Origin of the sequence: Sinomonas halotolerans, from assembly GCF_039615075.1 — a bacterium.
In the GTDB taxonomy this organism is placed as follows: Bacteria; Actinomycetota; Actinomycetes; order Actinomycetales; family Micrococcaceae; genus Sinomonas; species Sinomonas halotolerans.
Genome location: NZ_JBDFRB010000002.1, coordinates 112485 through 227827, shown reverse-complemented (window position 1 = coordinate 227827; position 115343 = coordinate 112485). Strand labels below are relative to the sequence as shown.

At 71.9% G+C, this 115343-nt stretch carries 94 protein-coding genes, 1 tRNA gene, 1 other RNA gene and 1 riboswitch (2 of these 97 cut by a window edge); of the genes, 33 read left to right on the top strand and 63 right to left on the bottom strand.

Going from position 1 to position 115343, the window contains the following annotated elements:
- From ABCQ75_RS03475 to ABCQ75_RS03460, 4 genes are all read right to left on the bottom strand, one after another.
- Positions 1–135 carry the 5' end (the start) of a hypothetical protein gene (locus ABCQ75_RS03475; protein ID WP_345883121.1) on the bottom strand. Its footprint begins 357 nt before the window's first position, so the window shows 135 of its 492 coding nt (coding positions 1–135); its start codon is at positions 133–135; its stop codon lies off the left edge, out of view.
- A 111-nt stretch (positions 136–246) separates the two neighbouring features.
- On the bottom strand, positions 247–1284 hold the full coding sequence (locus tag ABCQ75_RS03470) for an MraY family glycosyltransferase (protein ID WP_345883120.1): 1038 nt from the start codon (positions 1282–1284) through the stop codon (positions 247–249).
- Complete coding sequence (locus tag ABCQ75_RS03465) at positions 1281–3143, bottom strand: polysaccharide biosynthesis protein (RefSeq protein WP_345883119.1); 1863 nt, start codon at positions 3141–3143, stop codon at positions 1281–1283. The genes ABCQ75_RS03470 and ABCQ75_RS03465 overlap by 4 nt, the downstream gene beginning before the upstream one ends.
- Before the next feature lie 162 nt (positions 3144–3305).
- A complete protein-coding gene (locus tag ABCQ75_RS03460) occupies positions 3306–5135 on the bottom strand; it encodes a glycosyltransferase (RefSeq protein ID WP_345883118.1) in 1830 nt (609 codons plus the stop codon).
- Positions 5136–5229: 94 nt separating this feature from the next.
- Between ABCQ75_RS03460 and ABCQ75_RS03455 the strand changes: the two genes are divergently transcribed.
- Complete coding sequence (locus tag ABCQ75_RS03455) at positions 5230–6276, top strand: NAD-dependent epimerase/dehydratase family protein (protein ID WP_345883117.1); 1047 nt, start codon at positions 5230–5232, stop codon at positions 6274–6276.
- Here ABCQ75_RS03455 and ABCQ75_RS03450 read toward each other — a convergent pair.
- From ABCQ75_RS03450 to ABCQ75_RS03405, 10 genes are all read right to left on the bottom strand, one after another.
- Positions 6167–6994 (bottom strand): L-threonylcarbamoyladenylate synthase, encoded by an 828-nt coding sequence (locus ABCQ75_RS03450; protein WP_345883116.1) that lies wholly within the window; start codon positions 6992–6994, stop codon positions 6167–6169. The two genes, ABCQ75_RS03455 and ABCQ75_RS03450, sit on opposite strands and share 110 nt — an antisense overlap.
- Positions 6995–7033: 39 nt before the next feature.
- A complete protein-coding gene (gene prmC, locus ABCQ75_RS03445; protein WP_345883115.1) occupies positions 7034–7990 on the bottom strand; it encodes a peptide chain release factor N(5)-glutamine methyltransferase in 957 nt (318 codons plus the stop codon).
- Between the two features lie 4 nt (positions 7991–7994).
- Complete coding sequence (gene prfA, locus ABCQ75_RS03440; protein WP_345883114.1) at positions 7995–9068, bottom strand: peptide chain release factor 1; 1074 nt, start codon at positions 9066–9068, stop codon at positions 7995–7997.
- A 158-nt stretch (positions 9069–9226) separates the two neighbouring features.
- Complete coding sequence (rho, locus tag ABCQ75_RS03435; RefSeq protein ID WP_345883113.1) at positions 9227–11371, bottom strand: transcription termination factor Rho; 2145 nt, start codon at positions 11369–11371, stop codon at positions 9227–9229.
- 299 nt (positions 11372–11670) lie between these two features.
- On the bottom strand, positions 11671–12651 hold the full coding sequence (gene thrB, locus ABCQ75_RS03430; RefSeq protein ID WP_345883112.1) for a homoserine kinase: 981 nt from the start codon (positions 12649–12651) through the stop codon (positions 11671–11673).
- Entirely contained in the window at positions 12651–13757 is a 1107-nt protein-coding gene (gene thrC / locus ABCQ75_RS03425; RefSeq protein ID WP_345883111.1) for a threonine synthase, read from the bottom strand. The genes thrB and thrC overlap by 1 nt, the downstream gene beginning before the upstream one ends.
- A complete protein-coding gene (locus ABCQ75_RS03420) occupies positions 13757–15091 on the bottom strand; it encodes a homoserine dehydrogenase (protein WP_345883110.1) in 1335 nt (444 codons plus the stop codon). The genes thrC and ABCQ75_RS03420 overlap by 1 nt, the downstream gene beginning before the upstream one ends.
- 14 nt (positions 15092–15105) lie before the next feature.
- Positions 15106–16686 (bottom strand): diaminopimelate decarboxylase, encoded by a 1581-nt coding sequence (gene lysA, locus ABCQ75_RS03415; protein WP_345883109.1) that lies wholly within the window; start codon positions 16684–16686, stop codon positions 15106–15108.
- A gap of 4 nt (positions 16687–16690) precedes the next feature.
- Positions 16691–18346 carry an arginine--tRNA ligase gene (gene argS, locus ABCQ75_RS03410; protein ID WP_345883235.1) on the bottom strand — a complete coding sequence of 552 codons (1656 nt, stop codon included), beginning with the start codon at positions 18344–18346 and terminating at the stop codon, positions 16691–16693.
- A gap of 154 nt (positions 18347–18500) precedes the next feature.
- Entirely contained in the window at positions 18501–19766 is a 1266-nt protein-coding gene (locus ABCQ75_RS03405; protein WP_345883108.1) for an MFS transporter, read from the bottom strand.
- 153 nt (positions 19767–19919) lie between these two features.
- On the opposite strand from ABCQ75_RS03405, the gene ABCQ75_RS03400 reads away from it, so the two are divergent.
- Positions 19920–19992, top strand: a tRNA-Arg gene (locus tag ABCQ75_RS03400).
- A gap of 78 nt (positions 19993–20070) precedes the next feature.
- On the opposite strand, the gene ABCQ75_RS03395 is transcribed toward ABCQ75_RS03400, so the two are convergent.
- Positions 20071–20637: a TetR/AcrR family transcriptional regulator gene (locus ABCQ75_RS03395; protein ID WP_345883107.1), complete on the bottom strand. Its 567-nt coding sequence runs from the start codon at positions 20635–20637 to the stop codon at positions 20071–20073.
- Positions 20638–20826: 189 nt separating this feature from the next.
- Between ABCQ75_RS03395 and ABCQ75_RS03390 the strand changes: the two genes are divergently transcribed.
- Positions 20827–21273: an SRPBCC family protein gene (locus tag ABCQ75_RS03390; RefSeq protein ID WP_345883106.1), complete on the top strand. Its 447-nt coding sequence runs from the start codon at positions 20827–20829 to the stop codon at positions 21271–21273.
- Between the two features lie 62 nt (positions 21274–21335).
- Positions 21336–22187: an alpha/beta fold hydrolase gene (locus ABCQ75_RS03385; protein ID WP_345883105.1), complete on the top strand. Its 852-nt coding sequence runs from the start codon at positions 21336–21338 to the stop codon at positions 22185–22187.
- Positions 22188–22246: 59 nt separating this feature from the next.
- Here ABCQ75_RS03385 and catA read toward each other — a convergent pair whose 3' ends face one another.
- Positions 22247–23107: a catechol 1,2-dioxygenase gene (gene catA, locus ABCQ75_RS03380; protein ID WP_345883104.1), complete on the bottom strand. Its 861-nt coding sequence runs from the start codon at positions 23105–23107 to the stop codon at positions 22247–22249.
- Positions 23108–23393: 286 nt separating this feature from the next.
- On the opposite strand from catA, the gene benA reads away from it, so the two are divergent.
- The 8 genes from benA (at position 23394) to ABCQ75_RS03340 (ending at position 36953) form a co-directional block, all read left to right on the top strand.
- Entirely contained in the window at positions 23394–24764 is a 1371-nt protein-coding gene (gene benA / locus ABCQ75_RS03375; protein WP_345883103.1) for a benzoate 1,2-dioxygenase large subunit, read from the top strand.
- Between the two features lie 36 nt (positions 24765–24800).
- Entirely contained in the window at positions 24801–25319 is a 519-nt protein-coding gene (gene benB / locus ABCQ75_RS03370; protein ID WP_427916024.1) for a benzoate 1,2-dioxygenase small subunit, read from the top strand.
- An 11-nt stretch (positions 25320–25330) separates the two neighbouring features.
- On the top strand, positions 25331–26401 hold the full coding sequence (gene benC / locus ABCQ75_RS03365) for a benzoate 1,2-dioxygenase electron transfer component BenC (RefSeq protein ID WP_345883102.1): 1071 nt from the start codon (positions 25331–25333) through the stop codon (positions 26399–26401).
- Complete coding sequence (locus tag ABCQ75_RS03360; protein WP_345883101.1) at positions 26398–27216, top strand: 1,6-dihydroxycyclohexa-2,4-diene-1-carboxylate dehydrogenase; 819 nt, start codon at positions 26398–26400, stop codon at positions 27214–27216. Before benC ends, ABCQ75_RS03360 begins: the two co-directional genes overlap by 4 nt.
- Positions 27217–27354: 138 nt before the next feature.
- Positions 27355–28704 carry an MFS transporter gene (locus ABCQ75_RS03355; RefSeq protein WP_345883100.1) on the top strand — a complete coding sequence of 450 codons (1350 nt, stop codon included), beginning with the start codon at positions 27355–27357 and terminating at the stop codon, positions 28702–28704.
- Positions 28705–28760: 56 nt separating this feature from the next.
- Positions 28761–31739 carry a helix-turn-helix transcriptional regulator gene (locus ABCQ75_RS03350; protein ID WP_345883099.1) on the top strand — a complete coding sequence of 993 codons (2979 nt, stop codon included), beginning with the start codon at positions 28761–28763 and terminating at the stop codon, positions 31737–31739.
- Between the two features lie 12 nt (positions 31740–31751).
- The gene (gene hrpA, locus ABCQ75_RS03345; protein ID WP_345883098.1) at positions 31752–35909 is read left to right on the top strand and encodes an ATP-dependent RNA helicase HrpA; all 4158 of its coding nucleotides are present in this window, start codon (positions 31752–31754) and stop codon (positions 35907–35909) included.
- 66 nt (positions 35910–35975) lie between these two features.
- Positions 35976–36953: a beta-ketoacyl-ACP synthase III gene (locus ABCQ75_RS03340; RefSeq protein ID WP_427916023.1), complete on the top strand. Its 978-nt coding sequence runs from the start codon at positions 35976–35978 to the stop codon at positions 36951–36953.
- Between the two features lie 189 nt (positions 36954–37142).
- Here ABCQ75_RS03340 and ABCQ75_RS03335 read toward each other — a convergent pair whose 3' ends face one another.
- From ABCQ75_RS03335 to ABCQ75_RS03325, 3 genes are all read right to left on the bottom strand, one after another.
- The gene (locus ABCQ75_RS03335) at positions 37143–37571 is read right to left on the bottom strand and encodes an HIT family protein (protein ID WP_345883232.1); all 429 of its coding nucleotides are present in this window, start codon (positions 37569–37571) and stop codon (positions 37143–37145) included.
- Positions 37572–37648: 77 nt separating this feature from the next.
- The gene (locus ABCQ75_RS03330; RefSeq protein WP_345883097.1) at positions 37649–38527 is read right to left on the bottom strand and encodes a sulfurtransferase; all 879 of its coding nucleotides are present in this window, start codon (positions 38525–38527) and stop codon (positions 37649–37651) included.
- Positions 38528–38793: 266 nt separating this feature from the next.
- Positions 38794–39462: an MBL fold metallo-hydrolase gene (locus ABCQ75_RS03325; RefSeq protein ID WP_345883096.1), complete on the bottom strand. Its 669-nt coding sequence runs from the start codon at positions 39460–39462 to the stop codon at positions 38794–38796.
- A 107-nt stretch (positions 39463–39569) separates the two neighbouring features.
- Here ABCQ75_RS03325 and ABCQ75_RS03320 point away from each other — a divergent pair, with 107 nt between their 5' ends.
- Positions 39570–40022, top strand: coding sequence for a Fur family transcriptional regulator (locus ABCQ75_RS03320; RefSeq protein ID WP_345883095.1), 453 nt, complete (start codon positions 39570–39572; stop codon positions 40020–40022).
- Positions 40023–40070: 48 nt separating this feature from the next.
- Here the strand turns inward: ABCQ75_RS03320 and ABCQ75_RS03315 are convergent, their stop codons facing one another.
- The 5 genes from ABCQ75_RS03315 to ABCQ75_RS03295 form a co-directional block, all read right to left on the bottom strand.
- On the bottom strand, positions 40071–40973 hold the full coding sequence (locus ABCQ75_RS03315; protein WP_345883094.1) for a metal ABC transporter permease: 903 nt from the start codon (positions 40971–40973) through the stop codon (positions 40071–40073).
- Entirely contained in the window at positions 40970–41803 is an 834-nt protein-coding gene (locus ABCQ75_RS03310) for a metal ABC transporter ATP-binding protein (RefSeq protein ID WP_345883093.1), read from the bottom strand. The genes ABCQ75_RS03315 and ABCQ75_RS03310 overlap by 4 nt, the downstream gene beginning before the upstream one ends.
- A 56-nt stretch (positions 41804–41859) precedes the next feature.
- Positions 41860–42927 carry a metal ABC transporter substrate-binding protein gene (locus ABCQ75_RS03305; RefSeq protein WP_345883092.1) on the bottom strand — a complete coding sequence of 356 codons (1068 nt, stop codon included), beginning with the start codon at positions 42925–42927 and terminating at the stop codon, positions 41860–41862.
- A 164-nt stretch (positions 42928–43091) separates the two neighbouring features.
- A complete protein-coding gene (locus ABCQ75_RS03300) occupies positions 43092–44165 on the bottom strand; it encodes a hemolysin family protein (RefSeq protein WP_345883091.1) in 1074 nt (357 codons plus the stop codon).
- Positions 44162–45475: a hemolysin family protein gene (locus ABCQ75_RS03295; RefSeq protein WP_345883090.1), complete on the bottom strand. Its 1314-nt coding sequence runs from the start codon at positions 45473–45475 to the stop codon at positions 44162–44164. The genes ABCQ75_RS03300 and ABCQ75_RS03295 overlap by 4 nt, the downstream gene beginning before the upstream one ends.
- 517 nt (positions 45476–45992) lie before the next feature.
- On the opposite strand from ABCQ75_RS03295, the gene ABCQ75_RS03290 reads away from it, so the two are divergent.
- The 3 genes from ABCQ75_RS03290 (at position 45993) to ABCQ75_RS16200 (ending at position 50933) form a co-directional block, all read left to right on the top strand.
- Positions 45993–49850 carry a multifunctional oxoglutarate decarboxylase/oxoglutarate dehydrogenase thiamine pyrophosphate-binding subunit/dihydrolipoyllysine-residue succinyltransferase subunit gene (locus ABCQ75_RS03290; protein ID WP_345883089.1) on the top strand — a complete coding sequence of 1286 codons (3858 nt, stop codon included), beginning with the start codon at positions 45993–45995 and terminating at the stop codon, positions 49848–49850.
- A 280-nt stretch (positions 49851–50130) separates the two neighbouring features.
- Positions 50131–50733 carry a GDSL-type esterase/lipase family protein gene (locus ABCQ75_RS03285; RefSeq protein WP_345883088.1) on the top strand — a complete coding sequence of 201 codons (603 nt, stop codon included), beginning with the start codon at positions 50131–50133 and terminating at the stop codon, positions 50731–50733.
- A gap of 125 nt (positions 50734–50858) precedes the next feature.
- Positions 50859–50933, top strand: a complete 75-nt coding sequence (locus ABCQ75_RS16200; RefSeq protein WP_369299106.1) for a 50S ribosomal protein bL37 — start codon at positions 50859–50861, stop codon at positions 50931–50933.
- 108 nt (positions 50934–51041) lie between these two features.
- Here ABCQ75_RS16200 and rsrA read toward each other — a convergent pair whose 3' ends face one another.
- Together rsrA and ABCQ75_RS03275 are read right to left on the bottom strand one after the other, a co-directional pair.
- Complete coding sequence (gene rsrA / locus ABCQ75_RS03280) at positions 51042–51299, bottom strand: mycothiol system anti-sigma-R factor (RefSeq protein ID WP_345883087.1); 258 nt, start codon at positions 51297–51299, stop codon at positions 51042–51044.
- Complete coding sequence (locus ABCQ75_RS03275) at positions 51296–52087, bottom strand: sigma-70 family RNA polymerase sigma factor (RefSeq protein ID WP_345883086.1); 792 nt, start codon at positions 52085–52087, stop codon at positions 51296–51298. Before ABCQ75_RS03275 ends, rsrA begins: the two co-directional genes overlap by 4 nt.
- A 176-nt stretch (positions 52088–52263) precedes the next feature.
- Here ABCQ75_RS03275 and ABCQ75_RS03270 point away from each other — a divergent pair, with 176 nt between their 5' ends.
- The 7 genes from ABCQ75_RS03270 to ABCQ75_RS03240 all read left to right on the top strand — a co-directional run bounded on the left by ABCQ75_RS03270 (position 52264) and on the right by ABCQ75_RS03240 (position 59602).
- Positions 52264–52818 (top strand): DoxX family protein, encoded by a 555-nt coding sequence (locus ABCQ75_RS03270; RefSeq protein WP_345883085.1) that lies wholly within the window; start codon positions 52264–52266, stop codon positions 52816–52818.
- The gene (gene aroA, locus ABCQ75_RS03265) at positions 52815–54215 is read left to right on the top strand and encodes a 3-phosphoshikimate 1-carboxyvinyltransferase (protein ID WP_345883084.1); all 1401 of its coding nucleotides are present in this window, start codon (positions 52815–52817) and stop codon (positions 54213–54215) included. The genes ABCQ75_RS03270 and aroA overlap by 4 nt, the downstream gene beginning before the upstream one ends.
- 1 nt (position 54216) lies before the next feature.
- Positions 54217–55356 carry a ribosome small subunit-dependent GTPase A gene (rsgA, locus tag ABCQ75_RS03260; RefSeq protein WP_345883083.1) on the top strand — a complete coding sequence of 380 codons (1140 nt, stop codon included), beginning with the start codon at positions 54217–54219 and terminating at the stop codon, positions 55354–55356.
- 103 nt (positions 55357–55459) lie between these two features.
- Positions 55460–56272, top strand: coding sequence for a histidinol-phosphatase (hisN, locus tag ABCQ75_RS03255; protein WP_345883082.1), 813 nt, complete (start codon positions 55460–55462; stop codon positions 56270–56272).
- A gap of 110 nt (positions 56273–56382) precedes the next feature.
- A riboswitch (SAM riboswitch) is annotated at positions 56383–56496 on the top strand.
- A gap of 32 nt (positions 56497–56528) precedes the next feature.
- The gene (locus ABCQ75_RS03250) at positions 56529–57989 is read left to right on the top strand and encodes an aminotransferase class V-fold PLP-dependent enzyme (protein WP_345883081.1); all 1461 of its coding nucleotides are present in this window, start codon (positions 56529–56531) and stop codon (positions 57987–57989) included.
- An 88-nt stretch (positions 57990–58077) separates the two neighbouring features.
- Positions 58078–58836, top strand: coding sequence for a class I SAM-dependent methyltransferase (locus tag ABCQ75_RS03245; RefSeq protein ID WP_345883080.1), 759 nt, complete (start codon positions 58078–58080; stop codon positions 58834–58836).
- A gap of 58 nt (positions 58837–58894) precedes the next feature.
- Entirely contained in the window at positions 58895–59602 is a 708-nt protein-coding gene (locus ABCQ75_RS03240; RefSeq protein WP_345883079.1) for a metal-dependent transcriptional regulator, read from the top strand.
- 98 nt (positions 59603–59700) lie between these two features.
- Here ABCQ75_RS03240 and ssrA read toward each other — a convergent pair.
- The 6 genes from ssrA to ftsE form a co-directional block, all read right to left on the bottom strand.
- Positions 59701–60069: a transfer-messenger RNA gene (gene ssrA / locus ABCQ75_RS03235) on the bottom strand.
- A gap of 74 nt (positions 60070–60143) precedes the next feature.
- Positions 60144–61484, bottom strand: coding sequence for a glycoside hydrolase family 3 N-terminal domain-containing protein (locus ABCQ75_RS03230; protein WP_345883078.1), 1341 nt, complete (start codon positions 61482–61484; stop codon positions 60144–60146).
- A gap of 52 nt (positions 61485–61536) precedes the next feature.
- Positions 61537–62010 carry an SsrA-binding protein SmpB gene (smpB, locus tag ABCQ75_RS03225; protein ID WP_345883077.1) on the bottom strand — a complete coding sequence of 158 codons (474 nt, stop codon included), beginning with the start codon at positions 62008–62010 and terminating at the stop codon, positions 61537–61539.
- A 144-nt stretch (positions 62011–62154) separates the two neighbouring features.
- Entirely contained in the window at positions 62155–63591 is a 1437-nt protein-coding gene (locus ABCQ75_RS03220; RefSeq protein ID WP_345883076.1) for a peptidoglycan DD-metalloendopeptidase family protein, read from the bottom strand.
- Positions 63592–63616: 25 nt separating this feature from the next.
- Positions 63617–64531, bottom strand: coding sequence for a permease-like cell division protein FtsX (ftsX, locus tag ABCQ75_RS03215; protein WP_345883075.1), 915 nt, complete (start codon positions 64529–64531; stop codon positions 63617–63619).
- A complete protein-coding gene (gene ftsE, locus ABCQ75_RS03210; protein WP_345883074.1) occupies positions 64528–65304 on the bottom strand; it encodes a cell division ATP-binding protein FtsE in 777 nt (258 codons plus the stop codon). The genes ftsX and ftsE overlap by 4 nt, the downstream gene beginning before the upstream one ends.
- 187 nt (positions 65305–65491) lie before the next feature.
- Here ftsE and ABCQ75_RS03205 point away from each other — a divergent pair, with 187 nt between their 5' ends.
- Positions 65492–67117 (top strand): CAP domain-containing protein, encoded by a 1626-nt coding sequence (locus tag ABCQ75_RS03205; protein ID WP_345883073.1) that lies wholly within the window; start codon positions 65492–65494, stop codon positions 67115–67117.
- Between the two features lie 24 nt (positions 67118–67141).
- On the opposite strand, the gene prfB is transcribed toward ABCQ75_RS03205, so the two are convergent.
- The 14 genes from prfB to ABCQ75_RS03135 all read right to left on the bottom strand — a co-directional run bounded on the left by prfB (position 67142) and on the right by ABCQ75_RS03135 (position 79438).
- Positions 67142–68260 carry a peptide chain release factor 2 gene (prfB, locus tag ABCQ75_RS03200; RefSeq protein ID WP_345883072.1) on the bottom strand — a complete coding sequence of 373 codons (1119 nt, stop codon included), beginning with the start codon at positions 68258–68260 and terminating at the stop codon, positions 67142–67144.
- 78 nt (positions 68261–68338) lie between these two features.
- Complete coding sequence (locus ABCQ75_RS03195) at positions 68339–68893, bottom strand: pilus assembly protein TadG-related protein (protein WP_345883071.1); 555 nt, start codon at positions 68891–68893, stop codon at positions 68339–68341.
- Positions 68890–69375, bottom strand: a complete 486-nt coding sequence (locus tag ABCQ75_RS03190; protein WP_345883070.1) for a hypothetical protein — start codon at positions 69373–69375, stop codon at positions 68890–68892. The genes ABCQ75_RS03195 and ABCQ75_RS03190 overlap by 4 nt, the downstream gene beginning before the upstream one ends.
- Positions 69359–69703 (bottom strand): TadE family protein, encoded by a 345-nt coding sequence (locus ABCQ75_RS03185; RefSeq protein WP_345883069.1) that lies wholly within the window; start codon positions 69701–69703, stop codon positions 69359–69361. The genes ABCQ75_RS03190 and ABCQ75_RS03185 overlap by 17 nt, the downstream gene beginning before the upstream one ends.
- 57 nt (positions 69704–69760) lie before the next feature.
- A complete protein-coding gene (locus ABCQ75_RS03180) occupies positions 69761–69982 on the bottom strand; it encodes a hypothetical protein (RefSeq protein ID WP_427916030.1) in 222 nt (73 codons plus the stop codon).
- A gap of 96 nt (positions 69983–70078) precedes the next feature.
- Positions 70079–71020: a type II secretion system F family protein gene (locus tag ABCQ75_RS03175; protein ID WP_345883067.1), complete on the bottom strand. Its 942-nt coding sequence runs from the start codon at positions 71018–71020 to the stop codon at positions 70079–70081.
- Positions 71017–71871 carry a type II secretion system F family protein gene (locus ABCQ75_RS03170; protein WP_345883066.1) on the bottom strand — a complete coding sequence of 285 codons (855 nt, stop codon included), beginning with the start codon at positions 71869–71871 and terminating at the stop codon, positions 71017–71019. Before ABCQ75_RS03170 ends, ABCQ75_RS03175 begins: the two co-directional genes overlap by 4 nt.
- Complete coding sequence (locus tag ABCQ75_RS03165) at positions 71871–73097, bottom strand: TadA family conjugal transfer-associated ATPase (RefSeq protein ID WP_345883065.1); 1227 nt, start codon at positions 73095–73097, stop codon at positions 71871–71873. Before ABCQ75_RS03165 ends, ABCQ75_RS03170 begins: the two co-directional genes overlap by 1 nt.
- 208 nt (positions 73098–73305) lie before the next feature.
- Positions 73306–74463: an aminotransferase class I/II-fold pyridoxal phosphate-dependent enzyme gene (locus ABCQ75_RS03160; protein ID WP_345883064.1), complete on the bottom strand. Its 1158-nt coding sequence runs from the start codon at positions 74461–74463 to the stop codon at positions 73306–73308.
- 16 nt (positions 74464–74479) lie between these two features.
- Positions 74480–75487 carry an SDR family NAD(P)-dependent oxidoreductase gene (locus tag ABCQ75_RS03155; RefSeq protein WP_345883063.1) on the bottom strand — a complete coding sequence of 336 codons (1008 nt, stop codon included), beginning with the start codon at positions 75485–75487 and terminating at the stop codon, positions 74480–74482.
- Positions 75488–75490: 3 nt separating this feature from the next.
- Positions 75491–76552, bottom strand: a complete 1062-nt coding sequence (locus ABCQ75_RS03150) for a sugar phosphate nucleotidyltransferase (protein ID WP_345883062.1) — start codon at positions 76550–76552, stop codon at positions 75491–75493.
- Complete coding sequence (neuC, locus tag ABCQ75_RS03145) at positions 76539–77714, bottom strand: UDP-N-acetylglucosamine 2-epimerase (RefSeq protein WP_345883061.1); 1176 nt, start codon at positions 77712–77714, stop codon at positions 76539–76541. Before neuC ends, ABCQ75_RS03150 begins: the two co-directional genes overlap by 14 nt.
- Positions 77715–78767, bottom strand: a complete 1053-nt coding sequence (locus ABCQ75_RS03140) for an N-acetylneuraminate synthase family protein (RefSeq protein WP_345883060.1) — start codon at positions 78765–78767, stop codon at positions 77715–77717.
- Entirely contained in the window at positions 78764–79438 is a 675-nt protein-coding gene (locus tag ABCQ75_RS03135) for a PglD-related sugar-binding protein (RefSeq protein ID WP_345883059.1), read from the bottom strand. The genes ABCQ75_RS03140 and ABCQ75_RS03135 overlap by 4 nt, the downstream gene beginning before the upstream one ends.
- A gap of 211 nt (positions 79439–79649) precedes the next feature.
- Between ABCQ75_RS03135 and ABCQ75_RS03130 the strand changes: the two genes are divergently transcribed.
- Positions 79650–80444 carry an acylneuraminate cytidylyltransferase family protein gene (locus ABCQ75_RS03130; protein WP_345883058.1) on the top strand — a complete coding sequence of 265 codons (795 nt, stop codon included), beginning with the start codon at positions 79650–79652 and terminating at the stop codon, positions 80442–80444.
- Between the two features lie 112 nt (positions 80445–80556).
- Here ABCQ75_RS03130 and ABCQ75_RS03125 read toward each other — a convergent pair whose 3' ends face one another.
- Entirely contained in the window at positions 80557–83262 is a 2706-nt protein-coding gene (locus tag ABCQ75_RS03125; protein ID WP_345883057.1) for a GH25 family lysozyme, read from the bottom strand.
- A gap of 215 nt (positions 83263–83477) precedes the next feature.
- Here ABCQ75_RS03125 and ABCQ75_RS03120 point away from each other — a divergent pair, with 215 nt between their 5' ends.
- Together ABCQ75_RS03120 and ABCQ75_RS03115 are read left to right on the top strand one after the other, a co-directional pair.
- The gene (locus tag ABCQ75_RS03120; RefSeq protein ID WP_345883056.1) at positions 83478–84509 is read left to right on the top strand and encodes a hypothetical protein; all 1032 of its coding nucleotides are present in this window, start codon (positions 83478–83480) and stop codon (positions 84507–84509) included.
- Complete coding sequence (locus ABCQ75_RS03115) at positions 84502–85884, top strand: oligosaccharide flippase family protein (protein WP_345883055.1); 1383 nt, start codon at positions 84502–84504, stop codon at positions 85882–85884. The genes ABCQ75_RS03120 and ABCQ75_RS03115 overlap by 8 nt, the downstream gene beginning before the upstream one ends.
- A 97-nt stretch (positions 85885–85981) precedes the next feature.
- Here the strand turns inward: ABCQ75_RS03115 and ABCQ75_RS03110 are convergent, their stop codons facing one another.
- From ABCQ75_RS03110 to ABCQ75_RS03100, 3 genes are read right to left on the bottom strand one after another with little or no spacing between them, the layout of a single operon-like run.
- On the bottom strand, positions 85982–86878 hold the full coding sequence (locus ABCQ75_RS03110) for a glycosyltransferase family 2 protein (protein WP_345883054.1): 897 nt from the start codon (positions 86876–86878) through the stop codon (positions 85982–85984).
- Positions 86868–87260: a DUF2304 domain-containing protein gene (locus ABCQ75_RS03105; protein WP_345883053.1), complete on the bottom strand. Its 393-nt coding sequence runs from the start codon at positions 87258–87260 to the stop codon at positions 86868–86870. The genes ABCQ75_RS03110 and ABCQ75_RS03105 overlap by 11 nt, the downstream gene beginning before the upstream one ends.
- Before the next feature lie 2 nt (positions 87261–87262).
- Positions 87263–88036: a glycosyltransferase family 2 protein gene (locus tag ABCQ75_RS03100; RefSeq protein ID WP_345883052.1), complete on the bottom strand. Its 774-nt coding sequence runs from the start codon at positions 88034–88036 to the stop codon at positions 87263–87265.
- Positions 88037–88117: 81 nt separating this feature from the next.
- Between ABCQ75_RS03100 and ABCQ75_RS03095 the strand changes: the two genes are divergently transcribed.
- Positions 88118–90169 (top strand): DUF6541 family protein, encoded by a 2052-nt coding sequence (locus ABCQ75_RS03095; protein ID WP_345883051.1) that lies wholly within the window; start codon positions 88118–88120, stop codon positions 90167–90169.
- Between the two features lie 77 nt (positions 90170–90246).
- Here ABCQ75_RS03095 and ABCQ75_RS03090 read toward each other — a convergent pair whose 3' ends face one another.
- From ABCQ75_RS03090 to glf, 6 genes are read right to left on the bottom strand one after another with little or no spacing between them, the layout of a single operon-like run.
- Positions 90247–91296 (bottom strand): ABC transporter substrate-binding protein, encoded by a 1050-nt coding sequence (locus ABCQ75_RS03090; protein ID WP_345883231.1) that lies wholly within the window; start codon positions 91294–91296, stop codon positions 90247–90249.
- Positions 91297–91356: 60 nt separating this feature from the next.
- Complete coding sequence (locus ABCQ75_RS03085; RefSeq protein ID WP_345883050.1) at positions 91357–93273, bottom strand: DUF6541 family protein; 1917 nt, start codon at positions 93271–93273, stop codon at positions 91357–91359.
- 8 nt (positions 93274–93281) lie between these two features.
- Positions 93282–94034: an ABC transporter ATP-binding protein gene (locus ABCQ75_RS03080; protein WP_345883049.1), complete on the bottom strand. Its 753-nt coding sequence runs from the start codon at positions 94032–94034 to the stop codon at positions 93282–93284.
- Between the two features lie 3 nt (positions 94035–94037).
- Positions 94038–94922, bottom strand: a complete 885-nt coding sequence (locus ABCQ75_RS03075; protein WP_345883048.1) for an ABC transporter permease — start codon at positions 94920–94922, stop codon at positions 94038–94040.
- The gene (locus ABCQ75_RS03070) at positions 94922–96889 is read right to left on the bottom strand and encodes a glycosyltransferase (RefSeq protein ID WP_345883047.1); all 1968 of its coding nucleotides are present in this window, start codon (positions 96887–96889) and stop codon (positions 94922–94924) included. The genes ABCQ75_RS03075 and ABCQ75_RS03070 overlap by 1 nt, the downstream gene beginning before the upstream one ends.
- Positions 96886–98073, bottom strand: coding sequence for a UDP-galactopyranose mutase (gene glf, locus ABCQ75_RS03065; RefSeq protein WP_345883046.1), 1188 nt, complete (start codon positions 98071–98073; stop codon positions 96886–96888). The genes ABCQ75_RS03070 and glf overlap by 4 nt, the downstream gene beginning before the upstream one ends.
- A 286-nt stretch (positions 98074–98359) precedes the next feature.
- Here glf and ABCQ75_RS03060 point away from each other — a divergent pair, with 286 nt between their 5' ends.
- Complete coding sequence (locus tag ABCQ75_RS03060; RefSeq protein ID WP_345883045.1) at positions 98360–102430, top strand: FtsK/SpoIIIE domain-containing protein; 4071 nt, start codon at positions 98360–98362, stop codon at positions 102428–102430.
- Positions 102431–102461: 31 nt separating this feature from the next.
- Here the strand turns inward: ABCQ75_RS03060 and ABCQ75_RS03055 are convergent, their stop codons facing one another.
- Positions 102462–102926: a hypothetical protein gene (locus ABCQ75_RS03055; protein ID WP_345883044.1), complete on the bottom strand. Its 465-nt coding sequence runs from the start codon at positions 102924–102926 to the stop codon at positions 102462–102464.
- Between the two features lie 226 nt (positions 102927–103152).
- Between ABCQ75_RS03055 and ABCQ75_RS03050 the strand changes: the two genes are divergently transcribed.
- Positions 103153–103401, top strand: a complete 249-nt coding sequence (locus tag ABCQ75_RS03050; RefSeq protein ID WP_077490065.1) for a WhiB family transcriptional regulator — start codon at positions 103153–103155, stop codon at positions 103399–103401.
- Positions 103402–103560: 159 nt separating this feature from the next.
- On the opposite strand, the gene ABCQ75_RS03045 is transcribed toward ABCQ75_RS03050, so the two are convergent.
- From ABCQ75_RS03045 to ABCQ75_RS03030, 4 genes are read right to left on the bottom strand one after another with little or no spacing between them, the layout of a single operon-like run.
- Entirely contained in the window at positions 103561–105033 is a 1473-nt protein-coding gene (locus tag ABCQ75_RS03045; protein WP_345883043.1) for a sensor histidine kinase, read from the bottom strand.
- A 50-nt stretch (positions 105034–105083) separates the two neighbouring features.
- Positions 105084–109985: an NAD-glutamate dehydrogenase gene (locus ABCQ75_RS03040; protein ID WP_345883042.1), complete on the bottom strand. Its 4902-nt coding sequence runs from the start codon at positions 109983–109985 to the stop codon at positions 105084–105086.
- Between the two features lie 54 nt (positions 109986–110039).
- Complete coding sequence (locus ABCQ75_RS03035) at positions 110040–111356, bottom strand: CpaE/TadZ family protein (RefSeq protein ID WP_345883041.1); 1317 nt, start codon at positions 111354–111356, stop codon at positions 110040–110042.
- On the bottom strand, positions 111353–111994 hold the full coding sequence (locus ABCQ75_RS03030) for a hypothetical protein (RefSeq protein ID WP_345883040.1): 642 nt from the start codon (positions 111992–111994) through the stop codon (positions 111353–111355). Before ABCQ75_RS03030 ends, ABCQ75_RS03035 begins: the two co-directional genes overlap by 4 nt.
- Before the next feature lie 159 nt (positions 111995–112153).
- Here ABCQ75_RS03030 and ABCQ75_RS03025 point away from each other — a divergent pair, with 159 nt between their 5' ends.
- Positions 112154–112375, top strand: a complete 222-nt coding sequence (locus tag ABCQ75_RS03025) for a helix-turn-helix domain-containing protein (protein WP_345883039.1) — start codon at positions 112154–112156, stop codon at positions 112373–112375.
- A 6-nt stretch (positions 112376–112381) separates the two neighbouring features.
- On the opposite strand, the gene ABCQ75_RS03020 is transcribed toward ABCQ75_RS03025, so the two are convergent.
- Positions 112382–112933, bottom strand: a complete 552-nt coding sequence (locus ABCQ75_RS03020; protein ID WP_345883038.1) for a hypothetical protein — start codon at positions 112931–112933, stop codon at positions 112382–112384.
- Between the two features lie 169 nt (positions 112934–113102).
- Between ABCQ75_RS03020 and ABCQ75_RS03015 the strand changes: the two genes are divergently transcribed.
- Entirely contained in the window at positions 113103–114038 is a 936-nt protein-coding gene (locus ABCQ75_RS03015) for a LysM peptidoglycan-binding domain-containing protein (RefSeq protein ID WP_345883037.1), read from the top strand.
- Positions 114039–114133: 95 nt separating this feature from the next.
- Positions 114134–114760: an Rv3235 family protein gene (locus ABCQ75_RS03010; RefSeq protein WP_345883036.1), complete on the top strand. Its 627-nt coding sequence runs from the start codon at positions 114134–114136 to the stop codon at positions 114758–114760.
- Positions 114761–114861: 101 nt separating this feature from the next.
- On the opposite strand, the gene secA is transcribed toward ABCQ75_RS03010, so the two are convergent.
- On the bottom strand, positions 114862–115343 hold the 3' end of the coding sequence (gene secA, locus ABCQ75_RS03005; RefSeq protein WP_345883035.1) for a preprotein translocase subunit SecA. It continues 2227 nt past the right edge of the window; the window shows 482 of its 2709 coding nt (coding positions 2228–2709); its start codon lies beyond the right edge, outside the window — the gene reads right to left on this strand; it ends in the stop codon at positions 114862–114864.

Genomic DNA, 115343 nt, shown 5'->3' with positions numbered 1-115343 from the left:
GCCGGAGGCGAGCAGGGCCGACCCTGCGAGCACCACCGCGGCGAGTGCGCCCGCTGCGCTGCACCGCAGTGCGAGCCCGAGCCACGGGGAGCCGACGGCGCGAGAGGGGCCGGGGGCGCCGGTGCTCTGCGTCATGCGGTTCATTCCTATGCCGTTCGTGGGACAGCCGTGGCCCCAGGGGGCAGGCAGGGGGATGGTGCGCACCTATTCTACACGGCATAGAACTTGCTCGGCACGCCGAGCGCGTCAGCCCTCCGCGGCCCGGCGCCGCTCCCGTTCCCTCAGGAGGCGCGGCGCGGCGAGGTAGGCGAGGAGCACGACGGCGGTGATCGCCTGGGCGGCGACCGCGCCGGCCGCCGGGGCCGTGGCGGCGAAGAACCCTGCGAGGCCGACGAGGACCGTCGCGGCCGTGACGATGAGGGCGACCGCCGTGTGGCCGAGTCCGGCGTCCGTGAGCCGCTGGTAGGTGTGCTCGCGGTGGGAGGCGTACCACCGCTTGCCGGCGAGGGCGCGGCGCACGAGGGTCGTGAACGTGTCCGCGAGGTAGACGAGGACCGGCGAGAAGACGTACTCGAGCCTGATGTCGGCGAAGAATGCCGCCAAGGCCAGGAACGCGATGCCCGCCCCGAGGAGGTAGCTCCCCACGTCCCCCATGAACATCGAGCCGCGCAGCATGTTCCAGGGCAGGAAGCCCGCGAATGAGGCGGCGAGCAGCACGCCCGCCACGACGAGCCAGACGTGCCCGGTCAGCGCACCGGCAGCGGCGTAGAGGGCCCCTACGGCCACGGCATGCAGGCCCGAGATGCCGTTGATGCCGTCCATGAAGTTCGCGACGTTGACGTACGCCGCCACGGCGACGGCGCCGAACGGGAGCCACCAGAGCCCCTTCCCGGTGACGATGAGGAGCGCAAGCGTGCCCCCTGCGCCGACCGCGAGCTGGAGCGCCGCGCGGCGCAGGATCGAGAGGCCGCGGAAGTCCTCGGCCCAGCCGACCGCTGCCGCCGCCACCGCGCCGGCGAGGGCCCACGCCGCGAGCGCGACGCCGTCGGACGGGGCACCGAGCCCGAATGCCACGGCCCATCCTGCCGCGAGGCCGGCCGCGATCGTGAGCCCGAGGCCGCGGACGGTGGGCCGCGAGTGGGACGAGCGCTCCGAGGGCAGGTCGATCACGCCCATGCGCTCGAGGAGAGGGCGCGCGAGGATGGGCAGCGCCGCGCTCACCGCGAAGGCCGTCAGGGCCGCGGCGACGATCCCCGGCATGGCGGGCCCGAGGTCACCGTTCACGGTGCCCCCGGGCCCAGTGCGTCCTCGTGCGAGCGCTCGGTCTCCTCGAGGACCTGCGCCTCGTGCATCGCGTCCTCGGTGCGTTCGCACTCCATGAGCCAGCGCTCGTAGTCCAGCTCGCGGGGTGTGGCGCCCGAAACGCTCGTGTGCGAGATCTTCGGATGGAAGGGACGCACATCCCCCGCGTCGGAGTCGACGAGGTCCTCGTGGAGCTTCTCGGCCGGGCGCAGGCCCGTGTAGACGATCTCGATGTCCTTGCCCGACATCGAGATCATCCGCTCGGCGACGTCGAGGATGCGCACTGGCTCGCCCATGTCGAGGATGAGCACCTCTCCCCCGCTGCCGATCGCGCCGGCCTGGATGACGAGCTGGCAGGCCTCGGGGATGGTCATGAAGTACCGGGTGATCTCGGGGTGGGTCACGGTGACAGGCCCGCCCTTGCGGATCTGCTCCGAGAACAGCGGGAGCATCGAGCCGCGCGAGCCCATGACGTTACCGAAGCGCACCGAGACGTAGCGCCGTCCCGTCTCACGGGCCATCCAGGCCGTGAGGCGTTCGGCGAGGCGCTTCGAGTGGCCGAGCACCGTGGTCGGCGCCGCGGCCTTGTCCGTCGAGATGTTCACGAACGCCTCGACGCCCGAGCGCTGCGCGGCGCGGAGGACGTTGAGCGTGCCGAGGACGTTCGTCTTCCACGCCTCGGCGGGGTACTGCTGGAGCAGGGGGGCATGCTTGAGCGCGGCGGCGTGGAACACCACCTCGGGGCGGCGCTCGTCGAAGACCGCGAGGAGGTTCTCCGCGTCGCGGATGCTCGCGAGCACCGTGTCCCGGCCCGTGAGCAGGCCCCGGCCCGTGAGGGAGATCTGCGTGGCCTGGAGCGCCGTCTCGTCGTGGTCCACCATGATGAGCTCGGCGGGCTGGAACGGGTTGATCTGCCGGCACAGCTCCGAGCCGATCGAGCCGCCGGCTCCCGTGACGAGGACGCGCTTGCCCGTGATGTAGCCAGCGATGGACTCGACCTCGATGTCCACGGGCCTGCGCCCGATGAGGTCCTCGACGGCGACCTCGCGGAAGTCGGTCACGCTGCGGGCGCCGTCGCCCCCGAACATGTCCTTGAGCGGGGGCAGCACGAGGACCTTCACGCCGAGCCCGGCCACGCGGTCGGACACGCCGCGGATGAAGTCGGAGTCAGCCGCCGTGAACGCGAGGATGAGGACGGTGGCGCGCGTGCGCCGGATGAGGTCCGGGAGGTCCTCGCCGGTCCCGAGGACCTGGACCGAGGAGACGCGCAAGTGCTTCTTCGCCGGGTCGTCGTCCACGAACCCGGCCGGATAGTACGGCGACGCCGGGTCCTGCATCATGCGGGTCACGAGGTTGGTGCCGAGGAAGCCCGCGCCGTAGACGAGGGCCTGCTGGGCGTTGTCGCCGGGCTTCTGCTTGCTCTCCACGAACATGCGCTTCGCATACCGGGTCGCCGCCATGAAGAGCGCCGCGAACGGGAAGGCGATCACGCCTGTGCTGCGCGGGATCTGCAGCGTGAAGCCGAGGAACGTGCTCAGGAGGACCAGGATCGTGGCGACGATGAGCGTGACCGCCACGAGGAGGCGGGCCTCCTCGAAGCTGCCGAAGCTGTGCCGGCCCTGGTAGAGCGCCATGCTGAAGCCCACGAGCGCCTGGCAGGCGATCGCCATGAGGCAGAAGATCCCGACGCCGCCGGGCGCCATGGTCTGCTCGGTGAGCTCGTAGCGGAGGACGACGGCGACGAGGATCGCCATCGTCCACGCGCCGGCGTCCAGCACGAACTGGATCCAGCGCCACAGCACCGGTCTGGGGACTTCCGGCGAGGCTGCGCGGTCGCTCATGGGGGGCTCAGTGACTCTCTCTGCTGGGGTGCCGCGCGCGACGCGGCTCACAGGACTGACGGGGGCTCAACAAACATACTCCGTCCACGCGCCACTCGTGACCGCCTGTGTCCTGCGGCAGACGGCCCGTTGGCGGGCTGGTCGGGGCGTGGCAGGCCCGGGTCACCGGCGCGAGACCATGCGCCGGTAGCGGCCGGCCCTCACGGGGGTGGGAAGGAACCGGTAGACGGCCCTGACCGCAACGTTCCGCAGCCACTGCGTGCCCGTGAGGAAGCCGGCGGCGCGCAGCTGGGCGGCGACGACGAGGTCCCCGGCGAACGCCGCCCGGCCGCCGCGCCGCTCGTAGGCTCCCCCGGAGACGCGGTAGCGCACGAGGGGCTCGGCGAGGTTCCGCACGTCCGCGCCGGCGGCGATGAGGCGCGCCCACAGCCACCAGTCCTCGGCGCCGGGGACGTGCTGGTACCCGCCGACCGCATCCACCGCGGCCCTGCGGAACACGACCGTGGGGTGGTTGAAGGGGTTGCGGGCGCGCGCGACACTGCGGATGGATGCCGGGGACGTGGGCACCCTCCGGTGCGCGAGGACGGCCGCTTCGTCGTCGCCGATCTCGTCCATCGCCGTGCCGACGAGGTCCGCCCCGGCCGCGATGACCGGCAGCTGGGCAGCGAAGCGGTGCGGGAGCGAGATGTCGTCCGCGTCCGCGCGCGCGACGACGCCGTGGGTGCACGCCTCGAGGCCGAGCCCGAGCGCCGCGGTGAGGCCCACGTTCTGCTCGAGTGCGACGACGCGCACGGGCACGGTGCCCGCGGCAGCGGCTGCGCCGTCGAGCGCTGCCTGGAGCGCAGGGCCCACGGGGCCGTCGCGGACGATCACGGCCTCGGCGGGGGCCAGCTCCTGCTCCCGGGTGTTCGAGGCGAGGGCGCGGACGAAGCGCTCGGGGGTGTCGCCGTCGTAGACGGGCATGAGGAGGGAGAACTCCGGGACTGCCGACCGGCCGTCCGCCCGCCCCTCCCGCGCCGGCTCGCCCGCGCGTGGGCCGTCCGGAAGGCTCGGGACCGGGCGGAGCGGGTAGACGCCCTCGAGCACCTCGGCGTTGGGGCGCGGCGCGCGCAGGCCGTCGCGCAGCCCGCGCGCGAGGCAGCCCGCGAGGAGGCGGCGGTCCGAGGACTGCGTGAACGTGCGCACCCAGATGCGCGCGGTGGCGTAGGTGTAGGCGAGCTTCTCCCACGGCGCGAGGCACTGCGAGCGGCCGTACGTCCAGACCCGGTTGCGCACCTCGTTGTAGAAGCGCGGGCCCGGGTCCACGTCGGTCGTCCCGAACTTCTTCGTGTGGTGCACCACCACGGAGCCGGGCACCTGGATGGCGTCGTTGAACCGCGCGAGCCGAGTGGTGTGCTCGAAGTCGTCCGCCCACAGGAAGTAGTCGGCGATCGGCAGCCCCAGCTCGCGCACCGCGTCCCCCGAGAGGAGGCACGAGACGTAGGAGGCGCTCCGGATGGGCCGCGCGCCGACGGCCGCCGCCCGCCGACGCTGGGCCGCGGTGGCCCCGAGGCGCTCGCGCATCGAGTTCATGGGGTGCTCGCGGCCGTCGCTCCACAGGACGTGGCTCGCCACGACCGTGGGCCGCTGCTCGGGCGCGGGGGCGTAGTCCGTCCAGGCCCGCACCGCGGCGGCGAGGGCCTCGGGCTGCGGCTCGGTGTCGTCGTCCATGACCCACACGAGGTCCGCGGCGTGGTCCAGCACCGCCCGCTCGATCCCCACGGTGAACCCGCCGGCGCCGCCCACATTGGTGCCGAGCTCGACAAGGTCCACCGGGAACGGCAGCGCGAGGCCGCGGACCATGTCCGGCGCCCCGTCCGTGGAGGCGTTGTCGACGACGACGACCGCGTCCGGCCGCAGGACCCCGGCGGCGATCCCGGCCAGGGTGCGGGCCAGGAGCCCGCGTCGGTTGAAGCTCACGACGACGGCGACGACGCGGGGGGCAGCGCTCATGCTGGGCAGGACCTTCTCACAGGGGGGCGGGCACGTTCACGATACCTGCTGGCAGCGGGACGGCGCGTGCTGGGGCGTGCCTACGATGGTCCTCATGGCGACGGACGGCAGAACGGGCGGCGGCGAGACGCGGCACTGGTGGCTCTTCGGGGCGAGCGGATTCGTGGGGAGCGGGATCACGGCCGAGCTCGCCGCGCGCGGGATCGCGCACGAGCGGATGCGGGCCGAGCGCCTGGCCACCGGCGCCCGGGACGCCGCCGGGATCCTCCGCGAGGCGCACGATGCCGAGGCCGCCGGGGGCGGGCTCGTCCGCCGACTCGCGGACGCCATCCCCGCCGGAGCCGTCGTGGTCAACGCCGCTGGGCTCGCGGCGCCCGACTCCCCCGACGGCGACTCCCTCTACGGGGCCAACGCCCTGTGGCCGGCTGTGCTCGCGCTCGCGTGCGCCCGTGCGGGCGCCTCGCGGCTCGTGCACCTGAGCAGCGCGGCCGTCCAGGGCGAGCGCGCGGTGCTCGACGAGACCTGGGAGGCGAGCCCCTTCTCCCCGTACTCGCGGTCCAAGGCGCTCGGCGAGCACGCCCTCGAGGCCCTCCTGCCCGGGCTCCCGGCAGGACTGCTCTCCGTAGTACGCGCCACGAGCGTCCAGGGACCGGGCCGGCGCACGACGGCGTCGCTCGCCCGCGTGGCCTCCTCGCCCCTCGCCTCGGTCGCCGGGCGCGGGGACGCGCCGTCCCCCGTGAGCTCCCTCGCTGCCCTCGCGCAGTTCACCGTGGACGTCGCCCTCGCGGCGCCCGGCCAGGTCCTCGTCCTCCAGCCATGGGAGGGGATGACCGTGCGCTCCGTCCTCGCCGCGGCCGGCGGCAGGGAACCCCTGCACCTGCCGGCGTGGATGTGCCGCGCCGCGGTCCGCACCGGCTATGCGCTGTCCGGCCTCGCGGGGGGCCGGCTCCACGGTGCCGTCCGCCGGGCCGAGGTCATGTGGTTCGGGCAGGGCCAGACGCCCGGGTGGGCCGAGGCGAACGGCGTGGTGCCTATGCCCCGCGCGGAGCAGGTCCTGCGGGAGGCTGCGCAGAGTCGGAAGGAACAGGCTCGGAGGGAGCAGGACCGGAGGGAGCGGGCTCGGAGGCTGCGGGAGAAGTAGCCTCGGGCTCTGCGCCGCCGTCCGGGGCGGCGGCCTCAGGCTCCTCGCCCATGCCGAGCAGGTCCGGAACGGTGCCGCGCAGCACCTCGAGGCTCAGCGCCCCCTGGCGGACGACGCGAAGGCGCTCGCCCGTGCAGTCGACGATGGTCGAGGGGACGCCCTCGCTGCCGCCCGTCACCGGCCGGAACCCGTCCTCGAGGTAGACCTCGATCGACTCGGCGAGCTGTGCGCGCGCCTCTGACGCCGTCTGCGCCGCGGGCTGCCCGGTCCGGTTGGCACTCGAGACCGCGAGCGGTCCGGTGATCGTCAGGAGCGCCTGCGCGAGCTCGTCGTCCGGGATGCGCAGGGCCACCGTGCCGCGGGTCTCCCCCAGGTCCCACGTGAGCGAGGGCTGCGCGTGGAAGATGAGCGTGAGAGGGCCCGGCCAGAACTTCTCCGCGAGGGCGCGGCCGGCCGCCGGGATCTCGGAGGCGAGGCCGTCCATGGTCTGGAGCCGCGGGATGAGCACGGGCGGCGGCATCGAGCGCCCGCGGCCCTTCGCCGCGAGCAGGGTCGCGACGGCCTGCGCCGAGAAGGCATCGGCCGCGACGCCGTAGACCGTGTCGGTCGGCATCACGATGCACTGCTTCTGGGCGATCGCGCGCTGGGCATGGGCGAGGCCCTCGGCGCGCTGGGCTGGGTCGGTGCAGTTGTAGCTCGTCGTGGTCACGGCGATCATTCTTCCACGCGTTCTGGCGCGTGCGTTCTCCGGACGCCGTCAGCGCGCGCCCGCACGCACCGCGCTCGTGGCCCGCGGCAGGCCGTTGAGGTCCTCATGCGAGCGCACCCGCCGCCACGCACCGTCCGCGTCGGCAGCGAGGAGTCCGGCGATCCGCTCGGCCTGCACCTCGGCGTGCTCCATGACGAAGAAGCCGCCCGGCCGCAGGAGCCGGGCCGCTGTCGCGGCGGCGGCGAGGGGCAGCTCGAGGCCGTCCTCTCCCCCGCCGTAGAGCGCGAGGTCCGGATCATGCTCGGCGGCCTCCGGCTCACGCGGCACCATGCCGGCCGGGATGTAGGGCGGGTTGGAGACCACCGCATCGACTGTCCCGTCGAGCTCGCGGAAGGCCGTGCGCAGGTCCCCGCGGGCTAGCCGCACCCGGCCGCCGAGCTCCGGCAGGGAGAGGTTCCGCTCGGCCCACGCATAGGCGTGGTCGCTCAGCTCGACCGCGTGCACGCGCGCCCGCGGCACCTCGTGCGCGACCGACGCCGCGATGGCGCCCGAGCCCGTGCCGAGGTCGACCACGGACGGCGACCAGTCGGCGTCGTGCGCCGCGGCTTCCTGCGCGAGCCAGTCCAGGGCGAGCTGGACGACCCCCTCCGTCTCCGGGCGCGGCACGAAGACCCCGGGGCCGACCGAGAGGGTGAGGTGCCGGAAGTGCGCGGCGCCCGTGAGGTGCTGGAGCGGCACGCGCCGCGCCCGCTCCTGGACGAGGTCCCAGAAGCCCTCCGGGACCGGCGCGCCCGTGATGGCCAGGGCGCGCAGCCGGCCGAGGCCCCCGCCCCCGAGGCGGTCGCCGCCCGGGCCGGCGGAGAGCACATGCACCGCGATCTGCTCGGCGTCGGCGCGCGGGCTCGGCACGCCCGCCTCGGCGAGGAGCGCGGCCGCCTGCCGGAGGGCCGCACCGAGGTCGTCCCACCGGTGCGCGTCCCCCGACCCGGGCGCCTGCGCGACCATGGGCCTACTCGCCGATCGCGTCGAGCCGGGCCTGCTCGTCCATGTCGATGCAGGACTGGACCACGGGGCCCAGGTCCCCGTTCATGACCGCGTCCAGGTTGTAGGCCTTGTAGCCCGTCCGATGGTCCGCAATGCGGTTCTCGGGGAAGTTGTACGTGCGGATCCGCTCGGACCGGTCCATGGTGCGGACCTGCGACTTGCGGACCTCGGCGTTCTCGGCGTCGATCTGCTCCTGCTGGTGCGCGAGGAGGCGCGAGCGGAGCACGCGCATCGCGGCCTCGCGGTTCTGCAGCTGGGACTTCTCGTTCTGCATCGCGACCACGATGCCCGTGGGCAGGTGCGTGATGCGCACCGCGGAGTCGGTCGTGTTGACGGACTGGCCGCCCGGGCCGGACGAACGGTAGACGTCGATCTTGAGATCGTTGGCGCTGATCTCGATCTCCTCGGGCTCGTCCACCTCGGGGAACACGAGGACTCCCGCGGCGGACGTGTGGATGCGGCCCTGGGACTCCGTGACCGGCACCCGCTGCACGCGGTGCACCCCGCCCTCGAACTTCAGGTGCGCGTAGACGCCCTCCGCCGGGTCGTTCGAGGTGCCCTTGACCGCGATCTGGATGTCCTTGTACCCGCCCAGGTCGGACTCCGTCGAGGAGAGGACCTCCGTCTTCCAGCCCTTGGACTCCGCGAAGCGGACGTACATGCGGGTCAGGTCCGCCGCGAAGAGCGCCGCCTCGTCTCCGCCCTCGCCGCCCTTGACCTCGAGGATCACGTTGCGCGAGTCGTTGGGGTCCCGCGGGATGAGCAGCCGCCGCAGCTTCTCCTGGGCCACGGGCAGCTGCTCCTCGATCGAGGCGACCTCGGGGGCGAAGTCAGGGTCCTCCGCGGCCATCTCGCGTGCGGCCTCGAGGTCGTCGGAGAGCTGCTTCCAGCGGTTGTAGGCGTCCACGATCCCGCCGAGCTGGGCCGAACGGCGCCCGAGCTTCCGCGCGAGCGCCTGGTCCTGGTAGACCGCGGGGTCGCTGAGCTGCCTCTGGAGCTCAGCGTGCTCGTCCAGCAGTCCTTGCACGGACTCGAACATGTCGGTGGCCTTTCTCGTGGGTCGTGCGCGCGCCCGGCGCGCGCGGTGCCGTTTTCACCGGCGCGGTTGCCGGCGCCGTCGTCGTCAGCGCCTCGCGTGCGCCGATGACGACGGCGGCCGGCACCCGGGTGCCCGGGGCCGGCCGCCGTGCTGGGCAGCTAGTGCTTGTCGTTCTCCGACTTGGACGCAAGGGTCGTCTTCTGCACCTGCAGGAGGAACTCGACGTTGGACTGCGTCTCGCGGATCTTCGTGGTCAGCAGCTCGAGCGCCTGCTGGGTGTCGAGGCCCGAGAGCACGCGGCGCAGGCGCCACATGATCTTGACCTCTTCCGGAGAGAGCAGGTTCTCCTCGCGGCGCGTGCCGGACGCATTGACGTCCACGGCCGGGAAGATGCGCTTGTCCGCGAGCTGGCGCGAGAGGCGGAGCTCCATGTTGCCGGTGCCCTTGAACTCCTCGAAGATGACCTCGTCCATCTTGGAGCCGGTCTCGACGAGCGCGGTCGCGAGGATCGTCAGGGAGCCGCCGTTCTCGATGTTGCGCGCCGCACCGAAGAAGCGCTTCGGCGGGTAGAGCGCGGCCGAGTCGACACCGCCGGAGAGGATGCGGCCCGAGGCGGGCGCCGCGAGGTTGTACGCGCGGCCCAGTCGGGTCATCGAGTCGAGGAGCACGACGACGTCCATGCCCATCTCCACGAGGCGCTTGGCACGCTCGATCGCGAGCTCCGCGACGGTCGTGTGGTCGTCCGCGGGGCGGTCGAAGGTCGAGGCGATGACCTCGCCCTTGACCGAGCGCTGCATGTCGGTGACCTCTTCGGGCCGCTCGTCCACGAGGACCATCATGAGGTGGACCTCGGGGTTGTTGATCGTGATGGCGTTCGCGATCGACTGCAGGATGAGCGTCTTGCCCGCCTTGGGGGGCGAGACGATGAGGCCGCGCTGGCCCTTGCCGATCGGGGCGACGAGGTCGATGACGCGCGGGCCGATCTTCTTCTGGTCCGTCTCGAGGCGCAGGCGCTCCGAGGGGTAGAGCGGGACGAGCTTGGTGAACTCGACCCGGCCCTTCATCTCCTCCGGGCTCTTGCCGTTGACGCTCGTGACCCGCACGAGGGCATTGAACTTCTGGCGGTTGCCCTGGCGGCCGCCGCCCTGCTGGCCGCCGCCCTGGCTGTCCTCGCCGTCACGCGGCGCACGGATCGCGCCGACCACCGCGTCGCCCTTGCGCAGGGCGTACTTCTTGACCTGGGCGAGCGGGACGTAGACGTCGTTCGGGCCCGGCAGGTAGCCGGAGGTGCGGATGAAGGCGTAGTTCTCGAGCACGTCGAGGATGCCGGCCACGGGCAGGAGGACGTCGTCCTCGGTCACCTCGGTGTCGTCCACGTCGGGGCCGGCGCTGCGGCGGCCGCCGCGGTCGCGCGTGCGCTCGTTGCGGTCGCGGAAGCGGTCTCCGCGGCCGCCCTGCTCGTCGCGGTCGCGGCCACGGCGGGAGCGGCGCGAACGGCGCGAGCCGCCCTCCTCGCCGTCGCCCTCGTCACGGCGGCGCTCCTGGCGCTCGCCGCGGTCCTGGCGGTCCTCGCGCTCCTGGCGGTCCTCGCGGCGGTCTTCGCGCGGGCGGCGCTCACGGCGCTGACGGCCCTCGCCGGCCTCGGACGGCTGCTCGCCGGCCTCCACAGCGACGGCGGCCTCGGGCACGCCCTGGCCCGTCTGCGCAGCCTGATCGGCCTGCACTGCCTGGTCCGACGGCGCAGAGGCCTGCGCCTCGGCACGGCGGTTGCGGTTGCGCGTGCGCGGGCCACGGGCCGGCGCCTCGCCGGCAGCGTGCTGCTCGCCGGCCTCGCTCGGGGCGGCCTCCTGGGCCGGCGCCGCCTCGGCCGAGACGGCCTGCGCGGGCGCGGTCTGGGCAGCCTGCTCGGCGGTGGGGGTCACGACCCCGTCGCTCCCCGCACGACGGCGGGTGCGGCCGCGGCCTCGGCCGGCGCCCGCCTCGGCGGGAACCTGCTCGGCGACGGAGGCCTCCTGCGCGGGTGCCTGCTGGGCGGGCGCCTCGGCGGCGTTCAGGGCAGCGGCCTCACCGGCGGCGGTGACGGCCTTCGCGGACGCGCCGCGCCCACCGGCGCGCCCCACGGGCTCGCCCTTCTGGTGGGCGGAGATGGCGGCGACGAGGTCGCTCTTGCGCATGCGGGAGCCACCGGTGATGCCCAGCTGGGATGCGAGGGCCTGAAGCTGCGCGAGCTTGAGGCCGGCGATCCCCTTGGATTCTGTGGTGGAGGACTCCACGGCTGGGTTCAGCTCAGTGGTCTGTGTCACGGATGATCCTTCCGGAGTCGACTGCGCAGGCCGAATGGCCTGCGCATCGTGGTCATGGCCGCCGACTCGAGCGGTGGCCAGGGTGCGCCCCTGCGGGGCCGGAAGGCCGGGCAGGGCCGTGTGGAGACAGCCCACCCAGAGCGTGCGGGAGGATCACTGAGCTGCTTGCGGGGACAGCCGCGAGCAGCCTGACCGGCTGCAGAGCTGGAAGGGCGGCACCCTCTGCCGGGAATCTGGCCTGGACGGCGACGAACGCGCTCATCATGGGGTTCAACCGGTCAAACCCGGCTGACGCAGATTCACCGCGGGTACAGCTCCACTCTAGCACCTTCGCGGTCCACAGCCAGACGCAGGACACGCCAGTCCGTCACGGACTCGCGTCCCTGCTCCGCATCCTGCACCCCGTGGACGAACCGCTCGACGCTCGCCACGACCTCCTCGGCCTCGCCCTCCCCCGCAGCGAGGACCAGCACCGTGGGCCCTGCGCCCGAGACCACGGCCGCGTGGCCCTCGGCCCGCAGGCGCTCGATGAGCTCGGCGCTCGGCGCCATCGCACTCGAGCGGTAGCTCTGGTGGAGGTAGTCCTCTGTCGCCGGGAGGAGCAGCGACGGGTCACGGGTGAGCGCATGGACCAGCAGTGCCGCACGGCCCGAGTTCGCCGCCGCCGCGTGGTGCGGGACCGACGAGGGCAGCAGCGAGCGCGCGAGCTCGGTGGAGAGCTCGTAGTCCGGGATGGCGACGACGGGCACGATGTCCTCGACGACCTCGGCGGACACGGAGCGGAAGGAGTCGCCGTCCTGCCACGAGAGCGCGAGGGAGCCGAAGATCGCCGGGGCCACGTTGTCCGGGTGGCCCTCGATCTCGCTGCACAGCTGGAGGGCCCATGCCCGGTCGGGCCGGTCCTCCGGCTCGACCAGGGCGGCGGCGGCCAGGACCGCGGCGGCCGTGGCGGACGCCGACGAGCCGAGGCCGCGCCCATGCGGGCTCACGTTCTCGGCGGTGAGCCGCAGCCCTGAGCGCGCGTACCCGAGGCGCGCGAGCGCCGCGTCGAGCGTGCGCACCACAAGGTGGGACTCGTCGCGCGGGAGCGAGTCCGCGCCTTCGCCGCTGAGCTCGAACTCGAGCACCCGATCGTCGGCCGTCTCGACCGTGACGGTGTCGTAGAGCGCGAGGGCGAGGCCCAGGCTGTCGTACCCCGGTCCGAGGTTGGCGCTCGTGGCCGGCACACGGACCGTGACGCGCTGCCCGCCCCGCACGGGACGCAGCGCCTGCTCCGGCATCAGGCGGTGTGGTCGAGGCCCAGCTCGACCGCGACGGACACGACGTCGTTGCTGACCTTGACCGGCTCGACCTCGCTGCCGTCCTCCGTGCGCAGGGCCCACTGCGGGTCCTTGAGCCCATGGCCCGTCACGGTGCAGACGATCGTCCTGCCACTGGGCACCTCGTCGGCGGCGTGCTTCTTGAGCAGGCCCGCGACCGAGGCCGCCGAGCCGGGCTCGACGAAGACGCCCTCCTTCGAGGACAGCCAGCGGTGCGCGGCGAGGATCTCCTCGTCCGTCACGGCGTCGATGAGCCCGCCGGACTCGTCACGGGCGGCGATCGCCGTGTCCCACGAGGCGGGGTTGCCGATCCGGATCGCCGTGGCGATCGTCTCGGGATGGGTCACCGGGTGGCCGGCGACGAACGGTGCGGCCCCGGCGGCCTGGAAGCCCCACATGACGGGCAGCTTCGTCGACACGGCGGGACGCACGCCCGATCCGTACTCGGTGTCCTGCGCGTACTCCCTGTAGCCCTTCCAGTAGGCGGAGATGTTGCCCGCGTTCCCGACCGGGAGGACATGGATGTCCGGGGCGTCGCCGAGCGCGTCGACGATCTCGAACGCGGCGGTCTTCTGCCCCTCGATCCGGGCCGGGTTGACGGAGTTCACGAGGAACACCGGGTAGGACTCGGCGAGCTTGCGCGCGATCTCGAGGCAGTCGTCGAAGTTGCCGTCGACCTGCAGCAGGGTGGCGCCGTGCGCGATCGCCTGGGAGAGCTTGCCGAGCGCGATCTTGCCCTCGGGCACGAGGACGGCGCACGTGAGCCCGGCCGCGGTGGCGTACGCGGCGGCGGACGCGGACGTGTTGCCGGTCGAGGCGCACACGACGGCCTTCGCACCGGCCTCGACCGCCGCCGTCATGGCCATGGTCATGCCGCGGTCCTTGAACGAGCCGGTCGGGTTCATGCCCTCGACCTTGAGGTAGACCTCGGAGCCCGTGAGGGCCGAGAGCTTCTCTGCGCGCACGAGCGGCGTGCCGCCCTCGCCCAGGGTGATCACCCGGGTCTCCTCGGTGACGGGCAGACGGTCGGCGTATTCGCGGATGACTCCGCGCCACTGGTGGGCCACTAGACTCCTTCGACTCGCAGGACGCTCGTCACGGCACGGACGGCGTCGAGGTTCCTGATCTCCGCGACGGTCGCGGCGAGCGCCGCCTCCGAGGCGGCGTGGGTGACGAAGCGCAGCTCGGCGCGCCCCTCGGCAGCCCACCGGGCGTCCGCGGGCAGGCCCTCGGCGCCGTCGACGGACTGGCGCATCGTCTCGATCGAGACGCCGTTCTCGGCGAAGACCGTGGCGACGCGGGCGAGGACGCCCGGCTGGTCGGCGACCTCGAGCCCGATGCTGTAGCTCGTCGTGATCGCGTCGGGACCCACCATCGGCAGGTCGCGCGTGGCGGTGTCGACCCGGCCCGGGCCGCCGGCGACGACCCGGCGTGCGGTCGAGACGACGTCGCCCATGATCGCGGACGCCGTCGGCGCACCGCCTGCGCCCGCCCCGTAGAACATGAGGGAGCCGGCGTTCTCGGCCTCGACGAACACCGCGTTGAAGGCGCCGTGGACGGCGGCGAGAGGGTGCTTGCGCGGCAGGAGGGTCGGGTGCACGCGCACGCTTACGCCCTCGGTGCCGGACGCGTCGCGCACGAGCTCGGCGATCGCGAGGAGCTTGATCGTCATGCCCGCGTCCTTCGCGGCCGCGATGTCCTCGGCCGTGACGGACGTGATGCCCTCGCAGCGCACGGCGTCGAGGTCCACCCGGGTGTGGAACGCGAGCGAGGCGAGGATCGCGGCCTTCGCCGCCGCGTCGTGGCCCTCGACGTCCGCGGTGGGGTCAGCCTCGGCGTATCCGAGCCGCTGGGCCTCGGCGAGCACGTCGGCGAACTGTGCGCCGGTCGTGTCCATTGCGTCGAGGATGAAGTTCGTGGTGCCGTTCACGATCCCCAGGACGCGCGTGATGCGGTCCCCCGAGAGGCTCTCGCGGATCGGCCGGATGATCGGGATGGCCCCGGCGACCGCCGCCTCGAAGTTCAGCTCGGCGCCGTGGCGCTCGCCCTCGGCGAACAGCGCCGCCCCGTCCGCGGCGAGCAGCGCCTTGTTGCCGGTCACGACCGAGGCGCCGCGGCGGAGGGCCTGGAGGATGCGCGTGCGGGCAGGCTCGATCCCGCCCATGAGCTCGATCACGAGATCCGCCCCGTCGATGAGCGACTGGGCATCGGTCGTGTACAGCTCGCGCGGGAGCTCGACGTCCCGCGGCGCGTCCACGTCCCGCACCGCGATCCCCGTGAGCTCGAGGCGGGCGCCGACGCGCGCGGCGAGGGCGTCGGCGTCGTCCAGGAGGATGCGCGCCACCTGCGATCCCACGGTGCCGCCGCCCAGCAGCGCGACCTTGAGCGATCTCTGTGTCATTCCCACTCCCATCGTCACACTCCCATGTCGCGGGAGAGCAAGTCCTCTTCGGTCTCCCCGCGCACGATCCACCGGGCGGTGCCGCCGCTGACCGCGACGACGCCCGGACGGGCGAGGTAGTTGTAGTTGCTCGAGAGCGCCCAGCAGTACGCGCCCGTGCCGGGCACGGCCAGGAGGTCGCCGGCGCCCACGTCGTCGGGCAGGTACGCGTCGCGGACCACGATGTCGCCGCTCTCGCAGTGCTTGCCCACCACCCGGCTCAGCTGCGCGGGCGCGTCCGAGGCGCGGCCTGCGAGCGTGACCGAATAGTCGGCGTCGTACAGCACCGGGCGCGCGTTGTCGCTCATGCCGCCGTCCACCGAGACGTAGCGGCGCACCGCTGTGGCGCCGGTCTCCGCGGCCGCCCCGCCGGAGTCCGCCGACCCGCCGGGCAGGTCCACGACCACGTCCTTGACCGTCCCCGCCTCGTAGAGGGTGAACGTCGTCGAGCCGACGATCGCGCGGCCGGGCTCGATCGAGATGCGGGGCGGTGCGATGCCGAGCCGTCCGCACGTGGCGCGGACGACGCCGGCCAGCGCCTCGGCGATCTCGCCCGGCGGCCGGGGCGCGTCCCCCGGCAGGTAGGCGATGCCGTAGCCGCCACCGAGGTCGAGCTCGGGCAGCCCGGCCCCGTAGGCCGAGCGCATCTGCGCGATGAACTCGAGGAGCTTGACCGCGGCGAGCTCGAAGCCCTCCGGCTCGAAGATCTGGGAGCCGATGTGGCAGTGCACGCCGAGCAGTTCGATGCTGTCGTGGTCCACGGCAGCGGCGACCGCCTCCTCCGCGGCGCTGGCCGCTGTGCCGCCGTGCTCGCCCTCGAATCCCGCGCTCGCGGTGCCCGGGGCCATCGAGAGCCCGAACTTCTGGTCCTCGTGCGCCGTCGCGATGAACTCGTGGGTATGGGCGTGCACGCCCGGCGTGAGCCGCAGCATGACCTTCGCCCGGGGGGCCTCAGTGCCGGCCTCGCCCCCGCCCGCGCCAGCGCCCGGCGTGTCCGTCCCGCGATCGGCCGCGATCCGCGCCACCCGCTCGAGCTCGGCGAGGCTGTCCACGATGATCCGCCCCACGCCCATGTCGAGGGCGCGGGCGATCTCGGAATCCGACTTGTTGTTGCCGTGCAGCCCGATGAGCTCGCCCGGGAGGCCGGCCTTGGCCGCCACGGCAAGCTCGCCGCCCGAGGCGGTGTCCAGGCGCAGGCCCTCCTGCGCGACCCACGCCGCGACCGAGGAGCACAGGAAGGACTTGCCGGCGTAGTAGACGTCCACCCCGCCGCAGATGTCCGCGAAGGCGGAGTCGAAGGCGTCCTTGAACGCGCGTGCGCGCGCCCGGAAGTCCGGCTCGCTCAGGACGAACAGGGGCGTGCCGAACCTCGCCTTGAGCTCGGCCACGGTGAGTCCCCCGACGGCGAGCTGGCCGTCCGGGCCGCGCTCGGCGTCGTGCGCCCACATCTTGGGCTCGAGGGCGTTCAGGTCCGCCGGCAGCGTGAGCCACGCCGGGGCGAGGGGCGAAGGGGCCGCGTGGGGCGTGGCGCCGCCCCCGGCTGTGGTCTCGGGCACGGGACTACATCCTCTCCGGGGCGGACACACCGAGCAGGCCCAGTCCGTTGGCGAGGACCTGGCTCGTCGCGTCGTTGAGCCACAGGCGCGTGCGGTTGAGGTCGGTGACCTCGTCCTCGCCCTGGGGTGCGATGCGGCAGTTGTCGTACCACGAGTGGTAGGCGCTCGCGACGGTCTCGAGGTGGCGCGCCACACGGTGGGGCTCCCGGAACTCCGCCGCCTTGGCAACGATCGAGGGGTACGCGGCGAGGTGCGCGAGCAGCTCGCCCTCGGTCGAGTGGTCCAGGAGCGCGGCGTCGAAGGCGTCCGCGCCGTCCACAGTGCGCTCGACGCCGGCCGCGGCCGCGTTGCGCGCGGCCCCCCGCGAGCGGGCGTGGGCGTACTGGACATAGAACACGGGGTTCTCGTTCGTGTTCTTCTTCAGCAGCTCGGGGTCGAGCGTGAGCGGCGAATCGGCGGGGAACCGGGCGAGCGAGTAGCGCACCGCGTCCTTGCCGAGCCACTCGATGAGGTCCTTGAGCTCGATGATGTTCCCCGCGCGCTTGGAGAGCTTGGCCCCGTTGACGGACACGAGCTGGCCGATGAGGATCTCGATGTTCGCCTCGGGGTCGTCGCCCGCGCACGCCGCGATCGCCTTGAGGCGGTTGACGTAGCCGTGGTGGTCCGCGCCGAGCAGGTAGATCTTCTCCGCGAAGCCGCGGTCCTTCTTGGACAGGTAGTACGCGGCGTCCGCGGCGAAGTACGTCGGCTCACCGTTGGCGCGGATGAGGACGCGGTCCTTGTCGTCGCCGAAGTCGGTCGTGCGCAGCCAGACGGCGCCGTCCTTGTCGAACACGTGGCCCTGCTCGCGCAGGCGGGCGACGGCGGACTCGATCGCGCCCGCGTCGTGGAGGGACTTCTCCGAGAAGTAGACGTCGAACGAGACGTCGAAGGCCGCGAGGGTCGCGCGGATGTCCTTCATCTGCGCCTCGTAGGCCGCGTGGCGCACGATCGGCAGGGCGGCGTCCTCGGTCAGCTCGCGCACGCCCGGGTGGGCGCTGAGCACGTCATGGCCCAGGTCCACGATGTACTGGCCGGGGTAGCCGCCCTCCGGCACCCCGCGGCCGTGCAGGCGCGAGAGCACCGAGTTCGCGAACACGTTCATCTGGCTGCCGGCGTCGTTGATGTAGTACTCGCTCGTCACCTCGGCGCCGGAGGCGCGCAGCACGCGGGCGATCGAGTCGCCGAGCGCGGCCCAGCGGGTGTGGCCGATGTGGAGCGGGCCGGTCGGGTTGGCCGAGACGAACTCCATGTTGACCACGTGGCCTGCGAGGGCGGCATTCGTGCCGTAGTCGGTCCCCGCCTCGACGATGGCCTTCGCGAGCGCACCGGCCGCGGCCGCGTCGAGGGTGATGTTGAGGAACCCGGGGCCGGCGACCTCGACCGAGGCGACGCCCTCGTACGCGGTCAGGCGCGCAGCGATGAGCTCGGCGAACGCGCGGGGGGCCATTCCGGCCTTCTTCCCGAGCTGGAGGGCGATGTTCGTGGCCCAGTCGCCGTGCTCGCGGCTCTTCGGCCGCTCCACTCGCACCGTCTCCGGGACGTCCACGGAGATCTCCCCGGCGCGCACGGCGTCGGCAAGGCAGGCAGAGAGAGCGGTCGAAAGTTCTTCGGGAGTCACGACCCCTAGAGTACCGGCGGGGCGCTGCGGCGCCGAAACGTGCCCGTCGCATGAGACGCGCAGCGGCGAGGACGGCGCGAGGTGCGTTCGCCGCGCGGCAGGGGCGACGCCGTCGTCCTCCATGGCGCCGGCGGCGACGATGGCCTGGGCCGCGTCACCGCGCGGCGAGCACACCGCCGTCGTCGTCCACGGCGCCGGGCCTGCTCGCATGCCAGCCGGCGACCGCGAGGACGGCGAGCACGGCGGCGAGGAACGCGAACGACGCCGTCCAGGTCCCCGTGGCGTCGCGCAGTGCACCGGCGACCACCGGGCCGAGGCACGCGACCGCGTACCCCACGCCCTGCGCGAAGCCCGAGAGCGCGCCCGAGACCCTCTGCGAGCGCGTGCGCAGGTTCACAAGGAGGAGCGCGAGCGGGAAGGTCGCAGGGCCGAACCCCGTCAGGACGGACCACAGCGCGGGCGCGGCGGCGGGGGCGAACCACAGTCCCCCGAACCCGGCAGAGAAGCATGCCACGCCGAAGACCACGATGGGCCACGGCGTGCGCAGCCGCGTTGCGACCAGCGGGACCGCGAGGCTCAGCGGGAGGCCCGGCGCCGAGAAGAGCGCGAGCTGGAGGCCGGCTTCCTCAGGGCTCAGGCCCGCCTCGAGCGCGATCCTCGGGATCCACGCGAACATCGTGTACGTCATGAGGGACGTGCACCCGAAGAGGAAGGCGAGGGCCCACGCCCGCCGGGAGCGCCACACGCGGATCGGGGCGGAGCCGGCCGGGTCCGGCACCCGGCCTGCGGGGGCGGCGGCGCCGGGGCCGCGCTCTCCTCCGGCCGGCCGCTTCCCCCGGGCCGGCCAGATGCTCAGCCACGGCAGGACCGCGACCGCATTGACGAGAGCCCACGAGCCGAGCGAGAAGCGCCAGCCCGCTGCCTCGGCCACGGGAACGGCCACTGCGGGCGGAATGGCCGTGCCCACGCTGATCACGGTCACATAGAGCGCCGTCACGACGCCCGGACGGTCCGTGAAGTGCTTCTTGACAAGAGGCGGGAGCACGATGTTGCCCGCGCCCATCCCGGCCAGCGCGACCACCGTCCCCGCGATGAACAGCCAGGTGTCCCCCGCGGCGGCGCGCACCGCCTGCCCGAGGCCCGCAAGCGCCATCGCGCCCACCGCGATCGCCTCCGGGGACGCACGGCGCATGAGGGCCGGCGTCGCGAGGCCTGCGATGGCGAAGAGCGCAGTGGGGAGCATGCCGATCACGCCCACGAGCCACGAGGGCAGCAGGAGGTCGCGTCCGATCGACTCGACCACGGGCGGGACGGCGGTCACAGCGGTGCGGAGGGTGAACGCGACGGCGAGGATGCCCGCCAGCACGAGCAGCCTGCCGCGCCACGGCCGCGGCGCCGTCGGATTCCTGTGCTCGCCCATGAGGCGACCGTACAGGAGGAGGTGCACCGCATGGTGCGCTGTCCGGCCGCGCGGCCTGGCTCCACGGCCTGGCTCCACCGCCAGCGAGGCGGGTTTGCACAACGCCGCCGCGGACCTGATAAGCTCGACGAGTTCCGATTCGGAACACGAGCTGCCCTCGTAGCTCAGGGGATAGAGCGTCTGCCTCCGGAGCAGAAGGCCGTAGGTTCGAATCCTATCGAGGGCACAGCCTGAAGGCCCCGCCGATCTGATCGGCGGGGCCTTCGTCGTCCCCCGGCCCGGGCACGCGGTGGCCTGCCGTGTCTCAGCTCCGGGCGCGGCCGCGTCGCCGTGGCACGAAGGCACGGACGACGGCGTCGATCGCCGCGAGCACGTCCGCTTCGGGGTCGACCGCCAGCCGGTGCAGGATCATGCCCTCGCCGACTGCGGTGATCGCAGTCGCCGCGGCCGCCGGGTCAGGCGCTCCCAGGCGCGCCATGGCGGTTTCGACGAAGGCCCGGAAGCGCACCCTGCCGGCGAGCAGTGGCCGCCGGACGTCTTCATTGTGCGTGCCCTCGAGGAAGAGCACGTAGCGGGCGATGGTCCGGGTCCGGGAAGCGGTGGTGATGTGCTCGACGCCCTGGACCAGCAGCGCGACGAACTCCCCGACGTCGGCCGGCGGGCTCGGGGGCGCTCCGAGCTCCGCCAGGTCCTGCTCCGCAATCCAGTCCACGACGCCCGTCAGGAGCGCGGCGCGCGTGCGGAAGTAATTCGACGTCGACCCCCTCGGGATCCCAGCGGCCTCGTCGACCCTCGTGTGCGTGAGGGCCCTCAGGCCCTGGGTGCCGAGGAGCTCGGCAGCCGCCTGGAGAGCTTTTTGCCGAGTCGACATAGGACCACTATAGACGCAGTGACATCCCACTAAAGAAGTAGTAGAATCGCTCCATGGCAGGCGCGGCTGTCGCCCAGGGCGCCCTCACGGCTCGGCCCTCCTGAGGCGGCCGCGCATCCGGCGAGGGTGCATCCTCGAGGCCCCCCGTCATGCAGCTACGAGCGCCGGGCAGCTTCGAAGGAGAATCCGATGCCTGCAGTGGAACACAGCGTCCTCATCGCGCGGCGGCCGCAGGAGGTCTTCGACTTCCTGGCGGACTTCGACAACCTCTCGGCCTATGACGCCTTCGTCACTGCGTCCGGCCGGGTCGGCGACGGTCCCCCAGGGCTGGGAACGCGCGGCTGGGGGACAACACGATTCATGGGCCAGCAGTTCGACTGGGTGGTCGAGTTCACGGAGTTCGACCCACCGCGGCGCATGGCTTCACGCTCGGTAGAGGGAACCCGGGACCTCACCGCGGTGTTCACGATGGAACCGGCCGGCGGCGGCACGCACCTCACCGAGCGTCTCGAGACGGCGGCCACGATGGGCGGGCTCCTGCGCAGGCTGCCCGCTCCGCTGGTGAACAGGCTCCTGCGCCGGTCGCTCCGGGCGAACCTCAGAACCCTGGCCCGCCTGCTGGACGGCCGGACATGATCCCCCCCGGCCCCAAGACCTCAATGCCGCAGCTTGAGGGCGTGGCGCACCGGTGGATTGACGTGCGTGGGCTCAGCATGCACGTCGCCGAGGCCGGCGAGGGCGACCCGCTGATCCTCCTGCACGGCTTCCCCCAGAACTGGTGGGAATGGCATGCCGTCATCGCCCGCCTGGCGGAGCACTTCCACGTAGTCGCCGTCGACCAGCGCGGCTTCGGCTGGACGGACGCGCCACCGCGCGGCTACAACGCCCAGACCCTCATCGGGGACCTCGTCGGGCTCATGGAACAGCTGGAGGTCCCGCGCGCTCGGTTCCTCGCACACGACTGGGGCGCCCTCGTCGCCCAGCTTCTGGCGGTGGAACGTCCCGACCTCGTCGAGGCGCTCGTCGTCACCGGCGCTCCCGACGTGCACATCAGGCCCAACGCCCGACTGCTCTCGCTCCTGCCCAAGATCTGGCACGCCTTCGCCCTCGCGGTCCCGGCCGTCGGCCCGCGCCTCCAGCGAAACCACAGGCTCGTGCGGCACCTCTTCACGGCCTTCGAGCCGCCAGGGGGAGTCGCAGAGGATGACATCGCGCTCTACCGCGCCGCGATGGCAAGGCACAGCAGGGCCACAGCGGGCTCTGCCCTCTACCGCAACACCATCCTCCCGGCTTTCATGTCCATCATCTTCGGCGCGTACGCCCAGAGGGAATTCTCAACGCCAGCCCTCGTCCTCATCGGCGCACGGGAACCCTCTGCTGCCCTGCAGGAGATGGGCCACCACGCCGGACGCGGCCGCAATATCACCACAGAGATCCTCCCCGGCGAGGGCCACTTCCTCCCCGACCACTGTCCCGGCGTCGTGGCGGAAAGAGCCATCCGGTTCTTCGAAGAGGCCTCCCGGGCGGGCCGCCCCAATTCCTCCTCCTGAGGTTCACGGCCAGATGCCGGGAGTGCCCCGTGGGGCGCTCCCGGCCGGTGTCCGGCTGCTCAGGCTTCGGGGTCGAGCACGAAGTCGTACACCATCTCCTCGCCGCGCCCGCCGGCCGCGGGCTTCGGGTCGAGCATGAGCTCCGGCTTGACGGCCGAGGCGATGTCGTCCTCGTTGTGCGCGTCCCCGGGGAAGTACAGCTGCGCGGTGAGCTGCTGCTGGCCTGGGGCGGAGACCTTGACGTGGATGTGCGCGGGGCGCCACGCGTGCCAGCCGGCCGCGGCGATGAGCTTCCCGCAGGCGCCGTCGGTGGGGATCTGGTAGGGGGCGGGGCGCATGGTCTGGACCTCGAAGCTGCCGTCCGCCGCGGTCACGACAGTGCCGCGCAGGTTCCACTCGGGCAGGCCGGGGGCGTACTGCGAGTAGAAGCCGTCGGCGTCGGCATGCCAGACCTCGACCGTCGCGCCGGCGAGGCCGCGGCCCTCGAGATCGCGGACATGCCCGCGCCAGACCAGCTCGGTGCCCGGCTCGTCAGCACGGCGGTCCAGGCGCGCCACTCCCTCGGAGGCCGGCGAACCGGGAACGTAGTACGGGCCCTCGATCGTGCCCTTGGAACCCTTGCGGTCCGATGTCGCGACCTCCTCGACCACGTGCTCGACCCACACGTCGAGGAACAGGGGCCACTCGCCGTCCTCGCCCACGGAGATGAGCCAGTCCTTGAGCGCGTTGTACTCCGCGTACGTGACCTCGTGGCGGCGGATCGTCGCGTAGACGGCCTCGAGGACCTCCTTGGCCAGCAGCGATACACGCTCCTGTGGGACGTCGAGCCCCGCGCGCTTGCCGCTCTCCCTGAACCGCTCGGTGGCCTTGCTGCCGGCCGCTGACGCCGTCGGGCTGAACTCGGTGGTGGTCTCCGTCATGGTCATCCTCCTCGATGATTCCGAATGGTCTCGTGGGGCCCGCCTCGGGGGCCTGCGAGGCCTGATGCCCCGCGGCCTGCCGCACAGGGCCTCGCGTCGTCCACCACGGTAGGCCGGGCGATTGTGACAGGACAAATACTTTATTCGCGATGATTCAGATGCTCCCCGTCTCAATTCCACCCTTGGGCAGGCCTAGGCATTTCCCCAGTGTGATGTGCGCCACCCGATTGGCACCATCGTTCGGAGGCTGCGACGAGGTGGTCGCGGCAGAGCAACTGGAGGAACCATGACGGAAATGCTCGACCAGGTGCGCAGCAGGCTCGCCGACGCGGTCGTCGAGGACCCCGACAACGGCATCTACCGCGCCAACCGGAGCAACTTCACCGACGAGGAGCTCTTCGAGCTCGAGATGAAGCACATCTTCGAGGGCAACTGGGTCTACCTCGCCCACGAGTCCCAGATCCCCGAGGTCGGGGACTACTTCACCACCTACATCGGCCGCCAGCCGATCATCATCTCGCGGGCCAAGGACGGCGAGCTCTACGCCAACATCAACGCCTGCAGCCACCGCGGGGCAATGCTCTGCCGCCGCAAGACGGACAACCGCACCACATTCACGTGCCCCTTCCACGGCTGGACGTTCTCCAACACGGGCAAGCTCCTCAAGGTCAAGGACCCGCGCGGCGCCGGCTACCCCGAGCAGTTCAACAAGGAGGGCTCGCACGACCTCACGAAGGTGGCCCGCTTCGAGAGCTACCGCGGCTTCCTCTTCGGAAGCCTCAAGGCGGACGTCAAGCCGCTCGAGGAGCACCTGGGCGACGCCGCGAAGATCATCGACATGATCGTGGACCAGTCCCCCGAGGGGCTCGAGGTCCTGCGCGGCGCCTCGACCTACACCTACGACGGCAACTGGAAGGTGCAGGCGGAGAACGGCGCGGACGGGTACCACGTCTCCGCGACGCACTGGAACTACGCAGCCACCACGGCCCGCCGCAGCACCGGCGAGTCCAGCAACGAGACCAAGGCCATGGACGCCGGCTCGTGGGGCAAGCAGGGCGGCGGCTACTACTCGTTCGAGCACGGCCACCTTCTCCTGTGGATGTGGTGGGGCAACCCGCAGGACCGTCCCAACTTCGACAAGAAGGACGAGTGGGCCCAGCAGTTCGGCCCGGAGCGCGCCGAGTTCATGGTCGGGGCGTCCCGCAACCTCTGCCTCTACCCGAACGTGTACCTCATGGACCAGTTCAGTTCGCAGATCCGCCACTTCCGGCCCATCTCGGTTGACAAGACCGAGGTCACGATCTACTGCATCGCGCCCAAGGGCGAGTCCGCCGCAGCCCGGGCCAACCGGATCCGCCAGTACGAGGACTTCTTCAATGCCACGGGCATGGCCACGCCGGACGACCTCGAGGAGTTCCGCTCCTGCCAGAAGACCTACCTCGCCACCGCGGCACCCTGGAACGACATGAGCCGCGGCGTGGCCCACCAGATCGCGGGTCCGGACGAGACCGCCAAGGGCCTCGGGCTCAACCCGCTCTCGAGCGGCGCGCGGACCGAGGACGAGGGCCTCTACCCCATCCAGCACGGCTACTGGCTCGAGGCCATGCGCGAGGCGGTCGACGCCGAGGCTGCCGCCGCCGACTCCTCGGCCCGCTGACGCGGTCCCGCAGACCCTTCGACAAGGAGACTTCCCATGACCCTGATGGCAACGCATGAGCCGGGCGTGATCGGCCTCGAGGACATCCGCCAGTTCCTCTACCGCGAGTCCCGCTTCCTCGACGACCGCGAGTTCGACCGCTGGCTCGACTGCTACCACCCCGAGGCCGAGTTCTGGATGCCCGCCTGGGCGGACGACGACACCCTCACCGAGGACCCCCAGAGCGAGATCTCGCTCATCTACTACGCCAACCGCGGCGGGCTCGAGGACCGCGTCTTCCGCATCAAGACCGACCGCTCGAGCGCCACGAGCCTCCCCGAGCCGCGCACGGGCCACAACATCTCGAACGTCGAGATCCTGCACCAGGACGGGGACGTGGTGGACGTCCGCTTCAACTGGCTCACCCTCTACTACCGCTACAACACCGTGGACCCGTACTTCGGCACGTCCTTCTACACGATCGACTTCGCCGGGACGCAGCCGGTCATCACCAAGAAGAAGGTCGTCCTCAAGAACGACTACATCCACCACGTCGTGGACATCTACCACATCTGAAAGGGAGCGGCATGAGCCACACCATGGGCTACAAGGTGGCCCTGAGCTTTGAGGACGGCGTCACGCGCTTCGTCACCGCCAACCCCGGCGAGACCGTCGCGGACGCGTCCTACAAGGCCCGCATCAACATCCCGCTCGACTGCCGCGACGGCGCGTGCGGGACGTGCAAGGCGTTCTGCGAGTCCGGCTCCTACGACGGCGGGGACTACATCGAGGAGGCCCTGACCGATGACGAGGCGGAGGCCGGCTTCTGCCTGCCCTGCCAGATGGTCCCCGAGACGGACCTCGTGCTGCGGATCGCCGGCACCGCCGAGATGGCCAAGAGCGGCATCGGCGCCTTCACGGCGAGGATCGACCACCTGCACTGGTACGCGGACAACACGGCGGGACTGACCCTGACGCTCGAGAACCGCCAGGACCTCCACTTCCTGCCCGGCCAGTACATGAACGTCAAGGTCCCCGGCACGGAGGAGGAGCGCAGCTACTCGTTCTCGAGCGGCCCGGACCAGGACCAGCTCGCGTTCCTCGTGCGGACCGCGCCGGACGGCGTCATGACCACGTACCTCAAGGAGCGGGCCTCCGAGGGCGACACCCTCGAGCTCGAGGGCCCCATCGGGAGCTTCTTCCTGCGCGACGTCAAGCGCCCTGTCCTCATGCTCGCCGGCGGGACGGGGATCGCCCCGCAGCTCGCGATGCTCGAGAAGATCGCGCAGGCGGCGGAATCCGGGGCCCAGCCCGCGTTCCCGATCCACATGGCCTACGGCGTCACCTGGGACAAGGACCTCGTCGAGGTCGACGCCCTCGGACGGTACGCCGAGCGGATCGAGGGCTTCACCTTCGACACGATCGTGGCGGACCCGGCATCGGAGCATCCGAAGAAGGGGTACGTCACCCAGCACCTCGCGCCCGGCCACCTCAACGACGGCGACGTGGACGTCTACCTGTGCGGCCCGCCCGCCATGGTCGACGCGGTGCGGAAGCACTTCGACGGCGAGGGGATCACGCCGTCGAACTTCTACTACGAGCGCTTCGCCGTGGGCGTGCCGCACGAGCGCGCCCTGCACCCGGCGGGCGCGGCGTGACCGTCCACACCGGGCGCTTCGCGGGCAAGGCCGTCCTCGTCACGGGCGCGGCCCAGGGCATCGGCCGGGCGGTCGCCGAGCGGATCGCGGCCGAGGGCGGCGAGGTCGTCCTCGTGGACCGGGCAGAGCTCGTGCACGGCGTGGCCGAAGCCCTCCGCGAAGCGGGCGGCACGGCGCACGGCGTCACCGTGCACAGCGTCCCCGTGCACAGCGTCACCGCTGATCTCGAGGCGTACGACGGCGCGGTGGACGCCGTAGGCGCAGCCCTCGCCGCGGCGGGGCGCATCGACGTCGTCGTGAACAACGTGGGCGGGACGATCTGGGCCAAGCCGTTCGAGCACTACACGGCCGAGGAGATCGAGAAGGAGGTGCGCCGTTCGCTGTTCCCGACGCTCTGGACCTGCCGGGCGGCGCTACCCCACCTGATCGCCCAGGGGTCCGGCACGATCGTCAACGTCTCCTCGGTGGCAACCCGCGGCGTCAACCGCGTCCCGTACGCGGCGGCGAAGGGTGGGGTCGGGGCCATCACGACGGCGCTCGCCCTCGAGGCGGCCCCGCACGGGGTGCGTGTCGTCGCCACCGCGCCGGGGGGCACCGAGGCCCCCCCGCGCGCCGTCCAGCGCGGGCCCCTGCCCCAGACCGAGCAGGAGAAGGCCTGGTACCAGCAGATCGTGGACCAGACCGTGGACTCCTCGCTCCTGAAGCGCTACGGCACCCTCGACGAGCAGGCGGCCGCCATCTGCTTCCTCGCCTCGGACGAGGCGTCCTACATCACGGGCACCATCCTGCCCGTGGCCGGGGGCGACCTGGGCTGACCGCCCGGGCCGCCGCCCCGGCCCCCCCTTGCGCGACCCTGTTCCACCTGATTCACCGCTTCGCCTGTTCCACCCGCTTCGCCTGTTCCACCCGCTTCACACCTCTGGCCCTCACCGCATCGACAATGGAGTCCCTGCATGCCACTGCCATCCCCCGGCGCTGCCACACTGCGCCAGAAGCACACGGTCCTCTGGGTCGTCGCCCTCGCGACCGCGGCCCTCACCTTCGACGGCTACGACCTCGTCGTGTACGGCACGGTCGTCTCCACCCTCCTGCGCGATCCGTCCCAGATCGGGGCGCTCGACCCTGCGGCGGCGGGCGCCCTGGGCAGCTACGCGCTCATCGGCGTCATGGTAGGCGCGCTGGGCTGCGGCGCGATCGGCGACTACATCGGCCGCCGCCGCGTCATGCTCACCGCGATCGTCTGGTTCTCGCTCGGCATGGGCGCCACGGCGATGACCTCGTCCGTGGCCGCGTTCGGCATCTTCCGCTTCCTCACCGGGATCGGCGTCGGCGCGCTCGTCGCGACCGCCGGCGCGGTCGTCGCGGAGTTCGCCCCGGCCGGCCGCAAGAACCTCTACAACGCGATCGTCTACTCGGGCGTCCCCCTCGGCGGAGTGCTCGCCTCGCTCCTTGCCATCTCCCTCGGCGGGGGGAGCCACTGGCGGCCGCTGTTCTGGATCGGCGCCCTTCCGCTCGTGCTCATCCTCCCGTTCGCCCTGGCCAGGCTGCCCGAGTCCCCGCTGTGGCTCCTCGCGCGCGGCCGCCCCGCCGAGGCCGAGCGCGCGGCGGAGCGCGCCGGCCTGGCCCTCCCGCCCCAGGAACGGGAGGCCACGCCGGACGCCGAGGTGCCCCTGGGCTTCAAGGGCCTCGCGACCCGCCGCTACGCGCTCCCCACGGCGCTCATGGGCCTCATGAGCTTCGCGGGCCTCCTGCTCACCTACGGCCTCACCACCTGGCTCCCGGAGATCATGCGCATGTACGGTTTCGGCAAGGAGTACTCGCTCACGTTCCTCCTCGTGCTCAACGCGGCAGCCATCTTCGGCGGCCTCGCTGCGGCGGTGACGGTGGACCGCACCGGGCCGAAGCGCATCATCGCCGGGACGTTCGCCCTCGCGGCCGCCGCGCTCGTCCTCATGACCGTGCCGCTGCCGTTCGGCGCGCTCCTCGCGGCCGTGGGCGTGGCCGGGATCGGCACGATCGGCACGCAGGTGCTCGTGTACGGGTTCATGGCGAACTTCTACCCGACGCGGGCCCGTGCCGCCGGGGTGGCCTGGTGCGCCGGCTTCGGCCGCCTCGGCGGCATCCTCGGCCCGGTCGTGGGCGGGGTGCTCCTGGGCGCGGGCGCCTCGGGCCAGACCGCGTTCTGGATCTTCGCCGGGATCGCCCTCGGCGGCGCCCTCGTGACTGTCCTCGTCCCGCGTCCGCGCCGGGACCCGGCGCCGTCCCCGAGCCTGCAGGACGGGCCGGAGGCCGCACGGGTATAGCACCCTTCGCCGTGGGGCATGAGGCGTGCCGCGCCGTTTCCCGCTAGCGTCGGGGCATGGCGATTCTCGATGGCGAACTCGTTGGCAGGGCCCAGGAGCTGTCCGAACTGGACGCGCTCCTGGGCCTTGCCGCGTCCGGGAGCCCCCAGTGCGTCATCATCGAAGGCCCGGAGGGGATCGGCAAGAGCGCGCTCGTGGCCGCCTTCGCCGCCCGCCACCCGGGGGTGGCAGCCCTACGCGCCACAGGCTCGGAGTGGGAGCGCGCGCTCCAGGGCGGAATGCTCGGCCAGCTCGGCATCGTCCCGGCTCGCGGTCCCGCGGACACAGACGAGCCGGCAGGCACGCACCCGGGCGGGGAGGAAGGCACGCACGACGCCGGGTGGTCGCCCCCCGCGGAGCAGCCGGCCTGGCTTCCGGCCGGCATGGCTGCCCTCGACCGGCTCACGGCGCTCGCGGAGGGCGGTCCCGACACCAGCACTCCTGCAGAGGGGCGCACCCCGGCACCTGACGGCGCGCCTGCGCCTGACCGGTCCCCCGCCGGCGCGCACAGCGCAGCGCTCGTGGTGCTCGATGCGCTCGAGCACGCCGACGCGCTCTCGCTCGAGGCGCTCGCCTACGCATTCCGCAGGCTGGCCGTCCCCCTCCTCATGCTCGGGACGATGGGCCCCGCCGGTGCCCACCCGGGCTCCCCGGCTGCCGTGTTCGCCGCGGCGGTGGGCGCCCGGCGGTTGCGGCTCGCGCCCCTGGGACCGGCGGCCCTGCGCGGGCTCGCGTCCGCCCGCGCGGGCCTCGAGCTCTCCGCAGAGGCGCTCGAGGCGCTCATGGGCGCCTCCCGCGGGTACCCCGGGCTCGCGCTCGAGGCGCTCGCCGAGGGCGAGGAGCTGCTGGGCGCCTCCGCCATGGCGTCGGAAGGGCCGCGGTCCGTGCCCGCCTCGGTGGCCTCGCGCACCGCACGGGCCCTCGAGGGCCTCTCCCGCTCTGCCCGCGCGCTCGTCGAGGCCGTGGGCATCCTCGGCGGGACGCCAGCGGCAGCCGACGCGGCCGCCCTCGCGGGGCTCGACTGCACTCCAGAGGCCGTGCTCGCCGCCGCGGACGAGGCCTGGTCGGCCGGGCTCCTGGACTGCTGGAACGTGGCTGGCACCCTCAGGGTGGCCGTGCGGGAGGAACTCGTGCGCCGCGCGGTCGTGGACGGCCTCGGCCCGGGTGCCCGCGCCGCGCTCCACTCGCGCGCGGCGGCGCAGGCGCCGTCCACGCGGGAGCGGGTGCACCATCTCGTGGCCGCGGCCACGTCTCCGGACGCCGCGATCGCCGGGGAGGCCGATGCGCTCGCTGCCGCCGAGTCCACGGCGGGCAACTGGAGCGCCGCCGCGGACGCGCTCCTGGCCGCGAGCAGGCTCCACACCGAGCCGCGCCTGCGCGAGGAGCGCCTCCTCGAGGCCGCCGAGGCCATGATCGGCGCCGGCGACCTTCCCCGGGCCGCGCCGCTCATCCGGCAGATCGAGTCGCTCCCCCAGAGCGCGCTGCGCGACGCCGCGCTCGCGTACTACGCGATCCACCGCGGCCACGCGCGCCGGGCGGGCGCGCTGCTCGAACGGGCGTGGGCCTCGCGACCGGCAGACACATCCCGGGAGGTGTCCTCGCGCATCGCCCAGTACCGGGTGCTGCATTCCTTCGCCTCGTGGGACAGCCCTTCCCTGCTCGCGTGGACGGAGACCGCCGTGCGCCTCTCCGGCCCGGACAGCACCGCGGGCCTCGAGGCACGTGCCATGCTCGGGCTCGGGCTCGGCTCCGCGGGCCGCCACCGGGAGGCCCACGCGGCGTACCGCGAGCTCGCCACCTCGCCGCACCTCGGGGCCCGCAGCCAGCGCCTCCAGCTGGGCCGCGGCTGGCTGGCCCTGGCCCTCGACGACCTCGACGAGGCCCGGCTCGAGCTGCGGGCCGCCATCCAGCCCGCGCGCCGGCCAGGGTCCCTGCGCATCACCCTGTGGGCGCACGCGATGCTCGCCCGCGCGGAGTTCCTCGGGGGACGCTGGGACGATGCGCTCGCCACCGCCCGGGCAGGGCTCGCGCTCAACACGCCCGTGGGCATGGAGCTCGTGGACCCCCTCCTGCACTGGACGGCGGCGCAGGTCCTCGCGCTCCGGGCTGACGCCGACGCGGCCGAGCAGCACGCCGCAGCGGCTGCGAGCGCGGCCGAGGCCTACCCGGTCATGCACCTGGGCGCGGCCATGGCGGCCGCCGCGGTCGCGGAGGCGCGGGGCGACCACCCGGCGGTGCTGCGAGCATGCGAGCCCGTGGTCCGGCTGGACCGCACCCGGGGCATCGACGAGCCCGGCTTCTGGCCGTGGCAGGACGTGTACGCCAAGGCCCTCGTGCGGACGGGGGACCTGGACGCGGCGGATGCCTTCCTGCGGCCCCTCGAGGCGCGTGCCCGCGAGCTCAGCCACCGCAGCACGACGGCGCGGCTCGCCTCGGTGCGCGGCCGGATCCTCGCGGCCCGCGGCGAGACCGACCACGCCATGGCCTCCTTCGAGGGCGCGCTCGGCGCGATCGCGGGCCTGGCCCTCCCGTACGACTCCGCGCGCATCCGCTTCGCCTACGGCCAGACCCTCCGGCGCGCGGGACGGCGCCGGGACGCGGCGGCCGTGCTCTCGACGGCGCGGGACGGATTCGCCGCGCTCGGGGCTGTGGTGGACGCGGCGCGGTGCGAGCGCGAGCTCCAGGCCGCCGGCACCGGGACCGGTGCCGTGGCATCCATGGGCGCAGCGGCCGGCGGCCAGGCTGCTGGCCCAGTGCCCGGGGTCCCTGCGGGGGCCGCGTTCACGGCCCAGGAGGAGGCGGTGATCCGCCTCGTCGCCTCCGGGATGAGCAACCGGGACGCGGCACGGGAGCTCTTCGTCTCGGTCAAGACGGTGCAGTACCACCTCACGCGGATCTACGCGAAGCTCGGGATCAGCTCGCGGTCCGAGCTCGCTGCGGGCTTCGCGGCCGGGCGGCCCGCATCCGCGGCACGGCCGGCGGCCGGCCCCGACTAGACTGGATGCGCCATGGCCCTGACGATCACGTACCCCGCCGCCCTGCCCGTCTCCGAGCGCCGGGACGACATCATGGCGGCCATCCGAGAGAACCAGGTCACCGTCGTCGCCGGTGAGACCGGCTCGGGCAAGACCACGCAGCTGCCCAAGATGCTGCTCGAGCTCGGCCTCGGCGAGAAGGGCCTCATCGGCCACACCCAGCCGCGCCGCCTCGCCGCCCGCACGGTCGCAGAGCGGATCGCCGAGGAGCTCGGGGTAGAGCTCGGCGCCGAGGTCGGCTTCCAGGTGCGCTTCACGGGCGAGGTCAGCTCCGCGACCCGCGTCAAGCTCATGACCGACGGCATCCTGCTCGCCGAGATCCAGCGGGACCGCCTCCTGTCCCGCTACTCGGCGATCATCATCGACGAGGCCCACGAGCGCAGCCTCAACATCGACTTCATCCTCGGCTACCTCAGGCGGGTCCTGCCCCAGCGCCCGGACCTCAAGGTCGTCATCACCTCCGCGACCATCGACCCGGAGCGCTTCGCCCGGCACTTCGCGCGCAACCTCCCGGACGGCACCTCCGAGCCCGCCCCCGTGCTCGAGGTCTCGGGCCGCACCTTCCCCGTGGAGATCCGCTACCGCCCCCTCACGGCGGAACCGGGAGACGAGGGTGGAACGGGAGGCGGAGGGGACGAGGCCGCCGTCGAACGCTCCGACGACGCGCTCGAGGAGGACCGCGACCCCGTGGACGCCGTGTGCGACGCGGTGGACGAGCTCTCCCGCGAGGCGCCCGGGGACATCCTCGTCTTCTTCTCCGGCGAGCGCGAGATCCGCGATGCTGCAGAGGCGCTCGCGGCGAGCGTCCAGAGGAACCCGCGCATGGCCGGCGCCGAGATCCTCCCGCTCTTCGCCCGGCTCTCGCTCGCCGAGCAGCACCGCGTCTTCACGCCCGGCGGCAGGCGCCGGATCGTCCTGGCCACGAACGTCGCCGAGACCTCGCTCACGGTCCCGGGCATCAAGTACGTCATCGACACGGGGACTGCGCGGATCTCCCGCTACTCGCACCGCACCAAGGTGCAGCGCCTGCCGATCGAGCGCGTCTCGCAGGCCTCCGCACGCCAGCGCTCCGGGCGCTGCGGCCGCGTCTCGGACGGCATCTGCATCCGCCTCTACTCCGAGGAGGACTTCCTCTCGCGGCCCGAGTTCACCGATCCGGAGATCCTGCGGACGAACCTCGCCGCGGTCATCCTCCAGATGACGGCGATGGGGATCGCGAAGGGCCCCAAGGACGTCGAGGCGTTCCCGTTCGTCGAGCCGCCCGAGTCGCGCGCGATCACCGACGGCGTGACGCTCCTGCGCGAGCTCGGCGCTCTCGCCGACGGCGCGGGCCGGGACAAGGCCGGCAAGGGCGCCCCGGCGGGGCTTACCGCGGTGGGCCACCAGCTCGCGCAGCTGCCCGTGGACCCGCGGCTCGGACGCATGATCGTGGAGGCCGGGCGGCGGGACTGTGCCCGCGAGGTCATGGTTCTCGCCGCGGCGCTGACGATCCAGGACCCGCGCGAGCGGCCCTCCCAGGAGACCGGCAGGCGCGAGGCCGCGAACGAGCTGCACGCGCGGTTCAGGGACGAGAACTCGGACTTCACGGCCTACCTGAACCTGTGGAACTACCTCCAGGAGCAGCAGCGCGAGCTCTCCTCCTCGGCGTTCCGCCGCCTGTGCAAGGCCGAGTTCATCAACTTCCTCCGCGTGCGCGAGTGGCAGGAGCTCTACGCCCAGCTGCGCCAGCTCGCCCGACCGCTCGGGATCTCGCCGGGCTCGGGCCGCGAGACGGACCCGGTGGGCAAGCACGAGGCCGTGCACCAGTCCCTCCTCGCGGGCCTCCTGAGCCACATCGGGCTGCTCGACGAGCGCAAGGGCGAGCGCGGGCGCGAGTACCTCGGCGCCCGGGGCACCCGGTTCGCGGTGTTCCCGGGGTCGGCGCTGTTCAAGAAGAACCCCACCTACGTGATGGCGGCCGAGCTCGTCGAGACGAGCCGGCTCTGGGCCCGCACGGCGGCGAAGATGGACCCTGCCTGGGCGGAGGCCGTGGCGCCGCACCTCGTGAGGCGCCAGTACTCGGAGCCGCACTGGTCCAAGCGCTCCGGCTCGGTCATGGCGTACGAGAAGGTCACGCTCTACGGCGTCACGCTCGTGGCGCAGCGGCGGGTCAACTACGCGCGGATCGACCCGCGCCTGGCGCGGGAGCTGTTCATCCGGCACGCCCTCGTCGAGGGCGACTGGAACACGCGGCACCACTTCTTCAAGCGCAACCGCGCCCTGCTCGAGGAGGTCGACGAGCTCGAGACACGGCTGCGGCGCCACAGTCTCCGGGCCGACGACGAGGCCCTCTTCGAGTTCTACGACTCCCGCATCCCGGAGGGGATCGTCTCGGAACGGCACTTCGACGCGTGGTGGAAGAAGGCGCGGCACGAGGACGAGCACCTCCTCGATTTCGACCGTGCCCTCGTGCTGCGCGAGGAGGCGGCCTCCGCCGTGGAGACGGCCGAGGCTGCGTACCCGACCGTGTGGCGACAGGGCGGGTTCGACCTCCCGCTCGCCTACGAGTTCCACCCCGTGGCGCCGGGCTCCACGCCGGACCCGTCCGACGGAGTGACCGCCGAGGTCCCGGTGCTGTTCCTGAACCAGCTGGACCCCGAGCCGTTCCGCTGGCAGGTTCCCGGCCAGCGCGTCGAACTCGTCACGGCCCTCATCAAGTCCCTCCCGAAGCAGGTCCGCAAGAACTTCGTCCCCGCCCCGGACGTGGCCCGCCGGGCCGTCGCTGCACTCGAGGCTGACTTCGACCCGGGCACGGACCGCCTCGAGGAGTCGCTCGAGCTGGTCCTGCGCCGGCTCAAGGGGCAGATCATCCCGCCCGGCTCGTGGAACTGGGACGCTGTCCCGCCGCACCTGCTCTTCTCCTTCTCCGTTGTCGATCCGCAGGGGAAGGTGCTCGGCACGGGCAAGGATCTCGCCGCCCTCAAGGAGCAGCTCGCGCCGGCCACGCGCCGCGCGATCGCCGAGTCCCTCGGCGCCACCCCTGCCCCGCCGGCGTCGGGGAAGGCCCGATCGGTGAAGGGGTCCGGACCGGTGAAGGGGCCTGGGCCTGCGAAGGGCGATGGGCCTGCGAAGGGCGATGGGCCTGCGCAGGGGTCCGGGCCTTCGGGGTCCGGGCGTTCGCAGGGATCCGGGCCGGCGGGTGCCAGGGGCACGGCGGCCGGCTTCACGGAGCGCAGCGGCCTGACCGAGTGGAGCGTCGGGACCATACCGCGCACGGCGAGCACTGTGGTCGGCGGCCACACCGTGACGGGGTACCCCGCACTCATCGATGAGGTGCGCGAGGTGCGCGGGGCAGGCAGAGGACCGGACGGCCGGCCGCCCAAGGGATCGCGCGGGACGGCCGGGCTGCGCGTCTTCCAGACGGAGGCGGACCAGCTCGCCGCGCACCGCGGGGGCGTGATCCGCCTCCTGGCCTTGCGCGTGCCGCCACCGGACCGCTACGTGCTCGAGCACCTCAACAACCGCGAGAAGCTCACGTTCAGCCAGAACCCGCACGGCTCAGTCGCCGAGCTCATCGCGGACTGCGTCCTCGCCGCGGTCGACCGCCTCGTCCCCGCGGAGCTCCCCTGGGACCGGGCGGCGTTCGATGCGCTGTACGACGAGGTCAGGACCGAGCTGATCGACACGGTGTTCAAGGTCACCGCCATCGTGGAGCAGGTCCTCGCGGCGTCGCTGCGGATCGGGAAGGCCCTCAGGGGCACGACGAGCCTCGCGCTCGTATCAGGCCTCAACGACGTCAAGGCGCAGCTCGAGCAGCTCGTGTACCCGGGATTCGTAGCCCGCACGGGCTATGCGCAGCTCGCGCACCTGCCCCGCTACCTCGCCGCGATCGAGCGCCGCCTCGAGAAGATGCCGGCGAACGTGCAGCGCGACGGGGTCGCGATGGCCGCCGTCCAGGCCCTTGAGGACGACTACGACGACGCGGTGGCGGCCCTCGCGCCCACAGGCCGGAATCAGGCCCACCTCGAGCGCGTCAGATGGATGATCGAGGAACTGCGCGTGAGCCTCTTCGCGGTGGAGCTCGGAACCGCCGGGAAGGTCTCCGAGAAGCGGGTGCGCCAGGCCCTCTCCGAGACTCTCGCACCGGCCTGATCGGGCATCTGCCCCACCCCAATCCCTGGACGGCTGCGGCCGCCCGCCAGCTACGAAAGGACCCCCGTGCTGCGTCTCCCCACCCCCGCCGCCGGCACCGAGATCGCAGGACTCGGCCACGCCGAGGCCAGCCGGCTCATGGACAACCACGAGCTCGAGGGCATGATGGACACCTCGGACGAGTGGATCCGCCAGCGCACCGGGATCGTCACGCGCCGCATCGCGGACGGCCAGACGGTCGCGGACCTCGCCACCGACGCCGCACGGCACGCCCTCGAGGACTCGGGCCTCCCCGCCGAGGCGATCGACCTCGTCGTCGTCGCGACGACGACCGCCGAGGAGCGCTCCCCCAACACCGCGGGCAGGGTCTCGGCGGCGCTCGGGCTCGGCGCAGACGGCCGGGGGCCGGGCATCATGGACGTCAACACGGCATGCTCGGGCTTCGAGTACGCGCTCGGCGTCGCGGACCAGTCCATCCGCACGGGCTCGGCGACGCATGCGATCGTCATCGGGGCGGAGAAGCTCTCGTCCGTCACCGACTGGACGGACCGGACGACGGCGGTGCTCACCGCGGACGGCGCCGGCGCCGCCGTCGTGCGCCCCAGCGGGACCCCGCGGATCGGGCCGGTCGTGTGGGGATCGAAGCCGGCCCTGGCCGACGCTGTGCGGATCGGGCCGCCGAGCGGCACCTTCTCCCAGAACGGCCGCGAGGTGCTGCGCTGGGCCCTCACGGACGCGGCGGACCACGCGCGCGCCGCCGTCGAGCGCGCCGGGCTGGCCCTCGCGGACATCCAGGTGCTGGCCGCGCACCAGGCGAACCTGCGCATCATCGAACCGCTCGCCGACGCGCTCGGGCTCGCGGACCGGATCGTCGTGACGGACGTGACCGAGTCCGGCAACACCTCGGCTGCGAGTGTCCCGCTGGGCCTGAGCCGGTGGTGGCACGCGGGGCGGATCCCCGAAGACGTCCCCGCGCTCCTCTTCGGGTTCGGCGGCGGCTTCACCTACGCGGGCATGGTCGCGATGACGCCACGGCGCGGCTGACGCGCGCCAAGGACCCCACAAGAAGCAGCCAGGGACCCCACAAGAAGCCGCCAGGGACCCCACAAGAAGCCGCCAGGGACCCCACAACCCGAGCGATCCAGCTGCCAGGCCGATACGGGGTCCCTGCCAGACCGATGCGGGGTCCCTGCCAGGCCGATACGGGGTCCCTGGCGGGCCGTTGCGGGTCCCTCAGGCCTGGGGCACGTGCTCGCCGTGGCCCGCGGCACGAAGGGCCTCGCGGATGCGCTGCGCTGCGGCATCCATGACCGCGGGGTCCGGGTCCTTCTCGGCGCGCTTGAAGTCGAACTCGGCCTCGGAGCTGGCCGGCCACACGTGCACGTGCAGGTGGTGGACCTCGAAGCCGGCGATGATGACGCCGGCCCGCTCGACGCCGAACGCCTCGACCTGCGCCCTGCCGATGGTCTGCGCGACCGCGGCGACCTTGGCGAAGAGCTCCGGCGAGGCGTCCGTCCACCGGTCGACCTCCTCGCGCGGGACCACGAGGGTGTGGCCCTCGGCGAGCGGCCCGATGCTCAGGAAGGCCACGACGTCGTCGTCCTTCCACACGAACCGCCCGGGGATGTCCCCCTCGATGATCTTCGTGAACACGGTGCTCATGCCGTTCCTCTCTGAGCCAGCGCGGGCGGACAGGTCCTGGGCGATCTTGTCTGCGCCGGGGATGACGGGACGTGGGGTCATGACGCCGACGCTATCCCATCCGGGGAGTCACCGAGGACCACCGGTCGGGCCGGGTCACGGGACCATTGGGAGAACGAACCGGGGTACAGGGCTGCGTCGAAGCCGGCGACCGCGAGGGCAGCGACATCGTGGGCGGCCGTCACCCCGGACCCGCAGTAGACGGCCGTGGGCCGGTCCGGGCGCACGCCGAGCGCGGCGTAGCGCTCGCGCAGTGCGGCGGGCGGCAGGAACGTCCCGTCCGCGGCGAGGTTCCCTGCTGTGGGGGCGCTCACGGCGCCGGGGATGTGCCCCGCCCTCGGGTCCACGGGCTCCACCTCTCCGCGGTACCGCTCCCCGGCCCGCGCGTCGAGCAGGACTCCCGGGAAGGAGGCGGCCTCGTCGGCGTCGATCCGGGGAAGGACGCCGGAGACGAGGTGCACGTTGCCCAGCGCAGCGAGCTCGTGCCCGGACTCGAGCTCCTCCCCCGCGCGCAGCCAGGCGGCCAGGCCGCCGTCGAGGATGCGGACGTCCGCCAGGCCGGCGTCCCGCAGCATCCACCAGGCCCGGGCCGCGGACTGCCCCGACACGTCGTCGTACACGACCACAGCGTCGCCGTCGTCGATCCCCCACCGCCGGGCCGACTCCTCGAACCGCTCCCGCGGCGGGAGCGGATGCCGCCCACCGGCGGCCTCCTCTGCGCTCCCGGCAGCGACCGGGACAGCCAGTTCGGCGGTGAGGTCGGCGAACACGGCGCCGGGGATATGGCCCTCCGCGTAGGCGGTGCGGCCGTCGGGACCGCCCAGGCTCCATCTGACGTCGAGGACCACCGTCCGCCTGCCGTCCGCGATCCTGCGCGCGAGCTCTGCCGCCGAGACCAAGACCCTGGGTGTGCTCATGACCGTTCCACTCCTTTGTGAGGACGCGTTCCGCTCCCCCCGAGGGGGCAGCGTGGCCGGCAGCGGGGTGTGCGGCCGGCACCCTCACCCTAGCGGCGGAAGGGCCCAGCGCCGAGCACTGTCCGCCAGGACGGGCGGGGATGGGCGCACGACGCCGGCACGCGGCGCCGGGAGCACGTCCGGTGCGTGCTGGAGGCGTGCTGGAGGCGTGCACGACGCCGGCACGCGGCGCCGGGGACACGTCCGGTCCGCGCCTGGCTGGCCGGCTAGAGCTCCAAGGACTCGCCTGCCGCGAGCCGGACGTACTCGGTGCCGTACTGGGCGGCCACGCGGGCCACATGGCCCTCGACGATCCCGAGCCCGCGCTCGTTGAGCAGGGCATTGTGGATGGGGACGGCGCGGCGGGCCCGGACCGCGATGACGAAGTCGAGGACCTCCCCGACCCGGCTCCATGGCGCATGGATCGGTGCGAGGAGCGTCGGGACCTCGAGCCCGGGCGGCACGGTGAAGGAGTCCCCGGGGTGGAAGACCTCGCCGTCGAGCAGGTAGCCGATGTTCGCCACGACCGGGATCGAGGCGTGGATGAGGGCGTGCTGGCTGCCGAACGTGCGCACCGAGAAGCCGGCGGCGCGGAACCGGTCCCCCGGTTCCACGGTCGTGATGCGCCCCTCGGCGCCGGGCGCGGCGTCGCGGAGCTTCTGGGCCGAGGCCGCGGGCGCCCAGGCCGAGAGTCCAGGGTCCTGGGCGAGCGCCGCGGCGGCGCGGTCGACGTCCAGGTGGTCGGCGTGCTCATGGGTCACGAGGAAGGCCTCGGCCCCGGCGAGCGCGTCCTCGACTTCGGAGAAGTTCCCGGGATCGATGACGAGCGCTCGGGTCCTGCCGCTGTCCTCCTTCTCGACGCGGACGCACGAATGGGTGAACTTGGTCAGCCTCATGGGCGCCAGTGTAGCGGCGGGAATCGGGCCCAAGGCGGCCCGTCGCAGGGCGTCCGCTTGCTAGGCTTGTGGACCGCACGGCACTGAGCACGAGGACTGGAGGACACGTGGCCGAGAGCACGGCGCACGAGGATGCGCGCCCGGCACGGAAGGAGCAGCGGGTCACCCGGCAGCGGCTCGCCGTCTCGGCAGCGCTGGACCGGCTCGAGGACTTCGTGAGCACGCAGGACCTGCACCGGCGCCTCCATGATGAGGGCGCTTCCGTCTCCCTCGCCACCACGTACCGGATCCTCCAGTCCATGGCGGACGAGGGCGTCGTGGACGTCCTGCGCAACGACGACGGCGAGGCTGTGTACCGCCGCTGCGAGGCCACGGGCCACCACCACCACCTCGTGTGCCGCAACTGCGGGAAGGCCGTGGACGTCGAGGCCCCCGCGGTCGAGACGTGGGCGAGCCGCGTGGCCCGCGAACACGGGTACACCGATGTTGCGCACACCGTGGAGATCTTCGGACTTTGCCCCGAGTGCACGGCGCTCGCGGGCACCGGCCAGGGCACCTAGGGCCGGGCCGGAGCCGAGGGCAGAACCGGCGCCGCCTGACCCAGGAGGCTAGGCCGCGACGGGCGTGCGCTCCGTGCCGCGCGGTACGCCGGTCCGGCCTCCGGCCCCGCGGCGGGCCCGAACCCCGCCCACGGCAGCGCACACTGCGTAGATGACGAACGAGAGCGTCGTGATGTAGGGGCTGATGGGCAGCCTTCCGCCGAGCGCGAGGAGGATCCCGCCGACTGTCGCCGCCACCGCGAACACGACGCTCAGCACGACGGCGAGGCGCGGGGACGAGGTGACCTTGAGCGCAGCCGCCGCGGGCGTGATGAGCAGCGCGAGGACGAGCAGCGCCCCGACCACCTGGATCGCCAGCGCCACGCTCACACCGAGGAGTAGCAGGAACACGAGGCTCAGGGCCCGGACGGGGACCCCGCGGGCCAGAGCCATCTCGGGGTCCACGCTCGCGAAGTCGAGCGGGCGCCACACGGCCACGAGCACCGCAAGGACCACGAGGGCCGTCACGGCGAGGAGCTGGAGCTGGATCGTGTCCACCGCGACGATCTGCCCCGTGAGGAGCCCGAACTTGTTGGCGGCCCGGCCTTCGTAGAGGGCCAGGAAGAGGATGCCGAGGCCCAGGCCGAACGGCATGAGCACCCCGATCACGGAGTTCTTCTCGCGGGCCCGTCCGCCCATGACGGCGATGAGGACAGCCGCGACGACGGAGCCGACCACCGAGCCGAACACCACGTCAGCGCCGATCAGGAGCGAGAACGCGGCTCCCGCGAAGGAGAGCTCGGAGATGCCGTGGACCGCGAACGCGAGGTCGCGCTTCATGACGAACGTGCCCACCACCCCGCCGAGGAGCCCGAGGACGGCGCCCGCCCACACGGAGTTCTGCACGAGCGCGAGGATCTCGCCGTAGTTCTCGAAGGAGAAGACGGCGTCGAGGATGTCGCCGAGGCTCACACCGGCTCCTTCCCGTGGTCATGGTGCAGGGGCTCGTGATGATGCGTCGTCGCGTCGGGGAGGCCGACGACGACGATGCGCCCGTTCACGCGGGACACCTCGACACGGCTCCCATAGAGGTCGGAGAGGACCTCGGTGGTCATGACGTCCTCGGGCCGGCCTACGCGGAAGCGCCCGTCGGCGAGGTAGAGGACACGGTCCACGTAGTCGAGGATCGGGTTGATCTCGTGGGTCACGAACACGACTGCGGCGTCGTGCTCGCGCCGCTGGGCGTCGATGAGCCGGCTCACGGCCTGCTGGTGGTTGAGGTCGAGGGAGAGGAGCGGCTCGTCGCACAGGAGGACCTCGGGGCTGTCGGCGATCGCCTGCGCCACGCGGAGCCTCTGCTGCTCGCCGCCCGAGAGGCGGCCCACCGGCACCTTGGCGTAGTCGGTCGCGCCCACTGTCGCGAGGAGGGCCTCGATCCGGGCCTCGACAGCCCTGCGCCTGGTGCGGATACCCCAGCGGTGCCCGTCGATCCCGAGTCCGACGAGGTCACGCGCGCGCAGGGGCGTGTCCGGGGAGAACGCTCGCTGCTGCGGGATGTAGCCGATGCCTCCCCCGCGGCGGCCTGCTGGACGGCCCGCGAGCTCGACCGTCCCCTCGGTGAGGGGCACGATGCCGAGCAGCGCCTTGAGGAAGCTCGTCTTGCCGCTTCCGTTCGGGCCGAGGACGGCGAAGAACTCACCCGGGGCGATGTCGAGGTCCAGTCCCGACCAGAGGCGCCGCGGGCCGAAGGAGAGGGACGCGCCGCGCAGCCGTACGGCCGGAGCGCGGCCCACTGGTGTCATGTCTGGAGAGTCTAGGACAGCGGCACCCGCTCCGGCATGCACCGCACGGGCTGCGCTCACGCAGAGGCCTTCGCGAGGGCGTCGGCGAGCGCCGTGGCGTTGGCCTCCATCCACGATGCGTAGTCGGTGCCCTCGGGCAGCGTCTCGGTGAACTCGACGACCTCGACGCCGGCCGCCTCGGCAGCCGCGCGCACCTGGCGCGTCTGGGTGCCCTCCGTCTGCGGGTTGTACGCGAGCACGCGCACCTCGCCCGAGGCGACGAGGTCCAAGGTCTCCTTGAGGGCGGCCGGCGGGGCGTCCTGCTCCTCTTCGACCGCCTCGATGAACTCCTCAGGGGTCGCATCCTCGAGGCCCGCCGCCTCGAGGAGGTAGAACGGAACGGGCTCGGTCATGACCACGTGCTGCCCGCCGTGCGCGTCCTTGAGCCCCGTCAGGGTCTCCTCGACTGTCCCGAGCCTCTTGGCGATGCCCGCGGCACGCTCGGCGAAAACAGGCGCGGACTCCGGGTCCAGCGCGCCGAGGCGCTCCGCGATGGCCTCTGCGACCTCGCCCATGGCGTGCACGTCGTACCAGACATGCTCGTTGAAGGCGTGGGCGTGGTCCGCGTGCGCGCCGGCGGTCTCCTCCGCGTGTGCATCTGCGCTCGCGCCCGACGCCGTCTCCTCCGCGTGTGCATCTGCGCTCGCGCCCGACGCCGTCTCCTCCGCGTGCGTGCCCGGGCTCACCGAGGCGTCGGCATGGTCCGTCCCCGGCTCGAGCCCTGCCACCTCGACCGCGGTGACGACGTCCGCCTTCTCCACTCCGGACTCCTCGAGGAGCGGGGCGATGAAGGCGTCGAAGCCGCCGCCGTTCTCGACGACGAGGCGTGCCTTCGAGACGGCGAGGCGGTCCTGGGCCGTGGCCTCGTAGGAGTGCGGGTCCTGGGTCGGCTTCGAGACGATCGAGGTCACCTCGACCCGGTCGCCCCCGATCTCCTCGACGAGGCTGCCGTACACGTTGGTCGAGGCGACGACCGCAATGCGGCCGTCCGCCGCGCCGGCGTCCCGGGAGGGGGCGCACGCAGTCAGGACGAGCGATGCTGCGGCCACGCCGCCGGCTGCGGCGCGGAGGAGGGAAGAGCGCACGGTTCCTCGGTTCTTCTCGAAGGGAAGGTGTAGCGAGCGGCCCAACTGGAGATGAGAATGGATCGCAGGCAAACTCCACTGTACCCACAAATGGGAACAATTCCCATTAGAGTCGCCCCTCCGGCCCCACCCAGGCCACCTGCGCACGCCGGTTCAGCCGCGCGCTATCCGCCGCCGTTCTCGTAGCGCCAGGCGCCGCGGTGCTGGGTCGCGTCGCGGATTTCCCCGACGAGCTGCTCGATCACGTCCTCGAGGAACACGACGCCCTGGGTCTCGCCTTCGGCCCCGATCACGCGCGCGAGGTGCAGGCCCGACTTCTGCATGGCCGAGAGCGCGTCCTCGATCTCGTCGTCGGGACGCAGGTTTGCCAGCGAGCGCACGCGGGACTCCCCCATGGGGCGGTTCCGCGCGTCGGGCGCGATGGCGAGCACGTCCTTGACGTGCAGGTAGCCCACGAGCTCGCCGTCGTCGTCGACCATGGGGAAGCGCGAGAAGCCCGTCTTCGCGACCGCCTTCTCGAACTCCACGGGAGTGGTCGAAGACGGCAGTGACACGAGGTCCCGGACCGGGACCATGATGGACTCGGCCGTCTGGTCCGAGAACTCGAGCGCGCCCGAGAGCAGCCCCGACTCGTCGTCGACGAGCCCGTGCCGCCTCGATTCCTCGACGATCGCCTGGACCTCCTCGAGCGTGAAGCTCGAGGTGACCTCGTCCTTCGGCTCGACCCGCAGCAGCCGCAGGATCGCGTTGGCCGTGCTGTTGAGCGCGTGGATCACGGGCCGCACCACACGCGCGACCCCCATGAGCGCCGGCGCGAGGAGGAGGGCGGAGCGGTCCGCGGCCGAGACCGAGATGTTCTTCGGCACCATCTCGCCGAAGGTCACGTGGAGGAACGTCACGACTGCGAGCGCCGTGACGAAGCCGACCCCGTCTGCGAGCTCAGCGGGGAGGCCGAGCGTGTCGTGCAGCGGGTCGCTGATCAGGTGGTGGATCGCGGGCTCCGCGACCTGGAGGATCAGGAGTGAGCAGACCGTGATCCCGAGCTGCGCGCACGCGAGCATGAGGGAGACGCTCTCCATCGCACGCAGCGTGGTGCGCGCGCGGCCGGAGCCGGCATCGGCCAGAGGCTCGATCTGGCTGCGGCGCGCGCTCATGATGGCGAACTCGGCGCCGACGAAGAAGGCATTCGCGGCCAGCAGGACCGCGAGCCAGAGGATCCCTGCCCAGTCGCCTGTCATGCCGTCTCCCCCCCACCGTCAGCGCGCCGGGCCACGAACTTGAGCCGGTCCACCCGGCGGCCGTCCATGCGGACCACCTCGACCCGCCCGCCCTCGAGCTCGATCACGTCCCCCGTCTGAGCGATCCGGCCGAGGGCGCTCATCACGAAGCCCCCGACCGTCTCGTAGGCGGGGCTGTCCTCGACCTCGAGGCCGGGCACCTGCTCGGTGACCTCGTCCGGGCGCATGAGCCCCGGGAAGTACCAGTCCCCCGCCGCGCTCTGCAGGACGCCCTGGGCGAGCCGGTCGTGCTCGTCCGCGACCTCGCCCACGATCTCCTCGACGAGGTCCTCGAGCGTCACGATCCCGGCAGTGCCGCCGTACTCGTCCAGGACGACCGCGAGCTGGAGGTTGCCCTCGCGCAGCTGCGCGATGAGCGCATCGAGGTGGATCGTCTCGGGGACCCGCAGCACCTCGGCCATGATGGCACCTGCCTCGAGGGCGGCACGGCGCTCCTCGGGGACGGCGACTGCCTTCTTGACGTGCACGACCCCGCGGATGTCGTCCGGCGAGTCGCCGATGACGGGGAAGCGGGAGTGCCCGGTGTGCCGCGCGGCCTCGACCACCGTGTCGACGGATGCGGTCGCCTCCACGGTCGTGACGCGCATGCGCGGCGTCATGACGTCCGCGGCGGTGCGCTCCGAGAAGCTCAGCGTGCGGGACACGAAGCGGGCCGTTCCCTCGTCGAGCGTGCCGAGCTCGGCCGAGCGGCGCACGAGGGAGGCGAGTTCCGCAGGCGAGCGGGCGCCGGAGATCTCCTCCTTGGCCTCGATCCCCACAGCGTGGAGCACCCGGTTGGAGAAGCCGTTGAGGACCACGATCGCGGGCTTGAAGACGGCCGTGAAGACGAGCTGGGCCGGGGCCACGGCGCGGCCCACCGCGAGGGCCCGGGCGATCGCGAGGTTCTTGGGCACGAGCTCGCCGACCACCATCGAGGCGAGGGTCGCGAGCACCATCGCGACGGTGAGGGACACGGCTCCGGCGGCGGGGATGCCGAGCCCGGCCAGCGGCGCCTCGAGCAGGCGTCCCACCGAGGGCTCCATGACGTAGCCGGTGAGCAGCGTGGTGAGCGTGATGCCGAGCTGGCAGCTCGAGAGCTGGGTCGAGAGGGTCTTGAGGCAGCGCAGGAGCGAGGCGGCGCCGGGCTCGCCAGCCTGGATGCTGCGCTGGACAGTGGCCTGGTCGAGGGCCACGAGCGAGAACTCGACGGCCACGAAGAAGCCCGTGCCGAGGATGAGGAGGACGCCGACGCCGAGGAGGAGCCATTCCACGCTCAGACACCACCGCCCGCGCGGGATGAGGTCCCGACATGCCGGGAGTGCACGGAGCTCGGCCGCAGGGGGCGGTCAGGCTTCGGCAGGCGGCGCGGCTGCTCGCGGCAGGCAGGTCGGGAGGGGAGGGAGGGAACGCGGTGTCTGCCGGCGCGGCGGCCACGCTGGCCCCGAGGGGTCACGCGGCCGGGCCGGCATCTAGAGGGGCCGTCCATAGTGGCTCCAGCGTAGCAGCGCGGGCCCGCCCGCAGGGTGGGGTCCGCCGGGCGGATCCGGCGGCCATGGAGACGCCGATGGAGGGACGCGCCGGGCGATTGTCGGAATGCGCATCGTGGTCACTACACTGTCAAGGAGCGTGTGCCCCCTCGAGGGGAGCACGGTGGTCGGCGGATCCGGCCAGCCCCCCTGGACACTGTCCCTGGACACTGTGTGCCGGCTGCTATCGCGGGCGCCCGGGGTGGAGGCATGGAGCCGCCTGACTGCGGGCCAACGTATCGATGGAAGAGGCGTAACTCCAGTGCCAGAACTGCCAACCCACCGCCTGCCCGAGGAATTCGGCGGCAATGAGTGGCTTGTGGACGAGCTCTACGAGCAGTACCAGCAGAACAAGAATTCCGTGGACGCCAAGTGGTGGCCGCTGTTCGAGTCCTTCGACTCGGACAGCGGCCACACGTCCAACGGCACGGTGAAGGCGCCGGCCGAGTACGCGTCCACGCGGCAGGAGCCCCCGGCCCCGCCAAGCCGGCCGTCCGCGCCCGAGGCCCAGGGCGCAGCGGCACCCGGCCCGCAGGCCCCGGCAGCACCGGCGGCGGCAGCACCGGCGTCGTCCGCCCAGCCCGCCCAGGCTGCCCAGCCCCCTCAGGCCGCCCAGCCTGCGGCCGCCCCCGCGCCGAAGAAGGGCTCGGCCGCGGTCGTGCGGGACGGCGCCAAGCCGTCCTCCACCGGCCTCATCCCGGCCCAGCTGCCGAAGACGGCCAAGGACGAGACGATCGAAGAGGACATCGTCTCGCCGCTGCGCGGGCCGGCCAAGGCCATCGCCTCCAACATGGTCACGAGCCTCGAGGTGCCCACCGCGACCACGGTGCGCGCGGTGCCGGCCAAGCTCCTCATGGACAACCGGGTCGTGATCAACAACCACCTCACGCGCGTCCGCGGCGGCAAGGTCTCGTTCACGCACCTCATCGGCTTCGCCGTGATCCGCGCGCTCAAGCTCATGCCGTCGATGAACGTCTCCTACAACGAGGTGGACGGCAAGCCGGTCGCGATCCAGCACGCGCACGTCAACTTCGGCATCGCTATCGACCTGCCGAAGGACGACGGCACGCGCCTGCTCGTGGTGCCGAACGTCAAGAAGGCCGAGACGATGAACTTCTCGGACTTCTGGCACACGTACGAGGACCTCATCAAGCGGGCCCGCAACGGCAAGCTCACCGCGGACGACTACGCGGGCACCACCGTCTCGCTCACCAACCCCGGCGGCATCGGCACCGTGCATTCCGTCCCCCGCCTGTCCAAGGGCCAGGCTGCGATCGTCGGCGTCGGTGCCCTCGAGTACCCAGCCGAGTTCCAGGGCTCGAGCGAGAAGATCCTCGCCCAGCAGGCGGTCGGCAAGATCATCACCCTGACCTCGACGTACGACCACCGCGTCATCCAGGGCGCGGGCTCGGGCGAGTTCCTGCGGATCGTGCACCAGCTCCTCCTCGGCGAGCAGGGCTTCTACGACGAGATCTTCGAATCCCTCCGCATCCCCTACGAGCCCGTGCGCTGGAGCCCGGACCTCCAGGTCAACCCCGAGGACGCCATCAACAAGGTGGCCCGGATCCAGCAGCTCATCCATGCGTTCCGCGTGCGCGGCCACCTCATGGCGGACACCAACCCGCTCGAGTACGTGCAGCGCAAGCACCCGGACCTGGACGTCCTCACCTACGGCCTCACGCTGTGGGACCTGGACCGCGAGTGGCCCACGGGCGGCTTCGGCGGCCGGCCGAAGATGAAGTTCCGTGACATCCTCGGGGTCCTCCGCGACGCCTACTGCCGCACCACCGGCACCGAGTACATGCACCTCCAGGAGCCTGCCGAGCGCAAGTGGTTCCAGGACGAGATCGAGCACCCGTACAAGAAGCCCAGCCGCGAGGAGCAGCTGCGCATCGTGTCCCGGCTGAACTCGGCTGAGGCGTTCGAGACGTTCCTCCAGACCAAGTTCGTGGGGCAGAAGCGCTTCTCCCTCGAGGGCGGAGAGTCCCTCATCCCGCTCCTCGACGCCGTCCTGTCCGAGGCTGCCGAGGACGAGCTGGACGAGGTGGCCATCGGCATGGCGCACCGCGGCCGCCTCAACGTGCTGACCAACATCGCGGGCAAGACCTACGCCCAGGTGTTCCGCGAGTTCGAAGGCACCCAGGACCCGCGCAGCGTGCAGGGCTCCGGCGACGTGAAGTACCACCTCGGCACCGAGGGCACGTTCACGGCTGAGAACGGCAAGCAGACCAAGGTCTACCTCGCCGCGAACCCCTCGCACCTCGAGGCTGTGGACCCGGTCCTCGAGGGGATCGTCCGCGCCAAGCAGGATCGCCTCGACCGGGGAGAGTCCTTCCCGGTCCTGCCGATCCTCGTCCACGGCGACGCGGCGTTCGCGGGCCAGGGCGTCGTCGCGGAGACCCTGAACCTCTCGCAGCTGCGCGGCTACCGCACCGGCGGCACGATCCACATCATCGTCAACAACCAGGTCGGGTTCACCACCTCGCCAGCGTCCTCGCGCTCCTCGGTCTACTCGACCGACGTGGCGAAGATGGTCCAGGCACCGGTGTTCCACGTCAACGGCGACGACCCCGAGGCGGTCGTCCGCGTGGCGCAGCTCGCGTACCGCTTCCGCCAGCGGTTCCACAAGGACGTCGTCATCGACCTCGTGTGCTACCGCCGCCGCGGCCACAACGAGGGTGACGACCCGTCGATGACCCAGCCGCTCATGTACAACCTCATCGAGGCCAAGCGATCGGTCCGCAAGCTCTACACCGAGAGCCTCATCGGCCGCGGGGACATCACGCAGGAAGAGGCGGAGCAGCTCCTGCGCGACTACCAGGAGCGCCTCGAGCGCGTCTTCGCCGAGACCCACGCGGCTCAGACCTCGCCGATCCCGATCGTCACGGCGGACTCGAAGGCGGTTGCCGACCTAGAGCGCCCGATCGCGCAGCAGCAGGACGACGGCGACGCGCGTGTCCCCCGCTCGACCGCGATCAGCGCCGAGCTCCTCAACCGCATCGGGGAGGCCCACACCCAGATCCCCGAGTCGTTCACGGTCCACCCCAAGCTCAAGCAGCTCCTCGACCGTCGCGCCCAGATGGCCCGCGAGGGCGGGATCGACTGGGGCTTCGGCGAGGTCGCGGCCTTCGGCTCCCTCATCACCGAGGGCGTTCCGGTCCGCATTGCGGGGCAGGACTCGCGCCGCGGAACGTTCGTGCAGCGCCACGCGGTGTTCCACGACCGTGCGACAGGTGCCGAGTGGACTCCGCTCGCGAACCTGGCCGACGACCAGGCCAAGCTCTCGATCTACGACTCCTCCCTCTCGGAGTACGCCGCGCTCGGGTTCGAGTACGGCTACTCTGTGGAGCGGCCCGAGGCCCTCGTGGCCTGGGAGGCGCAGTTCGGCGACTTCGTCAACGGCGCGCAGACGGTGATCGACGAGTTCATCTCCTCCGCCGAGCAGAAGTGGGGCCAGCGCAGCTCGGTCGTCATGCTCCTCCCGCACGGCTACGAGGGGCAGGGCCCGGACCACTCCTCGGCCCGGATCGAGCGCTTCCTCCAGCTGTGCGCCGAGGACAACATGGTGGTGGCCCAGCCGAGCACCCCGGCCTCGCACTTCCACCTCCTGCGCCGCCAGGCGTACAGCCGACCGCGCAAGCCGCTGATCGTCTTCACGCCCAAGCAGCTGCTGCGCCTCAAGGGCGCGGCCTCCTCGGTCGAGGACTTCACGACCGGCTCGTTCCGCCCCGTGATCGGCGAGCACGAGCAGCTGGACGCGAACGCCGTGGACCGCGTGGTCCTCGTCTCGGGACGCCTGTACTACGACCTCCTCGCCGCCCGCACCAAGGCCAAGGACACCCGCACGGCGCTCGTCCGCGTCGAGCAGCTGTACCCGCTGCCGCAGGCTGAGATCGAGGCGGAGCTCGCGAAGTACCCGAACGCGGAGATCGTCTGGGCGCAGGACGAGCCCGCCAACCAGGGCCCCTGGCCGTTCATGGGGATCACCCTCGTGCCGGCGCTCGAGCGCCGCGTGCGCCTCGTGTCCCGTCCGGCATCCGCTGCGACGAGCGCGGGCTCCATGAAGCGCCACAGCGCCGAGCAGGAGGTCCTCCTCCGCGAGGCCTTCGCGCGGGCCTAGTCCCCTTCCGCCGCGCACCGCGGTGAGCACGACGCCGGCCGGGCACCTCGAGCACGAGGCGCCCGGCCGGCGTCGTCTGCCCGGTCTGCGCCCGCGCCCTGGTCTTCGCCGTCGAGGAGCAGGCGCATATCTCCGGGCGCGCAACCTGCGCACACCGCCGCGCCCCTGCGCGCGAGCCCGCGCGCCTTCGCTAGACTCGGAGGCCGGGAGCTGCGGGCATCCGCCCGGAAGCACAGCCTCCCGGAACACAGGCTCACCGGCCGGACGAGGGGAGAGCGCATTGGCGCACGAGAGGAAGCTTCGCCTCGCGGCGATCGGCGACGAGCTCTTGGCGGGCACGGGTGACCCACGGGCGCTCGGGTGGATCGGACGCGTGCTCGCGCGCACCCCGCGGGAGGAGCTGACCCTCGAGAGCTACGTCCTCGCCGCCCCCGATGAGGGCACCGAGGCGCTGACCGCCCGATGGGAGGCCGAGGCCCTGCGGCGCTTCGCCGACGGCTACGAGAACCGCCTCGTGATCGGGCTCTCGGGCAGGGACATCGAGTTCGGCGTCTCCCCCGCCCGCAGCCGCCTGAACCTCGCGAACATCCTCGACTCGGCGCACCAGAACAGCATGGAGGTCTTCGTGGTGGGCCCGCCTCCCACGCTCGACCCGGCGCAGAACCGGCGCCTCGCAGAGCTCAACACGGCGTTCGCAGACGTCACGACGCGCCGCAGCCACTACTACGTGGACACTTTCTCCCCCCTGCTGAACCACGAGCAGTGGCGCGGCGACCTCGCGGCCAACGCCGGTGCCCCGGGACAGGCAGGGTACGGACTCATCGCATGGCTCGTCCTGCACAGGGGCTGGTTCCCCTGGCTGCGCCTCCCCCAGCCCCAGTAGCGCGGGCACCGCAGCCGCCGGCACCCCAGCGGCCGGACGGTCTTTTAGGCGCGGCGCCCCCGGTATGGGAGACTTGAGGGCGGCCTTCTCGGCCAAGCAGTCCAACTAGTCGAAGGAGGCCAGCTATGAGCAAGCGAGCACGCAAGCGCCGTGACCGCAAGCGCGGCGGCGCGAACCACGGCAAGCGCCCCAACACCTGAGCGCAGCTGTGACGCGGCAGGCCCCGGACCACTCGGTCCGGGGCCTTCTGCTGTTCTGGGGGCGGGTCCTGTTCTGGACCTGGTCCTGTCTGAGGCCCCGCCGAGGGCTCAGGCCTCCGTGCGCAGGGCGTGGATCCTGCCGAGGATCGCGTCCTTGAGCTTCTCCGGCGCCTGCTCGTGGCAGCTGCGCTTGATCGCAGAGCGGATCACGCACTCGAGGTCATGCTCCTCGAGGCACTCAGGGCACGTGTCGAGGTGCTCCTTGATCTCGGCCACGTCATGGGCCGGGAGCGCCCCGTCGAGGTACTCGTAGAGCCGCTGGAGGCGGCTGTCGTCGCAGTCGCCCAGTCCCTGGCAGTCGTTCATGGTTGGTTCTCCTGGGCTGTCGTGCTCGCATTCCCCTGTGTGCCGTGCACAGCGCCGGTCTGGGCGGCGGCCCCTGCTTCGCCGTCCAGCGCCGCGCCGTTCTGCGCCGCGACCGCCGCCCGCGCACCGGCGAACCCGCGGTCTGCCGCGTAGCCCGCGAGCCGGTCCCGGAGCATCTTCCGGCCGCGGTGCAGCCGGCTCATGACCGTGCCGATCGGAGTGTTCATGATCTCGGAGATCTCCTTGTACGCGAACCCCTCCACGTCGGCGAAGTAGACCGCGAGACGGAACTCCTCGGGGATCGAGGCGAGCGCCTCCTTCACGTCGGAGTCCGGCAGCCTGTCGAGGGCCTCCGCCTCCGCCGAGCGCAGGCCGCTGGACGTGTGCGATTCGGCCCGTGCGAGCTGCCAGTCCTCGACGGTGTCCGTCGCGGCCTGCTGGGGCTCGCGCTGGCGCTTGCGGTAGAGGTTGATGTACGTGTTCGTGAGGATCCGGTACAGCCAAGCCTTGAGGTTGGTGCCCGGGCGGTACTGGTGGAAGGCCGCGAAGGCCTTCGCGTACGACTCCTGGACGAGGTCCTCGGCATCGGACGGATTCCGGGCCATGCGCATCGCCGCCGAGTACAGCTGGTCGACGTACTGCATCGCATCGCGCTCGAACCGGGCGCGGCGCTCGTCCGCGGTCTCCTCGCCGACCCCCGCGGCCGGGGCCTCGGCTGTCTCGGACACGCCGACGCCGCCGGAGGACTCGGCTGCGGATCCTGGCTCGCGGGGCTCGGGGCTGCTCATTGCCGACCAGTCTACTGTCGGGGCGAGGGCGGGAGGGTCAAGGACCAGCACACGCACCTCCTGGATTCCGGTTCGCTGTTCCGCCCGGCACAACACCGCCGCCGCAGGAAAATATTCCCCAAAGGTGCGAGACTGGGACCCGTCGGAGCACGTCACCGAACAGCCCAGGAGGCCACATGTCCGCAGTCCGATTCCTCGCCCGACCGCTCCTTGCCTCGTCATTCATCATCGCGGGCGCGGACAAGCTGAAGAACGCGGACGACACGGCAGAGCAGCTCTCCCCGGTGCTCCGGCGCGCGGCGGACGCCCTGCCGGTCCGCATCGAGGAGCGCACCCTGGCCCGGGCGGTGGGGGCAACCCAGCTCGGCGCCGGTGTCCTGTACGCGCTCGGCAAGGCGCCCCGGTTCTCTGCCACGCTCCTCGCCATCACGAGTGCGCTCAACACCTTCGTAGAGTGGCGCACGGCAGACATCAGCTCCCCCGAGGGACGCGCGGCCCGCCGCGCCGCCCTCCTGAAGAACCTGTCCCTCGGCGGAGGCGTGCTGCTCGCCTCGGTCGACACCGCGGGACGCCCGTCCCTCGCATGGCGCGCCCAGCACCTCGCGGCGGACACCGCCAAGGCCTCGCGCCGCCAGCTCGCGCGCGCCGACAAGAGCCTGCACCGGGCCGAGCGCGCCGTCCGCTCAGCCGCGCGCGACGCCGTCGAGACGGCTTCCGGCGTGCTCGCATGAGCGCTGCCTGGCCTGCCCCCTTCGCCACGCGCCCGGTCGACGCGACGGTCACGGTCCCCGGCTCGAAGTCGCTCACGAACCGCTACCTCATCCTCGCGGCCCTCGCCGACGGACCGAGCCGGCTGCGCGCCCCGCTGCACTCACGCGACTCGGCACTCATGGTCGCGGCCCTGCGCGCGCTCGGGGCCCGCATCACAGAGGCCGAGGGCGACGGCGACTACGGGCCGGACCTCCTCGTCCAACCCATCCCCACCCCTTCCGAGGTGGGGCGCACGGCGGTGGACTGCGGACTCGCCGGCACGGTCATGCGCTTCGTGCCGCCGCTCGCCGCGCTGTGCCGGGGCGAGATCGCGTTCGACGGCGATCCGCACGCCCGGGTGCGTCCCATGGGTCCCGTGATCGACGCCCTCGCTTCCCTCGGCGTCGGCCTGTCCTCCCCCGGCGCCCCCGCCGGCGCCCGGGGACGTGCGGAGCGACCGGCATCGCTGCCGTTCACCGTGCACGGCACCGGCTCCGTGCGCGGCGGGCACGTGGTGCTCGACGCATCCGGCTCGAGCCAGTTCGTCTCGGCGCTGCTCCTGGCCGGGGCGCGCTTCGAGGAGGGCCTGCACCTCGAGCACTCGGGCCCGCCTGTGCCGAGCCTCGACCATATCGCCATGACCGTGACGGTCCTGCGCGGGCTCGGCGTCGAGGTGGATGACTCGAGGCCGGGCCACTGGATCGTCTCGCCCGGCACTGTGCGGGCCTTCGACGTGCGGATCGAGCAGGACCTCTCCAATGCGGGGCCGTTCCTCGCCGCCGCGCTCGCCACGGGCGGCACCGTCCGGGTGCCGAACTGGCCGGACGGCACGACCCAGGTCGGGGACGCGTGGCGCGAGATCCTCCCCCGTCTGGGGGCAGAAGTGACGCTCGAGGACGGCACGCTCACCGTCCGCGGCGGCGCGCGCATCACCGGCGCGGAGCTCGCGGACACGAGCGAGCTCGCGCCCACGGTCGCGGCGCTGTGCGCGCTCGCCGACTCGCCCTCCCGGCTCACCGGCATCGCGCACCTGCGCGGGCACGAGACCGACCGGCTGGCCGCCCTCGTCGCCGAGATCCGGCGCCTCGGCGGCGACGCGGAGGAGACGGAGGACGGGCTCGTGATCCGCCCTGCCGCGCTGCGCGGGGCCCTCGTCCGCTCCTACGCGGACCACCGCATGGCCACCGCGGGAGCAATCTGGGGACTCGCCGTCGAGGGCGTCGAGGTGGACGACATCGCCACGACGTCGAAGACCATGCCGGAGTTCCCCCAGATGTGGGCCCGCATGCTCGCCCAGGGGAGCAGCGCCGTCGAACGCGACGCCGGGCAGCCCTCAGACGTGCAGCACGCAGTCGGCCACGAGGGAGCCAACGCCTGACATGCCGCGCGAGTGGGACGAGAGCGACGTCCGCGTCCGGCCGAACAAGCGCGGCAGCCGGCCGAGGACCAAGGACCGCCCGAGCCATGAGGACGCCGTGCTCGGGCGCATCGTCACGGTGGACCGCGGCCGCTACACGGCGATCGTCGCCGAGGACACGCCGGACGAGCGGCTTGTCATCGCGGCCCGTGCGCGCGAGCTGAGGCGCACCCCGGTGGTCCCCGGGGACTTCGTGGGCCTTGTGGGGGACGTGAGCGGCGGGCCCGACACGCTCGCGCGGCTCGTGCGGGTCGAGGAGCGCTCCACCCTCCTGCGGCGCAGCGCGGACGACACGGACCCGGTCGAGCGGGTCGTCGTCGCCAATGCCGACCAGCTCGTGATCGTGGTCGCGGCCGCCAACCCCGAACCGCGCACGGGCTTCATCGACCGTGCACTCGTCGCCGCGTACGACGCCGGGATCGAGCCGCTCCTCCTCGTGACCAAGGCGGACCTCAAGGATCCCGCCCCACTCCTGGCGACCTACGAGCAGCTGCCGCTGACCGTCGTCGTGAGCCGCACGGCCGGGCCCGCGGCTCCGGGCGAGGACACCGGCCAAGGGGCCGCCGCGGAAGCGGCCAGCATCGATGCCCGCGCCGCCGACGGCTCCTCCGCACGGCTCGACGCCGCAGCGGTCGAGACGCTCCGCGCCGAGCTCGGCGGCCGCGTCACCGTGCTCCTGGGCCACTCCGGGGTCGGCAAGTCCACCATGGTCAACGCCCTCACGGGGGCGGACCGCGCCACCGGCGGCGTCAACGCCGTCACCGGGCGCGGGCGGCACACCTCCTCCTCTGCGCTCGCCCTGCGGCTCGCCGACGCGCCGCCGGGCAGCTGGATCATCGACACCCCCGGCATCCGCTCGTTCGGGCTCGCCCACGTGGACCCGGACCGCATCCTCGCCGCCTTCCCGGACCTCGAACCCGGCACCGAGGCCTGCGAGCGCGGATGCCGGCACGACGCCGCGGCCGTGGGCTGCGGCCTCGACGCCTGGGTCGCGGACGGCGAGGCGGGCGACGCCGGTCCCGCCCGCCTCGCTTCCCTGCGACGCCTCCTCGGCGCAGACCCCCGCGAGGAGGCGCAGGAGTCCAAGGTCCTCGGCAGCTGAACGCGGCGGCGCCCACGACGCGGCGCCTCCACGCCCACACCCGCGGCGCCCACGACGCGGCGCCTCCCCCGGCCGTTCGCGGCGAGGCGATAGCGTAAGTGCCATGATCGCTGCCCCCGAGACGTACAACGACGACCTCCGCCTCGCACACGTGCTGGCCGACTCCGTCGACGCCCAGACGATGGAGAGGTTCAAGGCCCTCGACCTCAAGGTCGAGACCAAGCCGGACCTCACGCCCGTCACCGACGCCGACCGGGCCGCGGAGGAGGCCATCCGGGGGCAGCTCTCCCGCTCGCGTCCGCGGGACGCCGTGGTGGGCGAGGAGTTCGGGACCACGGGGCACGGCTCCCGCCGCTGGATCATCGACCCGATCGACGGGACGAAGAACTTCGTGCGCGGCGTCCCGGTGTGGGCCACGCTCATCGCCCTCGCGGACGGGGACGAGGTCGTGGTCGGGGTGGTCAGCGCCCCGGCGCTGGGCCGCCGGTGGTGGGCGGTCAAGGGCGCCGGCGCCTATACGGGCCGGTCCCTCGCGTCCGCGACGCGGCTGCACGTGAGCAACGTGTCGCGCCTCGAGGACGCTTCCCTGTCCTACTCGAGCCTGAGCGGGTGGAAGGAACGGGGCACGCTGGACAGCTTCCTGGGCCTCACCGAGGACGTCTGGCGCACGCGCGCGTACGGCGACTTCTGGTCCTACTGCCTCCTTGCCGAGGGCGCCGTCGACATCGCCACCGAGCCGGAGCTGGCGCTCTACGACATGGCGGCGCTCGTGCCGATCGTCACCGAGGCCGGCGGCCGCTTCACCTCGCTCGAGGGAGAGGACGGGCCGTGGGGAGGCAATGCCGTGGCCACGAACGGGATTCTCCACTCCGAGGTCCTCTCCCGCCTGACCCCGGGCTACGACGACCTCCTCTGATTCCGGGGCCGGACCTCTTGGCGGATGCCACGTCGAATTTCGTCACAGAGGACCGTTCCCCGTAGGCCACGGATGCGCGCCCGCGCGTCCGTGGCCTACTCTCTTCAACAGGTCACGAGTGCCAGCGCGAAACCCCGGTTTGCTGGCCGGCAACCCTCCTGACGCGGTGGGGTGCCCCGGGTGACGACCAGGCCGGTCCGGAGCGGACCCGGCAAGCGCGGACCCCCACGGGTCCCTCCAACGCGAGGACTCTGCCATGGACACTGCCCTGCCCACCCTTCCCGGCCCTTCCCCGGTTTCCCCGGTGTCCCGGCTGTCCCGGATCGACGACGCCGACTACCCGCACGCCGTCGAGCCCCTCGCCGAGGTGGTCGGAGGCGCGCTGCTCGCGCCGCTCGTGGGCGGCGGGGAGGTGCGGTACGCGAACCTCGACTATGCGGCCTCCGCCCCCGCCCTCGCCGAGGTCGCCGACTATCTGGCCGAGATCCTCCCCTACTACGCGAGCGTGCACCGGGGAGCCGGCTATGCGTCCCAGGTCTCGACGAGCCTGTACGAGAATGCGCGCAGCACGGTGCGCTCGTTCGTCGGCGCCCGGGCCGACGACGCGGTGGTCTTCACCCGCAACACCACCGACGCGCTCAACCTCCTCGCCCGCTGCCTCCCCCGCACGGGAGAGGTGCTCTACCTCGACCTCGAGCACCACGCGAACCTCCTGCCCTGGCAGGCGCGGCCGCACCGCAGCGTCGTCGCGGCCGACACGCTCGAGGAGACCGTCGAACGGGTCCGGCTCGCCCTCGCCGACGGGACCGTGGCCCTGCTCGCGGTGACGGGCGCCTCGAACGTCACGGGCGAGGTGCTGCCTGTCGCCGAGCTCGCCGCCCTCGCCCACGCGCACGGGGCCCGGATCGCGGTGGACGCCGCGCAGCTCGCGCCGCACCGCCGCATCGACATGGCCGGGGATGGCGCGGGGCAGGCGGACATCGACTATCTCGCGTTCTCGGGCCACAAGCTGTACGCGCCGTTCGGCGCCGGGGTGCTCGTGGGCAGGCCCGACTGGCTCGACGCCGGCGCGCCGTACCTCGCCGGCGGGGGTGCCGTGAAGGACGTGCGGCTCGACTCCGCGACATGGGCCACCGGGCCCGCGAGGCACGAGGCCGGCTCACCGAACGTGCTCGGCGCGGCGACCCTTGCCAAGGCCGCCCAGGTCCTCGCCGGGCTCAACCCCACGGCGTGGGACCTCCACGAGCTGCAGCTGCGCTCGGCGCTCATCGCCGGCCTCACGGCGGTCGACGGCGTCAAGGTCCACACGCTGTTCGCGGACCATGCGGGAGGCGCCCCGGGCGACGTCACCGGCGGAGGGACGATCGGCGTCGTCAACTTCTCCGTTGCCGGGCACGACGCGGGCCTGGCCGCCGCCTACCTCTCGGCCGAGCACGGGGTCGGCGTGCGGGACGGGCGGTTCTGCGCGCATCCGGTGCTGCGGCGGCTGGGGCTGCCCTCGGGTTCGCTGCGGGCGAGCTTCGGCGTCGGCTCGAGGCTCGAGGACGTCAGGCGGCTCGTGGCCGGTGTCGAGGCGCTCGTGTCCGGCGGGCTGGGCGGGGACTACCGCGTGGACGCGGGCCGCTGGGTCCCCGCGCACGATCCCCGGCCTTTCCCCGCGTGGGCTCCCAACACCCCGGGCACCGCTGGCGCCGCGCCCTGCGCGGCAGACGTCTGAGGCACCGCAGAGGCCTGAGGCCCCGCAGCCCGCGTCCCGCCGCCGCGTGTCCGCGTAGAGTGGAGGGCTGGGACGAACGGGAGGTGCCATGGGACGCGGCGGTCCGAAGCTGCATGACGCACGACGCCGGGAGCTCGCCCGGGCGTTCGAGGCCGGCGGCGAGCACTACGAGAGGGTCCGTCCGGGCTACCCGCCGGAGTCCGCGGAATGGCTCATCCCGGCCGGGGCGCGGACTGCGGTCGACTTCGGCGCCGGCACGGGGAAGTTCGCCGCACTCCTCCTCGAGCGCGGGCTCGAGGTCACGGCCGTGGACCCCTCGGCGGACATGCTCGCCCAGCTCTCGCGCAGCCACCCCGCGGTGCGCTGCGTCGTGGCGCCCGCCGAGGCCACGGGACTGCCCGACGGCTGCGCGGACCTCGTGGTCGCCGCGCAGGCGTGGCACTGGTTCGACCATGCCGCCGCGACGCGCGAGGCGGCCCGGCTGCTGCGCACGGGCGGCCGCGCCGGCCTGGTCTGGAACCAGCTCGACACCTCCGTCCCGTGGGTGCACCGCCTGACCCGGATCATGCACGCCGGGGACGTCCACAGGCCCGGGTACCGCCCGCCCACCGGGCCTGAGCTCACGGGCTGGGAGTCCGCCCTGTTCCCCTGGGAGGACCGGACCACGCCGGAAGGAATCGTGGAGCTCGCGCAGTCCCGCAGCTACTACCTCCGCGCCGACGCCCACCACCGGGCACGGGTCGAGGACAACCTCGCCTGGTACCTCTACGAGCACCTCGGGCACGCACCCGGCGAGTCCCTCGCGCTGCCCTACCTCACGCAGGCGTGGCGGGCTGCCGCCCGCTGACGCGGGAAGGGGCCAGACGCGTCCCCGTGCACTGCCCCCGCTTGGGTAGGCTGGTGGGGTGAAGAGCGCGCCATCATCGTCCACCGAGGACTACGTGAAGGTCATCTACTCCTTCACGGAGTGGCAGGACAAGCCCATCACGTCCTCGCAGCTGGCCGCACGCCTCGGCGTCGCCAACTCCTCCGTCTCCGAGATGGTGCGCAAGCTCAAGGACCAGGGCCTCGTGGACCACCAGCCCTACGGCGCCGTGCGGCTCACCGACGCCGGCCGCGAGCTGGCCCTGCGCATGGTCCGCCGGCACCGGCTCCTCGAGACGTTCCTGGTCAACGAGCTCGGGTACCGCTGGGACGAGGTGCACGACGAGGCGGAGCACCTCGAGCACGCGGTCTCCGACCTCTTCGTCGAACGGCTGGCCGCCAAACTGGGCCACCCCGGGCGGGACCCGCACGGGGACCCGATCCCGAGCGCGTCCGGCGCCGTGGAACGCCCCGACGCGCACCGCCTCAGCGAGCTCGACGCCGGCCACGAGGGCCGCATCACCCGCATCAGCGACGACAACCCGGACCTCCTGCGCTACCTCGCCACCGAGCACATCGCGCTCGACTCCGACGTCGTCGTCGTGCGGCGCAAGCCCTTCGGCGGGCCGCTCGTGGTGCGGATCCGCGAGGGCGGCGCGGAGCGGGACTTCGACGTCGCGGACGAGGTGGCCGACTCCCTCTGGGTCGAGAGCGGCCGGCCCCACGCCGGGTGCACGCTCGGGCAGTAGTGGGCGCGGCGGCGGCCCGAACGCAGAACACCCCCGGTCCGAAGACCGGGGGTGTTCTGGGATGTCGCGACTCATCCGTGAAGGATGTCCCTTCACAAGAGTGGAGATGGGGGGAATTGAACCCCCGTCCGATGCGGTTTTGCCAGGGCTTCTCCGGGCGCAGCGTGCTTCGGGATTTCTCGGCCCCAGCCATCATGCACGCAAGTGGCTGACCCGGGCCCAGTCATCGAAGAGTCCCACCAGCCCCGATGACGAGGGCTGGCAGCAGTGGCCGTCTAGATGACGCCAGGATCCGGGTCGACAGCAGTCCCGGGCTGACGGACTTGCTCGCTACTTAGGCAGCGAGAGCGAAGTCAGTGCGCTTAGAGTTGGCACTTATTGGTTTGCAGAGAGCGTTGACGAGATGACTCTGCATCCTCGGCCCGCTTCACCTGTCGCGACCTACATCGTCGAAACCGATCATCCCCTCTTCAGTTGTCAAACTGCCCGGATCCCCTCTCGGCGACCCGGAACATCCAGTATAGCGCCCTCGCCCCGGGGATTATTCCGGCGCCTCGCGGAGCAGGCCGGCGCGCTCCTTGGCCTCGAGGACGCGGAGGGCGGCGTCGTCCACGGTCCGCGCGAACGCCCGGTCGGCGCGGGCGCGGTCCACGATCCCCTGCCAGACGCGCGGCGCGAGGACGCTGTTCGTGCACAGGGCCATCGTGCCGCCAGCGGCGAGGAAGTCGGCGCCCCGCCGCTCCGGAGGGACCGGTGCGAGCTGAGCGGCGTCGCAGATGTCGTCCGAGATGATGATGCCTCGGAAGCCCAGGTCCCCGCGCAGCATCCCCCGCATCACCGTCGGCGAGAACACGGCGTCCCTGCCGGGGTCGATCGCCGGATACCTCGCGTTGGAGACCATGAGCCACTCTGCGCCCGCCGCGACCGCGCCGGCGAAGGGTGCGATGTACGGGTCCTTGCGCGTCGTGGCCGGATCGCTGACGCCGCTCGCGGTGTCAGTGTTGGCCGTCACGCGGCCCAGGCCGGGGAAGTGCTTGGGCACCGCAGCGACCCCGCCGTCCGCCATCCCCTGCGCGAACGCGATCCCGTGCGCCGCGACGGCCTCCGGCGTGTATCCGTACTCTCGTCCCCACTGCCCGATCGGGGCGTTCCGCGGCGCGAAGCCAGCCGACGGGACGGTGTCCAGCACCGGCGCTAGGTTCACCGTGATGCCCACCGCCGCCAGCTCCCTCCCCCAGCCGGCGGCCGCGCGGCGCAGGGCCGCAGGGGCCATGCGGCCCTGCTCGACCGCGGCGGGCATGTCGGTGAAACCCGGCCCCCGCAGCACCTGGACGGCGCCGCCCTCCTGGTCCGTCGCCACGAACGGGCTCTGGGGCGACGTGGAGCGGACGGCGGCCCGCAGCGTGGCGACCGTCTCGGCGACGGCCGCGGAGCCCGCCGTCGTGCGCCCCCTGAGGAAGACGTTGGCGGCGCGCGAGGCGCGGAGTGCCTCGAGCGTGGCCACGTCTGCCCCCGCCACCGGCGCGCCGACCATCATCGCCTGCGCCGCGCGCTGCTCGAGGCTGAGCCGGGCGAGCGCGCTCTGCGCGCGGGTCGGCGGCGGGGCGCTGCGCGGGGGCGAGGAGGTTCGCGCTGTGGCGCTGAAGGATCCGGGGGCCGACGACGGCGACGTGGACGCAGTGCCACTCGGCGCCGTCGTGCCCCTGCCTGAAGGGGACGTCGCGGCCGACCCGGACGCAGGCGGGCCGGAGGGCGCGGAGACGAGCCGCGGGACCACCGCGGCCAGGACGATGACCAGCGCGAGCCCCGCAGCGACGAGTGCGAGGCGCAGGGCCAGGGGGAGAGCGGCAAGACGGGCTCGCGTCAGGCGGATCGGTGCCATTGCCAGTCTGTCACCTTCCCACCAGCGGCCGTGCCGCAGGCTGAATGCCGTCTCAGCGGCGGCGGTTCCGGGCCCGCATCTCGCGCAGCGCCTCGCGCTTGTCCTGCGCCTCACGCAGGGCCTGCCGCTTGTCGTAGTCCCTCTTGCCCCGCGCGAGGGCGATCTCGACCTTCGCGCGGCCGTCGTTGAAGTAGACCTGCAGCGGGACGACCGTCAGGCCAGCCTCATTGACCTTCTGCTCGATCTTCGCCAGCTCCTCGCGGTGCAGCAGCAGCTTGCGCCGCCTTTTCGAGGGGTGGTTGGTCCACGAGCCCTGAGTGTACTCGGGGATGTTGACGGCCTCGAGCCACAGCTCACCGCCGGAGAACTGGCAGAAGCCGTCCCCGAGGGCAATGTGGCCCTCGCGCAGCGACTTCACCTCGGTGCCCATGAGGACGAGTCCGGCCTCCCACGTGTCAAGGATCGTGTACTCGTGCCGGGCCTTGCGGTTGGTGGCCACAACCTTCCGGCCACTCTCTTTCGGCACGGCTGCACTCCTCGGTCGAATCGGTCGGGTGGCCCAGGGAGCCGGCCGGTCACGCGTGGATCCGGCGGCCCTTGACGGGGACGTCCAGTCTACAGCAGCGGCATCGGGCTGCAGCAGCGCAAGGGGCTGCAGCAGCCTAACGGGCTACAGCAGCTGCATCGGGTCCACCGGCGAACCGTTGAGCCACGTCTCGAAGTGCGAGTGGCATCCGGTGGAGTTGCCGGAGGTGCCCGAGTAGGCGATCAGCTGGCCCTGGCTCACGCGCTGCCCGGCCCCGACCGCCACCGTGCTGTTGTGGTAGAAGACGGTGGTGAGCGAGTTCCCCTGGACCACGCCGTGGGAGATCATCACCGTGTTGCCGCCGCCATTGTTGAGCCATCCGGCCGTGGTGACGGTGCCGGCGGCGGGGGCGTAGATCGGGGTCCCGCACGCGGCGCCGAAGTCGATGCCCGTGTGCATGTAGCCCCCCGTGCCGTAGAAGTCGATCGACCCCGGCGGAGTGGCCCGCCAGCCGAAGCCCGAGGTGATGGGCACTCCCCTGAACGGGTTCATGAGGCCGAAGGCCGACGGCGAGCCGGTCTGGGTGGCCGACTCGCGGGCCGCGCGGGCGGCCGCCTCGGCCTCGGCCGCGGCGCGGCCGGCGGCGAGTGCCGCCCGGCGCGCCTCCGCAGCGCGCTGCTCCGCGATGCGGCGCTGCTCTGCGAGCCACGCCTCGCGCAGCCTCCGGTCGCGCTCGACGATCTGCGCCGCGACCCTGTCCTGCTGCTCCTTGAGGGCCGCGATCTTCTCCCTGATCGCAGGGCGGGCGGCCTCGAGCTCGGAGTTCAGGCGGCTCGTGGAGGCGATGAGCCGGTCGACCTCCGCCTTGCGGCTCGCTGCCTCGTCCCGGGCCGCCTGCTCCTTGCGCAGCGCCTCGTCCGCCTGGGCCTTCAGATCGGTGATCTCGGCCTCCACCGCTGCGAGGCGCGCCTCGGCGTTGACGTTCGCGGCGCTCTGCTGGGAGAGCTTCTCGAGCGCGACGTTCTGGCTGCGCATGGCCTGGTCTGCGAGGTCGATCGACCCCGCGAGGCTCCCGCCCCCCGAGGACCCGAAGATGAGCGACAGGTTCGAGGGCACGCCGCCGCTCTTGTAGGCCTGGCTCGCGATCTGCCCGATGAGCTTCTTGGTCTCGTCGATCTTGCCGCGGTCCGCCTCGATCTGGGCCGTGATCTTCGCCTTCGACTGCTGCGCGGCGTCCACGCGGACGGCGAGAGCCCGTACCTCGTTCGTCGCCGCCGTGACACGCCCCTGGGCCTCGAGCAGGGCCTGCTGGGCGCCGGGCAGCTTCGCGCGGTGTGCTGCGAGATCCGCCGCGGTCTTCGCGATCCTCCCGTCGAGGAACTCGAGGGACTGCTGCGTCTCCCTTGCCTGCTGGGCGAGCCGTTCCTTCTGGTCGTCCAGCTCGTCGGCGGTCGCCGCCGGCCCCGACGCGACGAGCACCGCCAGGAGGGCAGCCGCGAGCACTGCGCCGCCTGCCCTGCGGGCCCGGGTGCTGATCCGGCGCGGTCCGGGAGCGGGGTGATGCACTGCGCGTTCGTCCATGTCCACCATGATGGCCTCCTGCCGCTCAGACCTTGAGATACCGACGGAGGGTCAGCATCGACGACACGCCCGCGAGCACCGCGCCCAAGAGGATGAGCAGCGGCGCCAGCACGAGCGTCTGAGACGGCGAGATGAACGCCGTGTCCGGGTACTGCTTGGCGAGGACCTCGCCGAGGAAGAATCGGGCGACTGCCCACAGGGTGCCGGCCGCGAGCACCGCACCGACCGCTGCGGCGATGACGCCCTCGAGCACGAACGGCAGCTGGATCATGAGCTTGGAGGCGCCGACCAGGCGCATGATCCCGGTCTCGCGCCTCCTGCTGAAGGCCGAGAGCCGGATGGTCGTGGCTATGAGCAGGATCGCGCACACGATCATGATCCCCGCGATGACGATCGCGACGAGCGAGGCGCCGTTCATGACCGAGAAGAGCCGTTCGAGGAGCTGCCGCTGGTCGATCACGGTCTCGACTCCGGGCTGGGAGGAGAACGTCTCGCTGATGATCTGGTACTTCTCCGGGTCCTTGAGGTTGATCCGGAAGGAGGCGGGCAGCTGCTCGGGCGTCACCGAGTCGACGATCGGGGAGTTGGCGAACTGCTCCTTGAAGTGTCCGTAGGCCTCCTCCTGGGTCTCGAAGTGGTAGTCGCTGATGTACTGGGCGACTGCAGGCGACTCGAGCAGGCCGGAGAGGGCCTTCTGCTGGTCGGCGGTGACCGGTCCAGAGGCGCACCCGGGCGCAGTGGACCCCTCGCCGCACAGGAAGATCGCGACCTGGACGCGGTCGTACCAGTAGCCCTTCATCTGGCTGATCTGCATCTGGAGCATGCCGGCCGCGCCGACGAACGTGAGTGACACGAACGTGACGAGGATGACCGAGACGACCATCGAGACGTTGCGGCGGAGCCCGCCCCCGATCTCCCCGAGGATGAATGCGAGCCTCATGCGCCCTCGCCCTCCCCCACGCGCACCGGCCGCGGGACTGCGCCCGGCCGGCGCGCCGCGCCGGGACGGCCCTGCTGCACCGTGGGCATCATGGACGTGTAGAGCGCCTTCGCCTCGTCCCGGATGACGACACCGTCCTTGAGCTCGATGACCCGCTTGCGCATCGAGTTGACGATGTCGGTGTCGTGGGTGGCCATGACGACCGTGGTGCCGTTCTGGTTGATCTTGTCCAGGATCGCCATGATCCCCTGCGACGTCGCGGGATCCAGGTTCCCGGTGGGCTCATCGGCGAGGAGGATGCCGGGCCGGTTCACCACGGCGCGCGCGATCGCGACGCGCTGCTGCTCGCCGCCGGAGAGCTCATGGGGCATGCGGTGGGCCTTGCCCTCGAGGCCCACGGTCTTGAGCACCTCGGGCACCGCGTCACGGATGATCGCGCGGCTCTTCCCGATCACCTGCATCGCGAAGGCGACGTTCGCGAACACGTTCTTCTGCGGAAGGAGGCGGAAGTCCTGGAAGACGACGCCGATCCCGCGGCGCAGGCGCGGCACGCGCCAGCTCGAGAGCGCGGCGACATTCTGGCCGGCCACGAACACGCCGCCGCTCGTGGCGCGGTCCTCGCGCAGCACAAGGCGGAGGAAGGTGGACTTGCCGGATCCGGAGGCGCCGACGAGGAAGGCGAATTCCCCCCGCTCGATCTCGAGCGAGACGGAGTCGAGTGCGGGACGCGCGTTCCGGTCGTAGACCTTGGTGACATTCTCGAAGCGGATCATGGCATTTCCGGCCCGTGGGGACGCACGAAGCGCCGCCCACCGGTGCACGGGCTCCTGTCGGGGGAAAACGCACCGGCGGGTCGACTATAAGCTCCATGGCGCGGATGACCGGCCGAACCCGTGTGGCGTGTCGGGATACCGCCTAGGCTGGGGCAGGATCGGGTGGAGGCGCATCGAGAGGGGACCGATGAAGAGGCTGGCCGTCGTGGGCATTGTGCTGCTGGGCTCACTGTGCGCTCCCCCCGCTGCCTCGCCGACCCCGTCGGGCACCGCGTCGTCGGCCGTCGCGGCGCCCTCCCCGGCGCAGTCCGCCGCTGCAGGCCAGCCCGCCGACGCCCGGGCCAAGCCGGCCACCGCCTTGGCCGTGCCCTCCCCGGGACGGTCCGCCCCCGACGTCGTGCTCGCCGAGCCCGTGGGCCGCGACCCCGGCCCCCCGCCGCTCCCCGAGCCCGCGCCCGTGCACGTCGAGGACACCTCGATCACGCCGAGCGTGACGTCCGTCCAGGCCCTTGCGGCGAGCACGGAGCATCTCGTGCGCGACGACAACTCGGCCCAGATCCGCGCCGTCTTCGACGCGATCAACGCCTACCGCGCCTCCCTAGGGCTCGGCCGGATCCTGTACCACGCCACGGTCGCGGGCCTCGCGCAGGAATGGTCGGACAGCATCGCCTCCCGCGAGGTGATCGAGCACCGGCCCTCGTTCTGGACCGATCCGAGGGCGCTCTCCCCCGACCGTGGCGCAGGCGAGGTGATCGCCGTCCGGTGGGACCGGAACACCGCCGAGATGGTCGCCTGGTGGAAGAACTCCCCCGCCCACAACGCGATCCTCATCGACCCGCGGCTCAACGTCATGGGCGTCGGGATCACGTTCACGGACGGCACGTGGCAGACCACCCCCACGCGCTACGCGACGTGGGGGGTCGTGAACCTGTTCGGCTACTCCGCGCTGCCGGCCGGGACGGTTGACGCCCCCGGATCCACGGCGCCCTCGCCCACCCCGCCCGGCTCACTGCCCCAGCCCGTCACGCAGTGCACGCCCACCGCGCGCCACATGCCCCCCACGCGCGACCTCTCCTCCGCCTCCATCACCGGGCCGGGTGACGTGGTCGCGGTCGACGCCGCAGGAACCCTCTGGCACTATCCCGCCACCGGCACCGGGGCGCTCGGTGCGCGCCGCGCCATCGCACAGGGCCTGTCCGGGTCTGTCCGCGCGCTGACCGCCGACTGGGACAGGGACGGCGTCTACGACGTGCTCGTCCAGGGCGGAGACGGCCGCGTCACCCTCCTGCCCGGCAGGCTCGAGGGCGGGTTCGGCACCGCGGCGGTCCTGGGCCAGTCCGGCTGGGCCGGGTACGGGCTGGCCGTCGGCGAGTGGTGCGAGCGGAACCGGCTCCCCCAGCTCCTGGCGCGGGACGGTTCGGGTGCCGTGTTCCTCTACCCCAACAACCCGGGACTGACCGACCTCGTCCAGCGCGCTTCCGTGACGACCGTGCCATCCGGCGCCCAGCTGGGGATCGCCGACGTGGACGGGGACGGGCTCGATGACGCGCTCGTGCTCAGCGGCGGGGTGCTGAGCGTGGCGAAGGGGACCGGGGACGTGGTGCCGGCTGCGGCGCCGCGGCGCACCCTCGCAGCGGACTGGTCCGCGGTCCGCTCGTTCCGGGTCGTCGAGGGCTTCCTGACAGGGGCGGGCGCCGGGATCATCGCGGTGCGGACCGACGGGACGGCCGTGTACTACGGGCTCTCCGGCGGCAGCCTCGTGGCCCCGCGGGCGCTCCCGGGCTCCTTCGCGGGGCTGACCCTGGCCGGCTGACGCCCGTCGCTGTCCTGCGGCGGCCTAGTCGGCCGCGCCCTGCCGCTGGCCGGCACGCCAGCGGATGCCGGCGTCGATGAAGCCGTCGATGTCGCCATCGAGCACGGCGGAGGTGTTGCCCACCTCGTGGTCGGTGCGCAGGTCCTTGACCATCTGGTACGGGTTGAGCACGTAGGAGCGCATCTGGTCGCCCCAGGAGGCCTTGACGTCACCCGCGAGCGCCTTCTTCTCGGCGTCCTCCTGCTCCTTCTTGAGCAGGAGGAGGCGGGACTGGAGGACGCGCATCGCGGCGGCGCGGTTCTGCAGCTGCGACTTCTCGTTCTGCATCGACACGACGATGCCGGTGGGGATGTGGGTGAGGCGGACCGCGGAGTCGGTCGTGTTGACCGACTGGCCGCCCGGGCCGGAGGAGCGGAAGACGTCGACGCGGATCTCGTTGTCCGGGATGTCGATGTGGTCCGTCTGCTCGATGAGAGGGATGACCTCGACCGCTGCGAAGGAGGTCTGCCGCCGGCCCTGGTTGTCGAACGGGCTGATGCGCACCAGACGGTGCGTGCCAGCCTCGACGGAGAGGGTTCCGTACGCGAACGGGGCGTTGACCTCGAACGTGGCCGACTTGAGCCCGGCCTCCTCCGCATAGGAAGTGTCCATCACCTTGGTGGAGTAGCCGCGGCGCTCCGCCCAGCGCAGGTACATGCGCATGAGCATCTCCGCGAAGTCGGCCGCGTCAACGCCGCCTGCGCCGGCGCGGACGGTGACGACAGCCTCGCGCTCGTCGTACTCGCCGTTGAGGAGCGTGACGACCTCGAGCTCCTCGAGGGACTTGCGGATCGACTCGAACTCCTTGGACGCCTCGGCGAGGGAGTCGGCGTCGCCCTCCTCCTGGGAGAGCTCGACGAGAACTTCGAGGTCGTCGATCCGCTCCCCCAGCTTCTCGACCCGCTCGAGCTCGGACTGGCGGTGCGAGAGGCGCGAGGTGACGGCCTGGGCCTTGGACGGATCGTCCCACAGGTCCGGCGCGCCGGCGGCCTCGCTCAGCTCGGCGATCTCCGCACGCAGCGCGTCGACGTCGGTCACCTGCTCGATCGAGGCGTGGGTGGCGCGAAGCGCTCGGATCTCTGCGGAAAAGTCGATCTCAGCCATAACCATCCAAGGCTACGCCATTCCGCAGGCGGAGGCCGCCCGCTCGCAGCTGCTGCCGCAGGCGCCGCGGTCCGTGCCCTAGCGGACGAGTCGGGCCCGGGCGCTCGACGTGGCCTGGATCGGGACGCCGTCCGGGAGCAGGAAGCCCGCCACAGGTACATGAGCCACAGCGCTGAGGCTCACCGTGGCGGTGCGGCCGTCCGGGGTTCCCGTCGCCGAGGCGACGACGAGGCGGTCGAACCGCGCTGGCGTCCCGTCCCGCTCGAGGTAGCCCACGACGACGCCGCGCACCCTCTCGGCGGACAGCGCCGCCGCGGGTGGGGCGTCGCCCGAGGCCGCAGCTGCAATGGTGAAGCTGTCCGCAGCAGCGACCGCGGCGCCGTCGGCCGCGGAGAGGAGCTTCTTGTGCTCGATGTACACGGCTGAGACTCCCATGACCGTCGTGGCGACGAGGAGGCACAGCACGGCGAATCCGATGACGAGGACAATGATCTGCCCCGACTCGTCGCCCCCAGCGCAGCGGCGGACCCTGGCGGCCCAGCCGGCGATCCGGGCAGAACAGCGGGGAATCCGGGCGGCACGGCTCCCCGCGGGCACGGCACGGCGGTCCCTGGACTTGAGCCCGCGCGTCACCGGAACCTCCCGACGATCTGGGTTGCCGAGGCGTCGACCCGCCCCACCGTGAGCCCGAAGCCCTCTGCCACCGGGCTGAAGGGAAGCGGGACGTCCACGTGTACGGTCGCGGAAACCGCGGCCCCCGCCTGCAGGCAGGGGCTGCGGTCACAGGAGAGCTCGAGCCGGGCGCTGTGCCCGGCCATCCCGAAGTCTGCCATCGCCACGCGCACGGACGCAGCAGCAGCCGCGTGCGCCGCCTCCTCGTCGGCAGCCTGGGCGTAGGACTTGGCCGCGTGGTCCGCCGCCCCGGCCGCGGCGAAGGCCGCGCCCTGCAGCGAGCCGACCGTCAGCACGAAGTACACGACGGGCACGAGGACCATCAGGCCGAGGAACACGAACTCCACGACGGCGCTCCCGTCCTCGCCCCGCGCTGGAGGGCCGGACCCGTCCAGACGCGGCCAGCGGCGCCGGAGCGGTGCCGTCTCACTGGACCGGTGCATGGCCAGCCACCTCCATGGTCCCTCCCGGGCCGATCAGCCCCACGACGGGGATCGGCGCGGTCACCCTGACCTCGAGGCTCCGGGCCCCGGCGAAGTCGGCCTGGCTGACGCTGATGCTGCGCGCATAGTCGGCGCCCACCGTTGCGGTGATGAGCTCGGCCGCGCGCTGCCTCGCGTCCTCCGGTGTGCGGTCTGCCAAGGTGCCGTAGCGGGCGCCCGAGGCCGCGGCGTCGACGAGGACGTTGCGGACATGCAGCACGAGGGCCAACTGGACCACGGCGAGCGCGAGCACGGTGAGCAGGCCGCCCACGAGGACGAAATCCGTCACGGCGGCGCCCCGCTCGCGCTCACCGCCGCGCAGGCCTTCCCGCGGCGTCCCCACCGTCTACTTGCTGACCTTGCCGATGGCCTGCTGGAAGAGGCCCTCGAGAGCCGGCCCCGCGATCGCGAGGAGGCCCATCACGAGCACGGCAGACATGAGCGTGATCATGACCCAGCCGGGGACATCGCCCCGTTCCCCCTCTCCCGGCTCGGTCCCCAGCGCAAGCCTGACGCGCGCCGTCAGGCCGGCGGCGAGCGCGGCGAGCATGACCCTCGCAGTGATCATCTTCTCCATGGTGTTCCTTCCCCCCGTTGATCGGTTCTTGGTGAGTCTTTCTTCAGGTGCATCTGCCAGTGGTGCGGTGGTCCGTGCGCCGCGGCGTCAGAGGCCGAGGGTCACTGCTGCGATCCCCGGATAGACGGCGAAGACGACCGTGAGGGGCAGGACGCCGAAGACGAGCGGCACCATCATCGCGATCTCCTTCTTGCCCGCCGCCTCCATGAGCTCCCGCTTGGCGACGTCGCGCACGTCCTGGGCTTGGGCGCGCAGGACGTCAGCGAGCGGGGTCCCCCTCTCGATCGCCACGACGAGCCCAGCCGTGAACCGCGTGATCGGCGCGAGGTCGACCCGGTCGGCCATCGACTGGAGAGCAGCCGTCAGCGGCATTCCTGCACGGGTGTCCGCGAGCACCGTGCCGAACTCCTTGGCGAGTTCGCCGGTCGAGGTCTTCGCGGTGCGGTCGAGGGCACCGGCGGCCGTCTCCCCGGCGCCGACGGCGAGGGCCATCATGTCCGCGATGGACGGGAATTCGCTGAGGATGCGCTGCTTGCGCCTCATGATCGCCCCGCCGAGCATGTAGTCCCGTGCCATGAAGCCCGCAGCTGTCGCCGCCACGACCATGAGCACGCCGAAGACGGCATTCAGGCGGCCGGCGAACGCTGTGGCGACGACGGCCCCCATGGCGAGCACGAAGGCGCCGCCTGCCCAGAGGACCTGCTCCGCACGGAAGTCCACCGCCGTCTTGGACGACCCCGCCTGGGCGAGGCGGCGGTTCAGGGCGGCGTTGCCCAGATTCAGCTTCGAGAGGGAGCCCACCGCGTCATGCAGGAGTGGCCTGAGGATCTGCTCGAGCGGGCCGAACGGCGTCACGCTCGTCGGCTCCTGCCGCAGGAGCCGGGACCGGTGGTCGACGGACCGCAGCTGGGGAGCCACTCGCTCTGTGAACGTGGTCCGCCGCATGACCGGCAGGCGGACGAACGTGAGCCAGAGGCCCACTCCGAGAGTGGCGCCCGTGAGGACCGTCAGAGCGGTGAGGCCGCTCATCCGAGGACCCGGCCTTCCTGCGGGAGCGCGCCGATGCGCAGCATGAGGCGGTAGCAGAAGAGGGATACGGCAAGGCCGACGACGAGCACCGCCATGCCTGTCGCGCTCGCGTAGGCGGCCATCGCCTCGGGCCGGGTGGACATGAGCAGGAGCACTGCCCACGGCGCTGCGACGGCGAGCCGTGCCGCGTTGACCGTCCATGACTGGCGCGCCTCCAGCTCGGCCCTGGTGCGTGCGCTCTCGCGGAGGAACTCGCCGAGGGTGCCGAGGAGGCGCCCCAGATCCGAGCCGCCCACTTCCCGTGTGAGCCGCAGCGCCTCCACGATCCGATCGGCCACGGGGTCAGCGAGGCGGTCCTTGAGCCGGTCCAGGGCGATGCCGAAGCTGCCTCCCGACCGGTAGTCGGCCCCGAAGTCCAGGAACACTTCCCTGAGCTGCTCCGGCCCCTTGTATCCGAGCTGGATGAGCGCCTCGGGCAGGGACAGGCCAGCCCGGATCGCCGAGCGCAGGTGGTCCACCACGTCCGGCCACAGCTCGCGCAGGACTGCCGCGCGGCGGGCCGCCTGCCACTTGACAAGCGAGAGCGGCAGCATCGCCGCGAAGAGGCCGAAGCAGAGGCCCACGGGGGCGGCCCCGGTCACGACCGCGAACAGGAGCGCCACGAAGAGGCCGAGCCCTGCGCTCGAGAGCACGAGGCCGAGCGGCGTGACCCTCTGGATGCCGGCCTGCTGGATGAGGACCGCAAGGCGGCCGGGTCGCTGCGGACGCGGCCGCCTGCGGGGCATCGGCCAGAAGGACCACCATACGAGGAACAGCCCGATGCCTCCGAGGAGGCCGAGCACCGCTGCCATCAGGCCGCCTCGAGGAGGGATGCGACGTCGATCCCTGCGCGCGCGAACTTCTCCACGGCGGGCAGCCCGGTGGCGCCCGGGCGCAGTACACCGTCAGCGTCGAGCGAGAACACCGTGGAGGTCTCGATGACGCCGCCCTCCACGCGCTGCCCGAGGGCGAGGATCTCGCTCACCTGGCGGCGGCCGTTGGGATGGCGCGTGCAGTGCACGATGAGGTCGATGCACGCCGCCACCGTCGGCACGACGAATGCGGAGGAGATGTTGCTCCCTGCAAGGAGGGGAAGGGTGCACAGCTTCGTGACGGCGTCCTGCGCCGAGTTGGCGTGGATGGTGCACATGCCCGGGAGTCCTGAATTGAGGGCGATGAGCATGTCGAGGCTCTCCGCCTCCCGCACCTCCCCGACGACGAGGCGGTCGGGGCGCATTCGCAGGGCTTCCTTCACAAGGCGGCGCAGCGGGATCTCGCCTGTCCCCTCGAGGTTCGGCTGGCGGCACTGGAGTCCGACGACGTCGCGCAGCGGGAACTGCAGCTCGAAGATCTCCTCGACCGTCACCACCCGCTCCCGCGAGCCGATCGAGGCGCCGAGGCAGTTGAGCATCGTAGTCTTGCCGGCCTGGGTGGCCCCGGACACGAGGATGTTGAGGCCGCCGGACACGGCCGCCGCGAGGAACCGGGCTGCGTGCGGTGTGATCGAGCCGAGTTCCACCAGATGGTCGAGCCTGGTCGCCTTGACGACGAACTTGCGGATGTTCACGGCCCAGTGCCTCCGCGTCACGTCAGGGATGACCACGTGGAGGCGGGATCCGTCGGGGAGGGCTGCGTCCACGAAAGGGCTCGAGAGGTCGAGCCTGCGTCCCGAGGACTTGAGCATGCGCTCCACGAGATCACGCACCTGCTCCTGGGTGAGCATGACGCCGGTCAGCTCGGACTCGCCGTTCCGGGCCACGAAGACCTCGGTCGGGGAGTTGATCCAGATCTCCTCGATGGTCGGATCGTCGAGGAACGGCTGGAGCGGACCGAATCCAGCGACCGCGTCGAAGACGCGCTTGCGGGCCTCCTCGAGTGCGCCGAGCGGCGGTACCGCGCCGAGGAGCGCGCGCTCGTCGTAGTCGACGACTGCTGCATCGACGAGCCGACGGACCTCGCCCGTCTGGCTCAGCGGATCGATGCCGCGGAGCCTGACGAGCTCACGGACTTCGCCCTCGACGATGCGCACTGCGTCCACGGATTCCCCCCTTGACGGATGCCGGCGGTCTGCCCCGCGGCACCGTCAGACTAGCGGATCCGGCAAACGCGGAGGGAACGCTCTGGAAACCTGTGGACAAGTGCACGGCCGGAGAGCACAAGGCGCCCGACCGGATGGTTCCGGACGGGCGCCTTGCGCCTGCGGGGCGCCTGTCACTCGGGCTCAGGCGTCCCTGGGGCCAGCACAGCTATCCCGAAAGGGCCCGCTTCGCGCACCAGTCGAGCACGCTCTCGATCACGCGGTCCTGGTCGGAGTCCCTGAGGTCCGTGGAGCAGGGCAGCGAGAGCCCGCGCCTGAACAGCTCCTCGCTGACCGAGCCGCCGAGCCGCTCCTCGTCCCGCAGTGGAGGCTGCATGTGCAGCGGGCGCCAGAGGGCACGGGACTCGATCCCCGCGTGGGCCAGGTGGTCCTGCAGCGCGTCGCGCGCCTCGGTGCCGTCCGTCCCCGGCACCTTGACCGAGTACAGCCAATAGGTCGAGGCGGTCTCCTGGAGGTCCGGTGGCACCTCGAGCGCGGTGCCCGAGAACGCCTCGCTGTAGCGGTGCGCGATCCGCCGCTTCGTCTGGACGAACTCGTCCAGCCGCTCGAGCTGGGCCACGCCGAGCGCAGCAGCGAGGTTCGTGAGCCGGTAGTTGAAGCCGACCTCGTCGTGGAGGTAGCCGCGGTCGGGCATCCTCGCCTGGGTCGAGAGGTGCTTGGCGCGGCGGGCCAGGTCCTCGTCGTCGGTCACGAGCATGCCGCCGCCGCCGGTGGTCATGATCTTGTTCCCGTTGAACGAGTACGCACCGAAGTGGCCGACCGTGCCCACGTGGCGTCCGGCGAGCGGACCCGAGGTCCAGGTGGCGCCCAGCGCCTCGGCCGCGTCCTCGATGAGGACCATCCCGAATTCGTCCGCGAGTTCCCGCGCCGCGTGCGCGTCCGCCGGCTGGCCCAGAATGTGGACGATCTCGATCGCCTTCGGAAGCCTCTCCCCTGCCGCCCGGCGCCGCTCGAGCTCGGCACGGAGCAGGGGCACGTCCATGCACCAGGACGCCTCGTCCGAGTCGACCAGGAGGAGGTCCGCGAACTGGTAGGACGCGGCGTTCGAGCTGGCCATGAAGGTGAAGTCCGAGACGGCCACGACGTCTCCGGGCCGGATCCCGGCCAGGCGCATCGCGATGTGCAGCGCCGCGGTGCCCGAGGAGCAGGCGACGGCGTGCTTGGCGCCGACGTAGGCCGCGAACCGCGACTCGAACTCGCTCACGTACTGACCGACGGAGGAGACGAACCCGCTCTTGATGGCGTCGTCGAGGAGCTCCGCCTCGCGGCTGCCGATGTTCGGGACGGCGAGGGGAATCCGGTCCATCACCGCCTTGCCTGGGCTAGCGGACATACTTCGCCGCCGCCCGGGCGTCGACGCCGCGTGCGGCGATCCACTCGGCGGTGCGGCGCAGGCCCTCCTCGAGGCCGACAGTCGGCGCCCAGCCGAGCTCGCGCAGCGCCTGCGCCGGGTCGGACAGCAGGTGCATGACCTCGCTCGCCTCGGGCCGCACGCGCACGTCCTCGGTGACAACCTCGGCATTCGAGCCAGTCACCTTGGCGGCCATCTCGACGAGGTCGCCGATGCTCACGTCGGTGCCGGTGCCCAGCTGGATGACCTGGCCCTCGAGCGGGATCCTTGCGGTGGCCGCCTTGAGGAAGCCGTCCGCGGTGTCCTCGACGAAGGTGAAGTCGCGGCGCGGCAGGAGCGAGCCCAGACGGATCGTCTCCGCGCCCGCGATCATCTGCTGCAGGACCGTCGGGATGACGGCGCGCGCCGACTGGCGGGGACCGTAGGTGTTGAAGGGGCGGAGGACCACCACGGGGGTCTCGAACGAGCTGGCCCACGCCTCGCACAGCTTGTCTGCGGCGATCTTGGTGGCGCTGTACGGCGACTGGCCGCGGAGCTCGTTCTCGACCGTGATCGGCACAGTCCTGGGGGTGCCGTAGACCTCGGAGGTCGAGGTGTTCACGAGGCGTCCGACGCCGTGGCGCCGTACTCCCTCGAGGACGTTCAGCGTACCGGTGACGTTGGTCTCCACGTAGGAGCGCGGCGCCTGGTACGAGTACGGGATCGCGATGAGCGCTGCGAGGTGGAGGACGACGTCCGAGCCCTCGACGAGGTCCGAGACGAACTCGGCGTCACGGATGTCTCCGAGCCGGAGGTCGACTGCGTCCCGCTCCTCGGGCGAGAGGTCGTCGAGCCAGCCGTAGGAGCCGTTCGAGTTGTAGACACACAGGGCCCGGACATTCGCGCCCTCGGCGATGAGCCGCTGGGTCACGTGGCTCCCGATGAAGCCGTCCGCGCCGGTGACGACAACGGTCTTTCCTGAGATGTCTTCGTACTCCATGTCTCACTGGCCTTTCGCAGTTGCTAGGTCTTTGGGTGTTCCGACGTCGATCCAGTCCGACTCCATGGGCCACGCGGCGACGTTCCGGCCGGTGTCGATGCAGGCCTTCACGAGGTCGGGCATCGAGTAGGGCTCCATGTACGGGACGAGGTCGAGGGTCTCGGGCCGGACGGCGTAGATCCCGGCGCTGATCTCGAAGCCGAGGGTCGGCTTCTCCGTCACGCCCTGGACGAGCCGGTTGTCCCCGAGCTCGAGGACGCCGAACGGAACCTGGTGCGTGTAGGTGCGGGACACGATCGTCAGCGCCGACTCGTTCGCCTCGTGGAAGTCGAGGAGGTCCCGCGCGGAGTAGCGCGCCATGAGGTCGGCGTTGGTGACGATGAGGGACTCGTCGATCTGCCCGTGCTCCTTGCGGAAGAGGCCCAGTGCCCCTGCCGTGTTGAGGGGCTTCTCGGGGTCCTCGTGGAGGTAGTTGATGGTGCAGCCCAGCTGCGAGCCGTCTCCGAGGTGCTCGACGATCTTGTGCGCGAGGTAGGCGACCGAGACGAAGACCTCGCGCACCCCGGACTCCACGAGGCCGAGGATGATCCAGTCGATGATCGGCCGGTCCGCGACCGTCATGAGCGGCTTCGGGGTGTCCTTCGTGAGGGCACCGAGGCGCGTCCCCTTGCCTCCGGCCATGATGACGGCGGCGTTCTTGAGCGTGGGCCGCCCCACCATGTCGGTCAGGGTGTGCAGGCCCGCGAGGCGCCCGGCAGCGTCCACGATCGGGACCTCGCTGATGCGCAGGCTGCGCATCATGTCCAGCACGGAGGCGCGCGTCACGTCGCGGCCGACCACGCGCGGGCTCGCGTTGACGTAGGGCAGCACCGGGGAGTCCAGGTGCGCGCCCTTGAGGAGGCTCCGGCGGATGTCGCCGTCGGTGACAATGCCCTGGAGCTGCCCGTCGCCGTCGACGACGAGGGCGATGCGGGACGCACCCCGGTCGATAGCCGCGAGTGCCTCTCGGACAGTGGCCTCGGGCCCGACGCAGAAGCTCTTCAGGGAAGCCTCAGGAGTCGCCACTGTTCTCTCCTTCCTCCACGTCGACGAACTTCTTTGCCAAGCCCGTCGATCCACTGTTGACAATAACGCCCTCGATCCGGCCCGCGGCGCGGGAGTCGCCGTAGGGGTTCGCCGTCTGGGAGCTCAACGCCCGGAATCCGGGGCTCAGGGCCTGCCGCATGGCATCCGCCACAGCCTGCCGGTCCTCCGCGCAGTGCAGCACGTTCGCCCCGCACTCGCGCCCCTTCTGCCGGTCGCCCACGTTGACCACGGGGAGGCCGAAGCTCGCGGCCTCGAGGATGCCCGACGACGAGTTCCCCACGACGGCGTCGACCGTCGCCAGGACCCTCGGGTACAGGGATCCGAGGTTCTCGCGCACCGCCACGTGCGGGAGAGCGCTGCGGGCGATTCCCTCGAGCACCCCGATGATCTCGTCGCGGCCGGCGTCGAACCCCGGATAGGTCATGACGGCACTGCCTGCCTGAGCGACCACCTCGCCGAACAGACCCTCTGCAGAGGCGCGGACGTCGACGCCTGAGCCTGCAGTGGGCGGGTGGTACGTGGCGAGGACCGCTGGTCGCACGAGCGGAACCCCGAGGGCCTCCTCGAACTCCTGCGGCGAAAGCGGCTCCACGCCGGCGAAGCGGTCCAGCCCGGGCGCGCCCGTCACATGGATCCTGTCCGCCGACTCGCCGAGCTGCGCGACGCGCCGGCCGGCGCCCGCGGTGCTGACGCAGTGCTGGTCGGCCAGCTTGGTCATGGCGTGGCGGACCCGCTCGTCGAGGGCGCCCTCCGTCACCTCTCCCCCGTGGAGGTGGACGACCCGGGTTCCCGAGAGCACAGCGGGCGGGACGGCGTACATGAGCTCCCAGCGGTCTCCGAGAACCACGAGGGCCTCGGGCGAGACCTCCCGGAGCAGGGCGGACATGCGCAGCGAGAGCTCGGCACCCGCCGCGGCCTGGGCGGCCACGGTGATCTCGGGCAGGTGCAGCCCGAGGTCGTGGTGCTCGAAGGCGAGGCCTGCAAGGCCCGCGTCGAGCAGCTGGCCCGCAGCCGCGCCCTCCTGGAATCCGACCGCGGTGGCGACGTGGAGGCCGACTCCGGCGTTCTCGCCGAGCTTCCGGAGGACCGGTCCCAAGGGGAAGAGGTCCGCGCGGGTACCAACGAAGGCTAGGACCCGCATCTAGGCCAGGTCGTCCTCACGCAGGGGGGACCCCGCCGCGACGGCCTTCGACACGGTCCGGCCCACAACCTGGGCCCCGGGGTGGAGGCCGCCCTCGGGCCGGAGGATGGCGACATCGTCAGCACCGATGACCGTTCCCACGGGGAGGTCCTTCGCAGCGTGGTACGACCGGCGCACGAGGTGGGCGTTCGCGGTCTCGCTGGGCATGCGGCGCTTGACACCGTCTCCGAGCGCGAGGCTCACGTCGCGCACGTCGCGGACGTAGGCGGCGAACTCGGCCTTCTCGAGCGATGCAGCGTGGTCGGGGCCACGGCGGGTCCTGTCCGTCGTGATGTGCTTCTCGAGGATGGTCGCGCCGAGCGCAGTCGCGGCCACCGCCGTGACGCTGCCCTCAGTGTGATCCGACCATCCGACCTCGACGCCGAACTCCTCGCGCATGGCGGGGATGGCGCGCAGGTTGGCGTCGGCCAGGGGCGCGGGGTACGCGGATACGCAGTGGAGGAGGAACGTCAGCGGCGAGTTCCGCGTCGCCTCGAGCGCCTGGGCGATCTCCTCCCGGCTCGCCATGCCGGTCGAAAGGATGAGCGGGATGCCGAAGTCGGCGACGGCGGCGAGGTACGGGAGGTTGGTCAGCTCGCCGGAGCCCAGCTTCATGCCCGGGACGCCCAGCTCGGCCAGGAGCTCGGCGCTCTGGTAGTCGAAGGGGGTCGACAGGAACGTGATGCCCTCGTCGTCGCAGTGGCTGCGGAGCTCTCGCCAGGCGCTCTCGGGGAGCGTGAGCTTCGCGAGCATCTCCGACTGGGAGCTGTCGAAGCCGGCGGCCTGCTGGTATGGGGTCGTGCCCGCTGTCTGGGAGACCAGGGCCTCGGGCCGGAACGTCTGGAACTTGACGGCGTTGGCGCCGCACTCCACGGCGACGTCGATGAGCTCGTGGGCCACCGCGAGTTCGCCGTCATGGTTGACGCCCGCCTCCGCGATGATGAAGACGTCTTCGGCCAAGCCGATGCTGTGGTGGCCGAGGGCCACCGACCTCTGAGCCTGGTCGTGGATCACTGGGATCTTCCCTTCGTTGTGTCGAGGCGGCGTGCCGGAACCCCTACATATGTTGCCACAGCGTCCAAGTCACGGGCCGCGACCGCGGCGGCCCCGAGCACGGCACGGTCGCCGACCGAGACGCCGGGGAGCACGCACGCTCCGGAGCCCATCAGGACGAGCTCCCCCACGCTCCCGGCCCCGAGCACGGCAGCCTTCGGGGCGATGTGCGCGGCGCGGCCTACGACCGCGTCATGCTCCACGATCGCCCCGGTGTTGACGATGGCTGCCTCGCCGATCGACGCGAGCGGGCCGACGTGCGCGTGCTCGGCGACCTGCGCGAGGGCGCCGAGGCGCGCCGTCGCATCGACGGTCGCGGAGCCGGCCACGAGCGGGGCGGCAAGGCGGCGCAGCCCGGCGTCGGCCAGGATCTTCTCCGCCACGGCGGCCCTCACGCGGTTGTCCCCGATGCCGATGGCGATCGAGACGCCGGCCGCGCCCGCCCAGGCGAGGGCTTCGGCGTCGTCCGTGAAGACCTGCGGGAGGCTCCCGTCCGCGCTGCCGAAGCCTTCCGGCGCGCGCCCGCCTGCGGCCGCATCGCACACGCCCGCAACCCTCTCACCGCGGCCGCGGATGATGGAGGCGAGGCTGCGGCCGTGGCCGGACGCCCCCAGGATGAGCCATGCCGTCATCGCGCTGCAGGCCTCTCCGGCCCGGACGACGACGCAGGGCGGCACAGTGGAGGAAGCACCCCGCCAGCATACAGGGCACGCCCGAGCCGCCCGGAGCACTCCTCTGGAGCCGGACGGGCCCGCGCCTGCCCCGCCAGGCCCGCCCCGGCGCCCGGGGCCGCGCCTGTAGACTGACCGCCGGCGAACTACCACACCGGAGGCAGGCACCCACATGATCGAAGATGCTGCGGCCAAGGACGCACGCGAGCAGGACGCAGAGGCCCCAGGCAAGCAGGCACCGACTGTCCTCGCCGTGATCCCAGCGCGCGGAGGCTCGAAGGGCCTTCCCGGCAAGAACATCCGCCCGCTCAACGGCCGACCGCTGCTGGCGTACTCGATCGAGCTCGCGCGCGAGCTGGGCCCGTTGGTGCGGTGCATCATCTCGACGGACGACGAGGAGATCGCGCAGGCGGCGCGGGAGTCCGGCGGGGATGTGCCGTTCATGCGGCCGGCCGAGCTCGCCTCCGACACAGCGCCGACGAGCCTCGTGCTGCGCCACGCCCTCGAGACGATGGAGTCCCTCGACGGCGTCGAGTACAGCAGTGTGCTCCTGCTCGAGCCCACGAGCCCGACCCGCAGCGCGGAGGCCGTGTCCTCTGCCCTGCGCAAGCTCGACGACGACCCTTCGCTGGACGGCGTGATCGCCGTCTCGGAGCCCTTCTTCAATCCGGACTGGGTCGGCGTCCGTCCCTCCCAGGAGAACCCCGGAGTCCTCGTCCGGCATGCTCCCCGGGCCGCCGGCGTCGTGCGCAGGCAGGACATGGCGAGCTACCTCCGGATCAACGGCAACTTCTACGTCTGGCGGGCCGACTTCATCCGCCGGGTGAGCGGGAGCTGGTTCGACGAGGGCGTCCACGGCTATGTGGAGATCCCTGAGCTGCATGCCTTCAGCATCGACGACGAGCGCGAGTTCAAGCTGATCGAGGCGGTCGTCGCCGCCGGCCTCGCTCCCCTGCCGGGCCGCTGAGCCAGCTGCCCGCCGGCAGGCGGGCGGAGGAACGAGAGGGCTGCCGGCCCGCACATGCCGCTGCGGGTTGGCAGCCCTCTCGCGTGTCCGTCGCCAGTCCGGGCCCCGGGGGCTAGAGCACCCCGCCTCCGAGCACGACCTCGCGGAGACCGCCCCGGCCGTCGCCGGAGGCGAGCCACAGGACCCCGCCTTCATCGCGGACGAGCAGGTTCGGCGTGGCCGGGGCGACGAAGCTGTGCGCCCCGACTACGAGGGCCTGGGCGGTCCAGGCCGGCTGGAAGGCGGACCTCGGTTTGACCCACCCGGCACCGTTCGAGGGGTAGATCCACGTGGTCCCGTCCGCCGTCCGGGCCATGAGGTCGGGCAGGCCGTCCGAGGTCGCGTCCCCGAGCGGGACGAAGTCGGAGAAGGCGTTCCAGCCATTCCCCATCGCCCGCCTGGGGGTGAGTCCGCCGGAGCCGTTGCCGGGGTAGATCCACATGGTGCCTCCGTAGTCGCGCGCGAGGAGGTCAGGCAGCCCGTCCCCGGTCCAGTCGCCCGCACCGAGGATGGCGGTCATGGTGTGCCAGTTGTTGCCGATGAATCGGCGGGGAAGCCAGCCGCCGCTGCCGTTGCCGGGGTAGAGGTAGAGCACGCCCTGGGTGGTGCGGGCGATGAAGTCGTCGACCCCGTCGCCGTCGAAGTCCCCTGCCGGCACGATCGCCGACATGGTGTTCCAGCCGGCGCCCATGTAGTGCCGCGCCTGGAGGCCACCCCGGCCGTTGCCCGGATAGAGGTAGAGGTAGCCCGTGGGCGTCGTGGCCGCGACGTCGGTCAGGCCGTCGCCGTCGAGGTCCCCGGCGTCGAGGATCCTGGACATGCTGTCCCAGTTCGCGCCGAGCCGGACGAGCCGCGCGAAGGCGCCCCTCCCGTCGCCCGCGTAGACCCTCAGGTCGCCGGTCGAGGTCCTCGCCACGACATCCACGTTGCCGTCACGGTTGACATCGACGGCGCCGAAGACCGCGGTGAAGCCGCCCCAGCCCCTGCCCAGGACCACGCCGGCCGCGAAGCCGCCGCTCTGGCCGCGGTGCCAGATGAGCTCGCCTGCGCCGCTGATGCTCAGCAGGTCGGGGCGGCCGTCCCGGTTGAAGTCGCCTGCGTCCATGACGCGGGTCCGGCCGTTCAGGGTGGCCTGGACGGCGGTCCGGCTGGAGAAGCCGCCCGCTCCGTTGCCGGAGTACACCCAGGCCGTGCCGTCGCTCTCCGCCGCGACAAAATCCGCGCGGCCGTCGCCGGTCATGTCGTTCACCGCGGTGAGCGACGAGTAGATGTACCAGCCCTTCCCGATGTGGGTGCGGGCTGGGACGCCGCCACTCCCGTCGCCACGGTAGAGCCACAGGTCCCCGAGGGCGTCCCGCGCGACCAGGTCCGGGATGCCGTCGCCGCTCATGTCCCGGGAGCCGACGATGCGGTCGTAGATGCGCCAGCCCCCGCCGATGCGCCGCGCGGGGCCGAATGTCCCGTCGGCACGGCCGGGATGGAAGTACAGCGTCCCGTTCGGCAGCCGGCTGTAGAGGTCGGCGATGCGGTCCCCATTGGCGTCCCCGGCCGAGAAGCGCAGCTCGCGCCGCTGCTCCGCATCGCCGAAGGCGAAGGCCTTGAGGCCCGTCATGGTCCCGTTCCAGACGTTGGAGTCGCCCGCGAACGGCCCTGTGCTGCTGTACTGCCAGACGCTGTAGAAGTCCCAGCTGGCCGGCAGGGCGCCGGGCCCGTACCTGTAGTCCCTCTCGAGGTTGGTCGGGTACGCCGCGATATGGAGCGGATACGCGCCGAACCAGCTCGCATTGCCCGTGCACGTCCGCCACCAGTCCGTGGTGGTGTAGATCATGGGCGTGCGGCCGGTGCGCTGGAGGACCTGCCTCGAGAAGTCCCGGAGCCATGTGGTGAGCGCTGTGGGCGACATGTTGTAGCAGGTGTTGCCCAGCGACGAGTAGGGGTTGTACTCGATGTCCAGGAGAGGCGGAAGGGTCCAGCCGTCGGCGCTCCAGCCTCCGCCGTTGTCGACGAAGTAGTTGGCCTGGGCGACTGCCGAGGACTGGCTGGGGAGCGCGAAGTGGTACGCCCCGCGGATCATCCCGACGCTGCGCGCCCCGGAGTACTGGCTCGAGAAGTGGCTGCTCCTGTAGAAGTCGCCCTCGGTCGCCTTGACGTAGGCGAACCGGGCCCCCTTCTTGTACTCGCCCGACCAGTCCACGTCGCCCTGCCACCCGCTCACGTCCATTCCCGGCACCCCGTCGGAGGGGACATAGGTGTTCGCGGCCGGCACGGCGGCCGTGAGCGCTGCTGGCGCGAGGTCTTCCGCTGCGGTCCTCGGCGCGAGGGCGGCGGCCGACGGCGCGGGCGCGGTTGCCGAGGTCGACGGCGCAGGTGCGGGTGCTGTCGACGGCGCCGGCTCGATCTGAGCGGCCCCACCCCCGTCCGGCACGCCGTCTGCCGCCCGCGCGGCCCCCGCGTCCATCGCCAGGGCGGCAGGGTCTTCGGCGGGCGCGATCTGGGTGTCGAGGTGGGACTTGAGGCGCCGGACGCCCTGGCCCATGCTCGCGCCGTGCTCGCCCACCGAGGCAAGCAGCTCCTGCCTCAGCGGATCGTCCATCGCGGGGCGCCGCTCCGATGCGGCGGAGACGCCGCCCGCGGGAGTGCCCGCTGCCTCTGACGGCCCGTCCCCTCCCCGCTGCGAGGCGGGGACCCACAGCGCCGACGCGAGCGCGATCGAGGTGGCACATGAGACGGCGGCAGCCGTCCATGGCAGTCGTCGCCGTGCCTCGTCCGGGTTCGGCATGGGATGTCCCCTCCCTGTTTTTCGGCCACGGTTGTGGTCGACCACAGTCCTTCTCGGCCACACATACCCTTTCCACGGTAGCAAAGTGGGCTACCAGAGTGATGGAGGTGGCTGCTGTGACTGCAGGGACGGCGGGGCTTCACGCGGTGACCTAGGCTTGGATCGATCTGCGGCGGCATTCTGCCGCATCGGCACGATGAGGAGAAGGCGTCCGGATGGACATCCAAAACCACTTCTACGGGCATTCGGCGATTCTGGCGGCACATGCCGGCCTCCGGGCGCCCCGTCACATCCCGGGGCTCTACCAGCACGGGTGGACCCACGTCTCCCCCGTGGGAACGCATTTCGCCGCCCTCGCCTCGAGGGCACCCCGCGGCGGCCTCTTCGTGTGGACGCACAATTCCCGCGGGTGGTCCGAGGAGCGGTCGCACGTTGAGACCGGCTTCTCCACGGTTCCGATCGGCTCAGCCGCCCTGTACCTCGCTCGCGCTGCCGAGGCCGAGGGCGTGCGCCCCCCGACCACGCTCGGGACCGTCGTCATCCCGTTCCACGGCACGCGCCTGCTCTCGGTGGAAGGCGACCAGGAGGGCTACGCGCGGGAGGTCCTGGAGCGCGAGGGCCCGTCCGTGGTGTGCCTGCACGTGGACGACATGCGCAGGCCGGACATCGTCTCCGCGTGGAAGGACGCAGGGCACACCCTGACGACGGCGGGCGAGCGCCGCGATCCCGCCTTCCTCGGCCGGGTCATGTGGCTGCTCATGAGCGCCGAGAAGGTGGTGTCCAACCGTCTCGCGACCGCGCTGGTCTACGCCGCGGGCGTGGGCACTCCGATCAGCATCTACGGTCCTGCCTTCCGTGTCTCCGGGGCGGCCGAGAGCACAGCCGATGCCTACATGCGGGACCTCTGGCCCGAGTTCTACGCCGAGGCCCCGCACACCGGCCTGCTCAGGGGCATCGCCGAGCGGGAGCTGGGCGCGGACTACCTGCGCGGCCCCGAGGAGCTGCGCACGGTCCTCGGCTGGGACCGCCCCACGGTCAAGCCGTTCCTCGACTACTGGCTGGGAGCCCCGGCGGCGAAGGCGCTCGCGGTGCTCCGGCCCGACGATGCCCCGGCCGCCTCGAACACCGAGGAAGTCAAGGCGTCCCCGCTCCACTTCCTCAAGGATCCGCTAGAGCACCTCCCCGACCCGCTCCCCCGGAGCGCGAGCACGGCTCTCACCGCCCCCCAGCTCGGCATCCGTGTCTGAGACCGCCCCGGACAGGCGCCGGCAGTCCCTCTACTACCTGATCGGGGCTGCGCTCCAGGGGACCGGGGCGATCCTGGTCCAGCCCTTCTCGATCCGCATCCTCGACGCGACCGAGTGGGGCCGCGTGAGTGTCGCAATCGTCCTCCTGCAGATCGGCCAGGTGATCCTCTCCGCAGGCCTGCCGCTGACCATCAGCAAGGCGTACTTCGACCCTCACGGTGGTGAGGGGAAGGCCCGGGCGATCCACGGCTTCAACGTCTCGCTCGGCATGGCACTCGCCCTTGTCGTTGCCGCGGTCTACTTGGCCGCCGCCCCGGACAGGGCCGGCGCCGTCCCGCTCGCCCTCGCCGTGGTCGCCACGGGCCTGCTCAATGGCGTGGTGAGCTCGCAGGCCATCCTGCGCAGCCGCGGAAGCGCGCTGTCCTTCGTGCTGCTCAGCGGCGGAGCGTCCCTCGGCGCGCACGGCGCGGGCCTTGCGGGAATCCTGCTGTTCGGCCCGACGGCAGGCACCTACCTCGCGGCCTTCGCAGCGGCGATGCTCGTGACCGCGGCCGTCGGGCTCAGACTCGCATCCCCGAGGCTTCCGTGGAGCGACCCGGGCTCGGTGAAGGGGGCACTGCGGCTCGGGCTCCCCATCCTCCCCCACAGCATCGCCATCATGGTGCTGCTCCAGGGCGACCTCTTCCTCGTGCAGCTCTTCCAGGGCTCCGAGGCCGCAGGCCGCTACGCCGCCGCGGCCGTCTTCGCACTGGGGCCGTTTGCCATCCTCTCGGGCCTCAACAACGCCTGGACAACGCAGATCTTCCGGAGCGCCGCGGCGTCGCGGCTCCACGAGGAGGTCCTGCGGGTCTCGCGCGAGGCGGCCCTGACTGCCGTCGGCGTCGGCCTTCTCGCAACACTCTCGGCGACCATCGGCATGCTCGTGCTCAAGGGACCTGACCACGAGGTAGCCCAGCTGGCAAAGGTCCTGCCCGGCGTCGCCGTCGGCTACGCCATGTACCTCGTGGCCACCACGTCGCTCCTGGCCGTGGGACGCACGCTCGCCCTCGTCTGGGCCACGCCCGCCGTGGCCCTCGTGGCCGTGCTCCTCGCCTGGCTGCCCGCCCATTCGGAGCACTTCTGGCAGCTCGGCAGCGTGCGTGCGGCCGTCTTCGTCCTGCTCGGGGCCCTCTACACGGCACTCGCAGTGCGGGCGGGCGCGGGCCGTCCGCCGCTGCGCCTCTTCGCGGGTGCGCTCGGCGCGAGCGCGGCCGTCATCGCGGTGAACCTGGCCCTGCCCACGTCCCTCGCGGCGGGCTCCGCGACGCTCGCGGTGGGCCTGGGAGCAGTGGCCGCCGTCGCCTTCCTCTGGCTCCGCCGCCGGCGCCCGGCCTGAGAGGTTCTGCACCCACCGGAGCCCAGATGAGACCAGAACAGGCCGGCCCCGCTGTCCCATAGGGGCAGCGGGGCCGGCCTGTCCGTTCCAACGGATGTCAGGGGCGCACAGCGTGGCGGACGAGCTTGGCCAGCCCGTCCCACATCCCCTTCGAGACGACCTTGGGCGCGAGGCTCACCGCGTTGAGGCGGGAAGTCAGGTGCAGCCGTGCGGCCCGCTCGGCCTGCTTCCAGCCGAGCCGGGCGAAGTCCCGCGCGCACTCGTCGAAGAACGCCCGCTCCTCGGCGAAGCGACGGCCGTCGAGGGCCCGGACCGACGAATCCGACTCGCGGTGCCTGCGGTACTGGAAGCACACGGTGTCGGTGACCAGCATGGTCCCGCCGTCCATGATGATGTCCATGGCGAGCGCGAGGTCCTGGACCACGTTGTACTGCTCGCGGAAGTCGTGCTTGAGGATGGCCTCGGCCCGCCAGGCGATCGACGGGAAGTAGAGCCAGTCCCCGGTGATGAGGCTCTCGGCGATCGGCTCGCCGGAGATGAGCGCCTCGGAGGTGCGGCCGACGGCGAGCTGGCGCAGCCTGCGCTTGACCTTGTCGCCGAGCGGCTCGTAGACCTTGCCGTTCTCGTCGATGACCTCGACGCCGGGCTGGACGATGTCGACGGAGGGGTTCTCGAAGGCCTTGCGGATCGTGCCGATGTAGTTCGGCAGCATGATGTCGTCCGCGCCCATGACCACGACGACGTCGTGCTCGACGAGCGAGAGGCACTTCTTGTAGTTGCCGTTGGCGCCGAGGTTCGTCTCATTGCGGAAGTAGCGCACGCGCGGGTCGCCCTCGACGAGGGAGGAGAAGTACTCGGGCAGGGAGTCGTCCGGGTAGCCGTCATCCACGATGGTGAGGCGGAAGTCCCGGTCGTCCTGCTCGAGGACGGAGCGAACGGCGGCCTTCATGAGAGCCACGTCCCCGTAGTAGGGGAACATTACGTCAATCGTCATGGTCGTCTTTCGTCAGATGTGCGGACACTGATGGCTCGCGCGCTGCGGCCGCCTCCAGTCGCTCGACCGAAGCGCGGAGGATCGCGACTTCCTCGGCGAGGATGCGGGTCTCGTCTTCGAGGACGGTCAGCTCCCGTGAGACGTGGAGGCTGACGCCGGCCAGGAGGACGATCGAGAGCGCGAAGAGGAGATTCGAGGGAACCTGTACGCCGATGACCCTCGCAGTCCAGGCCAAGAGGTTGGGGAACAGCCCGAGGACAACGGTCAAACTGCCGATGACCAGCCAGAGAACGGCGTACTTCTCGCGGAGCCGGCCAGCGCGGAGCATGGCGAGCACCACCAGGAGCATGGCGACGGACAGGACGAGTGCAATGGCGATCATGCTCAGACCGTCCCTTCCCCAGCGATCTCACCGTGCACGGGCCTGTTGGCGTCGGCAGGGAGAGGTGTGCGTCGGCGCGCGAGGGCGAAGCAGAGGACGAGCCCGGAGCGCGCGAGGTACAGGGCCGACTTGAATGGGCCCTTGCTCGGCGTCCCCGCCTGGCGCGCGCGCATGGCGACGGGGACCTGCGTCACGGTGCACCCGGACTTGAGGGCGACGACGAGCGAGTCGATGGTGTCGCCGAGGTACTCGACCGGGAAGTGCGAGATGTACTGGTGCAGGGCACGCTGGTTCGCTGCGCGGAACCCCGAGGTCACGTCCGTCAGCCGGTGCCGGGCGACCTTCGAGACGACGAAGGCAAGGAGGGACATCGCCCACCTCCTGGGCCCCCGCACGTCATAGTCGCCGCGCCCTGCGAAGCGGGCGCCGATCGCGATGTCTGCGTGCTCGAGCCCTGCCAGGACCCGGTTGATGTCGTGCGCGTCATGCTGCCCGTCCGAGTCCACCTGGATCGCCGCTGTGTAGCCATGGCGGATGGCGTACTTGAAGCCCGCGCGCATCGCGCCGCCGACCCCGAGGTTGAACGGGAGCCGCAGCACCTCTGCGCCGGCCTCGTGGGCGACCTTCGCCGTGTTGTCCGTGGATCCGTCGTCGACGACGAGGACGTCATGCTCGGGTACAACAGCCCGAACGTCCCGGATCGTCTCGGCGATCGCGGCCTCCTCATTCCATGCGGGCATGATGATGAGGACAGCCCGTTCGTGTCTGTTGCCCATGATGCACCATGCTAGCAACTGGCCGGAGCCCCTCCGTCACCGGTCTCCGGCTCGGTTCTGCCGGGCGCACAAGGCATACTCATGTGGGTTGTCAACGATGAGAGGTGTTCGATGGCGTGGTGGGACCTGGGTCCGACGTGGCTCGCGGCAGCAGCGGTGTACTTCCTTCCCGGGCTCCTGGTCCTCGTCTGCGCGGGAGTGCGCCGCCTGCCGCTCGCGGCATTGGCCGCGCCCATGTCCGCGACCCTTGCGGGCACCGCAGCGGTCCTCCTGCCGTTCGCGGGGGTCCCGTTCACGCCCCTCACCTACTGGCTGGCCGCGGCTACAGCGGCCCTTGCAGCGGTCGGCGCACGCGCGCTCTGGCGCCGCTCGCGCGCATACAGGCCCCTCGTACTCGGCGCCCAGGGACCTCTTCCCGCGGCTGATCTCGGCAGCGTCGCAGCGGGCGCGATGGTCCCTCTGGGGATCGCCGTCGCGGCACTGATCATCGGCTACCGGTTCATGAACGGCTTCGGCTCCCCCGAGGCGTTCTCCCAGACCTTCGACAACGTCTACCACCTCAATGCCGTCCGCCACATCGTCGCCACCGAGAACGGCTCGACCCTCACCCTCGGCAACCTCACAGCGGCGTCCAAGGGCCTCTACCCGGCGGCCATGCACGACATGATGGCCCTGCTCGTGATGCTGGGGGCTCCCTCCGTGATGGCGGCCGTGAACGTCGGGACGATCGTCATGGGGGCGGTCGTCTGGCCGCTGGGATGCGTCTTCCTCGTGAGCCGCATCGTCGGGTACCGCCCGATCCCGCTCCTGATCGCCGGTGTGCTGTCCTCGGCCTTCAGCGCCTTCCCCTACCTCCTCGTTGCTTTCGGCGTCCTGTACCCGAACCACGCCGCCGTCGCGCTCCTCCCGGCCGTCCTCGCCCTGGCGGTCGAGGCGCTCGGCGTGTCGCGGACGCCGCCGACCTCCCCCGTGGCGCCGGTCATCGCGCTCGCTGCCGTCCTGCCCGGCCTCGCCCTCACCCACCCGAGCACGATCCCGGCCCTCGCCGCATTCGCGGCGCCTGCCATCATCAACAGGACCGTCCTCGTCTGGGTCGAGGTGCGCGAGGGAACGGCGAAGCGCCGGGCGGCCGTCGGCTGGATGATCGGGACCGCCGTCTACGCCCTCGTCTCGCTCGCGCTGTGGATCGTGCTCCGCCCCAACCTCTCGACCGCCGGATGGACGTCCTTCCAGTCCAATGCGCGCGCCATCGGAGAGATCCTCTCGAGCGCGCCGATGGGCACGACGATCGCATGGGTGCTCCTCCCCCTCACGGTGATCGGGCTCTACGTGTGTGCGCGGCAGCTGCGACGCTACGCGTGGGTCGCGGGCATGTTCGGGGTGGGGGCCATCCTCTACCTCGTGGTCTCGAGCTGGAGCAACGGGGCATTCCGCGACTTCGTCACGGGCATCTGGTACACGGACAGCTACCGCCTTGCTGCACTACTGCCGCTCGTCACGCTCCCCGTCGTCGTCCTCGGTGGCGAGTGGCTCATCTGGCGCCTCCGCTGGGTTGTGGGGACGGCGCTGCACCGGCTCGGCGAGAAGCGCCTCCCGCAGCTCCAGCGGCTGCCGGAACGCACCACCGCTGCGGTGGGGGTGGCAGCTGTCCTGGCCATGGGAGTGGCCGCCCAGGGAGGAACGCTCTCCGGCGTCCAGGAGCGGCTGCGGACCATCTTCGCCACGACCCCCGCCTCGGGGATCCTCTCGACCGACGAGGTGGCGCTCCTCCGCGAGGTGCCGGCCTACGTGCCGGAGGACGGGGTCGTCGTGGGGAACCCGCGGACGGGGGCCTCTCTGGTGTACGCGTTCTCGGACAGGACGGCGCTTGCGCCGCACATCTTCGGAGTCCGCACTCCCGACGAGCAGCTCCTCTTCGACCACTGGGGCGAAGCGGCCTACAACCCGGCGGTCTGCCCGGCGATCGAGCGGCTCAATGCGTACTGGGCGCTCGACTTCGGGGACAAGGAGATCACTCCCCGGGCCGAGCCCCTCTCAGGGGTCCGGGACCTCGCCGACGGCTCCGCGCCCGGGGTGGAGCTCGTCCACTCGGTCGGCCAGGCCCGGCTCTTCCGCGTCACCGCGTGCGACTGAGCTGAGGCGGGAGGGCCCGCGCCCGCCCGCTTCAGGCCTGCCGGCCGGGAAGGCCGGTCCCCGGAATGCGCGTCCTGCTAGTCCTGGGCCGCGTAGTAGGCCGCCTTGGCCAGCTCCGGCACGATGTTCCGGCTCGCCCACTGAAGGCCCAGTGCAGACCCGGACGTGAGCGAGTTCTGGTCCGGGGCCGCAACATAGAAGGCGCCTCGGTGCGCCGCGGCGGGAAGCGCGGCCATGAACGGGGCCTCGGAGACGATCCGCTGCTGGCCCTCGGCCACGGCGACCACCGCGATGTCGCTCGACAGCTCCCGGACCCGGCTCTGCGGCCAGCGGTGCTCGCCTTCCGCCAAGGGGGCCTCGCGTTCGACCGCTGCGAGCGCCGGCGACGTGGTGAGCCCGAACGAGCGGAGTGCCGCGGCTGCATTCGAGCCCCCCCCGTAGACGAGGACGTCGGCGCCGGGGACGGCCGAGGCCGAGAACATGAGGACAGTCGTCCCCTCGAGCCCCGGGTAGGCCGAGGCGGCGTCCGCCATTGCCTTCTCCGTCGTGGCGACCACCTCCTCCGCAGCGGCCTCGAGCCCCAGCACGCGGCCCACCGTGCGCACGGCGTCCGCCCAAGGGGTCTCGCCCCGGGCCGAGGTGGCTGCGACGACCGGAGCGACAGCCGAGAGCTGCTCGAAGCGGTCTCGGGGGAGCTCCGATCCCAGCGCGAGGACCACATCCGGCGCCATCTTGACGATGTCGTCGATCGGGAGCCCGCCGCGGGCGTTCAGCAGGAAGGGCTGCGGACCGGAGAACGTCCGCAGTGCGGCGGAGAACCAGGGCGAGCCGGCGGTGTCCAGGATCCCGGCGGGAGCGACGCCGAGTGCGGCGCACGCGTCCGCGCTGGCGGGGTCCATGGCCACCACCACGCGGGGAGGCTCCTCGAGCCGGGCTGTGCCGAGCGCGTGCTCCACCTCGAGGGGGAAGGCGGACGGGTCGGGCGTCGTCGACGGACGCGCGGGGCTGCCGCTCGGCCGCGAGCACCCAGCCAGCCCGACGGGCACCGCGAGGAGGCCCAGGAGGACGGCCCGCCGTCCGAGGAGTCCCCTGCTGCGGGGGGAGCCAGGAGTCGTCGCGCGATTCATCACGTCATGTCCTTCATCTGTTCTCTGCGGGCTTCTTCGGTCTCTCGGTGCCCGTCATGGCTATGGGCACCCCGTGATCTCGTAGAGCGCTGCGGAACCGTGGCGGGCGAGCAATGTGGCAACGGGGCTCTCGTTGAGGAGCAGGAGGCCGGGCCCGGGCCGCCTCTCGTCGTTGACCTGCTTCGAACCGAAGTCCAGTGCGTAGCTCACCCCGAGCTTCCTGACCGCGTCGCACACCCGCGGACCGCCCTCGTGCAGGTGCAGGAGCAGGTACACGAGTTCCGGAGGCCGGGGTCCGGTGAGGATGTGCAGCTGGGAAGTCCGCCTGCCCGCGAGCGCGTAGGCGAGCGCGGAGCCGGTGCCGGGGTTGACGAAGATGACAGCGTCCGCGGGGACGAGCCGGGAGACGTCGTCGAGCACCGCAGCCTCATCGGTCGTCAGGAGCGGTGAGTCGTCCGACATGGTGTAGCTGGCCCGCGCCTCGTCCACGAGATCCGGAATGCTCCCCAGCTGGCTGGAGGCGGCGAGCACGGCCGCCGCCACAGCACCGGCCAGCACGCGGCGGCGCGGAAGCCGCTTGGCCAGGAGGTCCCACAGCCAGAGGGCACCGACGGCCGCTGGGACCACCGCGACGGTAGGCAGGAGGGCGGCGAGCCGGTAGCTGTCGCTGTACCACGTGCCCGTGAGCAGGTAGCGGAACAGCCCCTCGGGGAAGCTCGCCACGACGATGAACAGGAACGCCCCGAGCGCGTAGACGCCGAGCGCCCACGCCGGCCCGCGCCAGCGGCGTACCGCGAGCAGTACGAGGCCGAGAGCAGTCAGGACGGAGACGACCACTGCAGCGCGCACCAGGAGCGGCGAGAGGGTCGCCACCTCCAAGAGCGCGCCGCCGATGGAGCGCACCGGGTCCCAGAACGCCGCCCCCGGCGACGGCCGCAGCGCCACCCACGCGGCCGCCGCACCCGCCATGCCGATCCCGCCGGCCGCGGTCCACAGCAGCGCACGACGCCGACTGGCCGGCCACTCCTTCCGCCACACCGCCCATGCGCGGAACCACGCGACCAGGGCCACGGGGCTGAAGAACGCGAACAGCGCCATGGCCATGCTCGGGTGCGCGAGTGCGAGGCCCGGGAGGAACCATGCGCACGCGAGGGCAGCAAGGGGCCACGCCACGTCGTCGACCGCCGAGAGGCGCACCGCCTGGACCGCCAGCGCGAGCGCCGCAGGCAGCAGGGCGACGCCCAGGGCCGTCGGGTACAGCACCCCGAAGTAGAGGAGGAGGAGTGGGAACGCGGCGAAGCCGGCGGACAGGATGCCTGCCACGACGAGGCCCGCCGTCCGCTCGCCCACGGCCTGCCGCACGAGGGCGATGCAGCCGAGGGGCCACGCCACGGCGGCGATCGCGAGGTTCGCTCCGTTGACCGCAACCGGAATGTTGGTGGCGCTGGCATCGGCCACGAGGGCGGCGAATGCGTGCCAGACCGCCGGATAGTAAGGCGCGTTCGTCATCTGTCCCACGGTCAGCGAGGACGCCTGGCCCGTGTCCTGGATGTAGCGCACCGCGTTGAGGTGGAAGACGTTGTCGAACGTCTGCGAGATGTTCTCAGGCGAGCCGACCATGGACACGAACCACGCGGCGATCACGGCCGGGCCGACTGCGGCCCCCAGGACCCCCCACGGGCCGACCCGTCCGCGCCGGCGCGGGACCGGCGTCGTGCGCCGAGCCACGCCGAGCCGCAGGAGCGCGAGGGCGCCGGCGGCAGCAGCGGTCGCCGCCGCCACCGTGAGCGGCGTCCAGACGAGGCCCACGAACGGCGCGACGGTGGAGCCGACCCCGATCACCGAGACAGAGAACCCCGGAGCGAGGGCCAGCAGCATGGTGCTCCGGAAGCCGAGGGCCCACCCGCACGCGATGCCGGGGAGGATCAGGAAGACGAGGGCGGCGAGGACCGCGGGCACTGCCTCAAGCCAGGTCATGGCCACGCTCACTCGACTGCCGCGGACCGGCGGCGCAGCTCGGCCACGACGCCCTCGACGGGGCCGTCCATGACGACGTTCCCGCGCTCGAGCAGGATCCCGCGCTCGCAGATGGACGAGACGAGGTCGAGGTCGTGGCTCACCACGAAGAGCGTCTTGCCGGCCTCAGCGAGCTCCTTGATCTTGGCGATGCACTTGCGCTGGAACGGCTCGTCGCCCACCGCGAGGATCTCGTCGATGAGGAAGACCTCGGGATCGGTGTGCACGGCGATCGAGAAGGCCAGCTTGAGGTACATGCCGGACGAGTAGAACTTCACCTCGGTGTTGATGAACTCGCCGATCTCCGAGAACTCGACGATCGAGTCGTACATCTGGTCGATCTCGCGCTCGCTCATGCCGAGGATGGCGCCGTTGAGGTAGACGTTGTCGCGTCCGCTCAGGTCATGGTGGAAGCCTGCTCCCACCTCGATGAGCCCGGCCACCCGCTTGCGGGTCAGCACCGTTCCCGCGTCCGGCTGGAGCACCCCCGAGAGGAGCTTGAGCAGCGTGGACTTGCCCGAGCCGTTGAGGCCCAGGAGCGCGACCGTCTCGCCGTCGCGCACGTCGAAGGTGACATCATGCAGGGCGTCGAAGCTCTTGGACAGGTCGCCCTTGCGCCCACGGAGGAGCCACATGACCGCTTCCTTGAGGGAGCGGGTGTGCCGCAGCACGAAGTGCTTGCGGACGCCGCGGCACGAGATGGCCAGGTGAGGGGAGGCCATGGTCTACAGCTCCTGGGCGAATCGGACGGACAGCCGCTGGAACACCCACTGGCCGAGCACGAGGACGGCGAGGGAGACGCCGGCGGAGACGGGGAGCCACAGCTCCAGGAGCCCAGGGGGCAGGCCGACGTCCCCGGCGGCACCTCCCGTGGTGGGCATCCAGAAGGCCAGGTGGAAGACCTCGACCGCGACGGTCATCGGGTTGGCCATGTAGACGCCGAAGGCGGGACCCAGGGCGCGCTCCACCATGGGCCACGTGTAGAGCACCGGCGAGGCCCACGTGACCACCATGAGGATCATGTCCACGATGTTCTCGGAGTCCCGGAAGTACACGTTGGCTGCCCCGAACATGAGCCCGAGCCCCATGGCCAGGACGGCCACGATCACGAAAGCCGGCACGGCCAGTGCCACGTCCCAGAAGGAGGGCCGCCAGCCGGCGAGGAGGCACGCGCCGACGAGCACGGCCAGCTGCGGGAAGAAGTGGATGGCCGAGACCCAGAGGGTCGAGACTGGGAAGAGCTCGCGGGGAAGGTAGATCTTCCGGATCAGGTCCCGGTTGTCCACGATCGAGCGCGTGGAGTTCCTCAGGATCTCCACGAAGAAGTTCACGAGGATGATGCCGGAGAACAGGAAGATCGCGTAGTTGGGGGTTGAGCCCCTCAGGTTGAGGAACACGCCGAGGGCGATGTAGTAGACCCCGAACTGCATGAGCGGCTTGACGTAGGACCACACGAGCCCGAGAACGCTCCCCCGGTACCTGACCCTGATCTCCTTGCGGACCAGGAGCTTGAGCAGGAAGCGCTCGCGGGCCACGTCGAGGAGCCCGGCCGACTGGCCCGGCCTGACCAGCTCCTCCGTCCCTGCCTCCTGCGGTGCGGCCGAGGGCATCACCGCTCCTCCGGGGCCGGCGACACCGCGGCGAACGTGTCCTCCCATGCCTCCCGGCCCACGACGCGCGGCAGCGCATCCCGGTAGGCCTGCGACATCTCGGGCCACTGCGACATGAGCCGCACGTGCGCGGCGATCGAGCGCATGAGGAGGCTGCGGAACGTCCGGGGATCGCGGCGGTAGAGCGAGGCCCCCGTGCCGTCCGAGGACGAGACGAGCGCCGAGTCCAGCTCGGCGAGCCGCCACCACCGGGCGTCGGAGGCGGGAATGGCGAGCTCGGGCCGCTCCTGGGCCTCCTTGCGCACGGGGAGGAACTGACGCACGACAGCCTTCGCGGCCCGCAGGAGGGACTCCGCGACGAGGTTCGGCTCATGCTCGAGCGAGACGCCGCCGCCGCGCAGCACCGGCGGGAATGACTCGACGTCAGACCTGACCTGCGCGTCGGTGAACTGCTTGCGCCGCGCACGGACCCAGCCCAGCCGCTCGGCGATCGTGGCGTGGAGGTGGTCCGGACCGCTCAGGACGTCCTCGAGTGCGCGCACGCGCACGTCGACCGCCGAGTACTGCATGGAGAGGAGGTGGCGCACGTCGAGCGCGAAGCTCTCGAACGGCATCCGCCCGCCGCGCGGGACGGGCGTGTGGCTGAGCGTCACGACCCACCGGTTCCGCTGGTGGTAGTACGCCTGCCAGTCGATCGTGTCGTCCTTCTCGGACCACGGGGCGTGCCACACGGCGGCGCCGGGCAGGGTGACCGTGCGGAAGCCGTGCTCCTGGGCGCGGAGCCCGAACTCGGCGTCGTCCCACTTGATGAAGGCCGGCAGCGCGTAGCCCGTCTCACGGATCACGGCGGTGGGGATGAGGCACATCCACCACCCGTTGTAGTCCACGTCCACGCGGCGGTGCATCCACGGAGTGGTCCGCAGGTTGCCGGCCGAGAAGTCGTGGGCCTCCTTGGTGTTGACGGCCGGCTGCCAGAAGAACCGGAACCGGTCCACCTCCTCGCCGTACGTGTGCAGGACGCTGCGCTCGTACAGGTTGAACATGTGGCCGCCAACGATCACGGGGCGCGAGGCGAAGTCCGCGAAGTCGAGCGCCCGCTGGATCCCCTCGGTCTCGATGCTCACGTCGTCGTCAAGCAGCAGGACGTACCGGCTCTTCCCGGCCACCATGGTCTCGTGCATCCCGCGGGCGAATCCGCCCGAGCCGCCGATGTTGCCCTGCTCGGTCAGGCGGAGCACGTCGCCGAGGCCCCGGGCCGCTTCCTCGAAGTCCGGCTGGTCCCGCACCCGGTCCGTGCCCTGGTCGACCAGGTAGAGGGCATCGAGACGGGCCATGAGGTCCGCATCGCCCGCGAGGGTGCGCATGTGGCGCACGGCGTAGTCGGGCCGGTTGAAGGTCGTGACCCCGATCGAGAGGGTCCCGGGGGCGGAGCCTGTCGTCTCGGGGACGGCCCACTCGGCGCTGCGCAGGGTCACCTCGTGGCCATGGGAGGAGAGGTCGAACCAGTACCAGCCGCCGTCGAGGAAGCCGGCGAGGGGCAGGTCCACGGACGCGGTGCCGGCGCCGTCGGTGTGGAGCGTCGCGACCCGGCTCGCCGCACCCCGCGGGCTCGAGCGGTACACGAAGACGCTCGCCTCGGCGTCGACGTCCACGAGCAGCCGGACGGTCTCCACCTTCGAGTGGTTGCGCCAGTAGCTCGCCGGGAAGGCATTGAAGTAGGTTCCGAACGAGACCCGGTGGAAGCCGGGGAGCCGCATGCTGCGGCGTCCCACGATGAAGTCGGCGCGCTGCGGCGCGGCCTGCGGGACGGCGCTCGTCTGGGAGATGACGCCCTTGCGCTTCTCCCGCCGGGACAGGTGGACGATCCGCTGGACCGGGTTGAAGTCGACGTACAGCGGGAGGACGTCGGTGTCGCCGTCCTGGGGAAGGACGACGCGGTGGACGGTGCGGAAGCCGGCCTCGGTCACGCGTCCACGCCCCCGCTCTCGAGCTTCGCGCCACCCGTGAAGTGCGGCTTGATCCTGTTCTCGTACATGCTCAGGGCGGATCCGATGGCCATGTGCATGTCGAGGTACTTGTACGTGCCGAGCCGGCCGCCGAAGAGGACGTCCTTCTCTGACGTGGCGAGGTCGCGGTAGGCGAGCAGCTTGGCGCGGTCCGCCTCGGTGTTGACCGGGTAGTACGGCTCGTCGCCCTTCTCTGCGAAGCGCGAGAACTCGCGCATGATGACGGTCTTCTCCGTCTGGTAGCCCCGCTCCGGATGGAAGTGGCGGGGCTCGATGATCCGCGTGAAGGGGACGTCGGCATCGTTGTAGTTCACGACCGAGGTGCCCTGGAAGTCGCCGGTGTCCAGGACCTCCTCCTCGAAGTCGATCGTGCGCCAGGACAGGTCGCCCTCGGCGTAGTCGAAGTAGCGGTCCACGGGGCCCGTGTAGACGACCGGGACGTTGCCGACCACGCTGCCCTTGCTGATGGGCTGGGCCTCGTCGAAGAAGTCCGTGTTGAGCTGGACATCGATGTTGGGGTGGTCTGCCATCCGCTCGATCCACGCCGTGTAGCCGTCGGTCGGCAGGCCTTCGTAGGTGTCGTTGAAGTACCGGTTGTCATACGTGTAGCGCACAGGCAGGCGGGAGATGATCCCGGCCGGCAGGTCCTTGGGGTCGGTCTGCCACTGCTTCCCGGTGTAGTGCTTGATGAACGCCTCGTACAGGGGACGGCCGATCAGCTGGATGCCCTTGTCGTTGAGGTTCTCAGGATCGGTGCCCGCGAGCTCCCCGGCCTGCTCGGCGATGAGCGCCCGCGCCTCGGCGGGCGTGTAGTTGGCACGGAAGAACTGGTTGATCGTGCCGAGGTTGATCGGCAGGGGGAAGACCTCGCCCTTGTGCACGCCGTAGACGCGGTGGACGTAGTCCGTGAACGTCGTGAACTGGTTGACGTAGTCCCACACCTTCTTGTTCGACGTGTGGAAGAGGTGCGCGCCGTAGCGGTGCACCTCGATGCCGGTCTGTGCCTCGGTCTCGCTGTACGCGTTGCCGCCGATGTGGTGCCGGCGGTCGATCACGGTGACCTTGAGCCCGAGCTCCCTGGCCGCACGCTCGGCCACGGTGAGGCCGAAGAATCCGGATCCGACGACGACGAGGTCTGCAGTCAAGTTCACTCCTGATTTCGTGGCGGACCGCCACCCAGCGGGTCTGCGGGCCCAGATGTCCGGCTTCAGACTACCCGAGGACCGCCAGCGCCCCGGAATCGGCGGGCGCTGCCGCCGCGGCCGGGGCCTGCACCGTCCTGCGGCGCGGGCGGGACAGGCGGCCAGCGGGTTATCCACAGATCCTCGGGGGGCCATGGCAGCAACCGGGGCCCGCCTCTAGCGTGGGAGTGCGGCGTGTGCCGCACCCTCCGCCAGGGCCGGGCCGGCGGAGGCGGGCACGGAGGGGGCCATGGAACTGCACTGCACGCTCGTCACGCTGTCGCCGGGGCACGCCCGCGCGCGGCAGCTGCGGCGCGAGCTGGTCATCGACGTGGCCGAGGGCGCGCCGGGCGCGGAGGTCGCTGCGGCCCTCGGGCACCTCGGCGCGGGCCGCCTCCTGACCCTCGACGGCGTGCCCCTCGCCGAGTGCCTCGCCGGGGAGCCGCCGCTGCGCAGCGGAGCGGTCATCGTCGCGGGCGCCGTCGCTCCGCCGTCGCCTGCTCCCCCGCTCGTCCTCGTTGTGCGGACGGGCCCAGCCGCCGGCACCGTGGTCCCGCTCGCGCGCGGCGTCCTCGCGCTCGGCCGCGCAGGCACGGCGACGGCAGGGCCGCGCGCGGCCCTGCCGGACCCTGAGCTCTCCCGCGAGCACGCGACGGTCGAGGTCGGCGACGCGGGGGTCGTGCTGCGCGACGCGGACAGCGCTAACGGGACCTGGCTCGAGGGGGCGCGCGTGCGCGAGGCGTCCCTCGCCGTCGGCCAGGAGTTCCGCATCGGCGGGAGCGTGTGCACCCTCGAGTTCGCCGCCGAGCCGCCCGCCGTCCACCCGGAGGCCGGCTCGGCCCCTCCAGACCCGTTGACCGTCACGCGGCACAGTCCCCCGTCCCGCAGGGCAGCCCTGATCGCGACCGCCGTGCTGCCCCTCCTGCTGGGCGTCGGCCTGGCGGCCGCCACGGGCATGTGGATGTTCCTCGCCTTCACGGCAGTCTCGGCCGTTTCGCTGGCCATCCCGCTCTTCGAGGGCGGTGCGGCCCGCCGTGCCTTCGCCAGGGCGCTCGCCGCGGCCGCGGACGACGACGCGGCGCGCCGCCGCCGTCACGCACCGGACGCCGGGGTGCTCGTGCGCTCCGCCGCGTCTCCTTCCCCGTCCGCAACTCCGCCCTCGCCTGTGCCTGACAGTGCCGTCTGGCTGCGCCTCGGCACGGCAGACCAGCCCGCACTCATCACCGTCGAGCCCGCGGAGCCTGGCATGGACGTCCCGCGGCTCCGGGGCGCCCCGCTCGTCATCCCCGCCCAGGGACGTGTCGCGGTGCAGGGCGGGGCCGAACCGGTGGCGGGCCTCCTGCGCTCGCTCGTGCTGCAGACCGCGCTGCTGCCGGCCGGGCGGGACTTCGGCGTCGTGCTCGTGGGCGGCAGCCCGGAGCTGCGGCTGGCAGCACGCTACCTGCCGCGCGTGCGGGTGCTGGCAGACGGGGCCGCAGAGAGCCCCAGCGCGCTCGAGGCAGCGATGCCCGCCGCCGGCAGCGCCGTGGTCGTCATGCTGCCCGGGCTGGCGCCCGAGGCTGCGTCGGCGTGCAGCCGCATAGCGGCGCAGCGCGGCTGGGCTGTCTTCGGTCCAGCGGAGGCGTCCGGCAGCGCCCCGGATGCCGAAATCCGGCTGGGCGCCCGCGTGTCCCACCTCGTCCGAGGGGACGAGCGCATCCCCTTCGCGCCTGATCTCGTGCCCGCCCAGGTGTTCGCCGCGGCTGCACGCCGCGCGGCGGCCGAACCCGTGCACCACGACGGCGCGGTCCCTGCAAGCTGCGGCCTCGACGAGATTGCCGCGGCCTTCGACGCCGAGGGCATGGCGGAGGCCTGGTCCCGCGCGGCCGCGGACCGTGCGGTCGCCGTGCCCCTGGGGCTGTCGGCATCCGGCGCCCTGTACCTGGACCTCGTCGCGGACGGCCCCCACATCCTCATCGCCGGGACGACCGGATCCGGCAAGTCCGAGCTCCTGCGCAGCATGGTCGCGGGCGCGGCGGCCGCCTGCCCTCCGGACCAGCTCTCGTTCCTCTTCGTGGACTTCAAGGGCGGGTCCGGCCTCGAGCCGCTCGGCGGGCTCCCGCACTGCACGGGGCTTGTCACCGACCTCGCCGAGGGCGGCATGGACCGCGCCCTGGCATCCCTGCGGGCGGAGCTGAGGCGCCGCGAGCGGATCCTCGCCGGAGCACGGGCCGCTGACCTGCCCGACTACTGCGCCCGGGGCGGCACAGGGCTCCCCCGCCTCGCCGTGGTGATCGACGAGTTCCGGGTGCTGGTCGACGAGGCCCCGGGAGCCCTCGCAGAGCTGCTCCGGATCGCGACCGTGGGCCGGTCGCTCGGGATGCACCTGGTCATGGCCACCCAGCGGCCGCAGGGGGCTGTGTCCTCGGACATCCGGGCGAACGTCACCACGACCATCGCGCTGCGCACCCAGTCGGAGTCCGAGTCGTCTGACGTCCTCGGCTCCTCGGTGTCCGCGCGCATTCCGGTGGGCCTGCCCGGGAGGGCGTTCCTGCGCGTGGCCGGCTCCGAGCCGGTCGAGTTCCAGACAGCCTCACTGGTGGTCGGCGCCTCCCGCGCTGCGTCGCCGGGGATCCTGGTCCACGACGCCGCGGACTGGCTCGAGCGCGGCGTCGGGAGCCACGCGGGGCACCGGATACGGCTTCCCGCACCCGCCGAGGCAGCGGTCCCGCTCGTCGCGGCCGCGGCAGCCGCATGGGCCCGGCGCCACGGGGGCTCCGGCCCGGGACTGCGCCGGCTGCTCCCTCCCCCGCTGCCGGAGCGCCTGGCCCTGTCCGCGGTCCCCCACGCCGGGGCACACGCGGCGGCACCGCCGTCAGCGGACGTGCTCCTCGGCGTCGTGGACCTGCCTTCGGAGCAGCGGACGGCGCCGCTCGTGTGGACGCCCGAGGCACACGGCCATCTGGCACTCGTGGGTCCGCACGGTGCCGGGGGGAGGGAGTGCCTGACCGCGATCGCCGCCCAGCTCCTCGCCGCCCCGCCCACGCGCCACGTGTACGTCCTCGACGCGGACGGATCGCTCGCGTGGCTCGCCGGCCAGCCGCGCGTCGGGGCGCACGCCGGCGCCTCTGACCTCCGCCGGGCCGCGCGGGTCATCGCGCGCCTCGCCGAGGAATGCTCGGCCCGCCGCTCGGGACACGGCGGGGCCACACCCCTGGTGCTCCTCATCTCGGGGTGGGGCGCCTGGGTGTCCGCGCTCCGCCAGAGCCCGCAGGCATGGGCCGAGGAGGCGCTCGTGGACCTCGTCCGGGACGGGGCGGCCGCCGGACTCGCGGTCGTGGCCGAGGGCGAACGCGAGTTCGTGGCGTCACGGGCGTTCGCAGGACTGCCCTCGAGGATCCACTTCCCGCTCGGCACCACCGAGGAGACGCGCCTGGCCTGGCCTCGGCTCCCGGCAATGCCGGCCCTCGCCGGGCGCGGGGCGGCGACCGGGACGGTCGTGCCGGCCGGGGCCCATGCCGTCCAGTGCGCCGTGCTCGACGAGGAGGCCAAGAGCGCATGGACCGAGGCCGGAGTGCGCGCGCCCTGCTCCCCCCGGCCCTTCCGGGTCGATCCCCTGCCCGCGCTGGCCCCCGCGCACGAAGTGGCTGCACGCGCGCGCGAGGCGGCCGGAGGTATGCACGGCGGGAACGGCATCGGGTCCGGCGACAGGTGCGCAGACGGTCCTCTCCTGGTCGGCCTGGCGGGGGACGAGGCGGCGCCCCTCGCGCTAGAGCTCGGGCATGGGCAGGTGCTCCTCGTCCTGGGCGGACGCGGAGCCGGGAAGTCCGGCTTCCTCGAGGCCCTTCCCCTCATGAACAGCGGTACCCGGTTCGTCCATCCGCCGCGCGCCGGCCAGCTGGAAGCCTGGGAGGATCTCCTGGCCGGCGCTGAGGCCGGGCGCCGGCCCCTTCCGGCCGTCGTCCTCGTCGACGACGCGGACTCCCTCACCCCGGCCGAGGACGCGCTCATCCCAAGGATCCTTGACGCGGGAGCGCGCGTCGTGGCGACCGCTGCCTACAGCGCCGCCCTCTACGCCCGCTGCCCCCTCGCACTCACAGCGCGCTCTAGCGGCGTTGGCCTCCTCCTCGCGCCCCGCAGCCCCGCGGACGGGGAAGTGTTCGGGACGCGGATCGACGTGCCTGGGCGCGTCCCGCCGGGGCGGGCGATCGCGGTGGTGGACGGCTGCACCGTGGACGTCCAGCTCGGGCACCGCGCACCACGCGCCGGAAGGATGCCGGGGGCCGGCTCAGGCGGTCCCCTGACCACGGCGCAGGGCCTGGCCCTCCGCGGCGAGCAGTAGAGCGCCGCTGGGGCGCGGAGAACCCGTCCCTCTACCGCTCCCCGGCGCCTTCCGTCCGATCGGCACGCGGATGGCCTGCCGACCGCTGCGTCGCCGCGAGGACCCGGCGCTCGAAGAGGAGGAAGGCTGCGGCCACGGCGGGCACGAGGATGAGGACCCCGTAGAGGGGGAAGCCTCCCGTGAGCGCCGGCCCCCCGATCACCAGGGCGAACAGCTGCGCAACGAGGGCGGCCGCCCTCGGCCACCGGTAGCCTCGCCAGAGGAACACGGCCGCGGCTGCCAGCCATGCGCCGAAGGCGGCGAGCAGCACGAGGGTGAAGAGTGCTCCGCCCGGCGAGACCCTCGCCTGTCCCGCCGAGAGCCCCACGGCGTAGGCCGCCGCGAGGCCGACGAGGACGATCGCCTCGGACCCGACGATGGCGACGAGGGCGGCGAGCGTCCAAGGGCGGCGGGTGGGCGACGGCGAGGAGCCGCGGGGGTCTGAGGGGGTGGGCACACGGGAACGATACCGCTGCCGCCGGGCAGGCCCCCACCGGTGTGACGCACGCCTCCCGCGTGTGGCCTGAATCCCCCCACGGACCCCTTGTTTACACACAGTTAACGTGACAACCTTAACGGAGTTGACCGCGGGGCCGCAGGGGCCCCTTTGCTTTGAGCGGCTTCGTGAATGTTTTCACAAAGGACGCCGCACACTCGACCCGAGAACGGAGTTGCACTTCCCCATGGATTGGCGTGACCGCGCGGCCTGCCTTGACAAGGACCCCGAGCTTTTCTTCCCCGTGGGGAACACGGGGCCGGCCCTCCTCCAGATCGAAGAGGCGAAGAGCGTCTGCCGCCGCTGCCAGGTGGTGGACACCTGCCTCCAGTGGGCCCTCGAATCCGGCCAGGACGCGGGAGTGTGGGGCGGCATGAGCGAGGACGAGCGCCGCGCCCTCAAGCGCCGCGCAGCACGCGCCCGCCGCGCCTCCTAGGCACCGGCCCCCAGACACCAGCCTCCGGGCGCACGGGCCCGATGGCCCCGCCCAAGGCACGAGGACGCCCGGGACAGCAGCAGCTGTCCCGGGCGTCCTCTGCGTTCCCGGCAGGTTCCCCGTCCGCTTCGTCCCGCCTTCGGCCCGCTCTCCACAGGATCAGCGGTGGTCGAGCCGCACGAGGATCCGGACGGACGTCCCGCCGCCCTCGCGCGCGTTCCACTCGATCGTCCCGCCGAGCTCGCTCGTGACGAGCGTCCGCACGATCTGGAGCCCGAGCCCCTCGTGACGGGACTTCGCCTCCGGCAGCCCGACGCCGTCGTCCTCCACCACGACCTCGAGGACCGGGGCGCCGGCCGCATCCGTCCTGCGCTCGGCGACGAGCCAGACCGTGCCCGAGCGACGCGCGAGGCCATGCTCGACTGCGTTCGTCACGAGCTCGTTGATGACGAGGGCGAGGGGCGTCACGCAGTCGCTCGGCAGCTCGCCGAACTCGCCCCGGCGCTCGGTGGCCACATGCTGGCCCTCGGTCGCGACCTCCGCGGAGAGCCGGAACTGCCGGCCGATCAGCTCGTCGAAGTCCACCGTCTGGGCCAGGCCCTGCGAGAGCGTCTCGTGGACGAGCGCGATCGCGGCGACCCGCCGCATCGCCTGCTCGAGCCCCTGCTTGCCCTCCTCGCTCTTCATGCGCCGAGACTGCATGCGCAGGAGCGCGGCCACCGTCTGCAGGTTGTTCTTGACGCGGTGGTGGATCTCGCGGATCGTGGCGTCCTTGGTCACGAGCTCCATCTCGCGCCGACGCAGCTCCGAGACGTCGCGGCACAGGACAAGCGCCCCGAAGCGCTCGTGCTCGTCCCGCAGGGGAATCGCCCGGAGCGAGAGGCTCACGCCGCGCGACTCGATCTCGCTGCGCCACGGCATGCGTCCCGTGACCACGAGCGGCAGCGTCTCGTCCACCATGCGCCGGTCTTTGATGAGCCCCGCGGCGACCTCGGCGAGCGACCTGCCCTCGAGGGACTCGATCCCGCCGAGGCGGCGGAAGGCCGAGACGCCGTTGGGGCTCGCGTACTGCACCACCCCGTCCGCGTCGAGGCGGATGAGCCCATCGCCGACGCGCGGGGCGCCGCGGCGGGATCCGGTCGGCGAGGCGAAGTCCGGCCAGAGTCCCAGGGTCCCCATCCGCAGGAGGTCGTACGCGCACTGCCGATAGGTGAGCTCGAGCCTGCTGGGCATGCGGGAGCTCGAGAGGTCCATGTGCGAGGTGACGACCGCGAGCGTTCGGCCGTTGCGCACGAAGGGCACCGCCTCGACCCGCATCGCGACGTCCGCATTGAAGCTCGTCTCGTGGCTGCGCTCGATCGCCTGGCTCGCCCAGGCCTTGTCGACCAGGGGGCGCAGGTCGCCCCGGATCTTCTCCCCCACGAAGTCGCTGTGGAACACCGTGTGGGTCGTGGAGGGCCGCACATGCGCGAGCGCTATGTAGCCCGTCTCAGGGTGGGGGAACCACAGCGCGAGATCCGCGAACGCGAGGTCCGCGACGAGCTGCCAGTCTCCGACCAGGAGGTGCAGCCATTCCGCATCCCCCGGACCGAGATCAGCGTGCTCCCTGATGGGGTCCGTGAAGATGGCCACTGCACCGCCCTGTCGTCGTCGTGAATGCCCCCAGCCCGAGCGCCACCTGGTCAGTGGCGCACGATCGAGCGGAGCAGCCTCAATGCTACCGAGAGCGAGGCCATGTCATCGCTCTCCAGCGCGTTGACCTCGGCGAACATGGTCGCCGCCCGGTCCAGCTGCTCCCGGTTGTCCGCCTCCCACACGGCCAGCCTCTCCTCGGGCGCGGCCGAGCCGGGCGCCGTCTCCATGATCGAGCGCGTGATGTCCGCGACAGTGCTGTAGAGGTCGTCGCGCAGCGCGGCGCGGGCGAGTGCCTGCCAGCGGTCCCGGCGCGGGAGGGACGTGATCCGCTCGAGCAGCGAGTCCACCCTGAACCGGTCGAACACCGTGTAGTAGAGGCTCGCCACGTCCTCCACGTCCGCCTCCGAGGTCTCCGCGATCCGGGCGACGTCCAGGAGCGCGTAGCTCTCGAAGAGCTCGGCCCAGCGGTGCGCGAGGTGCTCGGGAAGCTCCCACTCGCGGGCGCGCTCGAGCCATGCGCCCACACGCTCGGCGTCCTGGCCGCGCAGGAACGTCAGGAGACGGGCCCTCAGGGATTCCATGGTCGGTGCGTACTTCGCCACGACCTCCGCGATGGTCCGACCCGAGGTGCCCTGGTGCAGGAGCCAGCGGACCGCCCGGTCCAGGAGTCGGCGCACATCCAGCTGGATCGCCGTCCAGTGCTCGGTGGGGAACGAGGCGGGGAGCGCGTTGAGCTCGGCTGTCAGCTCGTCGAGCCGGTAGATCTCGCGCAGGGCCACGAACGCCTTCGCGATCGACTCGGGGGCGGCGCTCGTCTCCTCGATCGTGCGGAAGGCGAAGGTGATCCCGCCGAGGTTGATCATGTCGTTCGCGATCACCGTGGCGATGATCTCGCGGCGCAGCGGATGCGTGTCGAGGTCCTCGTCGAACCGCTCCGCGAGCTGTCGCGGGAAGTAGGAGCGGAGGGTGTCCCGGAACCACGGGTCGTCGGCGAGGTCGGATTCGCGCAGGGACTCCGTGAGCTCGATCTTGGCGTAGGCGGCGAGGACCGAGAGCTCGGGCGAGGTGAGGCCCTGCCCCTGCTCGAGGCGGCGACGGAGGTCTCCGGTGCTCGGCAGCGCCTCGAGCTCGCGCTTGAGGTCCGCGCGCTCCTCGAGCCAGTCCATGAGGCGCTCGAAGCTCGGGCTCCACTCCGCGACCTTGGCGCGGTCGTTGACGAGCAGGATGTTCTGGTCGATGTTGTCCTCGAGCACGAGCCGCGCGACCTCGTCCGTCATCGACGCGAGGAAGTCCGTGCGCTCGCCCTCGTCCAGTCGCCCGGCAGCCACCATGCGGTCCACGAAGATCTTGATGTTGACCTCATGGTCGGAGCAGTCCACGCCGGCCGAGTTGTCGATCGCGTCCGTGTTGAGGATGACGCCCTGCAGCGCCGCCTCGATGCGCCCGCGCTGCGTGAACCCGAGGTTCCCGCCCTCGCCCACGACCTTGACGCGCAGGTCCCTGCCGTCGACCCGGATCGCGTCGTTGGCCTTGTCCCCCACATCGCCGTGGGTCTCGGTGCTTGCCTTGACGTACGTGCCGATCCCGCCGTTGTAGAACAGGTCCACCGGGGCGAGCAGGATCGCGCGGAGCATCTCGTGGACGCTCAGCTGCTGCGTGCCCTCGGGAAGGCCGAGGGCCGCGCGGACCTCGTCGGACACCGGGATCCACTTCGCCGAACGCGGGTACACCCCTCCGCCGGCGCTGATGAGCTCTCGGCTGTAGTCGTCCCACGACGAGCGCGGGAGCTCGAAGAGGCGACGCCGCTCCGCGAAGGAGGCGGCGGCGTCGGGCGTCGGATCGAGGAAGATGTGCCGGTGGTCGAACGCCGCCACGAGCCGGATGTGCTCCGAGAGCAGCATGCCGTTGCCGAACACATCGCCGGACATGTCGCCCACGCCCACCACGGTGAAGTCCTCGGTCTGGGTGTCCAGGTCGAGCTCGCTGAAGTGGCGCTTGACCGACTCCCACGCTCCGCGGGCCGTGATGCCCATGGCCTTGTGGTCGTAGCCCACCGAGCCGCCCGAGGCGAAGGCGTCGCCGAGCCAGAACCCGTACTCGGCGGCAAGCCCGTTGGCGATGTCCGAGAACGTCGCCGTCCCCTTGTCGGCCGCGACCACGAGATAGGAGTCGTCCTCGTCATGGCGTACGACGCCGGTCGGCGGCACGACCTTCTCCGTCGCCGCCGCGGCGTCCCCGGCTGGGTCGGCTGCTGCTTCGGCGGCCGGGACCGCCACGCGGTTGTCGGTGATGTCCAAAAGGCCCCGGATGAACGTCTTGTAGCTCTCGATCCCCTCCGCGACCCAGGCCGCGCGGTCGAGTGCCGGGTCCGGCAGGCGCTTGGCGAAGAAGCCCCCCTTGGCACCAGTCGGGACGATCACGGCGTTCTTGACCACCTGGGCCTTGACGAGGCCGAGGATCTCCGTCCGGAAGTCCTCGCGGCGGTCGGACCAGCGCAGACCGCCGCGGGCGACCTTGCCGAACCGCAGGTGCACGCCCTCGACGCGCGGGGAGTACACCCAGATCTCGTAGGCGGGGCGCGGCGAGGGGAGCCCCTCGATCATCGACGGCAGGAGCTTGATGCTCAGGTAGGTGCGACCGAGGTAGAAGTTGGTCCTCAGAGTCGCGTCGATGAGGTTGATGAACGTGCGCAGGAGGCGGTCGGCGTCGAGCGTGGGGACCTGCTCGAGTGCCTCGGCGAGCTCCCCACGGAGGCGCTCGACCGTCTCAGTCCTCTCCGCCTCGCCGAGCGTGGGATCGAAGCGGGCCTCGAAGTAGGCGACGAGGCGTCGGGTCACCTGGGCATTGGCCAGGAGGGTATCGGCCATGAAGCCGAACGAGTTGGTGTTCCCCATCTGGCGCATGTACTTCGCGTAGGAGCGCAGGAGCACGACCTGCCGCGAGCGCAGACCCTCGCGCAGCACGAGCCGGTCGAGGCTGTCCGACTCGGTCTCCCCGGAGACCGCCGAACCGAAGGCGTCGGCGAGCAGGTCCCCGGTGGACACGGGGTCCACGCCGGAGGGGTACTTGAGGCCGAGGTCGTAGAGGAAGAACTCGCGGGCGTCCGCCGTCTCGATCTCGAAGGGACGCTCGTCGAGGACCTCGAGGCCCAGATTGTGGAAGTACGGGAGGATCTGGCTCAGGCTCTTCGGCTCGAGGAGGTAGAGCTTGACGCGCGCGTCCTCCTCGAGGTCTTCGCCCGCGCCGCGCGGCAGGTAGACGTGGACGGCCGGCCGCTCAGGCGCCTCCTCTTCCGCTGCCTTGTCCGCGGCGGCCCGCTCGAGCGCGTACGCCTCGAACCGTGTGATGTCCTCGAGGGCGTCCTCGACGCTGTAGTCCACCCGGTAGGAAGCGGGGAAGGCCTCGCCCCACACGGCGGCGAGGTGCTCTGCCTGTTCGAGCGGGCGGTTCTCATGGAGGACCTGTGCGATCCCCTCGCTCCACGAGCGGGTCGCCGAGACGAGGCGCTGCTCGAGCCCGGACGTGTCCGCTGCGCCCACCGTGGCGCCCTTGGGCAAGCGGATGCGGAAGTAGAGGCGCGCGAGCGCCGACTCGCTCATGTGGGCGTCGTAGTCGATCGACTCGGCATGGAACTCGCGGCCCAGCTCCTCCTCGATCCGGCGCCGGACGGCGGTGTTGTAGCGGTCCTTGGGGAGGTAGACGACCGCGTTCATGAACCGGCCGTAGATGTCCGGGCGGAGGAACAGCCGCGTGCGGCGCCGCTCCTGGAGCCTCTGGATGCGCAGGACCGTGTCAAGGAGGGTGTCGACATCGATCTGGAAGAGCTCGTCGCGCGGGTAGGTCTCGAGGATCGCGAGGAGGTCCTTGCCCGAGTGGGAGTCGGCGGGGAACCCGGAGCGGCGCATGACGGCGTCCAGCTTGTCCCTGACGATCGGGACGCTCCGTGCGGACTGCGTGTACGCGCTCGAGGCGAAGAGCCCGATGAACCGGCGCTCTCCGTCCACGCGGCCGTTGGCGTCGAAGCGCTTGATGCCGATGTAGTCCAGGTACGCCGCACGGTGGACCGTGCTGCGCGAGTTCGCCTTCGTGATCACGAGGGCGCGGCGTTCGCGCGCGTGGGCCTGCCCCTCGGCTGTGAGGTGCTGGAGTGTGTGGGCCCCGTCCCCGCGGAGGAGGCCGAGGCCGCTGCCCTCGACGAGCTCGAGGACGTCCTCGCCGCCCGCTGTGACGAGGTCGTACTCGCGGTATCCGAGGAAGGTGAAGTTCCCGGCGTCGAGCCAGCGGAGCAGCTCGCGCGTCGGCTCGAGGTCGGGGACGTCGTCCCCGGCGACCGTCGCGAGTCCCTCTGCGATCTCCACGGCCTTGGTGCGCATGGCCTGCCAGTCGTCCACAGCGGCCCTCACGTCGCGCAGGACGCGATGGACGCCGTCGACGATCTCCTCGCGCTGCGCGGCCGTCGCGCGGCTCGTCTCGATCGCGATCCAGGACTCCATCGATGTGACGTTGTCCCCCTGCGCGGCCAGAGCGGTGAGCTGCGGGAGCGTGGCGGTATCACCGCTCGTGAGCCCCCACTGGGAGGGCACGCGCTCAACCGTCACGAGCGAGTGGTCGCTCCTGCGCCGGGTGACGACGAACATGGGGTGCACGACGAGGTGGATGGCCAGGCGCTGCCGGACGACTTCCGCGGTGACCGAGTCGACCAGGAAGGGCATGTCGTCCGTGACGATGTAGACGATGCTGCGGCTGCCCTCGTCGACGACCGAGACGTTCGCCTCCCCTGGAACGCGGCCCTGAGCCAGCTGCCAGTGCTCCCGGGCCCTTCCGGCGAGCGTGTCCGAGGGGTAGGACTGCCGGTCCTCTTCCGCGAGATGCTCGTAGTAGTCCGCGAGGAACTGGGGCTCCTGGTCTGCGGACGGGAACGGGGCCTGCTGGGCAGTACCGGTCGACACTCGGGTTCGCCTCCACTGGAATCGTGCTGCTACGTCGCAGCGTTCCCTCCGAGCCTAACGCTCGGCCCCCACCCCTGCTTTGGTCTTCCGTCTAGCGAATCTCCGATCATGCTGTGCAGGCTCACAGACCAGCCGTGCGATGCTGTTTCTGATGCCGGACTCGGGCGCGGCCTCCAGGAGAACGGACCCGCCGAGCAGCGCGGCGTCTGCCGCGGCCCCGTCGAAGGGGATCATGGCCGTGATCGGGTGCGCAGGCCCGAAGCGGTCCCACGCCTCGCGCAGGGCCCGCTCGGGGAATCGGCCGACGGAGCCGGGGCGGACTTTGTTGAAGACGACCGCTGGCGAAGCCTGAGGGACCGCCTGCTCGAGCTCGCCGAGCGCGCGCACGAGCCGCGGCATGCCGACGGGGTCTGCCGCGCCGACGGCGAAGACCCTGTCTGCGACTTCGAGGCTGCGCAGCGTGGCGGCATTCCGCCGCGGCGCCATGGTGTCGAAGCTGAGCTCCTCGTCGGCCTCGAGGCAGAAGCCCGCGTCGACGATCACCGAGTCAGCTATCTCCCGGCAGCGCTCGAGCACCGCGCCGAGTGCCGCGGCCCTGATCTCGGGCCACCGGTCGGCGCGGGTGAGTCCCGTGAGCACCCGCAGGGTTCCCACGCCCGCCGCGGGGCCCATGATGACGGGAGTCGCGATCCGCTCGAGCGACTGGCGGTCCAGTAGCCCTTGGTCTGCGAGGCGGCAGGCCTGCGCGAGTCCGGCGGAGTCGTCCAGCAGGCCCAGCATGGCCGCTACTGAGGCCCCGTACGTGTCCGCGTCGACGAGGACGACGCGCCGCCCCTCGGCGACGAGCTCTGCGGCGCAGTTCACGGCGAGCGTTGTGCGGCCGGGGGACCCGATCGGCCCCCAGAAGGCGATGATCTCGCCCTCTCCGGCGGGCTCCTCGGAGGACTCGCCCTGGGCTGGCTCGGCGAGGGGACGCGCTCCGGGCACGGCGAACGACGACAGCGGCGCGGGGGCGGAGGTCAGCGCCGCGCGCTCGACGGCCTCGGCGATCATCCCGGCGAGCTCCGATGCAGCCACGCCTTCCCGCGCCGAGAGCACTCCGAGCCCTTCCAAGCGGCTGCGCTCGGCGTCGTCGTCGGAGAGCCCCACGAGCGCGACGCCTACCGTCGCGAGCCGGTCGACGAGCGTCGCGGTGATGTCGGCGGTCCCGCCGGCCACGACCGCCGCCCGGGCCAGGCCCGTCTGGCACGCCGCGATGAGCTCGGCGAGCTCCGAGCAGCGCCTCACCACCGTGACCGGCCCGTGGAGGCGCTCGAGCGATCCGACGAGCTCGGCCTGTCCGGCCCCGATCGTGACGACGGGGATGCTCAACGAGAGGTCCCTGCGGGATTCCAGACGAGCGAGAGCCTGGAACTGTTCGCCTGCGCGCCCAGGAGCGGGGCGAGCTTGGCGTCCTCGACGAGGACGAGGACGTGGGTCTCGCGGCTTCCGCCGAGCGCACTCGTGGCAGCCTCGATGTGCGCGATCTCGGCGCCTGGGACGAGGAGCTCGGGCTCGGCATAGCCGTTGCGGCCGTCCGGGCGCGCCACCCAGACGTCCACCCGCGTGCCCGCAACGGCCTCGGCCGGCAGGGAGTCCTCGACAGTGACGGAGACGGGCTTACGGTCCACGGCGTGTGGCTCGCCGAGGCTCGAGGCAGGGACCAGGTCCCCCTTCACCACCCGCTGGAGTGCGACCTTGCCCTCGGGCACGGTGTCCCCGACAAGGTAGCGCCCCTCGGCATCCCCGAGGCTCACGTCGACGCGCACCAGCTGATCCGGGCCGATGCTCTGCCCGACCGCGATGTCCTCCTTCGCCGCGTAGGCAGGCACCGTGCGGTCGGCGGCATCGACCAGTGCCACGACGCCGGCCACGGAGGCGAGGACGAGGAGCAGGCCCACGAGCAGGCGCGGATCCTTCCAGGACGGCTTGGCCAGACGGGCACCGGCCGGGTTCTCGGCAGCGGGCATCGCGTTCCCCTCGTGTCTCGGGCCGCACGCCGGCCCCCCTGCCACATTCTGTCCCCGGACGCGCGCTGCCCCAAGTCAGAACTCATCAAACTGCGCCAAACTGTGGATAACTCCATCAAATTTCCCCGCTCGGAGGCCACCCGGTGGCACAATGTAGGCATGCCACGCTTCCTCACGCTCGCCGATGTCTGCGAACAGCTCCAGATCAGCTCCGCACAGGCGTACGCACTGGTGCGCAGCGGCGAGCTCAAGGCGATCCAGGTGGGAGGGCGCGGCCAGTGGCGGGTCGAGGACGTCAAGCTCGAGGAGTACATCCAGGAGAGCTACGCCAAGGCTGAGCGGATGCTCGCGGAGGGACGCCGCTCGCATTCCGCAGGCTGACGCTCCTCACATGCCCGAGCGTACGGCTATGAGCGCTGCGAAGGGCACGACGACCGTGCCTGCAGGACCGCGCCCCCACTCGTCGGATCGGTTCGCCACCTCGGCATAGTCGCGCCCCACCGTGTCGAGGGTGCCGGCCACAAGGAGAGGTTCTCCGCGGCCCGCATCGACGACGCACGTCACGAGCGCGCGATCGCGGGCGAGGGCCCTGAGGCCCGAGGCGAGCGAGAGCTTCCGGCGCACTGCCGAGCCCTCTTCGCGCGCCGCCCGCCCGAGCCCGGACACCGTCACGATGCCTGCGAGCGGCACAAGCGCACTCTGGGGTCCCTCCTCCAGCACAAGCCACGCCTCGGCCAATTGGGCGAGACGCCCACGCAGCCGAACTCCACCTCGCAGGAGGAGGTCGACAGGCCGCTGCCCGTGCCCCCGGAGACGCTCGGCCATCCCCAGCGCGCCCTGCTCCGCCCGCACCCTCTCCGATACTTCGGACTCCGCATCGAGCCGCGCCGCCGAGGCAAGCTGCGCCTCGAAGTCCTCGAACAGGCTCTCCCACCGCATGCTGCTCACCCTAGGGAGCAGAGCCGATCGGGTCAATTCAACTCAAATCCCCGGATAACTGGACAAAGACCTGAGAACAGGCTCAAACTTGACTCACGATAACCAAACTGCATCAAACTGCATCCAAGAGATCGTTTGTGGCCCATTTCGGGCCCGAATTGGGGGGACCATGGAGAACACCCGCAGACAGCAGCTCGCTGCAGACGGCCTGACCGCAGCCGCCGTGCTCGCGCTCGGCACCGTGCTCGTGGCGGCTGGCCATGCGCTCGCGGGACGCTACGCGCCCGGGATGGGCGGTCAATGGCTCCGCATGGCTCCGCTCCTCAGCCCCGACGGCAGCCTCCCTTCGGTGGAGGTGCTGCTCGGGCTGTTGGCCAGCGTCACCGGGCTCGCAGTCGTCGCGTGGTGGACCCTCTCGATGGCACTGGCGACCGCCGCCGCCGTCCTCGAGGCGGCCGGTGCGCGCACGTCCTCACGCCTGGCCGGTTCCTTCGCCCCGGCCTTCATGCGCCGCCTCGCACTGGCAGTGGTGGGTCTGAGCCTCATGGCAGCGCCTGCCCACGCCGCGCCGGCCCTTCCCGATCCGGCATGGACGCCCAGCGCCTCACAGCCGGTCGCCGAGCCCGCCCGGGAGGGGACGGCGCCGCCGCAGGCCCCCAAGGACGAAACGGCGCCCACGGGGGCTCGCGCACGCGCTGCGGCCCCGGCTGCCACGGCAGCCTCGGCCGCCACGCCTGCACCGGTCCCCCGCACTGCACCCGCCGGAGCCCTTTCGCCCTCGCAGGCACCCCCTCAGGACCTCGGGGCACCGACGGCCGCACCGACCCCCCTCCCTCAGGCGGCCTGGACACCGCCCGCCCCGCCGGCCTCGGCATCAGTCCTCGTCCCCGCGAACTCGCGCGGCACAGCACCCCAGTCAGGCCCGTCGGTCGAGGTCAGGCCCGGCGATTCGCTCTGGTCGATCGTGGCCCGCCAACTGGGTCCTGGTTCGAGCGACCTGGAGATCGCTGAGGCCTGGCCCGCCTGGTATGCGGCGAACGAGGGAGTGATCGGATCTGACCCGGACCTGATCAGACCTGGGCAGCTCCTCATCCCGCCCCGCTAGCACCGCCACTGCACCATCACGGCGATCCCGCTGCCGTCATCACCCAAGCACTCCCAGCTGCCGCCGCCAGCGGCCCGCACCGAAGGAAGCACGCCATGAGCGCATTCACCGTCATCGGCGGCACGGCCGCCCAGGCTCCGACCGCGGCCGCCGGCCGCCCTGCCCAGTCCTCGGCTGCCGCTGCCCGCACCGACGGGGCCGCGCGAACCGCCGATGTCCTCCGATTCCACCGTCCGCGGCCGAAGGAGCAGCCGAAGCCCGATGGGCCCAGTCCCCGGACGGTCGGCACGGCTGCCCTCGCGCTCACCGAGAAGGGGACGGAACCGGAGCGCAGGCTACGGGCGGTCCCGGCGGCCAACGAGGCCGAGGATGTGCGCCGCTTCGCCGCCACGATCACGCTCGTGGCCATGGAAGTCCTCGCAGGCACGCGGCCCGTGCAGCAGCTCACGCCCTGGCTCCACCGCGACCTGCTCGCCCCGGTGTCGCTGCGCGCCGAGCTGGGCCGAATCGATGCGGCCGCGGCAGGGAGCGCCGCCGGGCGTCGGCTTGCCCTCGTCCACAGGGCCGCCACGGTCAAGGCGGCCCACGCGTCGCTGGTGGGCGATAGGGTCTACGAGGCCACCGTGGTGGTGGGGGACGCGGCCCGGTGCCGCGCCGTCGCGCTCCGCATCGAGGCCAGGCCCCGGACCGGCTGGCACGTGACGGCCCTTGAGATCGGCTGATGTCCCTAACTCGTGCGCGAGACGCCGACGGCCGCCCCACTCCCGGGGGCGGCCGTCGTAGCCTAGGTGCTCAGAGCTGAGGAGCTGCCGCTTCCCTCAGATCACCGCTGGCGGTAGCGACGCCCGGGAGCGCCCTTCTTGCCCGCCGCGCTCTTGCCTGCGGAGCGCGCTGTGGAGCCGCCGTTCTCGGAGGCCTTGCCGGATCCGGTCCGCTCTACGTGGACCTCGGTCGAGCCGTCCTCGGCCGGGGCCGTGTACTGCAGCTGCGCGGGGCGGGCCGGGGCGGCGATCGAAGGCGCGCTCACAGCGGTCGCCTCCGCCGGCTGGACCTCGAGGTTGAACAGCAGGGTCACGGTCTCCTCGCGGATCGCCTCCATCATCGACTGGAACATCGCGTAGCCCTCGCGCTGGTACTCCACGAGCGGGTCGCGCTGGGCCATCGCCCGCAGGCCGATGCCCTCCTTGAGGTAGTCCATCTCGTAGAGGTGCTCCTGCCACTTGCGCCCGATCACGCTCAGGACCACGCGTCGCTCGAGGTCGCGCATCAGCTCAGAGCCGAGCTGCTCCTCGCGCTGCGAGTACA

Excerpts from the sequence above, each read along its gene's own strand:
- ABCQ75_RS03465 (WP_345883119.1), bottom strand. The coding sequence starts at position 3,143 with ATGAGCGACCGCGCAGCCTCGCCGGAAGTCCCCAGACCGGTGCTGTGG.
- ABCQ75_RS03460 (WP_345883118.1), bottom strand. The coding sequence starts at position 5,135 with ATGAGCGCTGCCCCCCGCGTCGTCGCCGTCGTCGTGAGCTTCAACCGA.
- ABCQ75_RS03455 (WP_345883117.1), top strand. The coding sequence starts at position 5,230 with ATGGCGACGGACGGCAGAACGGGCGGCGGCGAGACGCGGCACTGGTGG.
- ABCQ75_RS03450 (WP_345883116.1), bottom strand. The coding sequence starts at position 6,994 with ATGATCGCCGTGACCACGACGAGCTACAACTGCACCGACCCAGCCCAG.
- prmC (WP_345883115.1), bottom strand. The coding sequence starts at position 7,990 with ATGGTCGCGCAGGCGCCCGGGTCGGGGGACGCGCACCGGTGGGACGAC.
- prfA (WP_345883114.1), bottom strand. The coding sequence starts at position 9,068 with ATGTTCGAGTCCGTGCAAGGACTGCTGGACGAGCACGCTGAGCTCCAG.
- thrB (WP_345883112.1), bottom strand. The coding sequence starts at position 12,651 with ATGCCGGAGCAGGCGCTGCGTCCCGTGCGGGGCGGGCAGCGCGTCACG.
- ABCQ75_RS03420 (WP_345883110.1), bottom strand. The coding sequence starts at position 15,091 with ATGACACAGAGATCGCTCAAGGTCGCGCTGCTGGGCGGCGGCACCGTG.
- ABCQ75_RS03405 (WP_345883108.1), bottom strand. The coding sequence starts at position 19,766 with ATGGGCGAGCACAGGAATCCGACGGCGCCGCGGCCGTGGCGCGGCAGG.
- ABCQ75_RS03395 (WP_345883107.1), bottom strand. The coding sequence starts at position 20,637 with ATGTCGACTCGGCAAAAAGCTCTCCAGGCGGCTGCCGAGCTCCTCGGC.
- ABCQ75_RS03390 (WP_345883106.1), top strand. The coding sequence starts at position 20,827 with ATGCCTGCAGTGGAACACAGCGTCCTCATCGCGCGGCGGCCGCAGGAG.
- catA (WP_345883104.1), bottom strand. The coding sequence starts at position 23,107 with ATGACGGAGACCACCACCGAGTTCAGCCCGACGGCGTCAGCGGCCGGC.
- benA (WP_345883103.1), top strand. The coding sequence starts at position 23,394 with ATGACGGAAATGCTCGACCAGGTGCGCAGCAGGCTCGCCGACGCGGTC.
- benB (WP_427916024.1), top strand. The coding sequence starts at position 24,801 with ATGACCCTGATGGCAACGCATGAGCCGGGCGTGATCGGCCTCGAGGAC.
- benC (WP_345883102.1), top strand. The coding sequence starts at position 25,331 with ATGAGCCACACCATGGGCTACAAGGTGGCCCTGAGCTTTGAGGACGGC.
- ABCQ75_RS03355 (WP_345883100.1), top strand. The coding sequence starts at position 27,355 with ATGCCACTGCCATCCCCCGGCGCTGCCACACTGCGCCAGAAGCACACG.
- ABCQ75_RS03350 (WP_345883099.1), top strand. The coding sequence starts at position 28,761 with ATGGCGATTCTCGATGGCGAACTCGTTGGCAGGGCCCAGGAGCTGTCC.
- hrpA (WP_345883098.1), top strand. The coding sequence starts at position 31,752 with ATGGCCCTGACGATCACGTACCCCGCCGCCCTGCCCGTCTCCGAGCGC.
- ABCQ75_RS03335 (WP_345883232.1), bottom strand. The coding sequence starts at position 37,571 with ATGAGCACCGTGTTCACGAAGATCATCGAGGGGGACATCCCCGGGCGG.
- ABCQ75_RS03330 (WP_345883097.1), bottom strand. The coding sequence starts at position 38,527 with ATGAGCACACCCAGGGTCTTGGTCTCGGCGGCAGAGCTCGCGCGCAGG.
- ABCQ75_RS03325 (WP_345883096.1), bottom strand. The coding sequence starts at position 39,462 with ATGAGGCTGACCAAGTTCACCCATTCGTGCGTCCGCGTCGAGAAGGAG.
- ABCQ75_RS03310 (WP_345883093.1), bottom strand. The coding sequence starts at position 41,803 with ATGACACCAGTGGGCCGCGCTCCGGCCGTACGGCTGCGCGGCGCGTCC.
- ABCQ75_RS03300 (WP_345883091.1), bottom strand. The coding sequence starts at position 44,165 with ATGACAGGCGACTGGGCAGGGATCCTCTGGCTCGCGGTCCTGCTGGCC.
- rsrA (WP_345883087.1), bottom strand. The coding sequence starts at position 51,299 with ATGAACGACTGCCAGGGACTGGGCGACTGCGACGACAGCCGCCTCCAG.
- ABCQ75_RS03275 (WP_345883086.1), bottom strand. The coding sequence starts at position 52,087 with ATGAGCAGCCCCGAGCCCCGCGAGCCAGGATCCGCAGCCGAGTCCTCC.
- ABCQ75_RS03270 (WP_345883085.1), top strand. The coding sequence starts at position 52,264 with ATGTCCGCAGTCCGATTCCTCGCCCGACCGCTCCTTGCCTCGTCATTC.
- aroA (WP_345883084.1), top strand. The coding sequence starts at position 52,815 with ATGAGCGCTGCCTGGCCTGCCCCCTTCGCCACGCGCCCGGTCGACGCG.
- rsgA (WP_345883083.1), top strand. The coding sequence starts at position 54,217 with ATGCCGCGCGAGTGGGACGAGAGCGACGTCCGCGTCCGGCCGAACAAG.
- hisN (WP_345883082.1), top strand. The coding sequence starts at position 55,460 with ATGATCGCTGCCCCCGAGACGTACAACGACGACCTCCGCCTCGCACAC.
- ABCQ75_RS03250 (WP_345883081.1), top strand. The coding sequence starts at position 56,529 with ATGGACACTGCCCTGCCCACCCTTCCCGGCCCTTCCCCGGTTTCCCCG.
- ABCQ75_RS03245 (WP_345883080.1), top strand. The coding sequence starts at position 58,078 with ATGGGACGCGGCGGTCCGAAGCTGCATGACGCACGACGCCGGGAGCTC.
- ABCQ75_RS03230 (WP_345883078.1), bottom strand. The coding sequence starts at position 61,484 with ATGGCACCGATCCGCCTGACGCGAGCCCGTCTTGCCGCTCTCCCCCTG.
- ABCQ75_RS03220 (WP_345883076.1), bottom strand. The coding sequence starts at position 63,591 with ATGGACGAACGCGCAGTGCATCACCCCGCTCCCGGACCGCGCCGGATC.
- ftsX (WP_345883075.1), bottom strand. The coding sequence starts at position 64,531 with ATGAGGCTCGCATTCATCCTCGGGGAGATCGGGGGCGGGCTCCGCCGC.
- ftsE (WP_345883074.1), bottom strand. The coding sequence starts at position 65,304 with ATGATCCGCTTCGAGAATGTCACCAAGGTCTACGACCGGAACGCGCGT.
- ABCQ75_RS03205 (WP_345883073.1), top strand. The coding sequence starts at position 65,492 with ATGAAGAGGCTGGCCGTCGTGGGCATTGTGCTGCTGGGCTCACTGTGC.
- prfB (WP_345883072.1), bottom strand. The coding sequence starts at position 68,260 with ATGGCTGAGATCGACTTTTCCGCAGAGATCCGAGCGCTTCGCGCCACC.
- ABCQ75_RS03190 (WP_345883070.1), bottom strand. The coding sequence starts at position 69,375 with ATGCACCGGTCCAGTGAGACGGCACCGCTCCGGCGCCGCTGGCCGCGT.
- ABCQ75_RS03180 (WP_427916030.1), bottom strand. The coding sequence starts at position 69,982 with ATGATCACTGCGAGGGTCATGCTCGCCGCGCTCGCCGCCGGCCTGACG.
- ABCQ75_RS03175 (WP_345883067.1), bottom strand. The coding sequence starts at position 71,020 with ATGAGCGGCCTCACCGCTCTGACGGTCCTCACGGGCGCCACTCTCGGA.
- ABCQ75_RS03170 (WP_345883066.1), bottom strand. The coding sequence starts at position 71,871 with ATGGCAGCGGTGCTCGGCCTCCTCGGAGGCATCGGGCTGTTCCTCGTA.
- ABCQ75_RS03160 (WP_345883064.1), bottom strand. The coding sequence starts at position 74,463 with ATGGACCGGATTCCCCTCGCCGTCCCGAACATCGGCAGCCGCGAGGCG.
- ABCQ75_RS03155 (WP_345883063.1), bottom strand. The coding sequence starts at position 75,487 with ATGGAGTACGAAGACATCTCAGGAAAGACCGTTGTCGTCACCGGCGCG.
- neuC (WP_345883061.1), bottom strand. The coding sequence starts at position 77,714 with ATGCGGGTCCTAGCCTTCGTTGGTACCCGCGCGGACCTCTTCCCCTTG.
- ABCQ75_RS03135 (WP_345883059.1), bottom strand. The coding sequence starts at position 79,438 with ATGACGGCATGGCTCATCCTGGGGGCGTCCGGCCACGGCCGCAGCCTC.
- ABCQ75_RS03130 (WP_345883058.1), top strand. The coding sequence starts at position 79,650 with ATGATCGAAGATGCTGCGGCCAAGGACGCACGCGAGCAGGACGCAGAG.
- ABCQ75_RS03125 (WP_345883057.1), bottom strand. The coding sequence starts at position 83,262 with ATGCCGAACCCGGACGAGGCACGGCGACGACTGCCATGGACGGCTGCC.
- ABCQ75_RS03120 (WP_345883056.1), top strand. The coding sequence starts at position 83,478 with ATGGACATCCAAAACCACTTCTACGGGCATTCGGCGATTCTGGCGGCA.
- ABCQ75_RS03110 (WP_345883054.1), bottom strand. The coding sequence starts at position 86,878 with ATGACGATTGACGTAATGTTCCCCTACTACGGGGACGTGGCTCTCATG.
- ABCQ75_RS03105 (WP_345883053.1), bottom strand. The coding sequence starts at position 87,260 with ATGATCGCCATTGCACTCGTCCTGTCCGTCGCCATGCTCCTGGTGGTG.
- ABCQ75_RS03100 (WP_345883052.1), bottom strand. The coding sequence starts at position 88,036 with ATGGGCAACAGACACGAACGGGCTGTCCTCATCATCATGCCCGCATGG.
- ABCQ75_RS03095 (WP_345883051.1), top strand. The coding sequence starts at position 88,118 with ATGTGGGTTGTCAACGATGAGAGGTGTTCGATGGCGTGGTGGGACCTG.
- ABCQ75_RS03090 (WP_345883231.1), bottom strand. The coding sequence starts at position 91,296 with ATGAATCGCGCGACGACTCCTGGCTCCCCCCGCAGCAGGGGACTCCTC.
- ABCQ75_RS03085 (WP_345883050.1), bottom strand. The coding sequence starts at position 93,273 with ATGACCTGGCTTGAGGCAGTGCCCGCGGTCCTCGCCGCCCTCGTCTTC.
- ABCQ75_RS03080 (WP_345883049.1), bottom strand. The coding sequence starts at position 94,034 with ATGGCCTCCCCTCACCTGGCCATCTCGTGCCGCGGCGTCCGCAAGCAC.
- ABCQ75_RS03075 (WP_345883048.1), bottom strand. The coding sequence starts at position 94,922 with ATGCCCTCGGCCGCACCGCAGGAGGCAGGGACGGAGGAGCTGGTCAGG.
- ABCQ75_RS03060 (WP_345883045.1), top strand. The coding sequence starts at position 98,360 with ATGGAACTGCACTGCACGCTCGTCACGCTGTCGCCGGGGCACGCCCGC.
- ABCQ75_RS03050 (WP_077490065.1), top strand. The coding sequence starts at position 103,153 with ATGGATTGGCGTGACCGCGCGGCCTGCCTTGACAAGGACCCCGAGCTT.
- ABCQ75_RS03030 (WP_345883040.1), bottom strand. The coding sequence starts at position 111,994 with ATGCCCGCTGCCGAGAACCCGGCCGGTGCCCGTCTGGCCAAGCCGTCC.
- ABCQ75_RS03025 (WP_345883039.1), top strand. The coding sequence starts at position 112,154 with ATGCCACGCTTCCTCACGCTCGCCGATGTCTGCGAACAGCTCCAGATC.
- ABCQ75_RS03020 (WP_345883038.1), bottom strand. The coding sequence starts at position 112,933 with ATGCGGTGGGAGAGCCTGTTCGAGGACTTCGAGGCGCAGCTTGCCTCG.
- ABCQ75_RS03015 (WP_345883037.1), top strand. The coding sequence starts at position 113,103 with ATGGAGAACACCCGCAGACAGCAGCTCGCTGCAGACGGCCTGACCGCA.
- ABCQ75_RS03010 (WP_345883036.1), top strand. The coding sequence starts at position 114,134 with ATGAGCGCATTCACCGTCATCGGCGGCACGGCCGCCCAGGCTCCGACC.